Below are 114,540 nucleotides of genomic sequence, written 5' to 3'. Positions count from 1 at the left end.
GAAATACCCGACCTTATCCTGATGGACGTCGTCATGCCCAACCTCAATGGGTTTCAGGCCACGCGCACCATCAGCAAGGAAGAAACGACCAAACACATCCCGATCATCCTGGTGACCACCAAGGATCAGGACACCGACAAGGTGTGGGGCCTGCGCCAGGGCGCGCGTGCTTACGTCGTCAAGCCGATCAAGGAAGACGAGCTGGTCGCGGCTCTGAAAGAGCATCTGCCAGGCTGATCCAGCCTGACGGCTGTCGAGCGGGTCTGCTCGAGGAGGCTGGCTCCGTTGGGAGCCAACCCCGTTGGCGTAAAAGCAGCCCGCGAAGGTCTTACCCCTTCCGCGGATCGAACCCCGCGAACGCATCCTTGAACTCCGCGTAGGCCGCCTGCTCTTCATGAGTCTCAGGCACCGGCACGCGGATCTCCAGCACGACGATCTGGTCGCCCGGCTCCGAACCCGGCAAACCCCGACCCTTCAGCCGCAGCTTGCGGCCCGACTGCGAGCCCGAGGGAATACGCAGGTCCACGTGACCGCCCAGCGTCGGCACAGGCACCGTGGCACCCAGCGCGGCCTCCCAGGGCGTAATCGGCAGCGTATGCGTGACCGTCCGCCCGTCCAGCCGGAATCGCGCGTCGTCGCGGATGCCGATCTCCAGTAAGAGGTCGCCTGACGGGCCACCGCCCATACCCGGGTGACCCTGCCCGCCGAGCCGGATGGTCTGCCCCGGCGTGATACCCGCCGGAATCTTTACCTCGAGCACGCGCTCGCCGCCGTTGGAATCGTTGAGCACGACCCGGGTCTTGCCGCCGTTGAAGGCGGTCTGCAGATCGGTCTCGATCCGCGCCTGGATGTCACGCCCGCGACGGGCCTGACTCTGCTGCTGACCACGACCGCGACCCGCGCCGCCGAACAGGCTCTCGAAGAAGTCGCTGAAGTCGCCGTTGCCGCGGCCGCCCATGTCGCCGAAGTCGAACCCACCACCACCCTGACCAAAGCCCGGCGGCGGACGGAACTGCTCCCCCTGGCGATAGCCGCCGGCGCGGAACTGGTCGTACTGACGACGTTTCTCGGGATCCTTCAGGGCCTCATTGGCCTCGTTGATCGCCTTGAACTTCTCTTCGGCACCCGCCTCTTTGTTCTTGTCCGGGTGGTATTTGCGGGCAAGCTTGCGGTACGCCGCCTTGATCTCGGCGTCGGTCGCGTCGGGCTTGACCCCTAATGCTTCGTAGTAATCCTTGAACTCCACAGGCTCTCCCGGGCTTGTGTCGACACCATTAAAACGAAATGCCCGCGGCGGACAGCGTCCACCGCGGGCCTGACCTGCAAGCTTAGAGCGAATCAGCCCACGGCGTTAACTACAATACGCCGAGGAGCGCTTTCCGCCTTCTTCGGGATGGCGATTTCCAGCACACCGTTGCCTCCCGACGCGGTAATACCTTCGGCATCGGCGCTTTCCGGCAGGGTGAAGCTACGCTTGAACGCACCCACGGTCCGCTCGACCCGGCTGAACTTGCCCTCGGTCTCACTGGCGAATGCCTTGCGCTCGCCCTTGATGCTGAGCACGTTCTTTTCCATCTGGATGTCGATGGCGGCCAGATCCACACCCGGCACATCGGCAAGGATCAGGAAGCGACCGGCTTCCTCACGAATGTCGACACGCGGCGCCCACGGGCTCTCGGCCTGGCTGGCCGGCGCGGGAATCTCGTTGCCGAAGAGGTGATCGAAGACGTTGCGGACATCGCTGGCGAACACCGGCGCACGACGGAACGACACCTGACGAAGCTGGTTCATCTGTTTGACTCCCAAGAAGTTTTTCGGCCCGTGGCCGTCTGCGAAGAAAGATATGACCGACCCGGCGCGATTCAAGAGGGCGACGGTTGCGGTTGCCGTCGCTTCAGGGAAATGGCCTTCACGTACACTCGGGGCTTTCCTCCACGAAGGACCTTGCCATGACCATCGCAGTTGGCGACCGCATTCCCGAGGGCACCCTTACCGTCTTCAAGGAAGGTATCGAAACCGTCACCAGCACCGACGTGCTCGGCCAGGGCAAGGTCGTGCTGTTCGCCGTACCCGGCGCCTTCACCCCGACCTGCTCCAACAAGCACCTGCCCGGCTACATCCAGCACATGGAAGATTTCCGCGAGCGCGGGGTCAAGGTCGCCTGCCTGTCAGTCAACGACGCCTTCGTGATGCACGCCTGGGGCGAGTCGCAGGGCGTCCCCGAGGACCTGGTGATGCTGGGCGATGGCAATGCCACGTTTGCGCGAGCGCTGGGCCTGGAACTCGATGGCACGAAGAACGGCATGGGCATTCGCGCGAAACGATTCGCCATGTACATCGAAGACGGCGTGGTGAAGGTGCTGAATGTCGAGGCACCGGGCGAGTTTCGGGTGTCGACGGCTGAGACTGTCCTGGCTGCGATCGACGCCTGACCGTCGCGGCGTAAGCCGCGTCCTGCGCACGGGCTCGGCTTCGCCGTCGCGTGGGCTGTTCGCGCTGAGGGATGGGCGCCGTTGGGTGCCATTCTCGTCGCTAAGTCCTCCTTCGGCCTACGCCTACGTGCGGAAGCGCTCCGAGAACGACACCCAACGGCGCCCTCCAACCCATGAGGGTGCGGAAAGGAACGCGACAAGCAAAGCGCTGCGTGAAGTGTCGCCGCGCAGCTCCGCTCGCCTCCCAACCCGCCGCATCGTCGGAAGGGAGTCGTCGGCTGCCGTTTCGTGGAGCGATTCCGCACGTAGGCGAAGGCCGGAGGAGGACTTAGCGACAGGAAACGGCAGCCGACGACTCCCCCGCCTCGACGCGCGAAAAAAAACCCCGCGTCTCCGCGGGGTTCTTCTTTTAGCCTTCCGTCGGCTCAGTCGGCTCGTCCGGGTCGCCCTCACCCGTCGGCCCACTCTCCACCGGCGGCAGATCGGCCGCGACGTCACCGTCAACCGTCACGTCACCCTCGCCTTCGATCTCGAGCTCTTCCTCGGCCTCGAGACGGACGATACCGATCAGGGTCTCGTCCTTCGGCAGCTTGATCAGCGTGACGCCCTGCGTGTTACGGCTGAGCTGGGAGACTTCCGAGACGCGCGTACGCACCAGCGTGCCCTGGTCGGAGATCAGCATCAGCTGTTGGGCCTCGGTGACCTGCGTGGCGGCGACCAGCTTGCCGTTACGCTCGGAGCACTGGATGCCGATGACACCTTGCGTGCCGCGGCCCTTCTTCGGGAACTCCTCGAGCACGGTCCGCTTGCCATAGCCACGCGCCGTTGCCGTGAGGATATCGCCCTCGCCCTTCGCGACGATCAGCGAGACGACTTCGGTGTCTTCGGCCAGACGCATGCCGCGCACGCCGGTGGCCGTACGGCCCATCGAGCGCACGGTGCCTTCGTCGAAACGCACGACCTTGCCGTTGGACGCGAACAGCAGAACGTCGCTTTCGCCCGAGGTCATGGCCACGTCGACCAGTGCATCGCCCTCGTCGAGGTTGATCGCGGCCTTGCCCTTCTGCAGCTGGAACGCGAATTCCGTGAGTGGCGTCTTCTTGACCGTACCGTTGCGGGTGGCAAAGAACACGAAGCAGGTCGGGTCGTAATCGCGCACCGGCAAGACGGCCTGCACCTTCTCGCCCTCACCCAGCGGCAGCAGGTTGACGATGGGCTTGCCACGCGCGCCAGGACCGGCTTCCGGCATCTGGTAGACCTTGAGCCAATAGACGCGACCGGTGCTGGTAAAGGTCAGCAGCGTGTCGTGCGTGTTGACCACCCACAGCTGCTGCACCACGTCTTCGTCTTTCAGCGCTGAGGCCGAACGACCCTTGCCGCCACGCTTCTGCGCCCGGTACAGGCTGGCGGCCTGACGCTTGATGTAGCCGGTGTGCGACAGCGTGACCACGACGTCTTCCGGCGCGATCAGGTCGAGGACGTTCAGGTCCTCCTGCGAGTGCTGGATCTCGGTGCGACGGGCGTCGCCGTAATCCGTGCGGATCTGCTCGAGCTCGCCACGAATGACTTCGAGCAGCACCGCCGGGTTTTCGAGAATCTCGATGAGGCCACGGATGGCTTCGAGGATTTCCTTGTATTCGTCGGAGAGCTTTTCCTGCTCCAGACCCGTGAGGCGATGCAGACGCATCTGCAGGATCTCCGTCGCCTGGGCTTCGGACAACTGGTAGCCGTCGTCACGCAGTCCATCGCGCGGATCCATGTCTTCCGGACGCGACGATGCCGCACCGGCGGCATCGAGCAGCGCCTTGACCAGACCCGGCTCCCAGCGACGGGCGACCATACGCTCGCGTGCTTCGGTCGAGGAAGCCGACGTGCGGATCAGTTCGATCATCTCGTCGATGTTGGCGAGCGCGACCGTCAGGCCTTCAAGGATATGCGCGCGCTGACGCGCCTTGCGCAGATCGAAGATGGTGCGACGGGTGACGACTTCGCGGCGGTGACGGATGAACGCCTCGAGGATGTCCTTGAGGTTGAGCAGCTTCGGCTGGCCATCGAGCAGCGCGACCATGTTGATGCCGAACGTGACCTGCAGCTGCGTCTGCTGGAACAGATTGTTCAGCACGACGTCGGCCATCGCGTCACGGCGGATCTCGATGACCACGCGCATGCCGTCCTTGTCGGACTCGTCGCGCAGCTCGCTGATGCCTTCGAGCTTCTTTTCCTTGACCAGCTCGGCGATCTTCTCGATCAGACGCGCCTTGTTGACCTGGTACGGCAGCTCGTGGATCAGGATCGTCTCGCGGCCGTTGGCCTCGGTTTCGATCTCGGCGCGGGCGCGCACGAGGATGCGGCCACGGCCGGTACGGTAAGCCTCGACGATGCCCGACGAGCCGTTGATGATGCCGGCGGTCGGGAAATCCGGGCCCGGAACGAAGGTCATCAGCTCGTCCACACCGAGCGAGGGATCCTCGATCAGTGCGAGTACGGCGTTGATCACCTCGGTCATGTTGTGCGGCGGGATGTTCGTCGCCATGCCGACGGCGATACCGGCCGAACCGTTGACGAGCAGATTGGGCACGCGCGCGGGAAGGACCAGCGGCTCGCTTTCGCTTTCGTCGTAGTTAGGCCCGAAATCGACGGTCTCCTTGTCGATGTCGGCGAGCAACTCGTGCGTGAGGCGCGACATGCGCACCTCGGTGTATCGCATGGCTGCGGCGTTGTCGCCGTCGACCGAACCGAAGTTACCCTGGCCGTCGACCAGCATGTAACGCAGCGAGAACGGCTGAGCCATACGGACGATGGCGTCGTATACCGACGAATCGCCATGAGGATGGTATTTACCGATCACGTCACCGACGACGCGCGCCGATTTCTTGTAAGCACGGTTCCAACCGTTACCGAGTTCGTTCATGGCGAACAGAACGCGTCGATGCACCGGCTTCAGGCCGTCGCGGACATCGGGGAGTGCGCGGCCGACGATGACGCTCATGGCGTAATCGAGGTAGCTCTGACGCATCTCGTCTTCGATGTTGACGCGGATGATTTCTTTGGCGAGTTCTGCCATCAAACGGCTTCCTGGATGTCCATCAAAATGCCCCCGTCGCCCGCATGTGTCGCGGTATGGCGACGCGGTCGACCCAACCCATCGATGATATCACAACCGAAGCCGAAAAGACAGCGAAAAACGGCGTAAAAACAATGACTTACGTAAGTGTTTTCGGCGCACGGAAAACCAGGGTCCTGGCGAACAGATAATTCGCCGTCGCCCCTGCCGCGGAGCCGAACGCGACAGCCACCGCCGGCCACGGGCGAAGGCCCGGAAACGCCTGCAGCACCAGCAGATACACGCCGTTGTTGATCACCGCGCCGACGGCCATCAAAGCCATCCAGTGCAGCCATTCCGCGCGTGCCGTGCGACCGGAATCGCGATGCGCGAAGGTGTGCCGGCTGTTCCACCACCAGGTGAACGTCGCGGCGGACAGGAACGACACGATGCGTGCCGTGTAGACGTTCCAGCCGACGAAGCCGACCAGTGCCTGCGCCATGCCCGCATCGACGCAGAGACCGAGCACGCCGCCCGCCGCGAACAGAGCGACCTCGCGGCGGATGTGCTTCACGGAAACAGGATCCGCATCTGCTCTTCGTCGGGCCTCAGGATCACGCCGCGCTCGGTGACGATCGCGTCGATCAGCTCGGCGGGCGTCACGTCGAACACGGGGTTCCAGGCGTCCGCACCTTCAATGACGGTGCGCGTGCCGGACATCGACAGGAGCTCGGCCGCATCACGCAGTTCGATCTCGATATCGTCGCCGTTGGCCGTCGCCATGTCGACCGTCGTCGACGGTGCCACGACCATGAACTTGACACCATGATGCCGCGCCGCGATGGCCAGCTGGTAGGTACCGATCTTGTTGGCCGTGTCGCCGTTGGCCGCGATGCGGTCGGCACCGACGATCACCCACTTCACCTTGCCGTCCTTCATCAGGTGCGACGCGGCGGAGTCGGCGATCAGACGTGCGGGGATGCCGTCCCGAACGAGTTCCCACATGGTCAGACGGGCACCCTGCTGCCACGGCCGCGTTTCACCGGCGTAGACCTGCTCGATCTGGCCGGAAGCGACGCCGGCGCGAATGACGCCGAGCGCCGTGCCGTAGCCGGCCGTCGCGAGAGAACCCGTGTTGCAGTGCGTGAGTACATGCGACCCGGGCTCGATCAGCGCAGCGCCGAGTTCGCCCATGTGACGATTGGCGGCCAGATCCTCGTCCTGAATGGCTTGCGCCTCGCGTTCGAGTGCGTCCGTATCGGCCCCATCGAGGATGCACCGGTTCATGCGATCCAGCGCCCACATCAGGTTCACCGCCGTGGGCCGCGCGGCGCGCAGAGTCGCGAGGGCCGCGGGCAGGTCTTCGCCGGCCTTCGCCGCCAGTACCACGCCCCAGGCGGCCGCGATGCCGATGGCCGGCGCACCGCGCACGGCGAGGTCGCGAATGGCCGTGGTCACCTGATCGGACGTCGTGCTGTCGAACCAGATTTCCTCGGCGGGGAGGCGGCGCTGATCGAGCAGGCGCAGACGGTCGCCGTGCCACTGCACGGCGCGAATGGAGTCATGGGAGGCGGTCGTATTCATCGCAGCATTATCGCATTCCCACCGGCCGGACGGAGCCAGCGCGGGAAACCTGCGCAGTCGCCACCCGGGTCGTGCGCCGACCGGGAGGACTCAGCGATCCGCCAGCCACTCATGAATGGCCGGGGGCACCAGCTTCTGCGCGCGGCCCGACACGTAGATACCGATGTGACCGCCCTGGAAGGCCAGCGCCGTGTAATCGGTGCTTCCGATCGCGTCCCCGAGCGGTTTCGACGCGGCAGGCGGCACGAGGTGATCCTGCTCGGCGTAGATGTTCAGCACGGGCTGCGTGATGTTTTTCAGGTCGATGCGGTGGCGGCCGACCTTCGCCTCGCCCTTGATCAGAAGGTTCTTCTGGAAGAAGTCGCGCGCGAACTCGCGGAAGGCCTCGCCCGCCTGATCCGGCGAATCGAAGATCCACTTTTCCATGCGCAGAAAATTTTCGACTTCCCGGGGATTATCGAGGACGTCGACCAGGCCCACGTATTTCTGCTGATTGAGCCGCACGGGTTTCAGCGTCAGGTAGGCGAAGTTCATCAGGTCGGCGGGGATGTTGCCCATCGTGTCGACGAACAGGTCGATGTCGACGTTACGCGCCCAGTGCGACAGCATGTTGTCCGGCGTATGGAAGTCCACCGGCGTGACCATGGTGACGAGGTTGCGGACCTTTTCCGGATGCAGCGCGGCGTAGCAAAGAGAGAACACCCCGCCCTGGCAGATGCCGAGCAGGTTCAGCGATTCGTCGCCATGGCGGTCGCGAACCGCGTCCACGCAGCGATCGAGGTAGCCGTCGATATAGTCCTCGAGGGTGAGCCAGCGATCGGCGCCGTCGGGGTAACCCCAGTCGATGAGGTAGACGTCTTCTCCCTGATCGAGCAGGTTGCGCACCATCGAGCGGTCTTCCTGCAGGTCGACCATCCACGGCGTGTTGACCAGCGCATAGCAGATCAGCAGCGGCGTTTTCGCGGTGGGCTTCTTCTCACCCCTGAAGTGCCAGACGGTGAGCTTGTCTTCGGTATAGACGGCTTCGCGCGGCGTCGTACCCAGTTCGATGGGGCCGACATGTCTGAGCGTTTCCATGCCGGCTTCGAGCTTGCGGCGGAACGCATCGACCTCGGCCTGTGCGCGGGCGGGATCGAACGAGAACGGGTTATCGGTCATCGGCTGCCGCCCCGGGAGGTGGCTTTCCTGGCCGTGACTTTTTTAGCGGCGGCTTTTTTAGCTGCGACTTTCCGGGGTGCGGTCTTTGAGGGTGCGGTCTTTGAGGGTGCGCCCTTTGAGGGCGCCGTCTCCACGGGTGCGGATGTCCTGGGCTCGGCCTTCTTCGGCTCACCACCGCGCAGCGATGCAATCTCCGCCTTCAGCGCCTCGACTTCAGCCGCCACGCCCTGCAACTGACGCAGTTCACGACGCACCGCCTGCAGCCGCTCGCCGAGACGATCGACCTCGGTTCGCGTGGGCATGCCCGTCTGTACCGCAAAGCGCTCGACCTGCTTCTGTTGCAGCAGCCTGAGGCGCATCTGCGCGTTCACCAAGGACGCATAGACGTCCTTGAATTCTTCCGACAGCGCAGCCTCACCGTAACTTTCCTCGGCGAGGTTCACCCAGCGGTCGTATACCGAGCGCATGGAGTCTGCGTCCGTCGGCGGCGCCTGCTCGCGGAGCGCCGCGCCGGCGCGATCCTGCACACCCTGCAACAGCGTCTGGTAGCGCTGGTAATGTTCCGCGTAGTCGATCCAGGCGCGCAGCAAGGCCTGCTGTTCTTCCTGCTGTTCACGCGTCAGGCCGAAGGCGGGCATCGACAGCGTTTCACGCGCGACGCGCGCCCAGTCATCGAAGTTCTGCGTACCGGGCTGGGCGGAAGCGCCGGGAGGCGCGCCATAGCCGAACGGTCCCGTTCCGGCGGCGCCTGCGGCGAACGGTGGCATGCCCGGACCGCCTGCGCCGTAAGGCATGGGACCCGGTCCCGTGGCGCCGAAGGGCGGCATGCCGCCCATGGGAAACGGCGGCGCACCGGCGGGCTCGCCCGACGTGAACGAACGCATCCAGTCACCGTAGCCGCCCAGACCGCCAAACATGCGGCTCATGATGTCGGCAGGAGGCACTCCGGGAGCGGTATCGCCCTTGGGATCGAACTGACGGGACCACGCCTCCAGGCCGTCGCGCACGAGGGCCTGGTACTGGTCAATGAAATCGTGGGGTTTATCGGCCATGGGTCTATGTTACGGCACCCGTCGGGCCGCTGCGCCCCGGATCAGGGGGCGATCGTGAACACCGCCTCCTGTTCGGCCCGCGAGCTGCCACCGACCCATACCGTGTACCGGGTCGCCTCGACCACCTGCCTGCTTCTCGCATTCCAGAAGGACAGCTCCGGGAAGCCGAGCTGGAAGGACACCCGCTTCGACTCACCCGGCTGCAGGGGCACCCGTTGGAAGCCCTGCAGCCCGCGCACCGGCTGGGAAACACTGGCGCCGACGTTGCGCACGTAGAGCTGCGCCACCTCCGTCGCAGCACGACGACCCGTGTTCGTCACCGTGGCCGTCACGGTGACGAGGTTTCGCGCATCGGACCGATTCGCCTCCGCCAACGGCACGGACGCGCGCGAGACGCGGACGTCCGAATAACTGAACGTCGTGTACGACAGGCCGTGACCGAACGGATAGAGCGCATCGTTGGGTGCGTCGATATAACGCGATACGTAGGTCGTGTCGTGCGAGGGTGGCAGATGCGTATCGATATCGCCTGCGGGACGCCCGGTCGGCAGTGCGTTGTAATACAGCGGCTCCTGCCCTTCCGTGTACGGGAAACTCATGGTCAGCTTGCCGCTCGGTGCCACATCGCCGAACAGTACATTGGCCACCGCATTACCCGCCTCGGCACCCGGGAACCACACCGCCATGATTGCCGGTACATGCGCGTCCGCCCAGGCAAGTACGAGCGGGCGACCGGAGAACACCAGCAGCACGACGGGCTTGCCGGTGGCTACCACCTGCTCGAGCAACTTCTGCTGATTGCCGGGCAGCCCGAGGTGCGCGCGGGCGCCGGCTTCACCACTCATGTCGGCGGCTTCACCGAGTGCCATCACGACCACGTCCGCTTGCGCGGCGGCCTTGAGCGCCTCGGCAAAACCGGCGTCGGAATCGTCGTCGATCCCGGTGCCCTTCGCGTAGATCAGCTCGCCGCCCTGCGCTTTCATCCGGCCGGCGAGCCCCTTGCGTACCGTGGTGAAGTCATCGAACGTGCGCGCCCCACCCCACGGGCCCTGCATCTCGCTGACCGCGTCCGCCAACGGACCGATCAACGCGACCTTTCGCGCAGCGGGACCGAGCGGAAGCAAGGGCGCGGTACCCACGCGGTCGTTCTTCAGCAACACGAACGACTCCTCCGCCGCACGACGCGCCAATGCGTGGTTGGCCGCCACGGGCGCCTTCAGCTCAACGGTGCGTGCATAGGGATGCTCGAAAAGACCCAGCGCGAACTTCACCCGCAGGACGCGACGCACCGCCTCGTCGACCGTCGCCATCGAGAGCTTGCCCTGCTCCAGCAAGACCGGAATCTGGGTGTCGTAGTAATGGCTCATCATGTCCATCTCCACACCCGCCTCGAGCGCCTTGCGCGTCGCGGCAGCCGCATCGGACGCGATGCCGTGGTGAGTCAGTTCCATGATCGCCGTGTAGTCGCTGACGACGAAGCCGTTGAAGCCCCACTCCTTCCGCAGCACATCGGTCATGAGGTAGGGATCGGCGGTGGCCGGCACGCCGTTCAGCGCGTTGAACGCACTCATCATCGTCGCCGCACCCGCTTCGACCGCCGCGCGATACGGCGGCAGATATACCTGGCGCAGGCGTACGTCGGACATGTCCGTCGTGTTGTATTCCCGACCCGCTTCGGCGGCACCATACGCGGCAAAGTGCTTTACCGAGGCGGCCACGCTATCCGGGCTCGCCAGGTCATCACCCTGATACCCGAGGATGTACGCGCGCGCCATGGCGGAGCCCAGGTAGGCGTCCTCTCCCGCGCCTTCCGCCGAACGCCCCCAACGCGCATCGCGCGAGATATCGACCATGGGTGAGAACACCCACTTCACCCCGCCGCCGGTCGCTTCCAGCGCAGCCATCCGCGAGAGGTCCTGCACGAGCCGCGGATTCCATGTCGCCGACAGTGCGAGAGGGATGGGATAGATGGTGCGGTAGCCGTGGATGATGTCCGCGCCGAACAATAACGGGATGCCAAGACGGCTTTTCAGAGCGGCCTCCTGAAAAGGCCGCGTCTTTTCCGCGCCGACCAGATTGAGTACCGATCCCAGCTGGCCTCGGCGCGCCAATGCCATCGTGTCGACCTGCGTACGCGTTTCGGGATTGGGCGCGAAGGCGTCGTTATCGCCGCCGGCCGACGCGCCCTGGGCCGCGTACTGGACCAGCTGACCGATTTTCTCCTGCAACGTCATACGCGCGAGGAGTGCGTCGATCTTGTTCCCGATATCGGGCGAGGCGATCTGCGCATTGGACGGCCTTGCAGCCATGTCCGCAGGCAGCGCCGTGTCGGCCGCGACGGGTGCCGTGGCGGTACCGAGCAACGCGACGCAGAGAGTGAGGCGAACGGTGTAAGGCATGACGGCTCCGGAAACGATAACCGCCCGAGACTGCCAGCGAAACGTTTACATCGCCATCGGTGCGCGTCGCGGATAAGCGAATTCAGCGCGCCCCAAAACCCTCGAGAAACAGATCGACCCGATGTGCGGTCCGTGCCTTCACGGACGCATCCTGCTCAACGGCGAGCGAGATGGCCATGATCACGCAGACCAGATCGCCGATGGTCACGTCCGGGCGCATGACGCCCGTCTCCTTCGCCCAGAGGAGCAGCCGGCACCCTTCCGCCGTGCTCGCGTGGCATCCCGGCGTTTCGCTTCGCAGCACCGCGCCCAGCGTTGCCGCCAGTCCCCGGTAGTGCGTCGTATGAGCGACGAGTTCGGTGACAAACATCCGGATGGAGGCCATGGGGCCGAGCTCGTCACGCTGACGGCTGGCATCGGCGATCGCGAGAAGACGCTCGTCACTCATGGCCGCGAGAAGGTCTTCCCGGGTGGGGAATCGACGGTAGAGCGTACCGATGCCGACGTTGGCGCGCCTGGCGACCTCCTCCAGCGAAGCATCCGCACCGCGCTCCACGAAGACGGCTTCGGCGGCCTCGAGAATCCGCGCACGATTACGGGCCGCATCCGCGCGCAGCGGCGCCTCGTCACTGACCATCTTCTTGTTCATCGACGCCCTCGATTGCAAAGCGGATGATGCCTCCATATAGTAAGTGGAGCAATCCTCCACTTAGACAAGGATCAGATATGGCAACGCGGTTTGAAAACAAGGTCGTCGTCATCACGGGCGGCAGCGAGGGCATCGGTCTCGCCACGGCGCGGCAGTTCGCCGCCGAGGGCGCGAAGGTCTATATCACCGGACGCCGACAGGACCGTCTCGACGAGGCGGTGGCCAGGATCGGCCACGGGGCGGTCGGCGTCCAGGGCGACGCCTCGAACCTGGACGATCTCGACCGGCTATACGACCGGGTGAAGCGGGACCACGGCAAGCTGGACGTCGTTTTCGCGAACGCCGGCGTGGCGGAAGTCGAACCGCGACCCGTGGGATCGATCGACGAGGCGGGCTTCGATCACGTCTTCGGGCTCAACGTGCGCGGCCTGCTCTTCAGCGTGCAGAAGGCGCTTCCCCTGCTGCAGGACGGTGGCGCGATCGTCCTCAACGGCTCGGTTGCCGGCAGCAAGGGTTTCCCGGGCCAGTCGCTGTACAACGCGAGCAAGGCGGCGGTCCGGTCGTTTGCGCGCAGCTGGACGACAGACCTGAAGGACCGGGGCATCCGGGTGAATGTCGTGTCGCCGAGCGGCACCGAGACGACGCCGATGCGTCGCTATCTCGAGGCACGCCCCGGGGTAGAGGACATCATCAACCAGATGGTGCCGATGGGACGGCTGGGGCTGCCGGATGAGGTCGCACGGGCGGTGCTTTTCCTGGCGTCCGGCGAAAGCAGCTATATCGCCGGCACGGAGTTGTTTGTCGATGGGGGGTCGATGGCGGTGTGAGGCTCGGCGTCGCCGCTTTGTTGGCTTTTCGCGCGCGGGGCGCGCTCCTACCATGGCGCCATGCATGTGACAAAAAAAACGGCGCCTTTCGGCGCCGTTTTTTACACGCACGGGGCGATGAATCAGCCCGTGACGTTTTCATCTTCGGTGACGGCCTTCATCGACAGGCGGATACGGCCCTGCTTGTCGACTTCGAGGACCTTGACCTTGACGATGTCGCCTTCCTTGAGCTTGTCGGAAACCTTCTCGACGCGCTCGCTGGAGATCTGCGACACGTGCACCAGACCATCCTTGCCCGGCATGATCGTCACGAATGCACCGAAGTCCATCAGCTTGGCGACCTTGCCTTCGTAGATGCGGCCCGGCTCGACGTCGGAGACGATCTGCTCGATGCGCTTGCGGGCAGCTTCGGCTGCTTCGCGGTTCACCGAGGCGATCACGACGTTGCCGTCGTCCGTGATGTCGATCGTGGTACCGGTCTCTTCCGTGATCGAACGGATGGTCGCGCCACCCTTGCCGATCACTTCGCGGATCTTGTCCGGGTGGATCTTGATCGTGAGCAGGCGCGGTGCGAACTCGCTCATTTCCGAGCGGGCTTCGGTGATGCACTTGGCCATTTCGCCGAGGATGTGCAGACGACCGCGCTTGGCCTGGGCCAGCGCCGAACGCATGATCTCTTCGGTGATGCCGTCGACCTTGATGTCCATCTGCAGCGCGGAAACGCCATCGGCGGTACCGGCCACCTTGAAGTCCATGTCACCGAGGTGATCTTCGTCACCGAGGATGTCGGACAGCACGACGAAGTCGTTGCCTTCCTTCACCAGACCCATGGCGATACCGGCGACGGCCGACTTCAGCGGAACGCCCGCGTCCATCATGGCCAGCGACGAACCGCAGACCGATGCCATCGACGAGGAACCGTTCGACTCGGTGATTTCCGAGACGACGCGGATCACGTACGGGAACTCTTCGATCGTCGGCTTGACCGCCTGCACGCCGCGCTTCGCGAGACGGCCGTGGCCGATTTCGCGACGCTTCGGGCTGCCGACGCGACCGGTCTCGCCGACCGAGAACGGAGGGAAGTTGTAATGGAAGAGGAACGTGTCCTTCCACTCGCCTTCCGGCGCGTCGATAAGCTGCGAGTCACGCGTGGTGCCGAGCGTGGCAACGACCAGCGCCTGGGTTTCACCGCGGGTGAACAGCGCCGAACCGTGCGTGCGCGGCAGGACGCCGACGCGCACCGAGATCGGGCGGACGTCGTCGAGCTGGCGACCGTCGATACGGACCTTGGTGCTGAGCACGCCGTCGCGCAGGGTGCGGTACTCGACTTCGCCGAAGGCGTTGCCGATGTCGCCATCGGTCCAGCCATTGGCTTCGGCGTCGGCGGCGATGGAAGCCTTCACGTCGCTCTTGAGCGCGCTGATGACGTCACGACGCGCCAGCTTGTCGCGGATCTGGAAGGCTTCGGCGAAACGGTTGCCGACGGCGGCCTTGACCGCGTCGTACAGGGCCGTCTTGGCCGCCGGGGCTTCCCACTTGAACGTCTTGGCGCCGGCTTCGGCGACGAAGGCGTTGATCGTGTCGATCGCCGCCTGCATCTGCTGGTGGCCGAAGACCACCGAGCCGAGCATGACGTCTTCGCTGAGCAGCTTGGCTTCCGACTCGACCATCATCACGGCGCTGGACGTACCGGCCACGACGAGGTCGAGGTCCGAGGTCTTCAGCTGCGTGGCGGTCGGGTTGAGGATGTACTGGCCGTTGGCGTAGCCGACGCGCGCCGCACCGATCGGGCCCTTGAAGGGCACACCGGCGAGCGACATGGCCGCGGAGGCACCGAGCAGCGCCGGGATGTCACCGTCGACTTCCGGATTCAGCGAGACGACCTGGGCGATGACCTGGATCTCGTTGCGGAACTCTTCCGGGAACAGCGGACGAAGCGGACGATCGATGAGGCGCGAAGTCAGCGTCTCCTTCTCGGTCGGACGGCCTTCGCGCTTGAAGAAGCCACCCGGGATGCGACCCGCGGAGTAGAACTTCTCCATGTAGTCGACCGTGAGGGGGAAGAAGTCCTGGCCTTCGCGCGCCTTGGGCGCCGCGACGACCGTCACCAGGACGACGGTGCCGCCCATGCTGACCATGACCGCACCGGAGGCCTGCCGGGCGATTTCGCCCGTCTCCAGTGTGACTTCGTGAGAACCGTACTGGAATGACTTGGTTACTTTCGCCACTTCGATCTCTCCTCGTCCTGTTCCGGTGAATTAACGGCGCAGGCCGAGGCGTTCGATCAGGGTCTGGTAGCGAGCGAGGTCGTTCGTCTTGAGATAGGCAAGCAGCTTCTTGCGCTGATTGACCATCTTCAGCAGACCGCGACGCGAGTGGTGATCCTGCTTGTGCGCCTGGAAGTGATCCTGGAGCTGGAGGATGTTGGCGGACAGCAGGGCGACCTGGACTTCGGTCGAGCCGGTGTCGTTTTCCTTGCGGCCGTAATCCTTGATGATCTGACCAGTCTGTTCGGGAGTAAGCATGTGTATCGATTCCTTAAAAGCGGATACGAGACTTGCGCAACCTCAACGGATACCGATGAAGTTGCGCAAGCCTCGCTTTTGAATGAAAGCTGTTAAACGAGCACGTAATTGTAACGTCCTGCGCGTAGCGGCAACAAGCCCGGTCAGACGGGCGGCATGTTCAGGCCCCGCACGATCCTCAGGATGCCGTCTTCGCCGGCTTCCCCGAGCGCCATCAGGCGCCCGTCGGCACCCCAGACACCGCAGCGACCGGGTGAAACGCCCTGCCCCAGCGGCACCGGCTGGCCGAAACCGAGGACACGGGTCCGTTCCGGGTCGAGTTCCACCCGGGGAATATGACTGAGTCCGGCGTCGACCGGCAAAATACAGGCTTCGAGTGGATCCGGCCCGGTTTCGGCAGCGATGCGAAGTTCGTCCAGCGTCACCATCGCCGGCGCCATGAACGGCTCGACCCAGAGCCGGCGCAAGCCCGTGAGGTGGGCGCCGCAACCGAGGTTCGCACCGAGATCCACCGCAAGGCTGCGCACGTACGTCCCCGAGCCACACTCGACCATCAGGCGCACGGTGTCGCCCTCGCGACCGATCACCTCGAGACGGTACACGTCGACCTCGCGCGCCGGCACGTCGACGTCCTCACCGCGGCGGGCACGGACATACAGCGGCACGCCGCCCTGCTTGATCGCCGAATACGCGGGAGGGATCTGCACGATGTGCCCGCGCAGGGGCGCCAGCGCGGCTTCGATGACCGCATCGTCCAGCGCGGGCACCGGGCGTGTCTCCACCACCTCGCCCTCGAGATCGGCGGTGGTCGTGGTCACACCCAGGCGAACCTCAGCCTCGTAGGCCTTGCGCGAGCCGAGCAACCAGCCGGCGAGCTTCGTCGCCTCGCCGAAGCACAGTGGCAACAGGCCCGTGGCGAGCGGATCGAGGCTGCCGGTATGGCCACCCTTGGAGGCGCCCACGAGCCTACGCGCCGTCTGCAGCGCCTGGTTGGAACTCAGGCCGAGCGGCTTGTCGAGCAGAAGGATGCCGTGCAGGTCACGGAAGGTTCGGCGATTCATCACACACGCTTACCCGCGCGCCAGGCGCGCGGTCATCAGGTTTCGTCGGACGGATCGGCCGGCGGAACGGGGTTTTCGCGCAGCAGGCGCTCGATGCGCTCGCCGGTATCGACGGATTCGTCGTACTTGAAACGCAGCTGCGGCACGCGACGCAGGATCATCGACTTCGACAGCGAATGACGGAACTCGGGGGCGAGCTCCTTCAGCGCCTTGACCACCACCGCCGACTGGTCGGGCATCAGCGCCGTCACCCACACGGTGGCCCAGTCGAGGTCACGGGTTACTTCCACATCCGACACGCTGACCGAAGGCAGCGCGTGGTCGCGCACGGCGGCGTGGACCAGTTCACCGATTTCACGGCGAAGCTGGGCGGACACGCGGTCGGTACGCTTGAAATCACGGGACGGCATATCCGCCTCCAGCCTGAATAAGGTGCACTAACGAAAAAGCCTCCCCGGCGTATGCCGGGGAGGCGCATTGCATGCCGTTACAGCGTGCGCGGCACTTCGATACGCTCGAAGCACTCGATCTGGTCGCCGACCTTGACGTCGTTGTACTGCTTGACCGCGATACCGCATTCCATGCCGTTACGGACCTCGTCGACGAGTTCCTTGAAGCGGCGCAGCGACTCGAGTTCGCCCTGGAACACCACCACGTTGTCACGCAGCACGCGGATCGGCTTGGAGCGCTTCACCAGGCCCTCGACGATCATGCAGCCCGCGACCGCGCCGAACTTCGACGAACGGAACACGTCGCGGACCTGCGCGATACCGATGATCTCTTCGCGAATCTCGACACCGAGCAGACCCGACGCCGCCTGCTTCACCTGATCGATGACGTCGTAAATGATCGAGAAGTAGCGGACATCGAGACCGTTGGTATCGATCACCTTGCGTGCCGACGCATCCGCACGGACGTTGAAGCCGATGATCAGCGCCTTGGACGCCGCCGCCAGCGTGGCTTCCGACTCGGTGATGCCACCCACGCCGGACGAGATCACGTTCACCTTGACCAGCTCGTTGCCGATCTGGGTGAGCGAATCGCGCAGCGCCTCGACCGAACCCTGCACATCCGCCTTGACGAGGATGTTGAGGGTCTGCTGGCCCTGACCCTGACCCATCTGGGCCATGATGTCTTCCAGACGGTTGGATTTGCTGACCAGGCGGGTCTCGCGACGCTTGAGCAGACGCTCAGCCGCCACTTCGCGCGCCAGACGCTCGTCCTTCACGGCGACGAAATCGTCACCCGACTCGGGCACGCCCGACAGACCCAGGACCTGGACCGGAATCGACGGACCGGCTTCATTGACCTGCTTGCCGGTTTCGTCGACGAGCGCACGCATGCGGCCGTATTCGACACCGCAGACGACGAAGTCGCCCTTCTTCAGCGTGCCCTGCTGCACCAGCACCGTCGCCACCGGACCGCGACCGCGGTCGAGGCTGGATTCGATCACGACACCCGAAGCGCGGCCATCGGCCACTGCCTTGAGCTCCATGATTTCAGCCTGGATCGAGATGGCGTCGAGCAGCGCGTCCACGCCGTCGCCCGTCTTCGCCGAAAGCGGCACGAACGGAGTATCGCCACCCCACTCTTCAGGGATGACTTCGAGAAGGCCGAGGCCCTGCTTGACGTTGTCCGGGTTGGCGCCGGACTTGTCCATCTTGTTGACCGCGACGATCAGCGGCACCTTGGCGGCGCGCGCGTGCTTCACGGCTTCCTGCGTCTGCGGCATGACACCGTCGTCGGCGGCGACCACGAGCACCACGATATCCGTCGACTGCGCGCCGCGGGCACGCATGGACGTAAACGCCGCATGGCCCGGGGTGTCGAGGAAGGTGATGACGCCACGGCTGGTTTCGACGTGGTAAGCGCCGATGTGCTGCGTAATGCCACCCGCTTCGCCGGAGGCGACCTTGGTACGACGGATGTAGTCGAGCAGCGAGGTCTTGCCGTGGTCGACGTGACCCATGATCGTGACGACCGGCGGACGCGTGACCTTGTCGCCCTCGAGCTCCGCATTTTGCGTGTGCGTCGCGAGCGCGGCTTCGGCGTCGTTCTCGGTGGCGCGAACCGGGTTGTGACCCAGTTCTTCGACCACGAGCGCGGCGGTGTCATGGTCGATCGTCTGATTGATCGTGGCCATGACGCCCATCTTGAACAGCGCCTTCACCACCTCGGCGCCCTTGACGGCCATCTTCTGGGCCAGCTCGGTCACGAGGTTGTTGTCGCCGATCACGACGTCACGGACCACGGCGGCGGTCGGACGGGTGAAGCCGTGCGGACCGCCCGACGAGGCGGCGCCACGCGACGCCGTCATGCGGCCACGGTCCTTGCCACCGCCACGACGGTTGTTGCTGGACGAGCGGCGTGCGCGGTCGGCATCGGAAAGATGCATTTCGCCACCGGCGAAGCGCTTGCCACCGGCTTCACGATCGTTACGACCGCCACCGCCGGGAGCACCGCCACCACCACCGTGCTTCGGACGCGCGTTGCCGCGCGTATCGTTGGCGGCAGCCACGGCACCGGGTGCCGGACGCGGAGCGGCCGGACGTGCGGCGGCGGGAGCCGCCGCGACAGGTGCCGGAGCCGGAGCCGGCGCGGGCGCCGGCGGCGGGACAGGCTTGGACACCACGCGCTCGCGCTTGCGCGGCTCGTGAATGCGCGGAAGGATCATGCCGAGCGAACGCGTATCGAGCTTGGCGGTCTGGTGCGTCGGCAGGCCATCGTCGCCCAGCGGCGCGGTGGACACCGGGGCCTCAGGGGTCGCTTCCGGCGCGGCCGCAGGCGCGGCGGCCGGCGTCACGGCGGCTTCAGCGCTGGCGGCCGCGGCACGTGCCGCTTCGGCGCGTGCATGCTGCTCGGCAGCTTCTTCAGCCTGACGGCGTGCTTCGGCGGCGGCTTCTTCCTGACGGCGTGCTTCGGCCTCGGCTTCGCGACGGGCCGCTTCGGCCTGATCGCGACGCTCGGCTTCTTCACGGCGCTCCGATTCCTCGTGCTCGCGCTGAGCCTGCGATTCGGCCAGCTTGCGCACGGCGTCCTCGCGCTCCGGCTCGTGCGACGCATCCTCGGCGATGGCGCTGCGCTTGACGTACGTACGCTTGGCACGGACCTCGACGTTGACCGTCTTGGCCGGACCGGCACCACGACCGGAACCGGACGCCACCTTCAGCTCGCCGACCGTGCGGCGCTTCAGGGTGATCTGTCGCGGCGCGGAGGCGTCCCCTTCGGGAGCGGCCTCGTTCTTGCCGTGGGTGCGACGCAGGAAACCCAGCAGCTTCACCTTTTCGGTGCTGCTGATGACCTGCTCCGCATCGGAGAAATTCATGCCGGCTTCGCCAAGCTGCCCGAGCAGCTTGTCGACCGGTAGGCCCAGTTGATGGGCGAGTTGTTTGATAGTGACGTCCGACATGGTTCTTTATTCTCCGCCTTTCCCGCGCGTAACCTTACGTGCCGACGATGACCCGTACGGCTGCCTCCATCCCTGGCGGGAGACCTCATGGCCTCCCTCGAGGCGTCCGTCCAGGACGCTTCCGGTCTCGCGCTTAACCACCTTTCTCCAGGCGGGCGATCATCGGAGCGCGCGCAGCCATGATCAGCTGCGATGCGCGGTCCTCCGTCATGCCTTCGATATCGATGAGCTCGTCGACGGCGAGATCGCCGAGGTCGTCGAGCGTCTTGATGCCACGGTCCGCCAGCGCGATAGCGACCGTTTCGTCCATGCCGTCCAGGCCGAGCAGTTCTTCGTCGACCGCGACTTCCTCGACGCCTTCCTCGGCGGCGAGCGCCTCGGTCAGCAGGGCGTCACGGGCACGGGCACGGAGTTCCTCGACGATGTCTTCGTCGAAGCCTTCCACCGCCAGCAGCTCGGCACTCGGCACGTAAGCAATTTCTTCGATCGACGAGAAACCTTCCTGCACCAGGATGCTGGCGATTTCTTCGTCGACTTCGAGCTTGTCCTGGAACAGCGCCAGGGCGGCAGCCTGCTCGGCCTCGCTCTTGGCGGTGACCTGATCCTGTGTCATCACGTTGAGCTGCCAGCCGGTGAGCTTGCTCGCCAGGCGGACGTTCTGACCACCGCGACCGATCGCCTGGGACAGCTTGTCCTCGGCGACGGCGATATCCATGGAGTGCTTTTCCTCGTCCATGATGATCGACTGCACTTCGGCCGGCGCCATCGCATTGATGACGTACTGAGCCTGATTCTCGTGCCACAGGATGATGTCGACGCGCTCACCGTTGAGCTCGTTGGACACGGCCTGGACGCGCGAACCGCGCATGCCGATGCAGGCGCCGATCGGATCGGTGCGGCTGTCGTGGGCGACCACGGCGATCTTGGCGCGGTCGCCCGGATCGCGGGCGCAGCCCTTGATTTCGACGAGGCCCTGACCGACTTCCGGCACTTCGAGCTTGAACAGTTCGATCATGAACTCCGGCGCGCTGCGCGAGACGAACAGCTGCGGACCACGGATTTCCGACTTCACTTCGTACAGGTAACCGCGGACGCGGTCGCCGACGCGGGCCGACTCACGGGGAATCGTCTTGTCGCGCGGAATGAACGCCTCGGCGTTGCTGCCCAGGTCGAGGTAGACGTTGCCGCGCTCGACGCGCTTGACGATACCGGTGACCAGCTCGCCCACGCGATCGACGAAGGCGTCGACGACCTGCTGACGCTCGGCTTCGCGAACGCGCTGCACGATCACCTGCTTGGCGGCCTGCGCGGCGATGCGGCCGAATTCGGCGTTTTCGATCTGATGCTCGATCCAGCCACCGACTTCGGCGACTTCGCCTTCACCGGCTTCGTCTTCGGCGTCCATCAGGCGGATCTGGTAGGACGGATCCTCCATCTCGCCGTCGTTCTCGATGATCTCCCAGCGACGGAAGGTCTCGTAGTCGCCCGTATTGCGGTCGATTTCGACCCGGATGTCCGGATCTTCCTCGGGGTAGCGCTTTTTCGCGGCCGAAGCCAGCGCCGCTTCCATGGCGTCGAAAATCACTTCGCGCGGCACGCCTTTTTCATTGGCGACCGCGTCGACTACCAGCAAAAGTTCTTTGCTCATTGCCGCTACTCCCGTAAGGATGCCCCGCGGCACCCCATCAATCGTTATTTAGGTTTCTTACCGCCCGGCGTGGGCTTCGGCTGCGGCGCATAGCCGAGTGCCACCCAGTCGGGAACCACGCGGGCGCTTTCGACGTCCGCATGCTCGAATTCGAATCGGCCAGCCTCGCCCTCGACCACAATGTGCTCGCCGTTTACTTCAACGACGTTGCCCTTGAGGCGACGGCGACCGTCGACCGGGGCTTTGAGCAGCACCTTGATCTCCTGACCACTGACACGGGCGAACTGCTCCGCCGTGAAGAGGGGACGATCGATACCGGGAGAGGAGACTTCCAGTACATAGTTGCCGGGGATCGGATCTTCAACGTCCAGGTAAGCCGAGAACTCGCGGCTTGCCGCTTCGCAATCCTCGACGGCGACCTCGACGGGGAGCTCCGCGCCCTTGCGACGTTCGCGCTCGGCCTCGAGCACGTCCAGATAGACGCGCAGCGTCATCTGTCCGTCGGACGGACCGAACTCCATACCCAGCACTTCGAGGCCGAGCTCGGCCACGATCTCTGAAAAGCGTTGTGAAAGTGCGTTGGTATCCACGTTACCTGCGGTTTTTCCATTCGCCAGAAACAAAAAAAGGGCGCGAGCGGCCCATTCCATTACGTCGCCGATGTATCCGACACTTTCCTCCAGCGAACGCCGCGATGCCCTGACGGCGCTCACGAAAATGTCGCAGGACGCCTCCGTGCGCCCAACAAAAAAGCCTCACGAGGAGGCTTTCTTGTAAAAAGAAAGTTCCTGAAGCAGCCAGCGACGAAAGGCCGTAACCGATGTCAATGGCGCTTAAGATTCACTGAGTCTATCGTATTTTACCGCCGTCATGCAAGGTCGGGGACCTGAACCCGCGTCCGCCCGAGCCCGTCGGACCGCATTGCGGACGGAGCGTTGCCGGCGGGAACGTCACTTAGCGCTCCGCGCGTCCGTGCTCCGGATTCGTCCGTAAATTCATGCAGTTGCGTACGCCTGCCCGTTCCAGGCCTGCCACGCTGCCGGTTCCGTATCGCACGTGGCGAGACACCGACAGGCGATCCTTTCCCCATGCATGAAGAAACACCGTATCCCCGCTTCGCCTCACAAGGCCGCGCGTATGTCTACGTGCTGCCATGTCGTGACGAAGACCTGCTGAAGGTCGGCTTCTCGCGTGACCCGTTCACGCGCTTCAGCACCCTGCACCGTCGGTTCTTCGACTTTTTCGATCTGGATCGCGGGATGTTGCTCGACGCCGAACGGGTCATCCACGCACGACGTATCGAGCGACTGCTCATCGAGGCCTTCGCCGGGCAGCGCGCCAACGCCCCGCTGGTCGTACCGGTTTCCGCCGCCGGGCATACCGAATGGTATCGCGGCGTGCACGGGGAGGTCGGCACGCTGCTCGGGGAGATCGCCGCCGCGGAGAGTCTTTCGTTGGAGCGGAGTCTGAGCCCCTGGCTACGCGGCTACCTGGAGGCGCGGGCCGATCTTCTGCACGACTGGTCGCTGCGCGTCGTCGATACGCTCGACTGGGCAACGCACAACGCGCCCGGGGACCCGGGCGCGCCGAAACTGCGCCGCGCACTGCTGGATACGCTGGACATGTTCTCCGCCGCGGGACTGACGATCGACGCGCTCGTACCCGATCGCGTGCTGGAGTGGTACGCCAACGGCGAGCATCGCCGCCTGTTCGGTTAACGGCGCATCAAGAGGCCAGATCGCGCGACCGGCTCGGCGGCAACGCGTTCCACCGCCCCCACGCCCGACGCAGCTGCCTTGCCGACCCGAAACCCGAACGCTCGGCGACCGCCTCCATGTCCAGCTGCGAACCTGACAGCAATTCGCTGGCCAGAGCCACCCGCATGCGGTTTACGTAGTCGGTGACGCTCATCCCCGCATGCTCGTTGAACAACCGGGACAGGTGTCGCGGACTGATAGCCGCTTCGCGCGCCAGCGCCGTCACCGTCCACTCGCGGGCGGGATCGCCGGCCACGGCGTCCTGTGCGCGATGGATGGAGGGATGCATGTGGTTGCGACCCTCGAGCCACGGTGACAGTTGCGGATCGTCGCCTGCGCGCCGCAGATAAACGACGAGAAATCGCGCCACGGCGACCGCCACCGGCGCGCCGGCAAGACCGGCGACGATGTGCAGCATCAGGTCGATACCAGCGGTGATACCGGCACTGGTGAGGCGCTCGCCATCCACGACATAAAGGCGGTTTTCACGGACGTGAGCGGAAGGTGCCTCGCGCGCCAGTTGATCGGTGCAACCGTGGTGGGTCGTACATGCATGCCCGTCGAGCAAGCCGGCCCGTGCCGCGAGGATCGCACCGGAACAGATCGTCGCCACGCGGATGCCAGGACGCACCGAGCGGCGAAGCCAGTCGACGATGGCCTGCTCGTGCGCGGCATGCTGCGCGTCGCCGGTCACCGGCTCTCCAAGCGGCAGGTCCGCGTGGCCCGGCACCACGACCAGCGTATCGTCGGGCAGTCGCGCCGGCATGGGCCGGATGCCCGATATCGTCATACCCACCGAGCTCCCAAGCGTCCGTGCAGGCCCGATGTAGACCACATCGAAATGTACCGCTGCCTGCTCGAGGTTGGCCTTGCGCAACACCTCAATGGGCCCTGCCACGTCCAGCAGCAGCACCCGCGGCGGCACGACCACATAGACGGGGATCCGGCGAGGTGTCGTTTGCATCATGCGGCCCTGAGTGCCTGCGTTTCGAGCGCGGCATCCACCGTCACGATGCGGGCGAAGCGGTCCGCGAGAACCAGCTCCGTCCGCGCGCGGATCTCGGCCGCGCTCCACTCGCGACCCGTGACATCCACCATCGGGAACGTGAGCGTCGCCTCGCCGACGAAGTCGACGGCGTAGCCAAGGTCCGAAGCGTGGCGGGTCGTCGTCTCACAGCACTGTTCGGTGCGGATGCCCGAGACGATCAGACGACGGACAGCGTTCGTGGTCAGCCATACGTCGAGGCCGGACCCGACCAGCGCGCTGTGGCGCCGCTTACGAAAGACGGCATCGGCATCGATCCGCAACGGCTTCAACGGCGTAACCAGCCCGGATGCCTCGCTGAACGGACCGGTATCCTCGACATGGAACACCTGGACCACGCGGATGCCAGCACGCTTCGCGCCATCGATGAGAGCCTGCTGACGCTCGATATACCCGTCGACGTCGTCTGTCCGCCAGTAGGGGCGGGAACGGAACGACTCCTGGGCATCGATGACGATCAGCGCGGTTTCGGAAGCGGACATGGCGGAGCTCCTCTCGTGGGAATGAGGACAGTTTCCGCGCATGAACGCAAGCGCGCGAGTCACGACCCGGACCGCTAGCGGACAAATCACGCCACGAAGGCGGCATCCTGGTAATCGATCTCTACATGGCCGATCCACCGCGCGGCGCGCCGGGTCACCCGGTCGGCCTCCCCCTCACCGTCGAAGCTCACCGTCTCCGTGGTGAGTCGACTGCGCTCGAAGTCATCGAAGGTATTGACGTTCACTACGGCGTAGCGCGCGCCGTCGATATCGCTGGTGGCCACCGGCACGGCCCCGCATCGCGTACACACATGAAACGCCGCGGTCCCGGTTCCGAACGCATACGACGACGTCCTGTCCGCATCGGCGATCCTGATCCTGAGCCTTGCATCGGAATGCGCAGTCCATACACCACCGTGCTTCACGCAGAACGAGCAGGTGCAGGCACGCGCGGGCACGGAAGCGCCCTCGCCGGGCCAGTCCAGTTCAAATGCGATGTTTTCGCAGTGACAACTACCCTGAATGAGCATCGAGTCGATTCCTGATTACGTGCCGCCGCCGAGAGGCACCCGTGAGTGCATTTGCCAGCCCTCGTCGCTGCGCGTCATGACATGGACATCGGCGCAGTGACACACCACGCCATGCGCCGACCCAAGCCGGTCTTCGAGCGTCGCCACCACCGCATCACGATCGCCAAGGATGTTTCGCGCCACCGAAAGATGCGGCACGAAGCGCTCGAAGACGCGCCCTGCGGTCGGACGGTCGGGGAATGCGGATTCGAGCGCGGCGGCTAGCGAGACGATGGCCTCGGCAGATCGGGGGGCCAGCCAGACAGTAGAGGGAAACGTACCCACCTCGTCGAGCGCGAACGAAACGGGCGCATGCTGCCTCGCGACATTGCGCAACCGCTCCGCGACATCGTCGTCGATCGCCTCGCTATCGAGAAAGGGATAGACCAGCGTAATGTGCGCACCGAGCCCCAGCCGGGCGGCGGGGTCCAGTCGTGCACGAAGGTCACCGACCAGTGGCTCGGCATCGGGCACCAACAGGGCGAGCAGGGTACGACTCATGCCGGCTACGTTATCACCGCTCACCAGTCCCGCGACAGCGCTAGCGCGACGGCCAGTACCACGCCGGCTCATCGAGCACGCCCTGCCCCACGATGCGTGTCTCACTCAATGTTTTTTCCAGGCGCAACGAGTGGCAGTCCGGCGAGTCCTCAAGCGCCGCAATAAGCCGCGACGCATGCGAGACGACCCACACCTGACAGGTCGTCGATGCTTTCAGGATCAGTCGCCCCAGGGCGGGGAGAAGATCCGGATGGAGACTGGTCTCTGGCTCATTCAACACCATGAGCGGCGGCGGCCGCGGCGTGTGGAGCGCGGCGATCCATAGGAGGTAACGCAGGGTGCCGTCCGATAGCTCGGCGGAGGACAGGGGACGCAACAAGCCCGGCTGCTGGAAGGTAAGCAACAAGCGGTCGCCTTCTTGCCCTACCCTCACCACTGCGCCGGGAAACGCGTCATCGACGGATGCCTCCAGCGAGGCCACATCGCCGATCTCCCGAATCGTTTGCCAGGCGGCGGCAAGGTCGCGCCCATCGTGACTCAGCACGGGCGTGCGCGTTCCCAGCTGCGGCCATCGGGCGGGCGCGTCGGCGTCGGAACGGAAATGATCGTAGAAGCGCCAGCCGCGTATCGACTCACGCAAGACCATGACCTCGGGTGCACGTTCGGGGTCGGCCAGCTGGGTAAAGACGCTTTCGAACTGGCTGAGATGTTGAGCGGCGACGTGCCAATGACGACCGTCGCGAAGTTTGGCCATCGGACCGCGGCGATCCATCAACAAACTGGCGGCGCGCAGGAAGGGGCCGCTCCATATCACTTCGGATTTGATTTCGGGATCCCGGCCAAACATCGACAGGCTCGGTTCGGGCAGGCCGAGATCGATCGCATAACCGAACGATTCACCGGCAAAGCCGAGCTTGAGCGACACCGGTTCGGTGCGAGGCCCACCTTGCACGGGCAAATCACCGCTGAGCATGCCGCGCGAAAACTTCTCCGGACCCGCCCACAGCGTCGAAGACAGACCGCCCTCACGCGCAAGCGCGGGAACGACGCCGCCTTGCGCGGTCTCGGCCAGCAGGCGCAGCGCACGATAGAGGCTCGACTTGCCGCTGCCGTTGGCGCCGGTGACGAGGTTGATCCGGCCCATCGGCAGGACGAGAGATCGCAGGGAGCGGTAGTTCGCTACCGCCAGGGTCGCCAGCATGTCGTCTCGCCCTCAATGGCAGTGAGAGCAGACTGTGGCATGGATGTCTCATTTTGCGCGACTCCCGCCGGGGTGAGGGAGTCCTCACCCCGGATTGAACTCGAAAAAGATCAGTTAGTCCACGTAGCCTTCAGCGACACGCCCGAGAACGCGGCATAGCCATTGAGCAGCACGTAGTACGTCCCCGTCTGCGGCGAGGCAAACGAGCAGCTTTCGGTGTTACCAGTCACGTACGGACGGCAGTCGTAGCTCGACGTCGTCGGCGCCGAACCGAACTTCACGTAAAGATCCGCATCGCCGGTGCCACCCGAGATCGCGATCTTCAGGCTCTTGGCGCCCGCCGGGATCGCCACGGTGTACTTCAGCTGGCCGTTCTTCGCCGCCGACAATCCGGTCGCCGCGACGCCGTTCTGCAGCACGGTGCCACCACCGGTGCCGCCCGACGAGCTCACGGTCACCGACGAGGTCTTCGTGCTGGTGGCGCCCGCATTATCCGTCACGGTTTCAGCAACGCTGTACGTGCCTGCGGCGCTGTACGTGTGGCTCGGGCTGGTAGCCGTCGAGGTGCTGCCATCGCCGAAAGTCCAGGCATGCGACGCGATGCTGCCGTCGCTGTCGGTGGAACTGTCGGTAAAGGTGGCGACGAGCCCGTTGGTCGCGACACTGAAGTTCGCAACCGGCGGCGCGTTGGTGCTGCCACCGCCGCCTCCGGTCACCCAGTTGGCCTGCGCGTACGTGTTGAGCTTACCGATATCGAAGCTGCCGAAGCCGGTCGCTTCGTCGAAGCCGGTCGCCGCGGTGTAACCGTGGCTCTGGTAACCGTTGTTACCGGAGGTCACGTCATGCAGCAGCGAGGTCTGCGTCGGGAACGCCTGATAGAACTTCGACGCCGGGAAGCCGATCGCATTGTTCGCCGCGGATTCGATGCGCGCAAACGCACCGACGAACAGCGGCGAGGCAAGGCTGGTTCCGCCCACCTGTTCGGTCGATCCATTGACGACGATCAGCGCACCTGAGGACGAAGCCGCATCGAACGCCAGGTCCGGACCGACGCGCTTGGTCGAGCTGGATACCGACGACTGCCATGACGGTGCCGCCTCGTAGAGGCTGACGCCGCCACCCGTCGCCCACAGGCGCTGGTTGTTGTCGCCCTGGCTCGGCGCGATCGCCGAGAGGCCTTCGTTCCACACCGTTTCGCCCGACCACGTCGTGCCGCTGGTGGACAGCGTCGTACCACCGACCTGGATGACGTACGGCGAACTCGCCGGTTCACTCACCGAATAGTGGGTCAGGTCGATCTTCACCGTACCGGCGGAATTCGCCACGTAGCCGGGCGAGCCCGAGGTGGGATCGGTCGACCACTGGTAGACACCCGCGTCGCCGGAAGCGATCGAGAAGGTCTGACCCTGAGCGACGGCCTGCTGGAAAATCGCGTCGTCGGCCGCCTGGGTACCCGACTGCTGCGCGGCGGTTTCGTCTTCGCCGAGCGATACGTTGATGAGCTTGGCGATGTTGTCGGTGACGGCACGGTTATACGAGGCGGTGATACCCGCATCGGTGATGCCCGACGAACTGGAATTGCCGTTGGCCGAAGTATAGAAAATCAGTTGCTTCACGCCTCCGGCGATGCCGACGATGTCCTGGCTGTCCAGCGACCATTCGCCGTTGGAATCCGGATCGTTGGCGAACGTGCCGCTCCCCACCTTGGTGATCGTGGAGTTCACCGTAGCCAGACCTGCGCCCGAGGTGAAGCTGTTCAGATCGGTCACCGTCTGCGTGATCGATCCCCAGGTGATGATGCCCACCGCGGTATTCGTGGCGGCCGGCAGGCTGCTGCCACCGTAGATAGCGGCGAAATCCTGAGGATGATGCGCAGCGACGGCGGCGGCAGCCTGCGTGCCGACGTTCGGTCCGGGAACCGTGACGTCCTCGGGGTGATATACGTGGTGCAGCGTGTGCTTGACGGACACGTTCTGCAGACCGAGCACGGCGTTGACACTGTCACCAAGCGACGCCGGGACCAGTGCGGGTGCATCGTTGGCAAAGAACTCACGGCCATTGGCGCTGAAGCGCTTGATCGACGTGCGGAACCCGTTCGTCGCGGCACCCGCCGTACCATCGGCAGAGATCAGCAGACGGTTCGGTGCGACTTCGATGTTGGTGAAGCCGGCCTGCTGCAGGTGGGCTACGACGGCGTCGACCTGCGACTGCGTCGGCCCGAAGCGTTCGGTGAACTGCGACGGCGTAAGGAACTTGCCGAAGAGTGCGCTACCCGGCGTGGTCACGCCGGCAAGGAAGGTCTGCAACGCATCGGGATTGCGCAACTTCAGCGCGACCTCCACATGCAGCGGATGATCGGCTTCCAGTGCCGTGACCGCGGCGCCGTCGATCCGCGGTGAGCCCGTCATGTTCAACGTATAAGCATTGCCGGTCGTCGTCGCGCTGGTCGAACTCGCCGCCAGCACCTGGGTGCTGGCGGGCGGTGACATCGCCGCCTGTGTATGCGTCGAGACCCAGGCGTCTTCCGCATGCGCTGAAAGGGAGGACATCGCCAGGGCGATGGCAACCGTCAATGCGGTCTTCTCAATCTTCATGGATGGTCCTTCGTCTGCCCGTAAGTGGCCTGCCGTGAAGCGACAGGCCTGACACGTCCGGCTTTGCGGCGGCACCTCGGATTCCCTGCCCCGAATCGCGAATACGCAGGAAAATACGAATACCCCACCGCTCCACCGGGTCTTTCCCCTGTCCCTGAAGCCATGACGGGTTCAGGCTTTCGCGAAGCTTTCGTGCCGGGTGAAGTCAGAAACTCATGACGGCGTGACGTGACGGACCACGCAGAATAAGGCACGGCGGCGGGGCGCCACGCCTCTGAGCAGGCGTGCAGGACCGATGCGTTACGACCGACCCGTTCGCACGATCTTGCGTCTTTGCCGAAAACGGGACGACCGCATGCGCCCTCAGGTGGACCGACGCGCACGCACCTGATCGAGCAGCGCGGCAACGACAGCGCGCCCTTGCGCGAGATCCATGAACTGCAGGGGCGCACGATGTTCGAGTTCAGCGTGAGGGGTTCGCAGCCATCTTCCCAGCCAGGCCGCAGCGTCGAGGTTCACGTCGGGACCGCCTTCGACGGCCGCCCCGAGACCGAGCAGCGTTTCGCCCAGGAAGACCGCGAGTGCCATGACGCCTTCGGATTCGCGGGGCGACAGTCGATCTTCGTCCACCACCTTCTGGCGAACGCGTACACGATGCAGGCCCAGGTAAAGCATGAGGTTGTCTTCGGACAGGCGCAGATCATAGGCGAGGTCCATGACCAGCTCAGGCGGCAATCCGCGGCGGATCATCTCGACGCGCTCCAGCGGGGTCGCGCGTGCCATGTCGGCGTAGACCGGTGAAACGCCTTTGCGGCGCGGGGAAACTACCATGTCGTCACTCTCCGGATAACCAGTGGCCCGCTAACGTGCCACAGCGCATAGCGTCATGACTTGAGAATCGGGACCGGTTTCCGCTTGCAGTCGCGGAACGAGCCTGTGTACCGTCGGGCGATTCCACCCGCCGGAGTCACGCGTGAAGCCATTGTCCCTGCTGCTTTCGACCTGCCTCGCCGCCTCGGCCGCCCTGCCCCTCGCCGCCGTCGCGGCGCCCGCCCACTTCGCGATGGAGAACGGGCAGTTCCTGCTCGACGGCAAGCCCTACGTGATTCGCTCCGGCGAGATGCACTACCCGCGCATCCCCCATGCCGAGTGGCGTGACCGCCTGCGCAAGGCCCGGGCGATGGGTCTGAATACCATCACCACCTACGCTTTCTGGAATGTGAGCGAGCCGGAGCCCGGTAAGTTCGACTTCACCGGCGACAACGACATTGCGACCTTCGTGCGCACGGCGCAGGAAGAAGGCCTCAACGTGATTGTCCGGCCCGGTCCGTTCGTCTGCGCGGAGTGGGAATTCGGCGGCTTCCCGGCGTGGCTGCTGCGCACGCCGGGTCTCCGCGTGCGTTCGTACGACGCGCGTTTCCTCAGCGCCAGCGCCGCATGGTTCAAACGACTGGGACAGGAACTGGCTCCGCTGCAATCCACCCGTGGCGGTCCCATCCTGATGATGCAGGTGGAGAACGAATACGGTTACGTGGGTAACGATCGCGATTACATGGCTGCCATCCGCCAGCAGATGCTCGATGCCGGCTTCGATGTCCCCTTCTTCATGTCGAACGGACCGGGCCCCACCTGGATGAGTCGCGGCACACTGCCCGGCATGCTTTCGGTCATCAACTTCACCGGCGACGCCACGAAAACCGAGCGCGCCTTCAGGCGGTCGGCAGCACAGATGGAAGGTATGCCGAAGATGGCTGGCGAATACTGGAGTGGCTGGTACGACCGCTGGGGCGAGGAGCACAAAACGCGCTCGACCGAAGAAGTCGCCGGCTCGCTCGGCTGGATGCTCGACCACGACATCTCATTCAACCTGTACATGGTGGACGGCGGGACCAACTTCGGCTGGATGAACGGCGCCAACAACGACGATGCGCATTACCTGCCCGTCACCACGAGTTACGACTACGACTCGCCCATCGATGAAGCGGGCAGGCTCACGCCCAAATACGATGCGCTGCGCAAGGTGATCGCCGCGCATCTGCCCAAGGGTGAGCATCTGCCGAAGCCGCCGGCTTCGTCGCCCACGACCGCCACGGCGCGCGTCGAACTGCGTGAGTCGGTCGGCCTGCTCGATGCCCTGCCGACGCTTTCGGCTCAGCCCAGGACCTCAGTGACACCGCAGGGGATGGAAAGCTTCGGGCAGAACTACGGCCTGATCCTCTACCGCAAGAAGCTCGACAAAGACGCAAAGGGCAAGCTGGACGTGAACGATGTCCACGACTACGCCACCGTGCTGACGGACGGCCATGCGATCGGAACGCTGGACCGGCGCAAGGACGAACACAGCCTGCCCGTCGACCTGAAGAAAGGCAGCACACTCGACCTGATCGTCGAGAACATGGGCCGTATCAACATCGGCCCCGGCATGGAGGACGACTACAAGGGGATCACGTTCTCGATCCAGCTGGCTGGAGAGGATCTGACGCAGTGGACGGGCTATCCGCTGCCGCTGAACGATCTTTCCGGCCTGAAGTACGGCTCGGGTGCGGCTCCCGGTGGCCCGGCGTTCTGGCATGGCACGCTCGAGGTTCCCACCGTGGCCGGCACGTTCCTCGACATGCGCGGCTGGCATAAGGGCAACGTCTGGATCAACGGGCACCATCTGGGCCGCTTCTGGGAAATCGGGCCGCAGCAGTCCTTGTACGTCCCGGCATCATGGCTGCACAAGGGCAGGAACGACGTGGTCGTCCTCGAGATGCAGGGCGGCGGTTCGCACAGCATCGCAGGCATGGCGAACCCGGTTTTCTCTACCAAACCAGCACCGTGAGAAGGTTCTTTACCGAATATGTGTAGGCCAGCGCTGACAGACGGACGTCCGAATACCGCTTATTGTTCATCCGCGCACGGCCCTCCCGGAGCCGTGTGTCACGCAACACGTCACTGACCGCCCCCCACTTGGTCAGTGATTTTGAGCGGCGCTCGATGCGCCGCTTTTTTTATCTCCGGCTTCCGCCACCGTCTCGTTCCATGAAGCCTTCAGCGAAGCGTCGGCGAAGTTCTTCGTCGCCAGGATACGGGCGTAGTAAGGACCGGCGCGTGGTGCATCGAAGGTGCAGCGAGCGGCACCGTCGGTCAGCGCCGCATGGCAGTCATAGCTGCTATCGGTGGGTACCGATCCGAACTTCACGTAGAGCTCGGCCAACCCCGCCGGCCCCGTCAATTCGATGTCCAGGTGAGACGCGCCCAGCGGCGGACGAGCGAAGTAATGCAGCTCGTAGGTCGCGACGGCCGACAGACCCGGTCGCGCCGTTCCGTTGCGCAACTCCGGCGGGAAAGGCATGACGCGAACCGGTAACGTCCGGTCGAACGTCTTGCCCTCGCCATCCGCGATGGTCTCGCGCACCTCGTAGACGCCGACGCGCGAATACGCGTGGATGGGCGCGGCGGCCACGGACGTTGCGCCGTCGCCGAAGTCCCATGTCCGATTCAGGACCGTGCCCTCGGATTCATCGGTGAAGGAGGCCGTCAGCCCCTCCGCCACGACCGAGAAGGCCACGGGTCCGCCATAAGGCTTGGGCTGCGGCGCCACCTCGGCCGCCGGCATCGTCGTAATTCCCGTCACTTCCGGGGGCACAGAGGCCTCCTTTCCCACGTTTCCGCAGGCGGAAATCGCGACGAGTGCCCCCAGAACGAAGCCTGACCGGCCGCCCATCCGTGCGTTGCTGTCCATTCGCCCCTCCCCTCGGCCGTCTCCGGCCGGATCATCGGTATAACCCACTCGCGCCACCTCGGCCTGCCCGCTGCCGATTCGGCGTGACGCTAGCGCGGCAGACCGGAAGAAGGCGTCAACAGCGGTTTTTCCCTCGAAGATCCCCGGCGACGCCGACAGGCGTCGTCGCCACGAGTCGCCGCGCATGGAGGTCGCTCCTACGCATGTCGTGCTCGTTTATCACAAGGGCTCGGGGGGAACCGTCGAAGATAAACGCCGGCGGCGCAGCAGGAAGAGCACGGCGCCCAGTGGAAACGAGATTCCGATGACCCATGGGTCGTAGCCGTCTCTGAACGCGGAAGCGCTGAAGAACTGGAAAGACAACGGATAGAGACGGATGTCACCGGTGGCCCAGTTCATCCGGAGCGTCATCGCGCCAACCAGGGTAAAGACGGCCCAGGTCCGCTTCCAGCGAAATTTTGGCGTACGCACGCAGATGACGAAAACAACCAGGCAGAACAACGGAAGCACGATAGCCAGAAACAGCATCGCCAGTTGTGCCGGCCCTTTCCCCGTCAACGTGAACGCACCGGCTCGCTCCTGCTCAGCCGTGATCATCCACGCATGCAAGCCGACCACCGCGGTCTTGCCGTCACGGGTCATCAGAGTCGCCGTAGCGAGCATGCGCCGCTCGGCGAATCGATACTCGTAGGTGATGTCGTAGCGGGTCTGTCCATCCCGCGAGAAGAACTTCGACCCGACCAGCTTGCTCTCATCCGGCTCGCCTTTCGGCAGCTGATCCGTCATCCGGGTCAGCGCATTGTCGCTCGCCTGATCGCGGAAGGCCGGGTCCATCTCGGCACGCAATGCGTCATTGCGTCCCGCGTGCCAGTCGTCCAGCGCTTTCTTCGCCATTTCAGACTGCGGGTGGGGCGCGAACTTCGCGACCAACGCATCCTGATTGCATCCCACCATGCACAGCGCCAGCAGCGCGGCGCCCATCCAACGCATCATCCGAACCATGTCGTCCCCGTCCTGAGTCCCTGATGGCGGAGAGTATTCGCACGAAGGACGCCGGGCGCAAGCCGCCGGTTCAGCGGAAGCCGCGCATCCCGAGTACGGAAGCCTCCGCCTGCACACGCCTCGATGCATCGGCTACTTCAATACTGACCACTGTCTTACCGATGGGCGCGAGCGCGATGCCCGCGAGCTTCAGGTGCTGGATGGCAAACGGAATGCCGATGATCGTGACGAAGCAGGCAATCGCGGACATCACATGTCCGATGGCCAGCCAGACGCCGGCGAACAGAAACCAGATGATGTTGCCGATCGTGCCGAGGCCGCTGGTGCCGATGTCGCCGCGCCCAGTGAGGTCACGCCGGTTGACCGCCTCCTTGCCGAACGGGAAGAAGGCGAACGTTCCGATGACGAAACACGCACGCGCCCAGGGAATGCCGACGATGGTGATGAATGCGATCAGGCCGGCCAGCCACCAGCCCAGCCCCATGACGAAGCCGCCGAGGATGAACCAGAGAAAGTTGAAGATGGTGCGCATGTCGTCTTCCTTGTGAATGTACGGGAGTAACCTAGGACGTGGGCCGAGGGTGAGCAAGTGTCACTCGTCATAGCCCGCGTGCCTCGCGACGGTCAAAGCCACTCGCACGCCTCACCGGGCGCAACCCAGCCCGGCATCCGGAAGCCGGTGTCGGTCACTTCGCCGGGGACATGGCATCGATCCACGCAACGACCTGCACCCAATGTCGCCCGACAGCATATTTCCGAAACGAGGCGGGTCCACCGTTCATGGCCGAAAGGTCCGTACCTTTTTCAAGGAGGAGCATGGCGATATTTTCGCGGTCGACGCCACCAAGTGCGGGCAGCCCATAACGTCCCGGCGTCGATGGGGCGATGCCGACCGAGAGTGCATACCGCACCATGCCGATGCCCCCGGCACTCGCCGCGATGTGCAGCAGCGTATTGCCATCGGCTGCCGCGGCCCTGGGATCGCAACCGCGCTCGACGAGCCAGCGCGCAATCGCTTCACCCTGCCAGCGCCGCTTGTCGGTACTGAAGTGGTTGAGCAGCAATGTCACAGGCACTCGCCGTGCCTCCGCGTCGTGATCCGCGTCGTCACTGAAGGTCAGCGAGGGATGCGGCTCGGTCGCATGCTCTTCCCAGATGCGTTTGACGGACGCGAGGTCGCCACTGCGGATCGCGGCGCGAAACGCACTGTCGATCTTCGCCTGATCCCGTCGCCCTGCCGTGTCCAGAAGACCCCGGGCGATCAATGGATCCACCAGAGTGATTCGGCCGTAACGCAAGGCCTCCTCCAGCAAGGAACCCAGATACGGTCGAAAACCAAGCGTTTCGTCGGGAAGCGTATGCGTGACCGGCGCACCGAGTTCGATCATGCGACGCATGGCTGCGTCATCATGCGATCCCTCATTGGACACGGCTCGAAAAAGGATCTCTCCGGCCTCGGCTGAGTCGAAACGGAAGCCCTCCGCCGCCATCGTCGTGACCGCTTCCTGGGAGAGATGAATCCACCTGTCCGCCCTCCCGACCTCGTCGATGGCGCGCTCGAACTCGACCACTTCCGGCGGCATGCCCACGTAACTCCCCAGAAAGTCCTCGACCGTATGAACGTCGTGACCCACGGCGATCGTGACCTTATAGACCGGAAGGTCGGTCACCGGTGCATGATAGACCGGTCGTAACGACCACAGGTTCGTCGTTTCGATGCGGCGCACGAGCGCGGCCGCGGCGGCAGGTGACACGCGATACGCGTGGCGCCCAGAGACGTCGGCGTAATCGGCGCCTTCGTAGATGACGCTTCCATCACCCCGGACTTCGATCCGATAGGAAGGGCACGCGCCATAGCACTGCCCACGCGACAGCGACATTCGAATGTCCGCGAGTGGCGCTTTCGGAGCCGGAACGCGACGGGCAGGACGTTCCACCTCGGCCACCGTCTCCGAAACGATGGCGGTCACCGGTGCACCATCGACTTCGAAGGGCGCATACCGCCAGTGGGCCAGTCGCCCCAGGAGCGCGCGCCGGGAAACCGCCATCGGCGATTCGCCATCCAGATTCGCTCCCGTACTGAAGCAAGTTACGCGCCCTTCCGTGTCTATCCGGAGCAACAGATCAAATCCCCATCGCTCCGCTTTCGTGTCGAAGGGATAGTCGATCAGGGGCGCGGGAAACCTGCGATGGGATGCAGTGTCTGACTCATCGACTGGGTGGCCAAGCAGTTGCTCGGGCGAACACGGACCAGGCGCCGCGGCCCTGACCGTGGCCGACATGAAAAGGAAACTCAGAACCGCCGCGTACCGCATACGTCCGTGCATTCGTTGTTCTCCCGCGCCGCGCGTGGCGCACCTGCCGATCTTCGCACGATCCTGCGAGCATGCGCAGGCCACGCTTGCACGGTTTTACGGCCAGGTGCTAGCATTTTCCCCGCTACCCCGTCGGGCGTAGCCGTAAGCGTTTACGTCAACCAACGCGCATATCTGGACAGACCGGCTCCCCGTGAGCGGCTGTTCGCTGCGCGGAGTGTGTGACGTGAATATGTTTACCCAACGCTTCACCGGGAACCTCTCGTTCCTGTCTGTTGTAAAGCGGCCGGCATCGATCGCCCTGCTTCTTTTCCTTCTCGTTGGATTCGCCGATGGCGCCATGCTGCCGTTCTTCGCCTTATGGGCGCAGGGCGAAGCCAGTATTCCCGTGGCGTGGATCGGCGTGCTCTTCGGCTGCTACGCGGGCGGAGAGATTCTCGCGACACCTTTTATCGGCGGCATCGCCGACCGTATAGGGCGACGGCCTGTACTGCTTTGCTCGACACTGGGCGTCGGACTTGGATTTGCGATGCTTTATTTTTCGCATGGGGTTTTCCAGGCCGCGTGTGTCCTGCTCTTCATCGGCGTAAGCGAGAGCGTCCTGCATCCGACGATTGCCACCGTTATCGCGGACACCATTCCCGGCGAGAAAACACGTTCCTACTTCTCCCTGGCGCGCGTGATGTCGAACATCGGGCGCGCCGCCGGCCCGGCCATCGGGGCCGTTCTGGTCCTGCATTCCCTCGGAACCGTGTTTCTCGGATCCGCAGTTGCCCTGTTCGCGTGCGCCTGCCTTGTCGCCCTGGCGTTGCCGGAGACGCGCCGCGCCGGTTCGTTGGCGGACGATGACGATAACGATGAAGAGGGGCTCGCCTCGCTGCTTCCCGCTTTCCGCGATCGTCGCCTCGCCGGTCTGCTGGCCTGGGTCGTCCTGTTGGAGATGTCGAGCAGCTGGATCGAGGCCGTGCTTCCTCTCTATGCGCACGGCGCGCACACGCTGACGCCATCCGGTGTCGGCAGCCTGTTCACCTATGGCGCGCTGCTCGTAGTCGTCTTCCAGTTTCCGCTTACCCGCATGACGCGGAACGCGTCGGAATCGACACTGATCGTCGCCAGTGGCGTCGTGCTGACGATGGCGTTCGTGGCGCTCATGCTGTCGTCCGGTTTGACCACACTGATCGTCGCGATGACCGGCTTCGCTTTCGCCGACATGTTATTCGGGCCGCTCGTTCCCGCCGCGGTCAATGCCATGGCCCAGGACGGCAACCGTGCGACCTACATGGCCGCTGTGTCGGTTGCGAACGACATCAAGGACACCGTCGGGCCCGCGACCGGCACCGCGCTGTTTGCTGCCGGGGTGCATGTGCCCTGGGTGGGAGGGATGGTGATCGCGGCGCTGGCGGCGTGGGGACTTGCTTCATCGATGAGACGCTCCCGGGGTCAAGACCGTCGTATCCCATAGCGATCCCTCGCCCGCTCGAGCGCCCCGTCGATTCCCTCCCGACGCCATCGTGCACAGACCAGGGCATAGGTGTGGACGAGCAGACCGGTCAGCGCTCCCACGCACAGAGCGAGAAACGCGAGATCAATCCAGCGGTCCAGTTCGATCGCCCACTGCGGTGGGTGGGCGTGACGTGCGATTACGTGAAGGGTGCCGGGATGCACAGAAGAGACCTGCCCTGCTTCGCCACCCCGATAGTGGGCCGCGACGCCCGGCATGGTTACGCGAATCCGGCCACCCGCCCGTCCCTGCCACCCCGCGATTCGTCCCCGGACCGGCGATATTCATCCCAACAGGCGCGACAGCACGGGCCACGCGGCGCACGATCGACGGCAACCAAAGGAGACCGACCATGGACCGCCGCACCCTGCTGAAGACCGCTCTCATCCTGCCCCTGCTGCCCCTCGCGGCCAAGGTGGACGCCTTCGTCACCGGCGGCGGTCGCTGGCTGAAACCCGGAGCATCCGGCTGGCCGACCGATGCCGACTGGGACGCGCTGAACCGGCAGGTGGGTGGCCGTCTCTCGATTCCGAAGAACCCGTTGCTGGACCCTGCTACCCGTGAGGACGCACTCGCTCACATCGGCAACCAATTCTACGTCGGCGATCAGCCGGGCCTTACGCAGACCGGCGCCTATTACCGGGCATGGACGTCGACGCCCAGCGCCCGTGTGCTGGCAGCCGAGAGCGCCGAGGACATCGCCACGGCCATCGCCTGGGCACGTCGACGCCGGGTGCGCCTGGTCGTTCGTGGCGGCGGTCACAGCTACCTCGGCGCGTCCAACGCACCGGACTCCCTGCTCATCTGGACTCGCCGGATGAACACCGTCGAGATGGTCGACAGCTTCGTGCCCAAGGGGGCCGCTTCCGGATCTATCGGCGTACCCGCGGCCCACGTCGGTGCGGGCGCCATGTGGATCGACGCGTACCACGCGGTAACCACGGTAGGCGGTCGCTACATCCAGGGCGGCGGCTGCACGACCGTCGGGTGCGCCGGTTTCACCAACGGCGGCGGCTTTGGCAGTCTCTCGAAGGGCTTCGGCACCGGTGCGTCAAACCTGCTGGAGGCGGAGGTCGTCACGGCGGACGGAAAGATCCGCATCGTCAACGCTTTCCAGGATCCCGAGCTGTTCTGGGCATTGAAAGGCGGTGGCGGTGGCAGCTTCGGCGTCATCACCCGCCTCACCTTCCGCACGCACGATTTGCCCGAACAGATCGGCGGGGTCCACGGACGCATCGAGGCGGATAGCGATGCGAGCTTCGTCGCGCTCGTCGCGCAGGTACTTCGACACTTTCGCGAGAACCTCTGCAATCCCCACTGGGGTGAGCAGATCGAATTCCATGGCGACCGCCACATCGATCTCTCGATGTTGTTCCAGGGACTCAGCGAAGACGAGGCGAAGGCGGCGTGGCAACCGTTCCTGGAGTGGGTTGCGGGCCGACCGGCTTACACGTGGGTAAAGCCGTTCTGGCTGAAGGCGATGCCGGCGCGGCACTTCTGGGACCTCGCTTTCTACCAGAAGTACGGCCTGACCTTCGCTGTGCCGGACGACAGGCCGGGCGCGCCCGCTCATCACATGATGTGGGCGGGCGATAAGGAACAGGTGGGAACGTACATCCATGCGTATACGTCGGCATGGCTGCCTTCGCGTCTGCTTCAGGACAATCAGGTGGAGACACTGGCCACGGCGATCGTCGAGGCATCACGCGAGCTGGGCTTCTCGCTGCATTTCAACAAGGGGTTGTTCGGTGCTTCCGCGGAGACGCTGGCGCAGGCACGCGACACTGCGATGAATCCCGACGTGCTGGACGCCTTCGCCCTGGCCATCATTGCGAACGGTGGTCCGGCGGTCTTCGAGGGGCTGCCCGGCATGCATCGGGACGATGCGAAGGCGCAGCAAGGTGAAGACGCGACGCGGAAATCGTATGCGCGCCTGACGCGCGTCGCGCCGGGTGCGGGCGCGTATTTTTCCGAAAGTGATTTCTTCCAGAAGGACTATAAGAAAGCGTACTGGGGGACGAACGTACCTCGACTCGCGGCGGCCAAGCGGAAGTACGATCCCGAAGGGATATTCGCGGTGAGAAACGGGATCGGCTGAGGCAGGTGCTATCCCGCCGCGCGCGGATCAGTCGCCTCACGAGTTCCGCGCAATTCGCACGCGAGCTCATGCGTGTGCGCTTACCGCCATTCGAGCAAGGCGCTTAGGCGCCCATCAAAAATGGGTCGATTACCGGAGTACTGTCCTAGCTGACCTGAACCGATGGCGTCGAGAACCATCGGTCAAAATCGCCGTCTTTATAAAGCGATGCAGACTCAATCTCGGAGGCTGGGATCACCTTCAGCCATTCTGTAGCATCGAAGGATTGAAGTGCACCGTACCGAGCCAGATTTTCCACGAGATCGGTACGCTCCCGAATCAATTGGCGACCATAATTCTTCACCCCCGCGATAGTCGGCTCATCCGGGGATGCCTCCGACATCGACCTCACCGCCCTCAGCACGCGCACGAGTCTGGCTATGTCTCTGATCTCACTATCCAACGACGCTTTTCGATCAAACGCGCGCTTTAATGAGAATGCCCTGTATTCCGTTCGAGTCTCCGGCAAGAACTTCAGCGAATCTTTGTCTCGTGTTATGGAGAACGCCGGAATTAACTGGATGTGCACCATAGCGGATTCATGCACCCCACGAATTCCGGAGATCAGACCGCAGTAGACCTTCCTCGATTTGAGGCAAATCATGACGAGTGAGTCATCAGAGACAGCACGGCGAACCAGCTCATCGAGAGCGGTGACGTGCTCGGACATCTCGCGCCAGTAAGTCCACACGCTTACACGCCTGCTATCAGCTGGTGCCTTAAGGCGTTTCCGCCACCACAAGTACCCATTCGCCGCATGCCCAAAAAACGCTGCGAGCATGATCGCCCCGAGGAACGTCATGCTGTAGGGAACGGGAATTGCCTGGTGGAACCAGTCCATCAATTCGCGAAACGGGCCCTCTGAGGGAAGGTGTCGCCGTAGCGACGCGGCTATGGCAAACGCGATGCAGCCGATGCTGAAGCCTGCGATCACGCATGAGAAAAACAGCCGCTGTCCATCTGCGCGCGCCAGTCGAAAGCGCGTTCGATAGAAAATTGAGTTAAAAATGAAACCCGCCGCGAGCAGCGGCAAAATCCCTACTAGTGAAGCGCCACTAGATGTGCCCAAGTTCGCGCTTCCCTGTGAAAAACTTGCCGCCGATATAAATGCCTACTTTTTTCGGAGACGCTCTATCGATTGCATCGCCTTTTTGCCCTCAGCCTCTGAGGTGTACAGGCCAGCATTGCCACGCACGTACAGGGCATCGCCCGAGACACGCATGGCCCGATCGCGTGCGGTGGCGACCTCTTCTCGCGCGAAACTCTGAGCAAGTTTGACCAAGCTATCGACTCGCTGCTGGGTGCTCAACCCGAGACCAGCCTTCGACTGAGAGTCGAGTAACTTGAGTGTCGCTTTCTTAAACGTTTTGAACGTCGCCATCGATGCTCCTCCCAGCGACACTTTGCGCGCCGCCACTTGGTATTCAATAGGCTGGGGGCTCCACCGGCAGCAAGGATTCTCTGACAGTACCGTCGCCGCATAGAAAAAAGGCGCTGACCAGAGTCAGCGCCTTTTTAGAAAACTGGTAGCGGGGGTAGGATTCGAACCTACGACCTTCGGGTTATGAGCCCGACGAGCTGCCAGACTGCTCCACCCCGCATCAGAGTCAGCAAGTATACGGACATGGCCGGATTCTTGCAAGCGTTCTGCAACAAATAATCGGGAAAGTTCGCATCGACGTCCATTCAGGGCCGTCACCCCGCCCTGATTCGCCAGCCTCCCCGCCCGATACGCCACGATGGTCCCAGCCATGGGACCCGATCCTGTGGGAGAAAGACGCATAAAAAAGGCGCGGACCGAGGTCCGCGCCTTTTCCGTCATTCATCGGGCGACGTCAGCCTCAGCTGGCGAACGCCTTCTGGCACCAGGCCAGCAGCGGCGACCAGGTGAAGCCCAGCACGAGCAGCGCGAGCGCGTTGATCGAGAGTACCCAGCGCGACGGCGCGTCGGCGACGGCACGCACGTCGGTGCCTTCCACCGGTGCGTCGAAGTACATGATCTTCACCACGCGCAGGTAGTAGTACAGACCGATGATCGCGAACACGGCGCCGACCAGGGCCAGCCAGAGGAAGCCCGCGTCGACGGCAGCCTTCAGCACCAGCAGCTTGCCGAAGAAACCGAACAGCGGCGGCACGCCCGCCAGCGAGAACATCACCAGAAGCATGAGGAACGCATACCACGGCGAACGCTGATTGAGCCCCTTGAGGTCGTCGATCTCTTCGCACTCGAAGCCCGAACGCGACAGAACGATGATCATGCCGAAGGCCGCGGCGCTGGTGAGCGCATAGCTGACCGCATAGAACATCGAGGCCGAGTAGCCTTCCGGGCCGGCGTTGACCAGACCTAGCAGCAGGTAGCCCATGTGCGAGATGGTCGAATAGGCCAGCAGGCGCTTGAGGTTGGTCTGCACGATGGCGACGAGGTTACCGATCGCCAGCGAAAGCACCGCCAGCGTCGCCAGCATCATCTGCCACTGCGGCGCCAGGCCGGTCGCGCCACCGGCGATATCGCCCATGCCGGTGGACAGCAGACGATAGGCCATACCGAACGCCGCCAGCTTCTGCGCCGAACCGATGAAGATCGTCACGGCGGTCGGCGAACCCTGGTACACGTCCGGGATCCACATGTGGAACGGAGCCGCGCCCAGCTTGAAGCCGATGCCGACGATCATGAAGACCAGGCCGAACAGCAGCAGCGTCTTCCACTCGGTGTTGACGATGGCGGCGTGGATCGTATGCAGGTCGAGGCTGTGGGTCGCACCGTAGACCATCGACATGCCGTACAGCAGCATGCCCGAGGCCAGCGCACCCAGCACGAAGTACTTGATCGCCGCTTCCGACGACAGCTGCGAATCGCGGTTCAGCGCGACCAGCGCATACGACGAGAGCGTCAGCAGTTCGAGACCGAGGTACACCGTCACCAGGCTACCGGCGGACACCAGGAACATGATGCCCACCGTGGCGAAGATGGTCAGCGTGTAAAACTCGCCGAACGGAATCGCCCGTGCCTTAAGGTAAGGACGCGCATAGACGAAGATCACCGCGGTGATCAGCAGCGAAAACACCTTCAGCACTTCGGCCACGCCGTCGCGGATGAACATGCCGCTGAAGGCGGTGATGCTGGTGTCCGGCTGGCCGCTGACGACGAGGTACGCGCCGATCACCAGGACGAGGATGGAAAGCCAGTGGACTGCGCCCTTCTGTGCCGGCGAGAGCCACGCGTCCATGAGAAGCAGGACGCAGGCCGCCAGCACGAGGTAAACCTCGGGAAGCAGGATCAGGATGTCGTTGATACCAGGCATGGATAGTTCCCGCTCAGACTTTGGTGATGGCCAGCTGCTCGACGATCCGAGCAACCGAGGCATCCATCAGGTGGACCAGCGGCTCCGGCCAGATACCGAAGACCAGCACACCGGCGGCGAACGCGCTCAGCATGAAGATCTCGCGACCGTTGACGTCCGTCAGTTCCGCGACGTGCTTGTTCTTGACGTCGCCCCAGAGGACGCGCTTGACCATCCACAGCGTGTAGGCCGCTCCGATGATCAGCGTGAACGCGGCGAACAGCGCGATCCACGGGTTGGCACTGAACGAGGCCAGGATGACCATGAACTCGCCGACGAAACCGCTGGTGCCCGGCAGGCCGCTGTTGGCCATGGCGAACAGCACGTAGAACGGGGCGAAGATCGGCATCACGTTGATGACGCCGCCGTAGTCCTTGATCTGGCGGGTATGCATACGGTCGTACAGCACGCCGATGCAGCTGAACATCGCGCCGGAGATGAAGCCGTGCGAAATCATCTGGACCATGGCGCCCTGCATGCCCAGGCGCGCGGCCTCGACATTGTTCGACTCACGCACCAGCAGGAAGGCGATGAAGATACCAAGAGTGACGAAACCCATGTGGGCGATCGACGAGTACGCCACCAGCTTCTTCATGTCCTGCTGCACGAGCGCGATGTAGCCGATGTAGCAGACCGCGATCAGGCTGAGGACGATGACCAGCCAGGCGAAGTGATGCGACGCGTCCGGCACCATCGGCAGGCTGAAGCGGAGGAAGCCGTAGCCACCGATCTTCAGCATGACCGCCGCCAGCACCACCGAACCGCCGGTAGGTGCTTCGACGTGGGCATCGGGCAGCCAGGTGTGTACCGGCACCATCGGCACCTTGATGGCGAAGCCCAGCAGGAAGGCGAAGAACAGCCAGCTCTGCTCGGCCATCGTCAGGTGCACGTTGGCCATGTCGGCCATGGCGAAGCTGCCGCCGGTCTTGTGATACAGGTAGATCAGGCCGATCAGCATGAAGATCGAGCCGAAGAACGTGTAGATGAAGAACTTCAGCGTGGCATATACACGGCGCGGACCACCCCAGATACCGATGAGGATGAACATCGGGATCAGCATGGCTTCGAAGAACACGTAGAACAGCAACGCGTCCGTCGCGCAGAACACGCCGATCATCATGCCTTCGAGGATCAGCATGGCCGCCATGTACTGGTGCGGCTTGTTCTGGATGACTTCCCAGGCTCCCACGATCACGAGGATCTGGGTGAAGGTGGTCAGCACGATGAGCGCGACGGAAATACCGTCGACGGCCAGCGAGTAGTTGATGCCCAGTGACGGAATCCAGCTGAACGATTCGTTGAGCTGAAGCGTACCGGTGGAGGCATCGTAGGCAGGCAGGAGGGCAAGGCTGGCGGCGAAGGTGGCAACCGCGACCAGCAGCGAGATCCAGCGGGCGAGACCCGGACGACCGGCGCCGGCCAACAGCACCGGAATGGCGCCGACGACCGGGAGCCAGATCAGCAGGCTGAGCAAGTGATTCGACATATAGCTCGTTTCCCTTATTGCCCGATCAGCCAGTACCCGCCGAGGAGCAGGATAAGACCGAGGATCATGGCGAACGCGTAGTGGAAGAGGAATCCGGATTGCAGGCGACGGGTGCCGCTCGCGATGCGCTGTACGAGGCCGGCCGAGCCGTTGACGATGGCGCCGTCGATGATGGCGGTATCGCCCACCTTCGAAAGACCTTCGCCCAGCTTGACGCCGCCCTTCGCGAACACCGCGAAGTAGAGTTCATCGATCCAGTACTTGTGGTCGAGCAGGTTGAACACCGGCTTCAACGCGTTCTTCGCCTTGTCGGCGACGGACGGGTTGAACAGGTAGACGTAGGTGGCGACCACGAAGCCCGCGAACGCGATCCAGAACGGCGGCTGCAGGAACCCATGCAGGCCGGCCGCCAGCGCACCGTGGAACTCGTGACCGAGTTCGCCGAGCACGTTGTTGGCTTCGTTGACGTGGATCGCCTTGCCGAACCAGTCGCCGAACAGCATCGGACCGACCGTGAAAGCACCGATCAGGATGGACGGAATGGCCAGGAGCACCAGCGGTACGGTGACGACCCACGGCGACTCGTGCGGTGCATGCTCGAGAACGCCCGGCGTGTGATGGCCGTGATCGTCGTGCGCGTCGTCGTGGTGGTCGGCATGGGCGTCATGACCGTGGCCATGCGCCTTGTGCTCGACGGTGAAGCGCTCCTTGCCATGGAAGGTCATGTACAGCAGGCGGAAGCTGTACAGCGAGGTCACGAAGACGCCGCCCATCACGCAGAAGTAAGCGTACGTCGCGCCCCAGCGATGCGACTCGCCGACGGCCTCGATGATCGCGTCCTTCGAATAGAAGCCCGAGAAGAACGGCGTACCGGCCAGGGCCAGCGAGCCGATCCACATCGTGATCCACGTCACCGGCATGTACTTGCGCAGGCCGCCCATGTAGCGCATGTCCTGCTCATGGTGCATGCCCATGATCACCGAACCCGCGCCGAGGAACAGCAGCGCCTTGAAGAAGGCGTGGGTCATCAGGTGGAACACGGCGCCGCTATAGGCGGACACGCCGAGCGCGACGGTCATGTAGCCGAGCTGCGAGAGCGTCGAGTACGCGATAACGCGCTTGATGTCGTTCTGCACGATACCGATCAGGCCGGTGAAGAAGGCCGTGGTCGAACCGATCACCAGGATGAAGGAAAGCGCACCCTCGGTCAGTTCGAAGATCGGCGACATGCGCGCGACCATGAAGATACCGGCGGTCACCATCGTCGCCGCATGGATCAGCGCGGAGATGGGGGTCGGGCCTTCCATCGAGTCCGGCAGCCACACGTGCAGCGGCACCTGGGCCGACTTGCCCATGGCACCGATGAACAGCAGGATGCCGATCACGGTCGCGGCGTCCCATGCATGGTTCTGCGTGATCTGCAGCGTCTTGCCGACCAGCTCGGGAGCGTGGTCGAAGGCGGTCTGGTAGTCCAGCGTCCCCATGAAGTACAGGATGGCCGAGATACCGAGCAGGAAACCAAAGTCACCCACGCGGTTGACCAGGAATGCCTTGAGGTTCGCGAAGATCGCGGTCGGACGCTTGTACCAGAAGCCGATCAGCAGGTACGACACCAGGCCCACCGCTTCCCAGCCGAAGAACAGCTGCATGAAGTTGTTGCTCATGACGAGCATCAGCATCGAGAAGGTGAACAGGGAGATGTAGCTGAAGAAGCGCGTATAGCCCGGGTCTTCTTCCATGTAGCCGATGGTGTACAGATGCACCAGCAGCGACACGAAGGTCACCACCACCATCATCATGGCGGTGAGACGGTCGACCATGAAGCCGACCGACGCGTGGTACTTGCCGATCTCGAACCAGGTGTAGATGTCCTGGTTGAAGTTCTGCGCACCGGCGAAGACCAGCTGGTAAAGCACGTAGAACGAAAGGGCGCAGGAGATGCCGACACCGAGGATGGTCGCGGTGTGCGCCCCTGCCCGGCCGATCACCCGACCGAACAGGCCGGCCAGGATCGAGCCCACCAGCGGCGCCAGTGCGATCGTCAGCAGGATTGAAAGCGAGAGACTCATCGGATCAACCCTTCATGCTGTCGATTTCGGCGACATTGATCGTGCTGCGGTTACGGAACAGCAGGACCAGGATCGCCAGGCCGATGGCGGATTCCGCCGCGGCCACGGTGAGGATGAAGAACACGAAGACCTGGCCGCCGACATCGCCGAAAAAGCGCGAGAAGGCGACGAAGTTGGTGTTCACCGCCAGGAGCATGAGCTCGATCGCCATGAGCAGCACGATCACGTTCTTGCGGTTGATGAACAGTCCGGCGACCGCGATGCAGAAGAGGATCGCGCCGAGGACGATGTAATGGGAAAGCGTGATCACTTGGCGTTCTCCTGCGTCGGATCGACAACCGGGGCCGGAGCCGGGCTGACGGAAGCCATGGTTTCGCTGGCGACCTTGACCACGCGGACGCGGTCGGTGGCCTGGACCACCACCTGCTGCGAGGCGGTCTGATGCTTCACGCCCAGACGCTGGCGGAGGGTCAGGGCCACGGCGGCCACCACGCCCACGGTCAGGATCAGTGCGGCGATCTCGAACGGAAGCAGGAAGTCGGTGTACAGGGCCTTGCCCAGCCAGGCGACGTTGGACTCACCCGCCGGGTTGGGACCGAGCGTATGGGCGTGCATGGCCTTGACGCCGATCATCGCCAGCATTTCGACCAGCATGACCAGGGCGACGATGATGCCGACCGGCAGGTAGCGGATGAAGCCCTCGCGGACGACCTCCTGCTTGATGTCGAGCATCATGACGACGAAGAGGAACAGCACCATCACCGCGCCGACGTAGACGACGACGAGGGCGATGGCGAGGAACTCCGCTTCGGCCAGCAGCCAGACGCAGGCCATGCTGAAGAAGGTCAGCACCAGCGAGAGCACGGCATGGACCGAGTTCTTCACGGTAATGACCATCAGCGCGGCAATCACGGATATGCCGGCGAAGAGGTAGAAACAGATGAGTTGGAGCAGATCGGTATTCATCGCTTGTTCTCCGGGCGCCTCAGCGGTAAGCCGCGTCTTGCGCGCGGGCGGCAGCGATGTCCTGCTCGAAGCGGTCACCGATGGCCAGCAGCTGGCCCTTGGTCACCACGTTCTCGCCGCGATGTTCGAAGTGGTACTCGTGCACGTGCGTTTCGACGATGGAGTCGACCGGGCAGCTCTCTTCGCAGAAACCGCAGAAGATGCACTTGAACAGGTCGATGTCGTAACGCGTGGTTCGGCGCTGGCCGTCTTCCGGCCGCGGAGCCGAGTCGATCGTGATGGCCAGGGCCGGGCACACCGCCTCGCACAGCTTGCACGCGATGCAGCGCTCTTCACCGTTGGCGTAACGGCGCAGGGCGTGCAGGCCACGGAAGCGGTTCGACTTGGGGATGTGCTCGAACGGGTAGCGCATCGTGTACTTCGGGCTGAACATGTAGCGCATGGTCAGGCCCATGCCGGCGAACAGCTCGAGGAGCAGGAGGCTCTTCAGGTAATGGATAACGCGGGTCATGGCGATCAGGCTCCCGTGCCGAGGTGGACCCAGCCGAAATACTTCAAGCAGCCGGCGACGAGGACCCAGACGATGGTGATGGGGATGAAGACCTTCCAGCCGAGGCGCATGATCTGGTCATAGCGGTAGCGCGGGAAGCTCGCGCGGAACCACAGGAACAGGAAGGCGAAGATGAAGGCCTTGATGAACAGCCAGTGGAAACCGCCGTGGCCCAGGAGGCCCCACGATTCCGGGAACGGCGACAGCCAGCCACCCATGAAGAAGATAGAGGTCAGGAAGCTGACCAGGATCATGTTGGCGTATTCCGCGAGGAAGAACAGCGCGAACGGCGAGCCGGAGTATTCGACGTGGAAGCCCGCGACGATTTCCGATTCGCCTTCCGCCACGTCGAACGGTGCGCGGTTGGTTTCCGCCACGCCTGAGACGAAGTAGACGACGAACACCGGCAGCAGCGGCAGCCAGTACCAGGTGAAGAAGTTGCCCGCCTGCGCGTTGACGATAGCCGAGAGGTTCAGGCTACCGGTGAGCACCAGCACGCAGACGATCGACATGCCCATGGCCAGCTCGTACGAGATGACCTGAGCCGCCGCGCGCATGGCGCCGAGCATCGCGTAACGCGAGTTGGACGACCAGCCGGCGAGGATGATGCCGTACACGCCCATCGAGGTCATGGCCAGCAGGTAGAGCACGCCGGCGTTGACGTTGGCGAGCACGACTTCCGGACCGAACGGCACCACCGCCCACGCGGCGAGCGCCGGTACCAGCGCCAGCAGCGGCGCGAGGTAATAGAGCACACGGTTGGCGTTGGTCGGAAGGATGACTTCCTTCAGCAGCAGCTTGACGACGTCGGCGAAGGCCTGAAGCAGACCGGCGGGACCGACCTTGTTCGGCCCCATGCGGACGTGCATCCAGCCCAGCACCTTGCGCTCCCACCAGACGTACAGTGCGACGCCGATGACCAGCGGCAGCACGATCGCCAGGATGAAGAGGATCGGCAGCAACAGGTGGTCGAAGAGTTGATCGGCCATGGTTTACGCCTTGCTCACGGTAATGGCCGCGCCGTATGGGGGCAGCATGGCGGTTTCGGAATGCGCGGCTTCGATCCAGACGGCGCCGGCAGGCACCGCCGCGTCGAAAGCCACCGGCAGGACGACGTCGCCGATGCGCGCGTTGGCGCCATCGGAGAGACCGAGCTTGCCGGCCTCTTCCGCACCGATGCGGATGGCGGCGGGACGGTTCAGCGGATGCGCATTGAGCGCACCGGCACGGCGAAGCACGGCGTCGCCGCGATAGATCGGCGTGGTGGCCAGACGCGAGAGCGAGACGCCGTTGTTGCGCGAACCCAGCACCTGGCGGACTTCCGAAGCGCGTTCGGTGAACCCTTCACGCAGACCGGCGAGGTCGTCGAACTCGAAGCCCGCCACGTTGAGCATCCCGCCCAGCGCGCGCAGCACCTTCCAGCCCGGACGGGCGTCGCCCGGTGCCTTCGCACCGGCGACGACGGTCTGCGCCGTACCTTCGACGTTGACCAGGGTCGCGTCGATTTCCGGCGTCAGACCGATCGGCAGGATCACGTCCGCCGAGTCCTTCAGGGCGTTGCTGGCGTATGCCGCGAAGGCCACGACCGTCTGCGCCGAATGCATCGCTCGCTGCGCGAGTGCGCCATCGGCGAAATCGTGCGGCGGCTCGACGTTGTACAGGATGTAACCCTTACGGGCCTGGGCGAGCATGCCGCGCGCGTCCAGACCGCCAGCGGTCGGCAGGACGCCGACCGACGACAGGCCCAGCGCGTTGGCGCCGACCGGGATTTCGTTGAAGGCCGCACCGGCCGCCTGCGCGATGAAGCGAGCGATGGCACGCAGCCACGAGGCTTCCGGATGGGTGACCGCGGCGTGGCCGAAGATGACCACCGCGTTCTCGCCGAGCGCCTTGAAGGCGTCGCGGTGCGCGTCGGTCGTCTCCACGCCGTTCAGCGCGGACGCCAGCGACTCCGGCACCGAAGCGCCGTTCTCGCCGGCCGCCTTGGCCAGGATCAGCAGTTCGTTCACCAGCGCGTGCGGCGCGGCGACCGATTCACCGGCCAGCGGGTAGTTGAAGTTGAAGTGGGCCGGATTGACCGCGTACACCCTGGCGCCCTTCTTAACCGCCTGACGCAGGCGATGGTTGAGGAGCGGCACTTCGTGGCGCAGGTCCGAACCGACCAGCAGCGCGGCCTTGACCTTGTCGATCGAAGCGATCGGCGAGGCGAACGGCTTCGAGAACGCATTATCCGCGAAGTCGAGCTGACGCAGGCGGTGATCGACGTGGGCACTGCCCAGACCGCGTGCGAGACGGACGATCAGCTCGCCCTCCTCGTTCGACGTGGCGCCGTTGACCAGCACGCCGAGCTCGGCGCCGGAGATGCTCCTGAGCGCTTCGGCGGCGACAGCCAGCGCGTCGTCCCAGGTCGTCGCCGACCACTGGCCGTTGCGCTTGACCATCGGGGTCTTGACGCGGTCCGCCGCGTACAAGCCCTGATGGCTGTAACGGTCACGGTCCGAGAGCCAGCACTCGTTGATCGTCTCATTGTCGCGCGGCACGTTGCGCAGCACTTCGCCGCGGCGCGTATGCATCCACAGGTTGGAGCCGAGCGCATCGTGGTAGGCGATGGACGGACGCGCGATCAGCTCCCACGCGCGGGCCTGGAACTGGAACGGCTTGTTGGTAAGCGCGCCGACCGGGCAGACGTCGATGATGTTGCCCGACAGTTCGCTCTCGATGGTCTTACCGATGTAGGTGCCGATCTCGAGGTTTTCACCGCGGCTCATGCCACCCAGCTCGTACGTGCCGGCGATCTCGCTGGTGAAGCGGACGCAGCGCGTGCACTGGATGCAGCGGGTCATCTCGGTCGCGATCAGCGGGCCGATGTTTTCGTCGGCGACGGTGCGCTTGCGCTCGTTGTAACGCGACACCGAGCGGCCGTAACCCAGCGAGACGTCCTGCAGCTCGCACTCGCCGCCCTGATCGCAGATCGGGCAGTCGAGCGGATGGTTGATCAGCAGGAATTCCATCACGTTGCGCTGCGACTTCAGCGCCTTGTCCGAGCGCGTGAAGACCTTCATGCCCTCACCCACCGGCGTGGCGCAGGCAGGCGCGGGTTTCGGCATCTTCTCGATTTCCACCAGGCACATGCGGCAGTTGGCGGCGATCGGGAGCTTGCGGTGGTAGCAGAAGCGCGGGATGGCGATACCGACGGCGTCGGCCGCCTGGATGATCATCGACCCCTTGGCTACCTGCACCGGAACGCCGTCGATCTCGACGTTGACGAGGTCCGGCGCGGCATTGGCTACGGGCTGCGCACTCATGCAGCGACTCCAGTGGTGACCGTGTCAGCCGGACCGTCGACGATCGAACGGCCATGCTTCACGTAGTATTCGAATTCGTGCCAGAAGTGGAACAGGAAGCCCTGCACCGGCCACGCCGCGGCTTCGCCGAAGGCGCAGATGGTGTGACCTTCGATCTGACCGGCGATCGCCTTCAGGCGATGCAGGTCGTCTTCCGTGCCCTTGCCTTCGACGATGCGCGAGAGCACGCGGTGCATCCAGCCGGTGCCTTCGCGGCACGGGGTGCACTGACCGCACGACTCCGCCATGTAGAAACGCGAGATGCGGTGGCAGGCGCGGACCATGCAGGTGGTCTCGTCCATGACGATCACGGCACCGGAACCCAGACCCGAACCCGCCTTCTGCAGCGAGTCGTAGTCCATGGTGCATTCCATGATCTTCTCGGCCGGCAGCACCTTCATCGAGGAGCCGCCCGGGATCACCGCCTTGAGCTTGTTGCCGTTGCGCACACCACCGGCCAGCTGCAGCAGGTCGGCGAACGACGTGCCCAGCTTGATCTCGAAATTGCCCGGGTTGGCCACGTGGCCGGACACCGAGAAGATCTTCGGGCCGCCGTTGTTCGGCTTGCCGATGTTGAGGAACCACTCCGCGCCGTTGCGCAGGATGGCCGGCACCGAGGCGTAGGTCTCGGTGTTGTTGATCGTGGTCGGACGACCGTACAGGCCGAAGCCGGCCGGGAACGGCGGCTTGAAGCGCGGCTGCCCCTTCTTGCCTTCGAGCGATTCCATCAGCGCGGTTTCTTCGCCGCAGATGTATGCGCCGGCGCCGAGCGCGTTGAAGATGTCGACATCGATGCCGGAGCCGGCGATGTCCTTACCCAGCAGGCCAGCCGCGTAGGCTTCCTTCAGGGCTTCTTCGATGTGCTCGAACGGCTCGTGATGGAACTCACCGCGCAGGTAGTTGTAGGCGACGGTCGAGCCCGTGCAGTAGCAGGCGATGGCCAGGCCTTCGAGCACCGCATGCGGGTTGAAGCGCAGGATGTCGCGGTCCTTGCAGGTGCCCGGCTCCGACTCGTCCGAGTTGCACAGGATGTACTTCTGGCCGGGTGCCGTGCGCGGCATGAACGACCACTTCAGGCCGGTCGGGAAGCCCGCGCCACCGCGACCGCGCAGCGCGCTCTTCTTCAGTTCTTCGATCAGCGCGGCGGGATCCGGCTTCTCGGCCAGGATCTTGCGCCAGGCCTTCCAGCCATCCATCTTCTCGTAGCTTTCGAGCGCCCACGGCTTCTCGAAATGCAACGTCGTATAGACGACCTGGTGTTCCTGCGGTGCGGGTCCGACCGGACCAGTGGTGCTAGCCATTGCCCTTACCTCACTTCAGACCGTCGAGAATGGCGTCGACCGATTCGGCCGTCAGCTTCTCGTGGTAATGACCATTGACCACCATCATCGGCGCGCCGGCACACGCGGCCAGGCATTCCTCTTCCTGCTTGAGGTAGATGCGGCCGTCGGCGGTGCTCTCGCCCGTCTTGATGCCCAGCTTCTTCTCGCACTGACGCACGATGCCTTCGGCACCGTTCAACCAGCAGGAGATGTTGGTGCAGATGGCGACGTTGTTACGACCGACGGGCGTCGTCTCGAACATCGAGTAGAAGCTCGCGACTTCGTACGCCCAGATCGGCGGCAGGTCGAGGTACTTGGCGACGGCGGTGATCAGCTCGTCGGTGAGGTAACCGACGTTCTGCTCCTGCGCCGCCATCAGCGACTGGATCAGCGCGGAACGCTTGCGATCCGGCGGGAACTTGGACACCCAGTGATCGATGTGCTGACGGGTGTGATCGTTGAGCACGGCGAGGGGATCGACGTCCTTGACCTGCTCGAATTGACCGGTGGCTTTCATGATTCAGTTCACTCCGTCGACTTAGCGGTCGACTTCGCCGAAAACGAGATCGTAGGTGCCGATCATCGCGACGACGTCGGCGAGCATATGGCCCCTCACGATCGCGTCCATGGAGGACAGATGCGCAAAGCCGGGCGCGCGCAGATGCACGCGGAAGGGCTTGTTGGCACCGTCGGACACGAGGTAGCAGCCGAATTCGCCCTTCGGCGCTTCGACGGCGGCATAGGTTTCACCGGCCGGCACACCATAGCCCTCGGTGAAGAGCTTGAAGTGGTGAATCAGCGCTTCCATGTCGTTTTTCATCTCTTCACGACTGGGCGGAGCGACCTTGTAGTTCTGCACCATCACCGGGCCCGGGTTGGCCTTCAGCCACGCCACGCACTGCTTGATGATGGCGTTCGACTGGCGCATCTCCTCGACGCGGACCAGGTAGCGGTCGTAGCAGTCGCCGTTGACCCCGACGGGGATATCGAAGTCCATGTCCGCGTACGCGGCATACGGCTGCTTCTTGCGCAGATCCCAGGCGATGCCCGAACCGCGCAGCATGGCGCCGGTCATGCCCCAGGCCTGGGCCTTCTCGGGCGGAATCACACCGATGCCGACCGTACGCTGCTTCCAGATACGGTTGTTGGTCAGCAGCGACTCGTATTCGTCGACGCGCGCCGGGAAGTCGTTGGTGAACTCGGTGAGGTAGTCGAGCATCGAGCCTTCGCGCCAGGCATTGAGGCGCTTGAGGTCGCCGCCCTTGTGCCACGGCGACTCGCGATACTTCGACATCTGCTCCGGCAGGTCGCGATAGACGCCACCCGGACGGTAATACGTGGCGTGCATGCGCGCGCCCGACACCGCCTCGTAGACGTCCATCAGCTCTTCGCGCTCACGGAACGCGTAGAGGAAGACGGCCATGGCGCCGAGATCGAGTGCGTTCGAACCCACCCACATGAGGTGGTTGAGGATGCGGGTGATCTCGTCGAACATCGTGCGGATGTACTGCGCGCGAACCGGCGCCTCGATACCCAGCAGGTTCTCGATGGCGCGCACGTAGGCGTGCTCGTTGCACATCATCGACACGTAGTCGAGGCGGTCCATGTAACCGATGGACTGGTTGAACGGCTTGGACTCGGCGAGCTTCTCGGTGCCACGGTGCAGCAGGCCGATGTGCGGATCGGCGCGGACGATCGTCTCGCCGTCCATCTCCAGCACCAGGCGCAGCACGCCGTGCGCAGCGGGATGCTGCGGGCCGAAGTTCATCGTGTAATTGCGAATTTCTTCCACGGCTTAATTCTCCCGCCAGTGATCGGCGGATTCCGCCCTGGCCTGATCGAGATCGGCGTCATTACGGATCGTGCGCGGAACGAGCACGCGCGGTTCGATCGAGACCGGTTCGTAGACGACACGCTTCTGTTCGGGGTCGTAGCGAACCTCGACGTTGCCGATGAGCGGGAAGTCCTTGCGGAACGGATGGCCGACGAAGCCGTAATCGGTGAGGATGCGGCGCAGATCGGGGTGACCATCGAAGATGATGCCGAACAGATCGAACGTCTCACGCTCGAACCAGTCCGCGCCCGGGAAGATCGGCGTGATGGACGGAACGACCGGGAACGCGTCGTCTTCGCAGAACGCGCGCAGGCGAATGCGCTGGTTCAGCTCGATCGACAGCAGGTGGATGATCGCGGCGTAGCGGCGCGGCTGCTCGACGTTGCGCGGACGCTCCGCCCACGTGAAGCGGCCTGCGCCCTGCCCTTCGACGCCGCGCGAGAAGCTTTCGCCGTGCGCGGTGTCGGTGTCCCACTCGGTCTGGCCGTAGCTGAGGTAGTCGACACCGCACACGTCGATGACGATGGTGAAGCGGAAGCCGGCTTCGTCGCGCAGCGCGGTGGCGACGGCGGTCAGGTCGCGCGGAAACACCTCGGCGGTGACCTCGTTGCGCTCGACCTTCACCGTCAGCATGTCGCCGAAACGCGCGGCGAGCCGTTCGACCAGCGAGGTCTCGTTAGTAACGCTCATGTTCGAAGCCCTGTTCAGCGCGCGATCGTGTGGGTGCGACGGATCTTCTTCTGCAACTGCAGGATGCCGTGGATCAGCGCTTCGGCCGTCGGCGGGCAACCCGGCACGTAGATGTCGACCGGCACGATGCGATCGCAGCCACGAACGACCGAATACGAATAGTGGTAGTAGCCGCCGCCATTGGCGCAGGAGCCCATCGAGATGACCCACTTCGGCTCGGGCATCTGGTCGTAGACCTTGCGCAGCGCGGGGGCCATCTTGTTGACCAGCGTACCGGCGACGATCATCACGTCGGACTGGCGCGGGCTGGGACGGAAGACGACGCCGAAGCGATCGAGATCGAGGCGCGCGGCACCCGCGTGCATCATCTCGACGGCGCAGCAGGCCAGACCGAAGGTCATCGGCCACATGGAACCGGTGCGGGCCCAGTTCATCAGCGCATCGATGCTGGTCACGCCGAAACCGCGGTTGACGACCGGTGCGTCACCATTGGGGCGCAGGATGTCGTCGACGAGGTTGAGCGGCGCCGGGTTGTGCATCACCCGGTCGATGGTGGTCATCACTCCCATTCGAGTGCTCCCTTCTTCCAGACGTAAGCAAAGCCGACGACAAGCAGCGCGAGGAACAGCGCCATCTCGACCAGGGCGATCAGGCCGATCTTGTCGAACACCACCGCCCACGGGAACAGGAAGGCGATTTCGAGATCGAAAATGATGAAGAGGATGGCGATGAGGTAGTAGCGCACGTCGAACTTCATGCGCGCATCTTCAAAGGCCTCGAAGCCGCACTCGTAGGGCGAGAGCTTCTCCGCGTCGGGACGGCGGGGACCGGCAAGCATGCCGAGCGCCATCAGGACGATACCTAGGCCAACGGCCACGGCAATGAACAACAGGACGGGCCAATATTGGGCAAGCACGATGCTGCGTACCTCCGCGCCTCACTGGGCGCATCAGTGACCGTCGGCGGGGACGAGCGGTCCGGCTAGGGTCGCCGGAGTTTTTTTCGGATCGATCCAAATGGATCGATCCGAGCCGACGCGACGGGCGCGCCAACGACTCCGGATATCCACAATCTCACGTTGGGGAACCGAACTATTGTACCAGTGCGTGCAGGTATACCTACAAGCCTTAATGCGGGAAAAACATCACCGCGTGAGGCAAAAACCTCACCCCATGCATGCAATCGCAGCGTTTTGCGGCGGGAAGACCTCGGAAGGGCGCCGGATGCACCCTCCTCTCACATGGTCTGGGTCGGACGCTCGGAGGCGAGGCTACCGGCGAGAAGGGCCTCGATACGCTGACGGGCGGCTTCGCTCTCAGACGATTCGTTGAACTGGATGCCGACGCCGGCCGTACGATTGCCCTGCGCGCCGACGGGGGTGATCCAGACGACCTTGCCCGCGACCGAAAGGCGCTCGTTTTCGTCGATCAGGGTGACCAGCAGGGCCACTTCGTCGCCTAGGCTGTAGCGCTGCGCCGTGGGCGCGAACAGGCCGCCGGTCTTGAGGAACGGCATGTAAGCGACGTAGAGCGCGTTCACATCCTTGATCTTCAGCGAAAGGATGCCCTGACGCGGCGAGGAGACGTTGGCGTTCATGCAAGCGATTTCCCTGTGATAGCGGTCATCCTAGCTAGCCGATGGGCCGGGCCACAAGCCCGACCGGCTCCGGATCCTGGCATGCCCAGCCATAGTGGTCGTAGATCCAGGGCGTGGACAGGTCGGCGGTGAGCTTCACGAAGGCCGGACCCGGCGCATCGCGCAGCCGCAGCAGCCAGCCGTCACCCGAGGATTCCAGCGGCGCCTCGCGCCACGGCCACGCGACGACACCCTGCCCGTCCGCCAGCACGACGCGCAACCGGCGGCGCGCCAGCACGCCCGGCCGCCACGGCAGGAGCAGGGATCCGACACCGGGCGCCGCGGCGGGCCGGTCGAAGCGCTCGGGCCGCGACGCCACGCCGAGCATGCGTTCGCGACTGAGCGCCATCTGAGTGTGGTGTTCGAGCACGGCGGCCAGCTTGGTGGCCTGCCGCTCGGCATCGAGGTCGGGCACCCACAGGTCGTCGGGCGCACTGCGCTCAGTGCCGTGCACCATATAAGTGAGTACGTCCGCCATTGAACCGGCCGCCGACAGCGCCAGCCGGGCAAGAACGTGGGCGGAGCCGTGATCCGGGTGGGTATCGCCCAGATCGGGAATCACCACCAGGGTCGGCCGGACCCGCTCGATCACCCGCCGGACGGCGGTCACGGCGGCGGTATGCCGCCGCCTGAGCTCATCGGTCACCTGCATGTCATGCCAGCCCAGCGCATGCAACTGGTCGGGCGGTACACCCAGGCGCCCCAGGGCCCCGGCCACTTCGAGACGACGTCGCGCACCCCAGCGGGCACGCGCCGGTGCATCGATGATCACGCGCCGCTCGACCCAGCGCTGCGGCCAGGGGTTGTCGTCGCCATCGGTCAGCAGGAGCACGTCGGCCCGCCCGCCCATGGCCAGGGTGCGCTGGATCAGCATGCCCGCGGCGAGCGACTCATCGTCGGGGTGAGGCGCAACCACCAGAAGCCGGGTGGCGCCGTCGATGACGGGGTCACGATACAAAGGGTCTTTCCTCACACAAGTGACGGGCACGACCATTAGGACCGAATGGCCGGTAAGGCCGCGTCAACGCCAGGCGGCAAGCAGTTCGAGAAGAATGAGGTCGACGCGCAACGGACCGCGCAGGGCGTCGCGGGCCCGGTTGACCCGCCCGTACCAGTGGTCCAGCGCCTCGTCGTCGAGCTGACTCTCGAGCGGCGCGGGCTTTCCGGCCGTACGCGCACGCAGCTCGTCAGTCACCGCCTGCGCGGCGAACCAGAGGTAGCGCGCCGGCTGCGCGGCCTGCCAACGCTTGATGACCTCCATGGCGTCGCCTCGGCCCGCGGCAAGCGCCTTCAGATCGTTGCGTACCTCGGAGCGCTGTTTGAGCGCACCGTCGGCGGACCACTCGCGCGCCATGCCGGGGTTACCGCCGGCCGCCTCGAGCGCGGCCGGCGCGTCGGAGACGCCTTCGGCGCGTAGCCAGGCCAGCGACACCTCGCGCGAGGGAACCAGGAAATCGATGCGCTGGCAGCGGCTGCGGATCGTCGCCGGAAGCCGCGCGGGCTCGTCGGCCACCAGGATCAGCAGCGTTGCCGGCGTGGGTTCTTCCAGCGTCTTCAGCAGGGCGTTGGCGGCGGCGGCGTTCATCGCGTCGGCCGGATCGACCGTGGCGATCTGCCAGCCGCCGAACTGACTCGACATCGCCAGCCGGGCCGACAGGTCGCGAATCTGGTCGACCACGATCTCGCTTCGGGTGACGCCGTCCTTGCGCAGGCCGAACGTCAGCGTGACGACATCCGGATGGGTGCCGGCAGCCACCAGGTGGCAGCTGCGGCAGATACCGCAAGGTACGCCATCGACCGGTTGCTGACAGAGCAGGCCCTTGACGAATGCCGCCAGAAAATCGCGCTTGCCCAGCCCCGTGGGCCCGGCCAGCAGCAGCGCGTGCGGCAGCGCATCCCGCTCGCGGCGGGCCTGCAGGCGAGCCCAGGCGTCCTCGTGCCAGGGGCGCGACGTCACGCGGTCACCGCCGCGATGACGTTCATGGCCCGGATCCGGCTGCGCTGGAGTGTCGTCACTGGCATCGCTTCAACTGGTAGCAGGCCACAGCCCGGTTATGTTCTTCGAGGGACGACGAGAAGACGTGGCTGCCGTCGCCTTTAGCGACGAAATACAGCTCCTTGCCGTCCGCCGGATGCACCGCCGCCAGGATCGCCGCGCGGCCTGGCAGCGCGATCGGCGTCGGCGGCAGACCCGTCCGCGTGTACGTATTGTAGGGGGTGTCGGTCGTGAGGTCGCTCTTGTGGATGCTGCCGGCGTACGACGCGCCCATGCCATAGATCACCGTCGGATCCGTCTGCAGCAGCATCCGGCCTTCGAGACGACGCACGAAGACGCCTGCGATTCGCGGACGCTCATCCGCCCTGCCCGTTTCCTTCTCGACGATCGAGGCGAGGATCAGCGCCTCGTAGGCGCTGGCCAGCGGGAGATCTTTCGCGCGACCGGCCCAGGCGGCATCGAGCGTCTTGCCCATCGCCACATACGCTCGCTTGAGGATGCTCGACTCCTTGTCGCCTTTCACATAGGCATAGGTCTCGGGGAGGAAGCGCCCTTCCGGGTTGTCGCCCTCCGGGGCGCCGATCAGGCGCATGATCGCCGCATCGTCGAGGTCCGCGGTGTCGTGGGTCAGCGTCGGCACCGCCGCGAGCGTGCGACGCAGGTCGGCAAAGCTCCAGCCATCCACGATGGTCAGGTTGCGCTGCAGGACACGGCCATTGGCCATGTCGCCGATGAGATCGCGCGGCGTCATCCCGGGACGCAGGGCGAACTCGCCCGCGTGCAGGCGGCCCGAGGCGTGCATCTCCATGGAGACCACGCGCCAGTACAACGAGGGCGCCGCGGTCGCATGGCGGTCGCGCAGGTCACGCACGATGTCCCTGAATGACGCACCGCGTGCTACGTCGATGCTCTGCCCGGCGGCGGGAATCGCCAGCGGGGTACGGGCGAAACGCGCCCAGTCGAACCACAGCCAGGACCCGGCGGCGATCGCCGCGACCAGCACCACCAGCAAAATGACACGCCAGAGGGCGATGCCGCGCACTTTCATCGATCGGAATCCTCGAAGCCGACAGGCAACGGCAGGCCCAGACGTCCCCAGTGCGCCTGAAGCGCACGCGTGACGGGACCGGGCTGCCACGACCGGGTCGCGAAGACCCGAACGGGAAGCATGCCCCGAACGGCCGACGTGAGGAAGACCTCGTCGGCTTCGGCAAGTCGCAAGGGGCTGATCGGAGCTACTTCGACGTTGCGAATGGCGAGCACTTCGGCACGCGCCACACCGGCGACACCGCAGCGATCCACCGGTGGCGTCACCAGTCGCCCATCGAAGACGGCAAACACGTTGGCGGCGGTGGCGCAGATGACGTCGTCGCGATCGTCGAGCATCAGCCCTTCGGTCCAGGTCTCATCGGACCATTCGGCACGGGCCAGCACCTGCTCGAGACGATTGAGGTGCTTCATCCCGGCCAGCAGAGGCTGCGTGCCGAGGCGGGTGTCGCAAAGCCGGACGCGAACACCTTCCGCGTAAGCACCGGCATCCAGCGACAACGGAGCGACCTGCACGACCACGCGTGGCCGTTGCGGCTGTGGCGGCGCATACCCGCGCATGCCATCGCCACGGCTGAGCGTGACGCGGACCACCGCATCGCCAAGGCCCGTGGCAAGGCGCTCCACTTCAGCGAGGATCGCATCCTCGTCCGGCACGGGCATGCGCAGACGCGTGCAACCATCGCGCAGCCGGGCCACGTGCCGCGGCCACAGCGGGACGCGCCCGTCGACCATGCGTAATGTTTCAAAGACCCCGTCGCCGTAAGTGAAACCCCGGTCGGCCGCCGGGATACGGTCGCCATCGACGAAATCCACGGAAACGCGCGCGCTCATCCGGCGCCGAACACCCGCAGCAACCCGCGCGCCTTGGCCCGCGTCTCGTCGAGTTCCTTCTCCGGCACGGAGTCGGTCACGATGCCCGCGCCCGCGCGGAACGAGACCTCGGTCCCTTCGACGGTCAGGGTACGGATCAGGATGTTGAGATCCATGTTGCCCTGGTCATCCAGATAGCCCAGCGCGCCCGTGTACGCACCACGCGCCTCCTGCTCCAGTGCGCCGATGATCTCCATGCAGCGAACCTTCGGACAACCGGTGATCGTTCCGCCAGGGAACGTCGCCGCGATGATCTGTCCGGGCGTGATCCCCTCGCGTGCGCGACCCGACACGTTGCTGACGATGTGATGCACGTGAGCGTAGCTCTCCACCACCATCAGCTCGTCGACGCGGACGCTGCCCGGCACGCAGACACGCCCGAGATCGTTGCGCTCGAGGTCGATCAGCATGACGTGCTCGGCACGCTCCTTCGGATGCGAGGTGAGTTCGCGGATCTTCTCCACGTCGTCATCGCCGGCGACACGCGGTCGCGTACCGGCGATCGGCCGCGTCTGCAGCACGCCGCCGCGCGACTCGACCAGGCGCTCGGGTGACGAACTGACGATGGCCCAGCCGGGTTGCTGCAGCAGCCCGGCGAACGGCGCCGGATTGGCCTTGCGCAGCGCGAGCATCAGGCTGGCCGGTAACGGTGCCTGGGCGAAACGCGCACACCAGCGCCGTGAGAGATTCACCTGAAAAACGTCGCCCGCACGCAGGTGCTCGTGGATACGCGTGACGCCATCGAGGAAACGTCGTGGCTCGTCTTCGTCGACGGCGAGCGGCGTCGCCAGCGCCATCGACGGGGCGTCGAGCGCGAGATCGTTCTCGAGGCGATCGAGCCACTCCGGAGCACTTTCTTCCGCGACGAGAACGGTGCGCCGTTCGACGTGATCGACCACCGCGGCGGCTGGCGCACGCAAGGCGATGGCCACCGGTGCCGCACCGTTCGACGCCGGCAGATGCAGGCTCGGCTCGATCTGCCCCACCAGTTCGTATGCCAGATACACGACCCAGCCGCCATGAAACGGCAGCCCGTCATCGACACGCGGTCTGCGACGTCGCGACCACGCCGCATCGAGCGCGTCGAGGAAGGTTCCGTCGATGACATCGCCGCGTGCATCGCGAACGACACCGTCCGCGTACAGCGTGAGGGATTCGGTGCCCGCGGCAAACAGGATGTCGAAACGCGATTGCGGCGTTCCGGTGACGGCACTGGCCAGCAACGCCGGATAGCGCGCCGGATACGACGCGGCCGGCGCGAGGAGATCGCGCCGGCCGGCCAGGGTTCGCGTGACGAAAGCCAACGCGTCAGACGCGACGGAAGACGAGCGTACCGTTGGTTCCGCCGAAGCCGAACGAATTCGATACGACGACGTCGATGTCGGCCTTCTCCGCTTTGTTCGGCACCAGATCCATGCCGAGCGCTGCGACTTCCGGATCCACGTTCTCGAGGTTCATCGTGGGCGGCATGATGCCGTCGCGAATCGCCATGATCGAGAAGATGGCTTCGACACCACCCGCGGCACCCAGCAGATGACCGGTGACGGACTTGGTCGAGCTGACCGAGAACGCGCCCTGCTTCGTGGCGTGTTCGCCGAACACGTTGCGGATGGCCCTGGCTTCGCCCAGATCGCCCACCGGCGTGGAGGTACCGTGCGCGTTGACGTAGCGCACGTCTTCGGCGGTCAGGCCGGCGTCGTGCAGTGCGTTGCGCATGGCCAGTTCCGCACCGTCGCCGCTCGGCGCGGTGATGTGGTACGCGTCGCCGCTCATACCGAAGCCGACGAGCTCGGCCAGGATGGTGGCACCGCGCGCCCTGGCGTGCTCGTATTCCTCGAGCATCAGCATGCCGGCGCCATTGGACAGCAGGAAGCCGTCGCGACCGGTGTCCCAAGGACGGCTGGCGTGCGCCGGGTCGTCGTTGCGCGTGGACATGGCCTTGGCCGAGCAGAAGCCCGCCATCGCCGTCGGCGTCGTGGCGAATTCCGCACCGCCGGCGATCATCGCATCGGCATCGCCGTACTGGATCAGACGCATGGCCATGCCGATGTTGTGCGCGGCGGTGGTGCATGCCGACACGAGCGCGATGTTCGGGCCCTTCAGGCCGTGGTAGATCGACAGGTTGCCGGCCACCATGTTGATGATGGAGCTGGGCACGTAGAACGGCGACACCTTGCGGGGCCCCTTCTCGTGAAGCTCGAGCGCCGTGCCTTCGATCGTGTGCAGGCCACCGATACCGGCGCCTGCCGCGACACCGATGCGGCCCGCGTTTTCATCGGTCACCACGAGACCCGACTGACGGAACGCATGCGTGCCGGCGACGATGCCGTAGTGGATGAACGGATCCATCCGCTTGAAATCCTTGGCGACCGAACGACGCTCGTCGTCCGGCGTATCGGTACCGACGAAGAAGGCGTCGACAGGATCGAACCCCTTGACCTCGCCCGCGATACGGGTGCTATAGGCGCTGGCGTCGAATTCACTCACCGGACCGATGCCGGTATTGCCTTCGACCACATTCTTCCAGGCGGTGGCGACATCGTTGCCGACCGGCGAGATGATGCCCATACCGGTCACTACCACACGTCGTTTACTCATGCGTTCTCATCCTCAACTGTTCCCGCGCAAACCATACGCGGGCGCAGGTTGCGTTTGCCGCAAACGAAAACTGCGCCGTAAGGCGCAGCTTCCATGTCGCTCGGAGATCGACGGGAGGCGACGCCTCCGATCGACAACCAGCCGGTAGATGTGGATCAGGCCTTGACGTGGGCCTTGACGTAATCGACCGCCTGCTGAACCGTGGTGATCTTCTCAGCTTCTTCGTCCGGGATCTCGCACTCGAACTCTTCTTCGAGGGCCATCACGAGCTCAACGGTGTCGAGCGAATCGGCGCCGAGATCGTCCACGAACGAAGCGTTGGTGGTGACTTCGTCTTCCTTAACGCCCAGCTGTTCAACGACGATTTTCTTGACGCGCTCTTCGATGGTGCTCATGTTGCCTTTACCTCCCGAGGGAAAAATCCGGCGGCATTGTAGTGGCTAAGGACCAGGCCCGCCAACACACCGCCGCCACGTGAATAACGTCCGACTTTTCTGAGCCGGACGCGAAAAAGAGATTGTCTCTCAAAAACGGGCCGGTGGCGACTGCCGCCGGCCCTGCCCCATCAGGGCATGTACATGCCGCCGTTGACGTGGAGCGTCTCGCCGGTGATGTATTTCGCCGCGGGCGAGGCCAGGAAGGCCACGGCTTCGGCGATATCCTCCGATTCACCCAGGTGCCCCAGGGCGATGCCGGCCAGCAGCGCCGTGCGCTGCTCCTCCGGCAGGGCGCGGGTCATGTCGGTGTCGATGAAACCCGGCGCCACCACGTTGACCGTGATGCCACGTGAGCCGATCTCGCGGGCCAGCGACTTGGAGAACGCGATGATGCCCGCCTTGGCGGCCGCGTAATTGGCCTGACCGGGGTTGCCGGTGACGCCCACGACCGAGGCGATGCTGATGATGCGACCCTTGCGTGCCTTCATCATGCCGCGCATGACGGCCTTGGACGTACGGAACACCGAGGTCAGATTGGTCTCGATGATCGCGCTCCAGTCGTCTTCCTTCATGCGCATGAGCAGCTGGTCGCGCGTTATGCCGGCGTTATTCACCAGGATGGAAACAGCACCGGCCTCCCTGGCGATCGCGTCGATCAGCGCCTCGATCGCGGCAGGGTCCGTGACGTTGAGCACGCGGCCGTGGCCGCCGTGCGGCGCGAGGCGCTCGCCGATGGCCTGCGCACCGGCCTCGCTGGTGGCCGTACCGAAAACGGTCGCGCCGAGCGCGGCGAGCCGATCGGCGATCGCCGCGCCGATACCGCGACTGGCGCCGGTGACGAGGGCGATTTCACCCTTCAGGGACTGGGTCATGGAATGCGTGTCCTGTCGTACTTAAGAAAGAAGAAGGGCCGGATCAGGCCTGCACGGCCGCCAGGGCGGCATCGAGGTCGGCAGGCGCGCCGATGGGCTTCGCCTCCACCGACTTGTCGATACGCTTGATAAGACCCGCCAGAACCTTGCCCGGACCACACTCGAGCGCCTGAGTCACCCCGGCGGCGGTCAGCGCCTGGACACATTCGGTCCAGCGTACCGGCAGGTAGAGCTGGCGCATCAGCGCCCCACGAATGTCCTCGACCGAGGTGTGCGCCGCGGCGTCGGCGTTCTGAATCACCGGAATCGACGGCATCGACCACTCGATGGCGGCCATCTTTTCGCCGAGGCGATCGGCGGCATCGCGCATCAGCATGCAATGCGACGGCACGGAAACGGCCAGTTTCACCGCCTTCTTCACGCCGAGCTCGGCAAGACGCGCCAGAGCGCGGTCCACCGCCTCGGCGTGACCCGCGATCACCAGCTGGCCCGGCGAGTTGAAGTTGGCCGGAGCGACGACCTGCCCCTGGGCCACTTCTGCACAGACCTCGGCGATCTGGGCGTCGTCGCCACCGATGATCGCAGCCATGGCGCCCACGCCAGCCGGCACCGCGGCCTGCATCAGGCGGCCACGCTCGGCGACCAGCCCGGCGGCGTCCTTCAGGGACAAGGCGCCGGCGGCGACCAGCGCGCTGTACTCGCCGAGGCTATGGCCGGAGAGGAAGGCCGGCATGACACCGCCCTGCTTCACCCAGACACGCCAGACGGCAACGCTGGCGGCCAGGAGTGCCGGCTGCGTGTTCTCGGTGCTGTTGAGCTTTTCTTCCGGGCCGTTCTGGCTGATGTCCCACAGATCGACACCGGCGCCCGCGGAAGCTTCGTCAAAGGTGGCACGGACTTCAGGGTGCGCGGCGGCGAGGTCGGCAAGCATGCCGACGGACTGCGAACCCTGGCCAGGGAAAACGAAGGCGAGCGAGGCGCTGGATGAGGTCATTCGAGACGATTCCGGGACTTCAAACCGCGAATGGTGCAGCAACCCGGGGGCGATTGCACCATTCGCAGGCGTGTGGTGGCGTCGGAATCAGTCGTTACCGCGTCACCGCGCTGTTGGCTATTCGCGCGCGGGGCGCGCTCCTACAGCGCGGTTGTCGTAGGAGCGCGCCCCGCGCGCGATACGCCAACAAGGCGCGGATGCGACAACCCGGTCAATACCTCAGAAGCGCAGACGCCCAGGTAAACCCGCCGCCGAACGCCTCGAGCAGCAGATTCTGCCCGCGCTTCACCTTGCCCGACCGGACGGCGTAATCGAGCGCCAGCGGCACCGAACCCGACGAGGTGTTGGCGTGCTTGTCGACCGTGACGATCACGCGGTCCATCGACATGTTCAGCCGCTTGGCCGTTGCCTCGATGATCCGCAGGTTGGCCTGGTGAGGGATCAGCCAGTCGACCTGGTCCTCGGTCATGCCCGCGTCGGCGAGCGTCTCACCGACCAGCGCGTCGAGCGTCTTCACCGCGACCTTGAACACCTCGCGGCCAAGCATGGTGATCTTCACCCCATGGTTGGGCGCGTCGGTGAAGCCGACGGATACACCGACCGGGTTGAACAGCAGATGCTTGAATCCACCGTCGGCGCGCATGCGCGTCGTGTAGATGCCCGGTTCGTCGGACGCATCGAGAACGACCGCGCCGGCGCCGTCACCGAAGAGAACGCAACTCTCGCGCTCGGTCCAGTCGACCATGCGCGTCAGCGTCTCGGCACCGATCACCAGCGAACGTTTCGACTGTCCGCTGCGAATGAACGCATTGGCCACGCCCAGGGCGTAAACGAAGCCCGAGCAGGCCGCATTGACGTCGAACGCGGCACAGCCGTTGGCACCCAGCCGGTGCTGAACCAGACAGGCGGTGGACGGAAAGATGAGATCCGGCGTCGTCGTACCGACGACGATCAGGTCGATGTCACCGGCCTTGACGCCAGCCGCCTCGAGCGCACGCTGCGCGGCGAGGAAGGCGAGATCGCTGGTGGTTTCGCCGTCCGCGGCGATGTGGCGCTCGGTGATGCCCGTGCGCGTGCGAATCCATTCGTCGCTGGTGTCGACGATCTTTTCGAGGTCGGCATTGGTGACCACCCTGTCGGGAAGTGCGCTGCCGGTGCCTATGATGCGGGCGTATTTCAGAACCGTATCCCCATCGTGATGGTGTTTCGGAAACGCAAAACGGCGCGTTGCCGCGCCGCCTGCGTTCTGATCATCCCTGGCGGGACGGATCAGTCTTCGACTTCAACCGCGCCGCGGGTGTCGATGACCTTCTTACCACGGTAGAAGCCGTCCTTGGTCACGTGGTGACGCAGGTGGACTTCGCCGCTCGTCGGGTCGGTCGACAGCTGAACGGTGGTCAGCGCATCGTGCGAACGACGCATGCCGCGGGTGGACGGGGTCTTGCGGCTCTTGGCAACGGCCATGGCGAATCTCCAGCGAAATTACTTAATGAGTCCGCGGAGTGCCGCGAACGGGTTTTCGGTCTTTTCCGGTAAGGGTTCTTCTTCCTCACCGGCTCCAAGCATGTCGTCGGGCAACTCATAGTCCGGATTGACCGGGACCAGGGGCAGCACCAACAGCAGTTCATCTTCGATCGTCGCGATGGGATTGAGCTTGCCGTCGTCTTCGACCAGCAAAGCCTCGTAACCCGGCGGAAGCCCGGCTTCCTCACTCTCACGCACGATCAGTCCGAGACGCGTATCGACTTCGACCGGCAGCACGAACGGCTCGAGCGACCGCTGACAGATGAGTGTCAAGGGTGCTGTCGCACGGACGGCTACGTACTTCGTGCCGAAGTCGTCGGTGCCGAAGTCCAGCTCGTAGGTCACGTCACCTTCGGTGGACGCGATGACTTCTCCGAGACGGGTGAACACCGACACGGGAAGCTGACCCTGGAACGAACGCCGCGCACGAACTTCGCGCCAAGCGTCCACGGACGATGGCAAAGTCACGGACATAATCGGGAAATGGTAGGCATCAACACCCTTGAAGTCAACCGGTTAGGCGGTCGAATGTGGGACACAGGGCGGTTTTGCGCAGTCGCGGGGCTTTCGTGCAGACTGCCATGCCTGGTTCCCGATTGCCGCCACCAGCCCCCAGGAAGGAAGAGGTCGCGTGTTTTCCGTTGCATATTATGCACTTGCCATCGTCTTTGCGCTAGCGGTCGGGCTCTCCGTATGGGTGCTCCGCCATCAGCGGACCCGTCGACGCCACGGCGCCCTGCAGAGCCTGATGGACAACGCCGACCGGCTGGAGGCGGATCTGAAGGATTGCCGGGATCGCCTTCAGCGTGCCCATGCGGTGATGTCGGTCAGCCCCGATCAGCCCGCGGCAGGCGAGGTCGAGGCTCAGCAGGCCGTGGACTCCGGACTGCGCGCCCTGCTCCAGCAGCGGCTGTGGATCCGCGACCGCGGGCCTGACGCCAGCCAGCGCGAGCTCGATGAGGCGGTGGATGCCCTGGTCCGCGCCCGCCAGCAGCTGGAGCCTCGCCTGCGTGCCCTCGATGACGCCCAGACCGCACTCGACACGGCCGTGCGCGAACACATTCACAAGGAATTCTGACGTGCCCTCCCCGATGGTCGTCCTCGCATCGACCTCCCACTACCGTGCCGGCCTGCTGCGGCGCCTGCTCGATGACTTCGGGCAAGTTTCGCCCGGTACGGACGAAGCAGCCCTTCCCGGCGAAGCCCCCGCCTCCCGCGCAGCCCGCCTGGCGGAGGCGAAAGCGCGCGCGGTCGCCGCCCTCCGCCCCGGCAGCGTCGTGATCGGTTCCGATCAGGTCGCCGATCTCGACGGCACCGTGCTGGACAAGCCCGGCACCGTCCATCAGGCCCACCGGCAGCTCGCCGCGAGCTCGGGCCATGACGTGGTCTTTCACACGGCCGTCTGCGTCATCGATGCGCAAGGCGACGCACTGACCCACGTCGACGAAACCCGGGTGACGTTCCGAACCCTCACCCAGGCGGACATCGAACGCTACGTGGAACGCGAGCGGCCACTCGACTGCGCGGGGAGCTTCAAGTGTGAAGGACTGGGTATCGCCCTGTTCGAGCGCATCGTCAACGAAGACCCTACGGCGCTGGTCGGTCTGCCGCTGATCGCGACGTCACGCCTGCTGCGCGCCGCGGGCGTCGAACTCCCCTGAGCCCTCAGCCGCCGGCGCGCGCGGCAGCGGTCCAAACCCGGCAGGCGTCGGGGTCCGCGACACCCGGCTCCGACGTCGGCGGCGCCGGCCCGGCACGATACAAGGCAAAACGACGCCGCTTATCGAACAGGTCAAGACGAGTCACCGACTCACCCAGCGCCACACGCGAACACACCGATCCCAGCCAGTCGCGCCGCTCACGCTCACGCAGCGCGGTTTCGTCGACCACGAGCAGCAACCGCGCGCCCTCATGCAGGGACAGTCCTCTTTCATCCAGACCCCAGTCGGCGAGCTGTCTTGCGCGACCATGCTTCGTGTTCAGCGGACTGTCGAGCGCATAGATCTCGCGCCCGCCGCCGAGTGCGAAACGCAGTTCCGCCGCCAGCATGAAGTTGTCGGCCACCACGACCAGGGATGGGTCCGCGCGCAATACCCTCGCGACCGCGGCCGAGGACTCCCGCCAGCCCGTGAAGTTCGCCGGAAACGCCTTGGCTCCCGAAAGCATGCGGGCGCCCGACGGCGACGCGGCAAGACCGAGATAGGCCAGCCCGATGACCAGCCCCAGCGCCGCGAGCGCAAATCCACCGCGCGCCGCCCTGCGCCATCCGCGCGCGGCATCCTCGAGCAGTAACGGTAGTGCGGCGCACAGCAACGTGTAAGCGGGCAGCGGCCAGTGCGCACGAAAGCGCACGTCGTCCGCGAACAGGCCAAGCACGAAGTAAGCAAGGACGAACGTGCCCGCGATAGCCGCAACGATGTCGAAGGGCGCCTCCGCGCGACGGCGCCAGCTTCGCCACAGCGCCCAGAGCATCACCACCCATGCGACGGGTGTGCAGGCCACGGCCTGCTCCAGCGGCTGCACCAGCGCATCCGCATGAAACTGCCAGGGATTCCGGTCGACCAGCTGAAACGCCACACCGGCGCCGCGCGACGCCATGTTGTAGAGCACGATGGGCACGAGACCGATCGACGCCAGAGCCAGCGCGAGCCAGATGCCGGGACGCCGCCACTGCGCTCTGCCGCGCGCGGTGGCGACCAAAAACACGAGGCCGCCGAGCATCGGCATGGCGGCGCGATAGTGAGTCATCCAGGCGATCGCCAGCGCCACGCCGAGCAGCGTCCAGTCGCGATACAGATTTTTCTCAAGCGCGGCGATCAAACCCTGCGAGGCAAGCACGATGGCGAAGGTCAGCGGTACATCGGGCAACGCCAGCACACCCAGCGATCCGACCAGCGGAAGGCTCAGGGCGAAGGTCGCCGCCTGCCAGCGCGCGATCTCACCACCGTAGCGTCCTGCGATCGCGCCTACCTGCCACGGGATACAGGCGCCGACCAGCAGAAATGGCAGGCGCATCGACAGAAGGCCGTGACCGAAGCACGCCTCCGATACCGCGATCAGCCACGCCGTGAGGGGCGGAAGGTCGCTGTAGCCCCATGCGGGCGCGAGGCTCTCCTGCCAGTAGAACGCTTCGTCACCGAAGGGCGACAAGGTGCATGCGATGAAAAGCTTGCCCAGCAGCGTCAGCGCAAACAGGACGAGAAACGTGCCTCGCCAGGATCGCGCGCGCGCCGCTACACTCGAACGATCTCGCATCGACATGGCCAGGACGGGGAGCTCACGCATCGATCATGTCCGCAACGAATCCACTCAACGATGAAATGCTGCGCCATCGACTCGATGGCGCCCTCGCACAGGTCAACGGCGTACTTCTGGGCAAGCCACGACAGGTCAAGCTGGCGTTTGCCTGCCTGATCGCCGGAGGACACCTGCTACTCGAAGACGTGCCGGGTGTCGGCAAGACCACGCTCGCTCATGCGCTGGCAGCCACCTTCGACCTCGAGTTCCAGCGCATCCAGTTCACCAGTGACCTGCTGCCTTCGGACATTATCGGGGTCAGCGTGTACGAGCGCGAGACCGGCGAGTTCCGTTTCCATCCCGGCCCGATCTTCACCAGCCTCCTGCTGGCGGACGAGATCAACCGCGCCACGCCGAAATCGCAGAGCGCCCTGCTCGAGGCCATGGCCGAGGGACAGGTCACCGTGGACGGTGTGACGCACGAACTGCCTCGCCCCTTCTTCGTCGTCGCGACGCAGAATCCGCTGGATCTCGCCGGCACGTTCCCTCTGCCTGATTCGCAGCTCGATCGCTTCATGCTGCGCCTGAGCCTCGACTACCCCGACCCCGCCGCCGAACGCGCACTGCTGATCGGCGAGGACCGCCGCGACATGATGGCCTCGCTCAGTCCGCGCCTCGACATCGCGGCGATCGACCAGTTGCATACGGCATCCCAGGCGGTGAAGGTCACCGGCACCCTGCTCGACTATCTGCAGGCCCTGCTCACGGCCAGCCGTAAACACAACGAGGTGCGGGTCGGCCTGTCGCCCCGCGCCGGACTCGCCCTGCTTGCGGCATCGCGCGCGTGGGCGTTGCTGAGCGGACGTGACTACGTCATTCCCGAGGACGTCCAGACCGTGTTCGTCCCCACCGCCGCGCACCGACTGGTGCCCGGACGGGGAAGCCAGCGCGAGGTCATTGCCCGGGCGATTCTCGCCGAGACCGCGGTGCCCTGATGCCCGACGCGGTGCAGCGACTCACCGCCTGGGCGGAGCGACGACTGCCGTCACTCACCCGCATGCGCCAGCGCGAGCCGATGCCCATCGTGCTGCACCGGCGGCGCATCTATATCGTGCCGACGGGTTTCGGCCTGGGGTTTACCGTGCTGCTGGCCGTCATGCTGATCGGCGCGCTGAACTACGCCAATAACGCCGCCCTGCTCCTCACCTGTCTGGTCGGCTCGGTGAGTGCCGGCAGCATGCTGGTGGCGTTTCGCGTGCTCAACGGCATCACCGTGGGCGGTCTGCGAATGGGCACGGCGCGCGCCGGCGAGAACGTTCGTGTCTTCCTCGATATCGGGGCATCGCAGCGCGAGCGCATGGCTGTGCGCCTCGATGTCGAAGGCAGGGAACACGTGGTGGTCGTACCGGCAGGCGGAGCGGCGACGGTGGAGTTCGACCTGCCCACCGAGTTCCGCGGCTGGTTGCCGCTGCCGCGCATGCGACTGCACAGCCGCTGGCCTCTGGGCATGTTCCGTGTCTGGAGCTGGCTCAATCCCGATCGGGCCGTGCTCGTGTATCCGCGCCCCGAAGGCATGGGTCCGACACCTTTCGAACCGCAGGGCGATGCGGACCGCGGTCGCCCCCGCCCCGGCGACGAACTCGCTTCGCTGCGCGAATATCGTGCCGGCGATCCGCGCCGGCTGATCGCCTGGAAACTGAGTGCCCGGCACCACTCCCTGCTGGTCAAGGATCTGGAACAGCCCGCGCCACAGGAAGACTGGCGACTGGACTGGGACAGCATGCACGGACTCGACGACGAGTCGCGGATCTCCCGACTGGCCCGCTGGGTGGACGAGGCTCGCGAATCCGGCCGTCGCTGGAGCCTTCGCCTGCCGGACGGATATTTCGACGTGGCACAGGGTGACGAGCATTACCACCGCTGCATGACCGCCCTGGCGCTGCGCCCATGACCGGCTTCCGCCCTTCGCTGCGTGCACGCCCGTCGGACGAGCCCCGCCTCGCGCCCCGATCGTTCGACCTGCTCTGCCTCACCATGGCGTTCGTCGTCGGCGTCCACGCGCCGCACCTGCCCTGGTGGCTGACGGCTGGCCTCGCTGTGGTTTTGGTGGCCCGCTGGCAGCAACGTCGCCGAGGCGGTCGTCATCCACCGGTCTGGATCAAGGTCCCGCTGATCGGACTGCTGCTCGCGCTCATCGTTTCCACCTACGGCACCTTATTCGGACGCGAGCCCGGCAGCGCGTTCGCGGTGGGCCTGCTGGTGCTCAAACTGATGGAGAGCGAGCGATTGCGCGACGCGCGCGTCGGCGTGGCTTTCGCCGCGTTCGCACTGATGAGCGCATTGCTGTTCGACCAGAGCATCGTCGCGACGCTGATCGTCGCCCTGGGCATCGTGCCCGCCGTGATGACCCTGCGCTCGGTGGAGGAAGTGGAGCCCGCACGCATGCGCCTGCGCGTCGAGGTCATGCCGGTGCTTCTGGCTCTGGTCGTGTCGATCCCCCTCGCCCTGTTCGCCTTCCTGTTCATTCCCCGGCTGAGTTCACCCCTCTGGGGAGCGCCGACGATGGACCGCGCCACGACCGGACTGTCGGACCGCATGGCACCCGGCGACATGGCCGAGGTGCTTACCGACGACACACCCGCGATGCGCGTCAGCTTCGATGGGCCCGTCCCGATTGCCAGCTCGCGTTACTTCCGCGCCTTCACGATGACGCGCTTCGACGGTCAGGCATGGAGTCCGGGGTTCCTCCGCCGCGATGACAGCGTTCTCGAGGGATCGGCGCGGTTCCACTATCGGGTCACGCTGGAGCCGACGCGCGAGCGGGTGCTGCCCATGCTCGACATGCCCGTGACCGCGCCCACCGATGCGAGCATGCGTAGCGATCGGACCGCGCTCGCGAATCAGCGACTCGACAAGACCTATACGTACGACGCGACGGCGACCGGCGAATACCGTCTCGATGCGACGCTGGACCCGCAGACCCGTCGCGCCAACCTGCAGCTTCCGGCGAACGTCGGGCCACGTGCGCGGGCGCAGGCGGCCGCGTGGGTCGCGCAATTCGGCGGCAACCCCACCGCGATCGCCCAGGCCGCCCTGGCGATGTTTCACGACGGCGGCTTCCGCTACACGCTGGCCGCGGCGCCACTGGGACGCGACCGCATCGACGACTTCCTGTTCGGCACCCGCGAGGGTTACTGCGAGCACTATTCGTCGACCTTCACCTTTCTGATGCGCGCCGCGGGCATCCCCGCGCGCGTGGTCACCGGCTATCAGGGCGGCTACTGGAATGCGCTCGGACACTACCTCCTGATTCGTCGGGCCGACGCACACGCGTGGACGGAACTCTGGCTCGAAGGACGCGGCTGGGTTCGTTTCGATCCGACCGGCGCCGTACGCCCCGAACGCGTCACGCTGGGTGCCGCGGCCGCCGCGGCGGTAGGTGACGGCGGCGACAGTTTCTTCAATGCGGCGTGGTGGCGAAGCGCGCGAGATCGCTGGGATGTGGTCAACCAATGGTGGAACCAGGCCGTTAACGGATTCGACTCGCTCCGTCAGCAGGGCCTGCTGCAGCCGTTCGGCATCCGCCGGGCGGAAGTCGGCGACCTGGCGATCGTCCTCGCCATCGGTTGCTCCCTGCTGGTCGTGGTCGCCCTGGGATGGGCACTTTTTCAGCGACGTGAAGGCGATGAGTTGGATGTGTGGATGCGCCGGCTACAGCGGAAACTCGAAAAGGCCGGCGTGACACGACGGGCAGGCGAAGGACCGAAGCATTTCATGGCTCGCGCCGCCCGCGCGCTGCCCGACCATCGAAATGCATTGGAAAGGTTGAGCGAGGTCTACTTGCGGTCGCGTTATGCCAATGACGAACCGCCGCCTGAATCAGTAAGTGAATTCAGTCGTGCGGTGAAGGAATTAAGGCCGCGCCGCGTGGTCAAATAGGTCATGGCGCCGACTGTGTCCGGCGCTTCCAGGAGATGTGTCATGTCCATGTACAAACCGCTGGCCATCGCGGCCGCGACTCTGGCTCTCGGCGCTTGCGCCACGGTGCCGCAGCCGCTGCAGGGTCAGTTCAACGACGTATCCACTTCGGGCGCCCAGCAGGGGGGCGCACCTGGCGCGAAAGTGCGCTGGGGCGGCGAAATCATCAAGACGGAGCCGGGTCCGCAGCAGACGTGTTTCTTCGTGCTTTCCGAGCCGCTCGACAGCGAAGCCCGGCCGACGGCCAGCAAGTCCGATAGCCAGGGCCGCTTCGTCGCCTGCCGCGACGGCTTCTACGACCCCGAGGTGTTCACCCGCGGTCGCGAAATCACCGTCACCGGCACGCTGCATGGCGCCGTCTCGCAGAAGGTGGGCGACTTCGATTACGCCTATCCACGCGTCGAGGCAGACGTCGTCTACCTCTGGCCGAAGCGCGTGCCGATCAACCGTGGCTACGGTCCGGGGTTCTACGACCCGTTCTGGGGTCCGGGCTGGGGCCCGGGTTTTGGCCCGTACGGCTACGGTCCGTGGGGCGATCCGTTCTATTACCGCCCGCGCACGATCATCGTGCGGCCCCCGCCGCCGCCGCGCGCTCGCTGAGTATCGCGACCCACAAAAAAGCCGGCCATGTGCCGGCTTTTTTGTGCCTGCCGTTCTGCTTAGCCCGGCGGCCAGTGCATCTGGCGGCCGGCGAGCAGGTGGACGTGGATGTGGAAGACCGTCTGGCCGCCGTGCGTGTTGGTGTTGATGACGGTGCGATAGCCGTCCTTTGACAGGCCCTGGTCGCGGGCGTAGGACGCCGCGGCGAGCAGCAGTTTTCCAAGCAACTCGGCGTCGCCCGCGGTCGCATCGTCCAGCGTGGCGATGGCGCGCTTCGGGATGAAGAGCACGTGCACCGGCGCCTGCGGGTTGAGGTCACGGAAGGCCAGCACGTCATCGTCTTCGAAGACGATATCGGCGGGGATTTCGCGGCGGACGATCTTGGCGAAAATGGTGTCGGTCATCGGGTTTCCCTGGATATCAGCCGAGCGACTGCCGGCTGCCGAATGCGTGAGCGAGCGTGCCACGGTCGACGAACTCCAGTTCACCACCCAGCGGCACGCCATGAGCCAGGCGCGTGGCACGAATACCCGCGGCCTTCGCCAGCTGCCCGATGTAGTGGGCGGTCGCTTCGCCTTCCACGGTCGGGTTGGTCGCGATGATCATTTCTTCGATCTCGCCCTCCCCCAGCCGCTCGGCGAGCAACGGCAACCCGAGCTCATCGGGACCCAGCCCGTCGAGGGGTGACAGCCGTCCCAGCAATACGAAGTAGTGACCGCGAAAGCCGGTGGCCTGTTCGATGGCCGCGAGATCGGACGGCGACTCGACAATGCACAGCACCTGCTTGTCGCGCGTGGCGCTGGCGCACAGCGAGCAGACCGGCGTCTCGCTGAAATTGCGGCAGCGCGTGCAGTTGCCCACATCGCGCATCGCCGACTCCAGCGCGGAAGAAAGGCGCAGGCCACCCTGCCGCTCGCGTTCGAGCAGGTGGAAGGCCATGCGCTGGGCGCTCTTCGCACCGACGCCCGGCAGGCAGCGCAGGGCGTCGATCAGTTCACCGAGAAGGCGGGAGCCGTTACTCATCGTGTCGTCGGACGATCCGTCAGAACGGGAGCTTCATGCCCGGAGGCAGGTTCAGGCCGGCGGTGACGCCACCCAGACGCGTGCGGCTCATCTCGGCGATCTTGTTGACCGCGTCGTTGACGGCGGCGGCGACCAGATCCTCAGCCATCTCCGGATCGTCAGCGAACGTCTGGCGATCGATATGGACGGCGCGCACTTCGTGACCACCGGTCATCGTGACGGTGACGAGGCCGCCACCCGCGGAGCCGGTGACTTCCGTCTTGGCGAGTTCGTCCTGTGCACGCTTCATTTCGTCCTGCATGCGCTGCGCTTGCTGCATCAGCTGACCAATTTGACCTTTCACGTTCCTGGCTCCACGGGTTTGATCGATTGCGGAATGACGCGCGCGTCGAAGTCGCGCTTGAGCGCCTGTACAAGGGGGTCGGCATCCATCGAGGCTTCCGCCCTGGCCTGCGCGTCGCTGGCCGCCTGCGCCCTGCGCTCCGCCGGCGTGCCCAGGTTGCCCCGGTCGGCGACGAAGCGGAAGCGCACGCGGCGATCGAGAGCGCGCGAGACCTTTTCTTCCATCTGGCTGGTCAGTGGCTCGACCGCCAGATGCATGTGCTGGGGCTGCAGCGCGAGCACCATGCTCTCGCCGTCCACCTCACGCAGTGAGCAGTTTTGCGCCAGCTGGCCGATCGGACCACGCAGGTTCGCCCGCTCGACGATGTCGTGCCAGTCCGGCAGACCATCGGCGCCGATGCTGATCGGCCGGGGGGGCGCGGCGGGTTCCGGCGCCGGAGGCGCTGGCGCTGCGGCCGGACGCGACGGAGCCCGCGCGGTGGCCGGAGCGGCAGCCGGAGGCACCGGAGCCGCAGGGCGTGCCGCTCCCGCTGCCGCCGCTGGTGCGGACGGGCGCTCCGCGGGCGCGGAAACGGGTGCACGTGCCACGGCGACCGCCGCCACGGTTCCACCGCCGTCGGTCGGACGGAAGGCGAACATGCGCAGCAAGGCCATCTCGAAACCGATGCGCGCGTCGGGCGCCATCGGCAACTCGCGGCGACTGGTGGTGGCGATCTGGTAATACAGCTGGACGTCTTCAGGCGCGATGCGCGAGGCGATATCGGCGAGGCCGGCATCGCTCTCTTCTTCGCGATAACCAGGCACCAGCTGGATCAGCTGAATGCGATGAAGCACCGTCGCCAGATCGTCGAGCACGCCGGCGAAATCCGGAGAGAACGACGCGATGCGCTCGGCTTCGCCCATCAACGCGGCGCCGTCGCCGGCCGCCAGCGCTTCGAGGACACCCAGCACCTGGCCGCGCTCGACGCTGCCGAGCATGGCGCGCACATCGTCCGCACGCACCGCGCCGCCGCCGTAGGCGATCGCCTGGTCGAGCAGCGACAGACCGTCGCGCAGCGAGCCGTCCGCGCCGTGCGCGAGTTCGCCGATGGCTTCGTCGTCGTACTCGATACCTTCGGCACCGAGGATGTGGCGCATCTGGCCCGTGATCTGATCCGGCAGCAGCCGCTTCAGGTTGAACTTGAGGCAGCGGGACAGCACGGTCACCGGCAGCTTCTGCGGATCCGTGGTCGCAAGCAGGAATTTGACGTGCGGGGGCGGTTCTTCCAGCGTTTTCAGCAGCGCATTGAACGCCGGCTTCGAGAGCATGTGCACCTCGTCCACCAGGTACACCTTGAAGCGCCCCCGGGACGGTGCGTACTGCGCGTTCTCGATCACCTCGCGGACATCGTCCACGCCGGTGTTGCTGGCCGCGTCGATCTCGAGCAGGTCGACGAAGCGACCCGCATCCACCGCCGTGCAGACCGCGCATTCGCCGCACGGGTCTGCCGACTCGCCGCGCTCGCAGTTGAGCGACTTGGCGAAGATGCGGGCGATCGTGGTCTTGCCGACACCACGGGTGCCGGTGAACAGATAGGCGTGATGCATGCGACCGGAGTCGAGCGCGTTGGTAAGCGCGCGGACCACGTGCTCCTGTCCCACGAGTTCAGCGAACTTGCGTGGGCGCCACTTGCGTGCGAGGACCTGATAGGACATGCGTATTACCTTGGGGCGACAGTGGATTGTGCCAAGGACACGCGTCGGGCGCACCCCAGCCCCGAAAAGGCGATGACCCTGCCAGCCACACCCCGGCACCCGAGTCGTCCGCTACCGTTGCTTCCTTCCGGACCTGGCGGAGTTTACGGACTATCGTCGCGGGGGGACCGACAGGGTCACCATAAAGACGGTAAATCAATTTAAAAGCAGGGTGTTGCAACCGTGCGAGCGGGATTGTTCGGGCTCCTGCCCTCACCCCTCCGCTTCGCTACGGGGCCGACGCTACGCGTCGTCCAAATTTGTTCCAGACAAATTTGTCGAACCCGCGCGGGTTCAAATCCCGCTCCCACGGTCTCGCTTCGTTTGTCTCTGCGCCACCTTTAACGGTGTCGCATTTTAGATTTGGCGGAGAGAGCGGGATTCGAACCCGCGATACCTTATTAGGGTATACACACTTTCCAGGCGTGCTCCTTCAACCACTCGGACACCTCTCCGCACTTGCACATCCTCTTCCCCGGCGTCCTGTCCGGCAAAGAAGCGGAAGGATAACGTTCCCGCCGCGGCGGGGCAAGCCTCAGCCGGCACCGGGACGCGGCGGCTGCGGTTCGGGCAGAGCCAGGCGTTCCCCCGGATGAGCGATCCGGTAGCCGCGTGAGACCAGCGTTTCACCGTCTTCGGCGCTGCCGTAGTGATACAGGGCCATGCGCGCGGTGACCTCGGGCGCGTACTCGCGCTCCAGATCGTCCACGCCGGTATGCGACGGATTGCCGATGACGCCGCAGTCGTGGGCGATCAGTTCGCCAGCCGCGCCGTGCAGCGCCAGGGCCTCCGGCACCGGCCGCGTATCGCCCGTGTAGACGAAGCTGCCACGCAGCGCCAGGCCGTACGAGGTGCCCTGCACGTGATGCCGGGTGGGGAAGACGTCGAACCAATGGCCTTCGTGCCAGAACCCGCGGGTGCAGGGCAGCAGATGGAAGGCCTCCCAGTAATTCACGCCGCCCTCGGCCAGTGCGCCCGGGTAGTCGGCCACCCTTCCCTGCAACCACGGCAGGAGTGCGGCGTGCAGGTAAACCCGGGTGCGGCCGCGCAGGGCTTCGTCGAACCACAGGCGGAAGAACAACCTTTCCATGCCCGCGACATGGTCCATGTGCACATGCGTGACGTAGAGCGCCGGTGGCGGCGTGCCGTAGGCGGCGACGTAGCGATCGAGGGTATCGGGGCCGCAGTCGACCAGCAGCAGCGGTTTGCCGTCCCGCTCGACGACCACGGCCGACGAACCGAGCTCGACCGCGTGTGCCGCGCCGGTTCCGAGGAAATGCAGGTCCCAGGTCATGCGCGCAGGCTCCGTTCGTAGTGTTCGATCAGGGCCGGCCATAGCTCGGCGTCGAAGGTGTCCCCGGCCGCGTCGCGCGCGCCGAGCTTCACCAGCGAGCGCTTCAGGCGGGACAGATTGGCATGGCGCCAGCCGCGCGACGGACGGCGCAGACGCCCCCGGTCGAAATCGATCAGGTAGAGACCGTCGGCATTGACCAGAATGTTGTGCGCGTTGAGGTCGGCATGCCAGGCGCCCTCCCGGTGGAACCGGGCGATCAGCTCGCCGACCCGTCCCGCCAGCGCCGCATTGAAGGCGCCATCCTGAAGGCGCTCGGCCAGCGTGGCGGCGGCAGGAATGCGCAAGGTGATCAGGTCGGCCGAGTAACGGAAGCCCTGACGAACGAAGCGTGAGGCCACCGGCGGCGACACGGGCAGGCCCCGGCGCTCCAGTTCGGCCAGCAGACGGAACTCGCGGTCACTGCGTGTGCGGCGGCGGCCGGTAAAGAGGTAGCGATCGCCGAGCAGACGGGCGACCATACCACCGCGGCGATAATGCCGAAGCACGGCTTCGCCGGCCGGGGTATCGATTACCGCGACACCGCCCCGCCCACCCGATTGCGTACGCAGCGCACCCCGCTCGCGCCAGTAGTCGGACGAGAACCAGGGTGCGTCGACTTGAGATACACGGGTGGCGTCGAACAGAATCGTCCCGCCCGCGCTCTCCTTGACTCGTTGCTCTGTCATTCGTCGGCCGCCCTTACGCAGCCACTCATCCGGTACTCCGATCGTGTCCAGTCTACCAAGCCGTCCACTCCCGTCGGGAGATTCCAGCCTCTGCATCCTGCGTACCTCCGCCATCGGCGACGTGACGCACGTGATTCCGCTGGTCCGCACCCTTCAGGAAAAGTCGCCCGGCACGCGCCTGACGTGGCTCGTCGGCAAGCTCGAGCGCAAGCTCGTGGGCGATTTTCCGGGCGTCGAGTTCATTACCTTCGATAAGGGCAAGGGCCGGGAAGGCATGCGCGAGGTACGCCAGGCGCTGGCCGGACGCCGGTTCGACGCCCTGCTGCACATGCAGGTGGCATTGCGCTCGAATCTGCTGAGCCTGGCCGTAAAAGCCGATCGCCGCATCGGCTACGACCACGCCCGCTCCAAGGACCTGCACGGGCTCTTCGTCAACGAACGCATCGAAGCCCGCACGGGCGAGCACGTGCTGGACGCCATGGCCAGCTTCATCGAGCCGCTGGGCCTGAAGCAGACGGAGGTGCGCTGGGACATTCCCGTGCCCGCCGACGCCCACGAGTGGGCCGCCGAACAGCTGCCCGGCGACGCGCCGACCCTGCTGGTCAGTCCGATGTCGAGCCACACGGTGCGTAACTGGCGGGTCGACCGCTACGCGGCCCTGATCGACCACGCGATGGCGCGCGGCATGCGTGTCGCGCTGGTCGGCGGTCCGTCGGACCCCGAGCGCGCGCTGGCGGACAGCATCCTGGCGGCGACCGAGGCGGCCCCGCTGGACCTGACCGGCAAGGACACGCTGAAGCGTTTCATGGCCCTGCTGGCACGCAGCGCCATGATCCTCACGCCGGATTCGGGCCCGATGCACATGGCCAACGCGGTGGGCACGAAGGTCCTGGGGCTGCACGCCGCCAGCAACCCGCACCGCTCCGGCCCCTACTCGGACCGTCGCTGGTGCGTGGACAGATACGACGCGGCGTCGCGCAAGTTCCTCGGCAAGCCGGCGTCCGAAATACCCTGGGGCACCAAGATCGAGAAAGCCGGCGTCATGGACCTGGTCGAGGTCGCCGACATGAAAGACCGCTTCGAGGCCTGCGCGGCCTTCCTGAAACTGCCGCTCGCCTGATCAGGCCTGCGGCGCGCGGTAGTCCTGATACGACTTCTCTTCGACCAGCGTCGAGCCCAGCTTCGTGTTGATCTCGCGCTTGATCGCCGCGCGCTCGTCGTTTTCGATGTACACCGAACGGGCGAGCTGGATGAATTCGTCGTCGAACGCCTGAGCACGCTCCTTCATGCGGATGTCGTCTTCGATCTTCCACAGGCGCTGGTTGACGGCCAGCAGGCGCGACGTCTCGTCGGCGATGTCGGTCCCGGAGGCCCTGTCGTTCTTCCACGTGGCCTCGAGCAGTTCGAGCTCGTTGCGCACATTGGCCAGCTTGGCCGCGTCCTTGATCTGCTGCAGTTTGATCTGGAGGATCGTGATCTTGTCGATCAGCTCACCGTAAGAAACGGGGGTCTGGATAAGGCTCATGGCAAATCTCCGGTCGGTCAGGCGCCGGAGGTTAGCAGTTTTGCACCCGCAGGGCCGCCCCCGAAGGCGGCGAGGCTGGCGGCGAGACGATCGAATACGGCCCGGACACGACGGCTCTTGCGCTGGTCCTCGTGCATGACGACCCAGATCGGGAGGCACACCTCGAGCTCGTCGGGCAGTAGGCGTACCAGGCCCATGCGGTGCGCCAACGGCACCTGACAGAAGCCGATGCCGAAGCCGGCGCGGATCGCCGCCATCGCGGCCAGATCGTTATCCGTGCGCAGCGCGAAATGCTCGCGCGAATACGGGACACCGGCCGGCCGCAATGCGCGGATGTACGGTTTTTCCTCGTCGTAACCGATCAGCGCGTGCGTGACGATATCGGCGACGCGTTCGGGCGCGCCAGCCACAGCGAGGTAGTCAGGGTGACCGTATAAGCCCAGCGGTATGTCGCAGACATGCCTGGCGACCATCGCGTCCTGCTCGGGCATCGCGCTGCGAACGGCGATATCGGCGTCCCGACGCAGCAGATTTTCGGTGCGATTGGTGGTCGACAGCTCGATGACGATGCCGGGATGCGCGCGCCGGAACGTTGCAAGCATCGGCGGCAGGATCTCGACGCCCACCACCTCACTGGCCGTGATGCGCACCACGCCGTGCAATGCCTCACGCGTGCCCGAGGCGACCCGGAGCACGGAGGCGGCCGCGGAAGCCATGGCCTCCGCATGAGGCTGCAACTCCAGCGCCGCGTCGGTCGGAATGAGTCCGTGGGATGCGCGGGAGAACAGCGGAACGCCAAGCGACGCCTCCAGCTCCCGCACATGCCGGCCGAGGCTCGGCTGGGTCATGTCCAGCGACCGCGCGGCGCCGGACAGGCTGCCTTCGCGCAATACGGCGAGAAAGGAGCGGAAAAGATCCCAGGCGGGCTCGGTGTTGGCCATACATAAACGTATAGCAGATGTTTACTGATGCGCAATTCCCGAACAGGGGCACACCCATCAGACTTTGCCCATCCCAACGGAGCACCGCCATGACCCAGCACCCGCGCACTGCCCTCGTCCTCGGCGCGACCGGCGGGGTCGGCGGCGAAACGGCCCGCGCCCTGATCGCCGCGGGCTGGAACGTCGACGCCCTGACCCGCCACACGGGAAAGACCGGAGATGGCATCCGGTGGATCGAAGGCGACGCCATGGTCGCCGCCGACGTGCTTCGCGCGGCCGACGGAGCGCAAGTCATCGTCCATGCCGTGAACCCGCCTGGCTACAAGGACTGGGAGCGCGTCGTTCTGCCGATGATCGACAACACCATCGCGGCGGCGCATGCCGTCGGAGCGCGCATCGTGCTGCCCGGCTCGGTCTACAACTACGGGCCCGACGTGTATCCCATGATCGCCGAAGACGCCGCGCAGCATCCGCCGTCACGCAAAGGAGAGATCCGCGTCGACGTCGAACGACACCTGCAACGCGCGGCCCGCGACGGCGTACGTAGCCTCGTGCTTCGTTGCGGTGACTTCTATGGGCCGGGTGGCGGCAACAACTGGCTGGCTCAGGGCATCGTGACGCCCGGCAAACCGCTGCGCGCGATCCGCTATCCCGGTCCGCCGGCGCTGCGGCATGCGTGGGCCTATCTGCCCGACGTCGCATCGACCCTGGTGGCGTTGCTGGATCGCGAGGACGAACTCGAGACCTTTGCACGCTTCCACTTCGGGGGACACACCCTCACCGGTGACGAGCTGCACGCCACTATCCGTCGTGCGTCAGGTAAGCCGTCGCTGCGGATGCGTCCGTTTGCCTGGTGGATGGTGAACCTCATCGCACCGTTTCACGAGACGATGCGCGAGGTGCGCAAGATGCGCTACCTGTGGAATGAGGAAGTGCTGATGGACGGTAAGCGCCTGCGCGCCTTCCTGCCGGGACACCGTGACACGCCGCCCGATGTGGCGATGAAGGTCACGCTCGACGCGCTCGGTGTTCTGACGCGCTGATTCGGACCGCCGATTCAGAGCGAGACGGCGCCGAACGCGTCCATGAGCAGCAGTACGTTGAGCCCGAGCACCACCAGTGCGGCGAGCGCGGCGAGACCCACCACGAGCATCCCGTTGCGGAAGGCACCCATGACGTCGCGCCGACTGGTGAACCACACCAGTGCGATCATCGGGAACGGCAGCGCGATGCTCAGCGCGACCTGGCTGAGCACGAGCGCGCGCGTCGCATCGACGCCGGCCAGCACCACCGCGAAGCTGGGCAACATCGTGATCGCCCGTCGCAGCCAGATCGGGATGCGAAAATCGACGAAGCCCTGCATGATCATCTGCCCCGCCATGGTGCCGACGACGGAGCTGGAGAATCCGGAGGCGACCAGCGAGACCAGGAAGATCGTCGCGGCAGCGCCGCCAAGCAGCGGTACCAGTGTCTGATAAGCGGTTTCGATCTTCGCCACATCCGGGTGGCTGCCGTGGAACGCGCCGGCCGCCATCACCACCATGGCGAGGTTGATCAGGCCCGCGACGGCCAGCGCCAGGATCACCTCGAGGTTGGACAGGCGGATGATCCGCCGGCGCTCGCTGTCGTTCTTCGGCTGCGCCCGACGCTCGGTCAGCCCCGAGTGGAGAAACAGCGCATGCGGCATCACCGTGGCGCCGATGATGCCCACGGCGATGGCGATGGCGGCGCTGTCCGGAATGTTCGGCACGAAAATCTGCTGGCCCAGCGACTTCCAGCCCACCGGCGCGATGAACAGCTCCACGAGATACGACAGTCCGACCACGCCGACCAGCGCACCGATGGTCAGTTCGAGCCGTCGGTAGCCTTTGCCTTCCAGCATCAGCAGCGCGTACGTGACGATGCCGGTGATTCCCATGCCCACCAGCAGCGGCATGTGGAACAACAGGCTCAGGCCGATCGCCCCGCCGAGGAATTCGGCGAGATCGGTAGCCATCGCCGCCAGTTCGCTCACCACCCACATCAGATAGACCAGCGGTCTCGGCAGGCGATCCCGACAGAGCTCCGCGAGATTGCGGCCCGTGACGATTCCCAGCCGGGCGGAGAGGCTCTGGAACAACATCGCGACCAGATTGGCCAGGAGCACCACCCAGAGCAACGCATAGCCGTAGCGAGCGCCCGCCTGGATATTCGTGGCGAAGTTGCCCGGATCGATATACGCGACCGAGACCACCATCGCCGGCCCCGCGAACGGCAGCAGCGCGGACAGGCCACGGCGGCGTCCGGAAAGGACGTCGACCATCGCCGGGTCGGGATTCTGCTGTCTTACCTGATCAAGCATGCGATGAATCCGCGGGACTTACGACAAAAAGAGAGCGCCGCGCGGTGAACGCGCGGCGAAGCTGCGTGGGATGCATGCCCCCGTTATACGCCGCGGCCGCGCGCCTTGCGACGCGAGCCCGGTGCGAAGACGAGTCCGGCGATCACACCGGCCGCGATGAGCGAGCCCGCGACGGCGGGCGACGAGACCTTCAGCGTCCGGACCTGGCGCACCGGCCGCTTCGGCCCGTGCTGCACCTCGGCCGGCGCCGCCTCGATCTCGACCGCGTGCGTGCTGGGCCGGATCGGCTTGCCGCGGGCATCGGCAACGCCACGGGTCAGCTCCGCGCCGAGCAGGACGATGATCGATGAGTAATAGGTCCACGTGAGCAACACCACGAAGGCACCGGCCGGTCCGTACGCGCCGCCGACATCCGAATACTGGATATAGAGGCCGATAGCGTACTTGCCAACCATGAACAGCACCGTGGTGAGCACCGCGCCGATCAGCGCCTCGCTCCAGTCGATCACCGCGTCGGGGAGCACCTTGTACATGGCGCCGAAGGCCACCACGAAAACCACCACGGAGATACCGAATTCCACCGCCTTCCAGGCGGTGGAGTCACCGCGGATCATGGTCTGGATGATCGCGCTGACGATAAACGAGACGATCATCATGAAGGCCATGCCGCCGAGCAGCGCGAAGGCGCGGCCGCGCGCGCGCAGCCAGGCGCCCACGGCCTCGCCCGGCCGGGCCTTCACCCGCCACACCCGATCGAGGGTGCCCTGCAACTGGGCGAACACCGCCGAGGCGGCGAACAGTGTCACGCCGATGCCGATAACGCCCGCGATGTCGCCGATCCGCGGATGCGCCCTGGCGCTGTTGATCACCGAATCGATCGCGCCAGCCGCGCGGCTGCCGACGACCGCCGACAGGGCCTCGGTCAGCTGGTCACGCCATTCGGGGTGAAGCAGCGAAATGACCCAGACCAGCAGGAGCAGGAGCGGCGCGAACGACAGCGCCGCGTAGAACGCCAGCGCCGCGGCGCGCGTCATCAGCTCATCGTCGCTGAAACCGTCCACCGCCGAGACGATGGTTCGTTTGAGAGCGCCGCCGGTCATGCCCTTCTCCTGATCGTTCTACGCGTTTCCACCAGAGGCATACCTTCAGGGAGGGCGAGCGCACGTGATGTGAACGTGGAAGCAAGGCCCTAGAATCGGCGTATGCCTCTGACCCTGCTGATCGCCGACGACCACCCGATGTTCCGCGGCGCCCTGCTGCACGCGCTGGCCGAACCCCTCCGCGGCGGCCGTGCGCTGGAAGCCGCCAGCCACAGCGCCATGGAGACCGTGCTCGCCTCCGGGGAATCCGTCGACCTGGTCCTGCTCGACCTGACCATGCCGGGCGCCATGGGGTTCTCCTCCCTGCTCTGGTTGCGCGGCGAGCACCCCGACGTGCCCGTGCTGGTGGTTTCCTCGAACGACCACCCGCGCAACGTGCGCCGGGCCCAGCAGTTCGGCGCGGCGGGATTCGTCTCCAAGTCCGCACCCGCCGAGGTATTGCGCGAGGCGGTGGCCGAGGTCATGCAGGGCGGCACGGCTTTCGTGGGTGCGCGCGCCGAGCGCAGCGACGACGACGCGCAACTGGCCGCGCGGCTGGCGCGGCTCACGCCCGCGCAGTTCCGCGTGCTCATGCTGATGGCCGAAGGTCTGCTCAACAAGCAGATCGCCGCAGAGCTCGGCCTCGCCGAGAACACCGTGAAGATTCACGTCACGGCCGTGCTGTCCAAGCTCGAATGCCGCTCGCGCACGCAGGCCGCTGTGCTGGTGAAGTCGCTCGACATCGACGAGGGTGTCGATGGCTCGCATCCCGGCTGACGCGACCCGCTAGCCGGCGAGCATCAGCAGCCGGCTCATCACCGCACGCAGACGTGCGGGCGCCAGCGGCTTGGTCAGGTAGCGCAGCCCGGCCGCCGCGGCGCGCTCGACATCCGATGCCGAGGGCGCCTCCGCGATGAGCACGACCGGCGGCAGGCTGCCCCATCGCGAACCGAGCGCTACGCGAAGCTCTTCGGTAGCCATGCCATCGATCGGATCCTCGAGCAACACGATCGACGGTGCCTCGTCGGTCTCGGCATGACGCATGGCTGCGCTGGCCCCGGGGACGGCCACGACATCGCAGCCCCACGAAGACAACAGCCGGGCCGTCGCCTGTCGCGTGACGGCGTCGGCATCGACGAGCATCACACGCGCCCCCGTAAAGGGCGACTCGTCTTCGGCACTCGCACCCGGCGCGACCGCATCGGCATCGCCGCGATACACCGGAACGGCGATGGAGAACACGCTGCCGCGCCCCGGTAGGGAGCGCACGCCGACACGCGCTCCGAGCAGCCGACCGATGCGATCGACGATGGAGAGACCGAGCCCCGAACTGCGGCGGTCGCGATCCACCCCGTTATCGAGACGAAGAAACTCGTCGAAGATCGCGCGCGTTTTCGCCTCGGGAATACCGAGCCCCGTATCCCAGACCTCGATGCGCACCGCATCGCCCTGCCGCCGCGCACCGATCAGCACGCCACCGCGCGGTGTGTAGTGGATCGCGTTGGAGAGGAAGTTCTGCAGCACGCGGCGAAGCAGCAAGGCATCGGCACGCACGACGAAAACACTGTCGACCCAACGCAGGCGCAGGCCGCGCGAATCGGCCAGCACGGCGAACTGACGGGCCAGGTCGGCAAGCATCGGGCCCAGTGCCACCGCCGTGAAACGGGGCTCGACCGCACCGCCCTCCAGACGGGACACGTCCAGCAAGCTGGCAAGCAGTTCGTCCTGCGTGTCGAGGGCGCTGCGCACACGCTCTGCCAGTTCGCGCTCGTTCGCGTCGAGCCGGCCCTCCGCCAGCGTACCGATGAAAAGACGCGCGGCATTCAACGGCTGGAGAAGGTCATGCACGGCGGCGGCGATGAAACGCGTCTTGGATCGGTTGGCGCGCTCGGCCTCCGCCTTGGCCTCGTGGAGATCGCGCGTGCGCTCGTCGACGCGTTGCTCGAGGCTCGTCGCCAGCGAGCGCAACTCGCGCGCCGCCGCCTTGTATGCGGTGATGTCGGCATAACTGGTAACGAAGCCACCATCCGGCAGCGGGTTGCCACGAATCTCGAACGTCGTGCCGTCCGGACGCTCGCGCTCATACATGTGCGGGCTACCCGCACGCAGGTAGGCGAGACGACGCTGAATCGCTTCCTCGGGATCGCCCGGGCCCAGAAGGCCTCGACGTGCGTTGAAGCGGAACATGTCCTCGATGGGCCGCCCCACCCGCATGTAGTCGTCGGGAAAACCGAAAATCTGCTGGTAACGCGAATTCCACGCTACCAGACGCAGCGAGGCATCGACGACGCTCACGCCTTGCGGCAGGTGCTCCAGGTTGCCGTGCACCCCCTGGGTCGCCTCATGCGCGGCGGCTACGATGCTGTCCTGCGCCGACCGCAGCGCGGCGGCATGATGCGCCACCATGCGCTCCAGTTCCTCGCGGCTGCGCAGACGCAGACGTGCGAGGCGGATCCGCTGTTGCAGGAACAGACCGAAGAGGATCACAGGCAGCCAGCCTGCCAGTACGATCAGCGCCGCGTTACGTGCCGCCACGGTCGCCGGGCGCGCATCGGCCAGCAGGTGCAGTGTCCAGGCCTGCTGCGGTAATGGCAGGCTGCGCCAGATGACCTCATGAGGCAGCTCGGGCGACGACACCCTCACCTGATCCGCACCGTCCCCGGCGGTTCCCACCCGGGTGCGTACGATCAGGGGAAGCGTGCGACCGCCGTACTGGCGCGTGCGATCGATGGACAAGGCGTCGCGTGGATCGAGCGCATGCAAGGCGCGGTACATCCATTCGGGGCCACGGTTGGCCAGGAAGACCACGCCGTGCCGGTCGGCCAGCAACACGATGTCCTCTTCGCGCGCCCAGTCGTGGCGCACATCGTCCAGCGTGATCTTGACCACGACCACACCGATATGACGGCCCGTATCATCGTCGACGGTGCGGGTGATGAAGTAGCCCGGCACGTTGGTGGATACGCCCAGCGCGTAGAACGTGGAGTGGCCGTCACGCATCGCGTCCTGAAAGTACGGCCGGAAACGGTAATCCAGACCGACGTTACTTTCCGGCGTGTTCCAGTTGTTGGCGGCCACGGCGTGGCCGTCACGGTCCAGCAGAGTCAGCGTCGAGGCATGCACCGCGCCGTTGGCCTGTTCCAGTTTGCGGTTGAGCGCCGGCGTATCGATGGATGCGGTCGGACCGGACAACGCGGCCCTGAGCTCGGGATCCAGCGCCAGCACGTCAGGCAGCACGGTAAAGCGATCGATCAGGCGCTGCACCGCCAGCGCATGCAGATTGAGCCGGTCCGCCGACTGCGCGGCGATGCCGCCGAGCGCCCGCCGCCAGGCCCACCAGCCGCCCAGCGCCACGCTCCCGGCCATGGCCAGCAACAGGATCAGCAGGGTAACGAGGCGGGCAAGACGCGATCGGGGCATGCGACATGCTCGCACAGGCGCGGGACCTCTAGCCGGAATGTGCTATGGGTCGTTCCGGCCGCAGGGAGTACAAAACGGCACCCGCCCTCAAAAGGGCAGCTGCCGTTGTCGTGCCATGTCCCTGCGCTCCGCCTCGCCCCTCGTACCTGTCCCCTTCTATCGCCAGACCTACGTCCAGGTGCTGCTGGCCATCGCACTCGGCGCCCTGCTCGGCCACTTCTGGCCGACGTTCGGCCAGTCGCTGAAGCCTCTGGGCGATGCCTTCATCAAGCTGGTGAAGATGATCATCGCGCCGGTGATCTTCCTCACCGTGGTCACCGGCATCGCCGGCATGCCGCACCTCAACGCCGTCGGTCGCGTCGTGCTGAAGGCGATGATCTACTTTCTGGTCTTCTCGACCCTCGCGCTGATCGTCGGCCTGATCGTGGCCAACGTGGTGCAGCCGGGTGCGGGTCTGAACATCGATCCCGCGACCCTGTCGACGAAGGAAATCGCGACCTATGCGTCCAAGGCGCACGATATCTCGTTGACCGGCTTCCTGCTCGACATCATTCCGGACACGGTGGTCGGCGCGTTCACCTCGGGCAATATCCTGCAGGTGCTGCTGTTCGCGGTGCTGTTCGGCATCTCGCTGACGATGGCCGGCGAGCGCGCGAAGCCGGTCGTCTCCTTCTTCGAGTCGCTGACCGCGCCGGTGTTCACGCTGGTGCATCTGCTGATGAAGGCCGCACCCATCGGTGCCTTCGGTGCCATCGCGTTCACCATCGGGCGCTATGGCATCGAGTCGCTGTCGAACCTGTTGTTTCTGGTCGCCACGTTCTACGGCACGGCGATCCTGTTCATCGTGGTGGTGCTGGGCACGGTCGCCAGACTGGCGGGTTTCTCGATTTTCCGGCTGCTGCGCTATCTCAAGGCGGAACTGCTGCTGGTACTCGGCACCTCGTCGTCGGAGGCCGCGCTTCCCTCGCTGATGGAGAAGATGGAACGTGCCGGTTGCGACAAGTCCGTCGTCGGTCTGGTCGTGCCCACCGGTTACTCGTTCAATCTGGATGGCACCAACATCTACATGACCCTGGCCGCGTTGTTCATCGCGCAGGCGACCAACACACCGCTGACGCTCGGTGAACAGGTCGCCCTGCTGCTGGTGGCGATGGTCAGCTCGAAGGGCGCGGCGGGCGTCACCGGTGCGGGATTCGTCACGCTCGCGGCGACCCTGTCCGTGGTGCCTTCGCTGCCGGTTGCCGGCATGGCGCTGATCCTCGGCGTCGATCGGTTCATGAGCGAGTGCCGCTCGCTCACCAATTTCATCGGCAACGCCGTGGCTACCGTGGTCGTCGCACGCTGGGAAGGCGCGCTGGATCGCAAGGCTATGGACGCTGCCCTGTCGTCTCGCGCGGAGAACCGCGCGCCCACGCTCGTCGCTTCACAGGGGAAACAGTCATGAGCTTGCTTCGCGTCGCGCTACTCGCCGCGGCCGTCGGTCTCGCGTGCACCGGCCAGGTGGCAGCGCAGGCCGCGCCGGATGCCGGTAAACCCACCTCCATCGATCTGTGGCCCGGCAGTCCGCCGGGCGGCGGCAGCGGTCCGAAGGGGCCGGAGCGTATCGGCCAGAGCGGTACCGGTGTCGGCGCGGTCTCCAACGTCAGCCGCCCGCGTATCGAGGTATATCGCCCCGCCCGCCCGAATGGCGCGGCGGTGATCCTCATCGGCGGCGGTGGCTATTTCCGTATCGGGATCGGGCATGAAGTGATCCCGACGGCGAAATGGCTGGCGGCGCTGGGCGTCACGCCGGTGGTGCTTTATTACCGCCTGCCCGCCGATCACTGGCCGGCCGTCGCGCCATTCCAGGATGCTCAGCGCGCGATCCGCGTTTTACGTGCGCATGCCAGCGAGCTCGGCATCGATCCGAAGCGCGTGGGTGTGGTCGGGTTCTCGGCGGGTGGCAATCTTGCCGGTATCGCCGAGACGCGCTTTGCCGATGCGTTCTATCCCGCCGTCGACGCGGCGGACCAACAGTCGGCACGACCGGATTTCGCCGGGCTGATCTACCCGGTGATCTCGTTGCAGAAGCCCTTCGATACCACACGGTCCAGCCGCGAACTGTCCACGCAGTCCGATGCGGTGCAGGCCTATTCGGTCGAGCTCCACGTGACGCACGACACGCCGCCGACCTTTCTCGCGCAGGCAGCCGACGACCCGATCGCCAACATCGGTAACAGCCTGGTGATGTTCGACGCCCTGCACAAGAACGATGTCGACACCGAAATGCATGTGTTCGACAAGGGTGGTCATGGGTGGGGTCTCGGCGATCCCGGCTCGGCGCCGGCGCAATGGCCTCGCTTGTTCGCCGCCTGGGCACGTCGCGCAGGCTTCTTCAACGCCGTCGACACCGGCCCGTTCGCCGTGCCCGCCACATCGCCGTCGAATGCCGCGCCCGCGGCCAGCGATGCGATTCCGGACGACAACTGATCGCCACCGACGACGAGACGCATGCCATGAAGACAAGCCAGTCCCGCCTCTATCCGGCGATCGCCGCCGTACTCTTTGCCAGCGGCATGCCCGCGCCGTCGATGGCCGCCGACAAGGTGACCAACGCCGAATTGTTGAAACTGATCAGGCAGCAGGCCGCGCAGATCGATGCGTTGAAGCAGCGCCTTGCCGTGGTGGAAGGCCAGACGCATGCTCCCGCCGTGGCCTCCGCCGGTGTCGGTACTCCCGTCACGCCCACCAACACACAGCCACCTGCCAGCGAGAACGACCGCCGTCAGGCGCAGGTCGACGCGGCCATCGCCGATACGCGCGAGAGCGAGATCGCCGTCGCCATGGCGCGCGGTGGCGCAACGAAATCCTCCGGTGGCAGCACGCGCTGGGGCCTCGGCGGCGAAGCCGGCCCGCTGTTCCGCAGCGACGATGGCTTCTTCACCTTCAAGCCCGACGGTCGCCTCCTGATCGACTTCACCCGTACCAGCGGATCGAATTACGACACACGCAACATCAACGGGGCGCAGATCACCAGCGCGCGCCTCGGCGGCGAAGGCACCGTCGGCGCACTCGGTTACCACGTCGAAGCGGACTTCGCCGATAACGTCGTCGCCCTGCGCCAGACCTACCTCACGTACACCGCGAAGCTGTTCGGCAACACGACGAAGTTCTATCTCGGCAACTTCCTCAAGGATCTCGGCACCGAAGGCTCGTCCGAATCGGCGCGCGTGCCCTTCATGCTGCGCAACGCCGCGACCGCGGTGGGCCAGCCCGTCGTCAGCTACTTCGGCATGGGCGCACAGATGCGGATGTACGGCAACAACTGGCATTACAGCCTGTCGATCAACGGCAACGCCCCGAACAGTTCCACGTCGGGCACGCGCACCGACTCGACCACGTACCTCACCCGCGCGCACTGGAATCCGTGGAAGACCGAAAACGGCTTCCTGCATGTGGGTGGCTGGTACTACTACGAGAAGATCAGCGACGGCGTCACCAGCATCAACAACACGCCGGCCATCGCGCTCGACTACAATGACAACCTCGCGGTATCGGCCAGCTCCATCGCCAATCCCACGCAGGATCGTGGCAAGGGCTATGAACTGGGCGGGGTACTGCGCAACTTCTGGCTGATGACCGAGTACGGCAAGCGAACCATCGATTCGAGCACCGCCGACTCGGTCACGCGGCACGGGTCCAGTTTCGCCGCCGGCTGGATGATTACCGGCGAAGCGCCAGGGTTCTCCAGCCGTTCGGGCAGCTGGAAAGCGGTGAAGGTGAACAACCCGGTGACGTCGGGCGGCTGGGGTGCCTTCGAGCTCGCCGGGCGTGTCGACCATTACGACTACGCGGACGCACCGCGCGGCGGTATCGGCAAGAGCTATACGCTCGGCGTGAACTGGTACCTCAACGACTGGTCGCGGCTGATGCTCAACTATGTCCACTGGAATACGGATAACCAGGTGGGCAGTTTTACCGGGCCTGACGCCGGTAATTCGGTGGCGGTGCGGGCTCAGGTCGTCTTCTGAGCCGGCACCTGTTGCAGGACGGGCCGGAAAGATCGCGGCGCCGAGGCTACGAACAGCGCCACGCAGCCGACGACGGTGATGTCGACCTTGTCGAAACGCTCCGTGAGTTCGGCCCGCAGATCATCCAGGCTGTCCGTCGCGTTACCGAAGATACCCTTGCGGTTATAGAACGCCATCAGCCGCACGGCCGCACCGCTACGCACCACACCTTCCGCCAGGATGGTCGCACCGAAGATCACGCCACCCGGAGCGAGCAACGGCAGCATGTGGTCGAAAACACGGGCCTTCCCGGGCATGTTGCCCGGCAGGCAGTGCAGCAGATAGGTCAGGCCGATGGACGCGAACGGCTCGCCTACCGGTCGCACCGGCTGCAACACGTCGGCCACGTGGCTCTCGGGCGCGTAGCGCTCCACCCGCTTCGCCGCCGAGCGCAGGGCATTGCGGTTGAGGTCCATCAGCGCCAGCCGCGGCGCGGCCGGGAAGCGGCAATGATCCAGGTACCACCCCGTGCCGACACCTACATCCAGATGGTTAGAACTTACGTAACTGTCGTAGATCCCGAGGATCCGTGAGGTCGGACAGCGCCACACGGCGGGGTTGGAGATACGCAGGACGAGCGTGTCGTAAATGGCCAGGGTCAACGGGGAATAGACGGACTGGCTGTCGTAATCCTTGTCTTCTTGCAATGTCATGGGCGGGTTCCGGGCGCGGATGGGTGCGATGTGAGGGGATCGATACCGCAATCCGTGCGCAGGGTAGCGGAACGTCGGCGCCACCTCTTTCACAATTGCACCCTAAAGCCTGGCCGACCCACGCCGATCCACTAACAAACACGCTGAGCCGACCAACCATGCCCGTCCAGCACGCCCGCCACACCAATCTGACTGCCGTCCTCGCCCAGCTCGAACGCGAGGGTATCGTTGGCTATGCCGAACAGGCCGAGCACCTCGGCAACGTCACCGAGCACCGTCTCGCCTCGATGCACCAGGGCGGCACCATCGATGTGCTGTTCTCCCAGCATGTCGAGTGGGTGCTGCACCGACGAAAAGGCTGGATGGACGAACTGCATGAGGACGATCCGCTAGAGGCGTGAGCGGAATCCGTCTCGTCGATCTAGTGCCGCTGACTGAGCCACCTCGCCTGATCGACCGTATCGACGACCTCGCGAAATCCTGCGACGTTTGTTAGCCTCGCCGGCCCATCGAAAGATCGTCCCCATAGTGAACTCCGTGAAAAAAAGACTTATCCCGTTGCTCCTCGTTGCCCTTCTCGCCGGTTGCGGCGACCGCAGCGCCAGCTACTCCATCGACAACCCGACGGATAAGCCGCTATCGCTGACCATCGACGGTAAGGCATACGAGGTCCCCGCGAATGACGCCGAGAGCGTGTCGCTCAGCGCGGGAGAACACACCATGAAAGGGGACGTCGTCGGCGACATCCGGTTCATCTCGTACTATCGCGGTCGGGGCGGCATCATCAACCCGACGCTGAGTGACTATGTGATTTATCGCCAGAGCTTCGAGAAGGTGAATACCAAGTCGCCTGGCTACCAGGGCAAGCTCGACACCATCGTACTCGACGGCGTGACGTTCGAAGGCACCATGAAGCAGTCGAACGCTCTTTTCATCGACAAGGACTGGACGTATGGCGTGGACGAAGAGCTTCCCGACAGTGTGACCGAGCACGACAACGGTCTGAATAACACGGTGCATAACAAGGTCTTTCGTGCGAAGGACTTCATCGCATTCTTCGAAAAGAATGCGGACGCGAAAGGCTACTTCGAAGCGAATCGTCCGAAGAACCCGTCGCCTGTCGTTCACAAGCTGACCGTCCTCTCCCCGACTCTGCCGCCGATCGACGATCCGGCTCTGGAGAAGCTGGCGGAACCGCTGCGCGAAAACTACGCGAAGTATCTGAAGGCCAAAGATGCGTCAGACCAGGAAGCCCTGCAGAAAGAAAATTTCACGCTGAGCATGGCGTTCTCCAGAGGCGCGATGGCGATCAACGACAAGACGCGCCTCTCGCCGGAGTCGTCCAGTCAGATCGATGCGTTTCAGCGTGCTATCGGCGAGGCATATGGGTCGACGGCGCTGGTCGAGCCGTAAGCGCCATCACAGCAAACGTGCCGGACACAGGAGAGTGTCCGGCCTTTGCGCTGATCGCTTCCAGTGCGAGTGCAACGCGCTGGCAAACCGGGTAAACGCTAAAAAACAACTTGCGGTTGGCTGTAGGGCTAGGCCTTGTACGTTTCCCAGCAGCCATCCTGGCGCTCGACCTTGACCACTACCGTGCCACCGGCGCGCTCGACCATCCGCGCGTAAGTGCCGGCAAGCTCGATCGCTTCACGTTCGGAGCGGACCTCGTCGACCGGACGATGATCCGAGCGGACACGCCATGGGCCTCGCGCCGTCGACGGCGGCGAGATGTAGATCAGCACTTCTTCCGTCATGCCTTGCCCAATGCCTTCCGGACATCGTCCGTCATGATGCCGACGCGCTTCACTGTCTCCCGAAGCTTGTCTTCCGACACGCCGAGAATCCGGGTCCAGTATTCGACCTCGTAATCCTCATGGACATTAATGCGCTGCGCATCGCCGGGGCCGCGCTTGCTGGTGTCGTCGCTCATAGCCTGCGCCTCGTTGAAGGTGGCCAAACGTGGCAGACGAAACGTCGAGCGTTTGTGGATCTGGCGCGAAAGTTCAGCGGATGAAGGCAAGGAGATCGGTCGCTTCCTCTTCCGTCAGCGCTTCGGCCTCGACGTCGAAAAGCAGGGATTTTCCGGTTGTTTCGTTGTTGAGACGGCTGCAGCCAAACGTGCGCAGGTCGCCTGACAGGACGTCGCCCGGCGAAATAAGGCCTTCTTCCAGCGTACCTACGGTAAACCCCGCGATTCGCTCGATGAGTGCGACACGAAGCTCGTGGTGGTACCAGGCAACCATACCTCGCATGTGCGACCCTCCCTTCAGACGTGATACTGCTCTGTTGGGACGGCGATTGTGTGAAGGGGCGTGGTGCCACCCACGACTCTCGGTAGGTTTCCACCCCTTTCGCTTCGTCCAGGACGGTACCGGCGCCCTCGCCAGCGGATGCGGAGATACAATCCCCCGGCATTTCAGATGGTGGAATACACGGAGGTACGATGAGCGACACGACCGAGTTTCGCGTTACTTACGATGGCCCGGCTCTCGAAAACCATGAGATGGATCCGCGCGAACTCGCGCCGGCACTTCTTGCCATGGCGGACCTGCTGGATGCCTCGGCCAAGGTTCTCTATGGCGACAAGGCCAAGGTGACCGTCAACGTCAAAGGTTCGTTCAAGACGGGCAGCTTCAACGTCGACTTCGTAACAGGCGTCAAGTGGCTGCAGTCGGTTCGCGACATCTTCGCGGGCTCCGAGGCAACCGCCATCGCGAATGCTTCGGCGATTCTTGGCGCACTGGGCGTGCTCGGAAAGACGGGGCTCATTCCATTGCTGAAATGGCTGCGAGCCAGGCCAATCACTCGAGTTGAACTGACCGATCCTGCGGGCCGGGAGCGCCCGCGGGCTCGCATCTATGTCGGGAACGATTTCTACGACACCGAGGGCGCGACCGTGGATCTGTTGAGAGATGTCGGCGTGCGAAAAGCCATGGAGCGGGTACTCGCCCCGCTCGAAACATCGGGCATCGACGTTGTCGCGCTCGGCCAGGGATCGTCGGTAAATATCACCGTGGACGCGGGTGACCTCCTATCCTTCGTTTCGCCTGTCGCTGAGAATCTTCGCCACCCGCCCGGCAGCGAAGCTCGGCGGTCTGCCCGGCTCTGGGCTTGACGCCACCTCCATTCCTGCCAAAATGACCTGAAAGTCATTAACTCGGTCGAGGTGTGCCATGTCGGACGTTCTTATCGTTGGTGCAGGCCCCACTGGCCTGGCGCATGCACTCTGGCTGACGGCCCAGGGTGTGAAGGTCCGAATTATCGACCGAACAAGCGGGCCAGGGACCACGTCCCGGGCCATGGCCGTGCAGGCCCGGACACTGGAGCTCTACCGGCAGCTGGATCTCAGCGACGAAGTGGTTGCCGCGGGTTTCCAGAACCGGGCCATGAATATCTGGGCGCGCGGAAAGCGTCGCGCCCGGGTTGCATTGCAAGACATCGACAGCGGTCTGTCCCCCTACCCCTACATCCTCGTCTATCCCCAGGACCTCCACGAAAAGACGCTGGTGGCCAAGCTCGCCTCCCTCGGCGTGAACGTCGAACGGGAGACTGAGCTGGTCGACTTTCAGGACAAGGGAGACCACGTCGAAGCGCGTCTTCGTAGCGCAGACGGTACGGAGAAAACGGCATCGGCCATGTATCTGTCAGCCTGCGACGGGGCAAGCTCCACCGTCCGCAAACAGCTCGGCATAGGTTTCGAGGGGGGCACGTACCGGCAGGTCTTTTATGTTGCCGACGTCGAGCTGTCAGGCCTCGAACACATGGGCGAGGCGCATATCGCGCTCAACGGATCGGACTTCGTTGCGGTGCTCTCCTACAGCGATGACGGGAAGGCGCGGCTCATTGGAACCGTTCAGGACGAGCGCGCACGGCACCCGGAAAGCCTGACCTTCGAAGATGTCGGGCAAGAGGCCATCGCGAGCGTCGGTATCAAGGTCGAGAAGGTCAACTGGTTTTCTCATTACCGCGTACATCACCGTGTTGCCGACCGTTTCCGCGAAGGCCGCGTGTTTCTGATGGGCGACGCGGGTCACGTCCATAGCCCGGCGGGTGGACAGGGCATGAATACCGGAATTCTCGATGCCATCAACCTCGCCTGGAAACTCGCCGAGGTCATCCACGGCCGGGCGCCGGACGCGCTGCTCGACACGTATGCCGACGAGCGGCAGGCCTTTGCACGCGAGCTGGTCAAGACCACCGACCGAGTCTTCAGCCTGATCACGGCGGATGGTGGGCTTGCCGACATCATGCGCAGCTACGGCGTGCCGTTAATTGCCAGTGCTGTGTACAAGGTCGGCCCTGCACGCGAACTCCTGTTCAAGATGGTGTCGCAGACGGCCCTGACCTACAAAGACAGCACACTAAGCGAGGGGACGGCAGGAGACGTCGACGCCGGCGAGCGCCTCCCCTGGGTCAGCATCGATGGACGCGATAATTTCGAATCCTTGGCCAGGATTGGATGGCAGGTGCACGTGTACGGCACCGCGAAGGAAGACCTCAAAGCATGGTGTGGCGAGCGCGGGGTCGTGCTACGGGAATTCACCTGGACATCCGCGTATGAAAAAGCGGGTCTCCGGCAGGACGCGCTCTATCTGCTCCGTCCCGACACCTGGGTCGCCTTCGCCGACCCCACAGGCTCGGTCGAAACGCTGGACTCCTACTTCGCTTCGCGTTCTTATCGTCCAGGAGTAACCGACAGGCAGGATTTGTGACAGAACAGGAACCTAAATGGAGCCGGCGCAAAGACGCCCGCCCACAGGAAATCATCGAAGCCGCTATTGATGAGTTCGTGGCCAAGGGTTACGCCAATGCAAAGCTGGCCGACATAGCCAGACGAGCCGGTGTGGTGAAAGGGACGATTTACCGATATTTCGAAACGAAAGCGGATGTCTTCCGGGCGGTCGCCCGGCATCTCGTGACGGAGCACCTCAGCACCATCGAAAACGCGTCAAGTAGCGCGGACAACGACGTCACCACCGTCCTGCCAATGATCCTCTCGCAGGTCGCCGACAGGATGAGCGATCCGCGCGTTCCCGGTATCGTGCGCATGGTTCTGGTCGAGGGCCGGACGTTTCCCGACCTTGCGGCGGTTTGGCATGACGAGGTCATTGGCAAGGTCGCAGCGTTTTTGACGGCAAACATCCAGCGGGGCCAGTCGACCGGAAGCATCCGGGAAGGAGATCCTGCGCTGATGCTCTTTTCCATCATGGGCCCGATGCTGCTCGGCGTCCTGTTCAGGGATACGTTTCCGGACAGTCCCTTAGCCCCCGATCTCAACGCGCTGGCCGCTCAGCACGCTGACTTGCTGAGGCACGGTATGGGTCAAGGGCGGACGTGAACGAAAAACGCCCAGTGATCTTTCGGATCACTGGGCGCTAACGGTTTTACTGTGCTTGGCGGAGAGGGAGGGATTCGAACCCTCGGTACGCTTACACGTACGCCTGATTTCGAGTCAGGTACATTCGACCACTCTGCCACCTCTCCGTGAACGGTCGACGGCAGGGCTTTCGCTCTGCCGGGCCCGCAATGATAGTGGCTCTTCCCCGCCGTGACAACAGCCTTTTCATGCGGCATCCTGCCTGAGAAACCCGGGCCCCCAAGGCCCCCTCCTCCGCTTTCCCAAGGCCCACATGATCGAGTTTGGACACGGCACCCATACGGGACTGCGCCGCACGCGCAACGAGGACACCTATTACGCCGATGCCGGCCTGGGGTTGTTCCTGGTCGTGGATGGCATGGGCGGTCATCAGCATGGCGAGGTGGCGTCGGCCACGGCGCGTGATGGCGTGGTCGCTCAGGTGACGGCCGGTCAGTCGCTGGTCGACGCGATCCAGCGGGTGAATGAGGCGCTGATCGCTCGCTCCAGCGGGCTGTCGGAGTCGCGGCCGATGGGGACGACCATCGCCGCGATCAGGATCGTCGGGCGGTCCTATGAGGCCGCCTGGGTCGGCGACAGCCGGATCTATCGCTGGCAGCACGGCTCGCTGGAGCGCCTCTCGCATGACCATTCCATCGTCGAAGCGCTGGTCGAGGCGGGCGAGCTGACCGAGGCGCAGGCGCGGACACATCCGCAGCGCAGCGTGCTGACGCAGGCGCTGGGAATTACGGCGCCGGAGCAGTTGCATATCGGACTGGCTCGCGGCGAGCTTTCGTCGGGGGCGCGGTTGCTGCTGTGTACCGACGGCCTGACTGACGAAGTCGTCGACGCGCGGATCGGAGAGATCGTCGGGCGGACGGATATCGCGGCTCAGGAGGCTGTGGATCACCTGATTCTCGAGGCGCTGGGTGGGACGGGGCGGGACAATGTGACGGCTATTTTGTTGCGGGCTGCTGGGTAGAGCTCGCACCTTGGGCGCTGAGGGGGCGGGCTTGTCGCGCGCGGGGCGCGCTCCTACCCAGCGCGCCTGACGTGGCTTGACTGGTTTAGTGGATCGTTTCGGACTCGAGTTTGCGCCAGACGCTTTGGCCGCCGGCGGCTTTGTCGAGCGCGTCGAGGCGGCTGGTGTGCAGCTCGAGTTCTTCGGCGGTGGCGCGGCGGACGACCGGGCGGCGGGTGATCACGATGTCGCCGAGGACGTTGGTGCGGCCGTGATCGGCGGAGGCATCGAAGGCGAGATCGAGCACGACCTGGCCGGAGGTCATCGCGACGTAGACGTCGGCGAGCAGCTGGGCATCGAGCAGGCCGCCGTGGACATCGCGCCGCGAATTGTCGACGCCGAGGCGCTTACACAGCGCATCGAGGCTGTTGCGCTGCCCCGGATACATGGTGCGTGCCATGGTCAGCGTATCGAGCACGCTGGCGTAGTCAGTGGTGCTGCCGTAATTCGGCCCGAGGCGCTTCAGCTCCGCGTCGATGAATCCGACGTCGAACACCGCGTTGTGGATGATCAGTTCCGCGCCGCGGATGAATTCCAGAAACTCATCCACCTTGTCGCGGAAGAGCGGCTGGTCGACGAGGTCTTCGTCCTTGATGCCCGTGACCTTGCTCGCCTCTTCGTCGATCTTCCGCTCAGGGTTGAGATACGTATGGAAGTTGCGACCGGTCGGGCGGCGGCCGATCATCTCGACCGCACCGATTTCCACCAGGCGGTGACCGAGGTGGGCTTCGAGGCCGGTGGTTTCCGTATCGAGAACGACCTGCCTCATGCGACCTTCCCTTCCTTGTAGAGAATGGCCTGATCGCGGGCGGCGACGTCGACGCGCTCGTTTTCCACATGGCCGTTATGCCCCTTCACCCATTCCCAGGTGACGTTGTGCGCGGCGGCGGCGGCGTCCAGACGAATCCAGAGATCCTGGTTTTTCACCGGCTTCTTGTCGGCGGTTTTCCAGCCGTTGCGGCGCCACTTCGGCACCCACTCCTGTACGCCCTGCATGACGTACTTGGAGTCCGTCATCAGGTGCACGTTGCAGCGACGGGTCAGCGCTTCGAAAGCGGCGATCGCGCCCATCATTTCCATGCGGTTGTTGGTGGTGTCGCGCTCGCCGCCGGAAAGCATCTTCTCGATGCCCTTGGCGCGCAGCAGCGCGGCCCAGCCACCCGGGCCGGGATTACCCAGGCAGGCGCCATCGGTGAAGGCTTCAACTCTGTCGATGTCGGTCACGGTATCGGTCATGGAACTCAGCTTATGGATTCACGGGCGTTGCGACGCGCGCCGGAGGCGAGCGTGCCAGGCATCGGTGCGGGCACCGCCGCCATGCGGGGGCGCAAGGGTACAGCCGACGGCCGCTTTTTGCGCGCCACCAGAAAATATCCGCCACCGACGAACGAGCCGTGCGCGGGGGCGCCGCCAGCACGCGGCCAGGCGCTGCCGAGGCGGCGTGGCATCGACAGCTCGAACTCGTCGCGTACCAGACGCTGGCTCCACCACCACGGCCAGGTGAGGCGCGGCCTCGGGCCGCGGCTCTGCCGGGCCACCCATGGCGACCACAGTCCCAGCGGATGGATGCCGGTGATCGCCAGCATGCCGCCCGGGGCGAGGACGCGGATCGCTTCGTCGAGCAGGTTGTCCTGCCGGGCGGTGGTCTCGAGGGCATGGCGCAGCAGCACCACCCCGAATGCCTCGTCGGCGAACGGGAGGGCCTCCAGGCCGCTCGCGCGGATGTCCCCACCCAGTTCCGCCCCGGCGACCCGCACGGTCGCCCAGTGGCCCAGCAGGGGGATCGCGGGCGGCTCGGCCTTCGCCGAGGTCGTCAGGTGCAGCCCGTGGTCGCCCGTGCAGCGCGCCAGCAGGGGCGCCAGCACGCGCGCTTCGTCGGCCAGCAGCTTGCGGACCTGCGGCGTCGCGTAGATGTCGGGGGCGAATGGAGCCATGGGTATCGAGTGTAGTGGGGTTGTTCGAGGCTCGCACCGGTTAACAAATGGCTAACGAGCGGGATATACCCGGCTGATATATTCCGGCCTCCCCGCCCGACAGTCCATCGCCCGGGCGGCCATTTTCTGGGAGTTCGCCCGATGCATTGGGTTCCCGTCGCGGCTCTGAGCGACAACTACATCTGGCTGGTCGCCGATGACGAGGGCAACGCCTTCGTCGTGGATCCCGGTGAAGCCGCCCCCGTCGAAGCCGCGCTGAAAGAGCGAGGCTGGACGCTGACGGCCATCCTGCTGACCCACCACCATAACGATCACATCGGCGGCGTATCGGACCTCGTGCGCAATCACGACGTGGACGTGTACGCCACGGCGGATCCTCGCATCCAGCCGAAGAACCACTTCGTGGAAGACGGCGACACCATCACTCTGGATGCGCCGAAGGCGACCTTCAAGGTCATCGCCGTGCCGGGACACACCAGCTCGCACGTGGCGTATTTCGGTGAGGGCTTTCTGTTCTGTGGCGACACCCTCTTCAGCGTCGGCTGCGGCCGACTGTTCGAAGGCACGCCGGAACAGATGCTCGCGTCGCTGGACAAGTTCGCCGATCTGCCGCCGGAGACCCTGGTCTGCTGCGCGCATGAGTACACCGCGTCCAATATTCGTTTCGCCCTCACGGTGGAACCGGACAACACACCCTTGCGCCTCCGTCGTGACGAGGTAGCGCGCCTGCGCGAGGAGGGCCGGCCAAGTGTGCCGAGCCGCCTCGCCGACGAGTACGCCACCAATCCCTTCCTGCGCGTGGACAGCGAGGCCGTCGCCCGCTGGTCCGAAGCGCAAGGTGGGGCCCACGCCACACGGATAGAGCGGTTCGCCGCTCTGAGACGTGCCAAGGACAGCTTCTGAGCATGAATTCCCTACGCCGGCGCCTGCTACCTTCGCTCATGCCCTTGTTCCTCACGGCATGCGCATCGACCATGACGCCGCGTGTGCCGACCACGCCACTGGCGGCGGCACCGCAGACGGCGCCGGTGAACGACGTGACGATGTCGCCGAAGCTGATGCGCCCCGCCCCGCCCGCCGACTTCTGGGGCAGCATGCGCGACAGCTTCGCCATGCCCGGCTGTGAAGCGGATCCGCAGGTGATGGCCTGGGCTCGCACGTATACGAAAATGCCCAACCGCTTCGAGCAGCAGGTCAACGAAGTGCTGCCGCTGATCGTATACGCGCACAAGTCGGCGATGCAGCACAGCGTGGCCGGCGAGTTCGCGCTGCTGCCCTGGGTCGAGAGCCAGTATCGCCACGTGCCCGGCGCGAAGAACCGCCCGGCTGGCATGTGGCAGATCATGCCGCAGACGGCGCATACGCTGGGCCTGCGCGTGGACAAGAATTACGACGAGCGACTGGACATCACCAAGTCCACCGAGTCGGTGATGTCGATGATGCGCCGCTACTACGACGACCTGGGCGACTGGCGTCTCGTGGATGTCGCTTACAACGCCGGCGAGTTCGGTCTGAAGAGGACCATCGACAAGCACGGCGGCCCGAGCGATGACGACGGTATCCCCGACGTCCCGATGAAGGCGAACACGCGCGAGCATCTGGTCAAGCTGATGGCGATCGCGTGCATCGTGCGTGACCCGGCGCGCTTCAACGTGCAGTTGCCCAGGCAGGACAACCAGGACAGCTTGCAGGTCGTCCATGTATCGAACCCGCAATCCCTCGCGCAGGCGGCGAAGCAGTCGGGTCTGTCGATGGGCGATCTGCGCGACTTCAATCCGGCGTTCCGCACGACGAAGGCTACGGTGTCGTCGTCGCTGCTGCTGCCGAAATCGGCGGCGGATCAGTACAAGCTAGGCCCGGTGGATCCGGTGGCCGATGTGCCGGACCCGACAGCGGATGACGCGGACGTGGCTGCGGCGGATGCGCCGGCGAAAAGCTCACGCAAGGGCAAGGCGGCGAAGGTGTCGAAAGCGGCTACGGCGAAGGCTTCGAAGAACACGAAGACGAAGGCTACGTCCGATGCGCCCGTAAAGAACGATGTCGTGATCCACAAGGTGGATAACGGGGAGTCGCTCTGGACGATCGCACGCCGTCATCAGGTCAGCGTCGACCAGCTGATGAAGTGGAACGGGCTGCAGACGCAGGCCGTGAAGCCGGGCCAGGTGTTGCGGCTTACGGCTTCCAAATAAACCGGACGGAGAGCGGACCTCGGACAAGCCCGAGGTCCCGGCCAGACCTCAAAGCTGCACGACATCCCACTGCACGTCCGGATGGGTCTCGGCGTCGTAATCGACACCCTTCACCTCGAAGCCGAACAGCTTGATGAAGTCGTGCTTGTAACCGGCATAGTCGGTCACCTCACGCAGATTCTCGGTCGTGACGTTCGGCCAGAGCGCCTTGCACTCGGTCTGCACGTCATCGCGCAGTTCCCAGTCGTCCAGACGCAGACGACCCTCGGCATCCGTCTCCGCCGCCTGGCCATCCGCGCGATACAGACGGTCGTGGAACAGCCGGTTGATCTGTTCGATCGTGCCCTCGTGAATGCCCTTCGCCTTCATGATCTTGAAGACCATCGACACGTAGAGCGGAATCACCGGAATCGCCGAGCTCGCCTGCGTCACCACCGACTTCATCACACCGACGTACGAACGCAGCCCCTTCGACGCATAGCGCGTACCGAGTTCCTTCGCCGTGCGATCGAGATGCTGCTTGGCCTGACCCAGCGTGCCGTGCCAGTAGATCGGCCAGGTGATCTCGGTGCCCACATAGCTGTATGCCACCGTGGTGGCGTTGTCCGCGAGAACGCCGGCTTCGCTCAGTGCATCGATCCAGAGCGCCCAGTCCTCGCCACCCATGACGGTGACCGTGTCCTTGATCTCCTGCTCGGTGGCGGGCTCGACGGATGCCTGGATCACGGCGTCCTTATTGGTATCCACGGACGAGGCGGTGAACGTCTCGCCGATGGTCTTCAACGCGGAGCGCACCACTTCACCGGTCTTCGGCAGCTTGCGCACGGGCGACGCGAGCGAATAGACGACGAGGTCGACGGTGCCGCCCATCTCGGCCCGGATCAGCTCGATGACCTTCGCGCGGGTTTCGTCAGCGAAGGCGTCACCGTTGACCGAGCGGCTGTAAAGGCCTGCATCGGCGGCGAGCTTGTCGAACGCGGCCGAGTTGTACCAGCCGGCGGTGCCGGTCTTGGTGTCACTCGACGGCTTCTCGAAAAACACACCCAGCGTGGCGGCGCCATGACCAAAGGCCGCGGTGATCCGCGAGGCCAGGCCATAACCGGTGGAAGCACCGATGACCAGCACGCGCTTCGGGCCGTCGGCGAACGCGCCGCTGGCCCTGGTGATGGCGATTTGCTCTTCCACATTCTTCGCACAGCCGACCGGGTGGGCGGTAGTGCAGATGAAGCCACGAACCTTGGGTTGAATGATCACGGGTTGTCCCTTTGACGCGATAAGGCGCCCATTGTAAATCGGGCGGCCCACCATGCGCTTCCGCATGGATGGCAGCCAGCCCGGTCGGCGAGAAACAAAAAAAAGGCCTCTCCGGAGAGAGGCCTTCCTTGGGATAGCCGTAAGCGTTACATCCGGTCGGTGGCGACCTTGATCTCGCCCTTCGCCTTCAGGGCGTCGATGTATTCGATCGTGGCGGCCTGAGCCATCGCGTCCATCATCTGACCGCGCAGCGCGACGCGCTGTGCCTTCTCGACCTTGGACGGATCGCCATCGGTGACCTTGTCGACCGCCACGAGCGCGTAGGTGCCGTTACCGGTCGCCACGCTGCTCCAGGCGCTCTTGCCATCGACCGGATGCGGCAGCGAGAACGCCTGCTGCAGGACGGCCGGCGGCGCGTCCTTGATCGTCGCGAGCTTGCTGCGCTCCAGCCCGGTCAGGGTCTGCACCGGTGCCTTCACGAGGCTGGCGACATCGCCACCCTTGCTCAGCTGCGCGGCGAGGTCATCGGCCTGCTTCTTCGCGGCGGCATCGACGCGCTCGTCGAGGATGCGCTGACGCACCGCATCGGTCACGTCGGCCAGCGCCCTGGGCGCCGCTGCCGCATGCTTGTCCAGATGCATGACGACCGCATCGCCCTGCTGCACCTGTACCAGCGAGGAGTTGTTGCCCTGGTTCACCACGTCGTCGCCGAAGGCGGCCGTGACGAACTTCGGGTCCGCGGCGACGCCTTCACCACCCTGGCGACCGAACATCGGGGTCGTCTTGATCTCGACGCCGAGTTCCTTCGCGGCAGGCTCGAGCGAACCCGGGTTGCGCTCAGCCAGATCGGCCAGCTTACCGGCGCGCTCGTTGTAGAGGCGCTCGCCTTCGCTCTTGGCCCAGTCGCCGGCCAGCTGCCCGCGAACCTCGGCGAACGGCTTGGCATCACCCTCGCGCGCATCGCGCACCCAGATGATGTGATAGCCCTCTTCCGGCGAGAGAATCGGCTCTTTGGTGATCTCGCCCTTCTTCAGGCCGAACAGGGCGGTATCGAACGCCGCGTTGGCGACGCCCTTTTCCAGCCAGCCCAGATCGCCGCCGGTGCGCTTCGAACCCAGATCGTCCGAGTTCTCGGCGGCAAGCCTGGCGAAGTTTTCCGGGGTGGCTTCGGCGGCGATCTTCTTCGCTTTCTCGAGCGCGGCCTTCTGCTGCTCGGGCGTGGCGTTCTTCGGAACGTCGATGAGAATGTGCGACGCTTCTCGCTGCTCCGGCTGCGCGTAACGCTGCTTGTTCTTGTCGTACTGCTCGTGAAGCTGCTCGTCGGTCGGCTCGCCGATCTTGAGGTCGGCCTGCTTCACTTCGATGTACTGCACCGAGACCTGCTCGGGCGTGGTGTAGTCGGCGATGTGCGACTTGTAGAACGCGTCGATGTCCGCATCCGCGACGGTGGCGTCGGTCAGGGACGGACGCGGCAGCACGGCGTAGCGCAGATCGCGCTGCTGGCCGTGCAGACGGAAGAAGTTGTCGACGTCGGCTTCGCTGACGATCGTGGTTGCCGAAATCGCTTCCGGGATCATCTGCGTGGCGAGCGACGTACGGACCTTGGTCTCGTACATGGCGGGGCTCATGCCCTGCATGGAGAGGATCGCGCGATAGGCTTCGGGACTGAACTGCCCGTTGACCTGAAAGCCGGGATCGGTGGCGATGGTGGTGCGCACGGCGGCGTCGGAGACCGTCAGACCGAGATCGGTGTTGGCCTGCTGCAGCAGCGCCTGACTGATCATGCCGTCGAGCACCTTCTGCTTGAGCTCGGGCTTCTCGAGATCCGCTGCGGTGAACGGCGAGTTCGGATCCTGTGCGGCCTGCTGGCGAAGACCATTGAGGCGGTCCTGCCACTCCTGCTGCGAGATCTCGTGGTCACCGACCTTCGCGACGTACGTATCGACGCGCGAGACGAAGTACGACTCGATACCGAAGAACGCGACGGCGAAGACGCAGACACCGAGGACGATGGCGGCGGGCCAGCCATGGATCTTGTTACGGAGGGCTTGCAGCATGATGCGACTCGCAAGGTTTACGCCGGAAAAGTCCTCACCGGCGGATAGATAAAGCAAAGGCGCCACGCGGGCGCCTTTGCGGACAATGGCGGAGTGGACGGGACTCGAACCCGCGACCTCCGGCGTGACAGGCCAGCATTCTAACCGACTGAACTACCACTCCACTTCCCGTTGGTGGGTGCTGAGGGGATCGAACCCCCGACCAGCGCCGTGTAAAGGCGACGCTCTACCGCTGAGCTAAGCACCCCCTTACGGGGAAGACTGCTTAGTTTACGTGATCCTTGAGCGCCTTGCCAGCGGTGAAGGCCGGGACCTTCGACGCCGGGATCTTGATCTCTTCGTTCGTGCGCGGGTTGCGGCCCGTGCGGGCGGCGCGGCTGCGCAGCTTGAAGGTGCCGAAGCCGACGAGGGCAACGTCTTCACCCTTCTTGAGGGTGTCCTTTACCGCTTCGATCAGGCCTTCGAGCGCCTTGCCGGCGTCGGCCTTCGACAGTTCAGCCTTTTCAGCAATGGCGGCGATCAGGTCGGTTTTATTCATTACGTAACTCCCTTCAAAGGTAATTCGAATCGCCGGACGGCGATCCTTGGCGAGAAGACGTCAGGTTACGAATCTCACCATGTGGCATGACTCAGCAACCCCGCGATCCAGGGCGCCCTTGCGGCGCGGGCGATGGCGGAGCGGACTTTATACCAGTGCCCTACCCCTACCGCAATACGAGCAATACCAACGCTTTCAGCGGGTATGCATAAAAAAGATTATCGCGAAGCGATCGTGACAGGACGACGAAAAAGAAAAGGGAGCACGGTGACCCGCGCCCCCTTTTCGTATGCGATGAAACACTCAGGCGATCAGTGAGTAAGCGACGGCGAACCCTTGCCCTTACCCTTGCGACCCGGCGCGGGCGCCACGTCGACACCGGCCTCGCCCGCGCCCTTCTTGCTGGGCCCGATCGGACGCTCGAGTGCGAGATCGAGCACTTCGTCGATCCACTTGACGGCGTGGATGTCCAGCGAGCTCGTGATGTTTTCCGGCAGGTCGACAAGATCTTTCTTGTTCTCGTCCGGAATGATCACCGTGGTGATACCGCCGCGATGCGCCGCAAGCAGCTTCTCCTTGAGTCCACCGATGGGCAGCACGCGACCGCGCAGCGTGATCTCACCGGTCATCGCCACTTCCGAGCGCACCGGCACCTTGGTCAGCGCCGATACGAGCGACGTGGCCATGGCGATACCCGCACTCGGACCGTCCTTGGGCGTCGCGCCTTCGGGAACGTGGATGTGGATATCGAGCTTCTCGTGGAAGTCGGGTTCGATGCCGAGACCCGCGACGCGTGCGCGCACGACGCTGAGCGCGGCCTGGATCGATTCCTTCATCACGTCACCGAGCTGACCGGTATGGACCAGACGGCCCTTGCCCGGCACGACGGATGCTTCGATGCTGAGCAGGTCGCCGCCGACCTGGGTCCAGGCCAGACCCGTGACCAGGCCGACTTCGTTCTGCTGTTCGGCGCGACCGAAGTCGAAGCGACGCACACCGAGGTAATGGTCGAGGTTTTCGGCATCGACGCGGACCAGATCCGGCGCGAGCGCCTTACCCTTCGCCGCCTTGCTGGCCGCCTTCTGCACCTTGGCCTTCGCCTTGGCCGGGACCGTACCCAGCGCGATTTCCTTCACCACCTTGCGGCAGATCTTGGAGATCTCTCGCTCGAGATTACGCACGCCCGACTCGCGCGTGTAGTAACGCACGATGCCGCGCAATGCGCTTTCATCGATACCCAGCTCCTCGGACTTCAGGCCGTTCGCCTTCAGCTGCTTCGGCAGCAGGTACTTCTGCGCGATGTTGAGCTTCTCGTCTTCGGTGTAACCGGGAATACGGATCACCTCCATACGATCGAGCAGCGGACCCGGAATATTCAGCGAGTTCGCGGTCGCGATCCACATGACTTCCGAAAGGTCGAGATCGACTTCGAGGTAGTGATCGTTGAACGCGCTGTTCTGCTCGGGATCGAGCACTTCGAGCAACGCCGACGACGGATCGCCACGGAAGTCCATCGACATCTTGTCGATTTCGTCGAGGACGAACAGCGGATTCTTCGTGCCGACCTTGTTGAGGTTCTGCACGATGCGCCCCGGCATCGAACCAATGTACGTACGACGATGGCCGCGAATCTCGGCTTCATCACGAACGCCACCCAAGCTCATGCGCACGAACTTGCGGTTCGTGGCCTTGGCGATGGACTGGCCGAGCGAGGTCTTGCCGACGCCGGGCGGACCGACGAGACAGAGAATCGGGCCCTTCATCGTGTTCACGCGCTGCTGCACCGCGAGATACTCGAGGATGCGGTCCTTGACCTTCTCCAGACCGAAGTGATCGGCGTCGAGCGTTTCCTGCGCGAGCGCCAGATCCTTGAGCACCTTGCTGCGCTTCTTCCACGGCACGCCCACCACCCAGTCGAGGTAGTTGCGCACCACGGTGGCCTCGGCCGACATCGGCGACATTTGTTTGAGCTTGTTGAATTCCTGGCGCGCTTTCGCGAGCACGGCCTTGGGCATGCCCGCCGCGTCGATCTTCTTCTGCAGCTCTTCGATTTCGTTGACGCCCTCGTCGCCTTCACCCAGTTCCTTCTGGATGGCCTTCATCTGTTCGTTGAGGTAGTACTCGCGCTGGCTCTTTTCCATCTGCGACTTGACGCGGCCGCGGATGCGTTTTTCGACCTGCTGCAAGTCCATCTCGCCATCGACGAGGCCGATGAGCAACTCGAGACGCTCACCGACATCGGAGGTTTCGAGCACACGCTGCTTGTCGGCCATACGCACGGAAAGATGCGCGGCGATGGAGTCGGCCAGACGCGACGGATCGTCGATGCCCGAGAGCGTCGCCAGAATCTCCGGCGGCAGCTTGCGGCTCTGTTTGACCAGCTGTTCGAACAGCGAGACCAGCGAGCGCGACACGACGTCGAGCTCGCGCTCGTTCTTGCTGTAGATCGGCTCGATGACGCGGGCGCGGCCGCTCATCATCCCGGCCTCGTCCTCGAAGGCGTCGATCTGCACGCGCGACTGCCCTTCGACCAGCACCTTCACGGTGCCGTCGGGGAGCTTCAGCAGCTGCAGGACGCCCGCGAGCGTACCGACCTGATGCAGGTCGCCGATCGAGGGATCGTCGATGTCGGGGCTCTTCTGGGCGACGAGCAGGATCTGCCGCTCGCCTTCCATTGCCCGCTCGAGCGCACGCATCGATTTGTCGCGTCCCACGAAGAGCGGGATGACCATGTGCGGGTAGACGACAACGTCACGCAATGGCAGGACCGGCAATAGGTCCAGCTCGGATCCGCTCGTGGTCTGGTTGCGATTCTTCGCCATGTGCTTAGGGTTTCCCTCAGAGTTTTTTGGGCTCGCCCCGACACTGCGCCGGAGCCGCCATACACGTCAAGTGGTGGTTCGCGAAGGACCGATCAAGAGCGGCACGCCGAAAGAAAAACGGCCCCGGCGTCAGTGACGCCGGGGCCGTCGGTGTACGTAACGCCCGTTACGTCAGGCGGCGTCGCCACCCTCGCCCGCGATCCTCTGCTGCTGCAGGTTCCCGCGGTAGATAAGGTACGGCTCGGCCTGGCCATCGATCACGGCGTCGTCGACCACCACCTTGCTGACGTGCTCCAGCGACGGCAGTTCGAACATCGTGTCGAGCAGCACCTGTTCGAGAATGGTTCGCAGTCCACGTGCGCCGGTCTTGCGCTTGAGCGCGCGACGAGCAATGGCGGACAAGGCTTCCGGGCGGAACTCGAGCTCGGCGCCTTCCATATCGAACAGCTTGCGGAACTGCTTGGTGACCGCGTTCTTCGGCTCGGTGAGAATCTGCACCAGGGCAGCCTCATCGAGTTCGTCGAGCGTTGCCACGACCGGGAGGCGACCGACGAATTCGGGAATCAGACCGAAACGGACCAGATCCGCCGGCTCGACTTCCGACAGCGTCTTGCCGACGTTCTCGGTGCGTTCCTTGGAGCGGACTTCGGCCTTGAAGCCGATACCCGTGGTCTCCGAACGCTGCTGAATCACCTTGTCCAGCCCGGCGAAGGCGCCGCCGCAGATGAACAGGATATTGCGCGTGTCGACCTGCAGGAATTCCTGCTGCGGATGCTTGCGACCACCCTGCGGCGGCACCGAGGCGAGCGTGCCCTCGATGAGCTTGAGCAGAGCCTGCTGAACGCCTTCGCCGGACACGTCGCGGGTGATCGACGGGTTCTCGCTCTTACGCGAGATCTTGTCGATTTCGTCGATGTAGACGATGCCGCTCTGCGCCTTTTCGACGTCGTAATCGCACTTCTGCAGGAGCTTCTGGATGATGTTTTCGACATCTTCACCGACATAGCCGGCTTCGGTCAGCGTCGTGGCATCCGCGATGGTGAACGGCACGTTGAGCAGGCGAGCCAGCGTTTCCGCCAGCAGCGTCTTGCCCGAACCGGTCGGACCGATCAGGAGGATGTTGGACTTGCCCAGCTCGACATCGTCGTTCTTCTGGCGCGATTCCATGCGCTTGTAGTGGTTGTAGACCGCGACGGAGAGCGCTTTCTTGGCGCGCGTCTGGCCGACCACGTACTGGTCGAGGGCTTCCATGATTTCGCGGGGCTTGGGAAGCTGGGTCCGGCCGGAGGCCGCCTTTTCTTCCAGTTCCTCGCGAATGATGTCGTTGCACAGCTCAACGCATTCGTCGCAGATGAACACGCTGGGGCCGGCGATCAACTTGCGCACTTCATGCTGGCTCTTGCCGCAGAAGGAGCAATAAAGAATCTTTCCGCCGTCGTTGGAACGGCTCTGCCGCTCGTCGCTCATGCTTTGGGCCCTACTGAGAATCCAGGTGCGCTTTGAGAATAGCACAGCACTCCGCCCCTGGAATCAGGGGCGAAGTGCCGGTTTTCACAAGCGTAAACGTTCAAATCAAGCCGAACGGACGGTGTCGACGGTACGCTTATCGGGCACCGAGTCGATCAGGCCATAGGCCTGGGCTTCGGCGCCGCTCATGAAGCGGTCGCGCTCGGTGTCACGCGCGATCTCTTCGACCGTCTTGCCACTGTGGTGGGCAAGGATGGCGTTGAGACGCTCGCGCATGGTCAGGATTTCACGGGCGTGAATCTCGATGTCCGTGGCCTGCCCCGAGATGCCGCCAGCCCAGGGCTGGTGGATCATGATGCGCGAATGCGGCAGCGAGTAACGCTTGCCCGCCGCGCCCGCCGCCAGCAACAGGGCGCCCATGGAGGCGGCCTGGCCGATGCACATGGTGCTGACGTCCGGCTTCACGAACTGCATCGTGTCGTAGATCGCCATACCCGCGGTAACGGAACCACCGGGGCTGTTGATGTACAGGTTGATGTCCTTGTCCGGGTTTTCGGACTCCAGGAACAGCAACTGGGCGACGATGACATTGGCCATGTAGTCGTCGACCGGGCCGACCGCGAAGATGATGCGCTCCTTGAGGAGACGCGAATAGATGTCGTACGAACGCTCGCCACGCGAGGTCTGCTCGACAACGATGGGCACCAGGTTGAGATTCTGGATCGGAGCCATGGACATGTGGTCTCTCCTAACGTGTGGGGC

108 protein-coding genes, 5 tRNA genes and 1 other RNA gene (1 of these 114 only partly in view) are annotated in these 114,540 nt (G+C 64.8%); 27 read left to right on the top strand and 87 right to left on the bottom strand.

Features of this window, described 5'->3' with window-relative positions; all coding sequences use genetic code 11:
- Positions 1–237: the 3' portion of a twitching motility response regulator PilH gene (gene pilH / locus J2X57_RS13425; RefSeq protein ID WP_036112304.1), read on the top strand. It extends 129 nt beyond the left edge of the window; only the last 237 of its 366 coding nucleotides appear in the window; its start codon lies off the left edge, out of view; the stop codon is at positions 235–237.
- Between the two features lie 91 nt (positions 238–328).
- Here pilH and J2X57_RS13420 read toward each other — a convergent pair whose 3' ends face one another.
- Entirely contained in the window at positions 329–1,246 is a 918-nt protein-coding gene (locus J2X57_RS13420) for a DnaJ C-terminal domain-containing protein (RefSeq protein WP_036112301.1), read from the bottom strand.
- A gap of 92 nt (positions 1,247–1,338) precedes the next feature.
- Positions 1,339–1,791 (bottom strand): Hsp20/alpha crystallin family protein, encoded by a 453-nt coding sequence (locus J2X57_RS13415; RefSeq protein WP_309867840.1) that lies wholly within the window; start codon positions 1,789–1,791, stop codon positions 1,339–1,341.
- A 158-nt stretch (positions 1,792–1,949) separates the two neighbouring features.
- Here J2X57_RS13415 and J2X57_RS13410 point away from each other — a divergent pair, with 158 nt between their 5' ends.
- Positions 1,950–2,432, top strand: a complete 483-nt coding sequence (locus J2X57_RS13410; protein WP_309867838.1) for a peroxiredoxin — start codon at positions 1,950–1,952, stop codon at positions 2,430–2,432.
- 409 nt (positions 2,433–2,841) lie between these two features.
- Here J2X57_RS13410 and gyrA read toward each other — a convergent pair whose 3' ends face one another.
- From gyrA to J2X57_RS13375, 7 genes are all read right to left on the bottom strand, one after another.
- Positions 2,842–5,496, bottom strand: a complete 2,655-nt coding sequence (gene gyrA / locus J2X57_RS13405) for a DNA gyrase subunit A (RefSeq protein WP_036112292.1) — start codon at positions 5,494–5,496, stop codon at positions 2,842–2,844.
- A 139-nt stretch (positions 5,497–5,635) separates the two neighbouring features.
- Positions 5,636–6,049 carry a GtrA family protein gene (locus J2X57_RS13400; RefSeq protein WP_239739775.1) on the bottom strand — a complete coding sequence of 138 codons (414 nt, stop codon included), beginning with the start codon at positions 6,047–6,049 and terminating at the stop codon, positions 5,636–5,638.
- Positions 6,046–7,059, bottom strand: coding sequence for an S-methyl-5-thioribose-1-phosphate isomerase (gene mtnA, locus J2X57_RS13395; RefSeq protein WP_036112290.1), 1,014 nt, complete (start codon positions 7,057–7,059; stop codon positions 6,046–6,048). The genes J2X57_RS13400 and mtnA overlap by 4 nt, the downstream gene beginning before the upstream one ends.
- Before the next feature lie 90 nt (positions 7,060–7,149).
- Positions 7,150–8,217, bottom strand: a complete 1,068-nt coding sequence (locus J2X57_RS13390) for a class III poly(R)-hydroxyalkanoic acid synthase subunit PhaC (RefSeq protein ID WP_036112288.1) — start codon at positions 8,215–8,217, stop codon at positions 7,150–7,152.
- Positions 8,214–9,269: a poly(R)-hydroxyalkanoic acid synthase subunit PhaE gene (locus tag J2X57_RS13385; protein WP_309867827.1), complete on the bottom strand. Its 1,056-nt coding sequence runs from the start codon at positions 9,267–9,269 to the stop codon at positions 8,214–8,216. Before J2X57_RS13385 ends, J2X57_RS13390 begins: the two co-directional genes overlap by 4 nt.
- A 41-nt stretch (positions 9,270–9,310) precedes the next feature.
- On the bottom strand, positions 9,311–11,668 hold the full coding sequence (locus J2X57_RS13380; RefSeq protein ID WP_309867823.1) for a glycoside hydrolase family 3 N-terminal domain-containing protein: 2,358 nt from the start codon (positions 11,666–11,668) through the stop codon (positions 9,311–9,313).
- An 82-nt stretch (positions 11,669–11,750) separates the two neighbouring features.
- Positions 11,751–12,317: a TetR/AcrR family transcriptional regulator gene (locus J2X57_RS13375; protein WP_079520971.1), complete on the bottom strand. Its 567-nt coding sequence runs from the start codon at positions 12,315–12,317 to the stop codon at positions 11,751–11,753.
- A 77-nt stretch (positions 12,318–12,394) separates the two neighbouring features.
- On the opposite strand from J2X57_RS13375, the gene J2X57_RS13370 reads away from it, so the two are divergent.
- Entirely contained in the window at positions 12,395–13,144 is a 750-nt protein-coding gene (locus J2X57_RS13370; RefSeq protein WP_309867820.1) for a glucose 1-dehydrogenase, read from the top strand.
- Between the two features lie 122 nt (positions 13,145–13,266).
- Here J2X57_RS13370 and pnp read toward each other — a convergent pair whose 3' ends face one another.
- From pnp to rimP, 7 genes are all read right to left on the bottom strand, one after another.
- Positions 13,267–15,372 (bottom strand): polyribonucleotide nucleotidyltransferase, encoded by a 2,106-nt coding sequence (gene pnp / locus J2X57_RS13365; protein WP_036112279.1) that lies wholly within the window; start codon positions 15,370–15,372, stop codon positions 13,267–13,269.
- A gap of 30 nt (positions 15,373–15,402) precedes the next feature.
- A complete protein-coding gene (gene rpsO / locus J2X57_RS13360) occupies positions 15,403–15,669 on the bottom strand; it encodes a 30S ribosomal protein S15 (RefSeq protein WP_036112276.1) in 267 nt (88 codons plus the stop codon).
- Between the two features lie 143 nt (positions 15,670–15,812).
- Positions 15,813–16,730 carry a tRNA pseudouridine(55) synthase TruB gene (gene truB, locus J2X57_RS13355; RefSeq protein WP_309867817.1) on the bottom strand — a complete coding sequence of 306 codons (918 nt, stop codon included), beginning with the start codon at positions 16,728–16,730 and terminating at the stop codon, positions 15,813–15,815.
- A gap of 35 nt (positions 16,731–16,765) precedes the next feature.
- Positions 16,766–17,140, bottom strand: a complete 375-nt coding sequence (gene rbfA / locus J2X57_RS13350; protein ID WP_036112272.1) for a 30S ribosome-binding factor RbfA — start codon at positions 17,138–17,140, stop codon at positions 16,766–16,768.
- Between the two features lie 77 nt (positions 17,141–17,217).
- On the bottom strand, positions 17,218–20,139 hold the full coding sequence (gene infB / locus J2X57_RS13345) for a translation initiation factor IF-2 (RefSeq protein WP_079520974.1): 2,922 nt from the start codon (positions 20,137–20,139) through the stop codon (positions 17,218–17,220).
- A 133-nt stretch (positions 20,140–20,272) separates the two neighbouring features.
- Positions 20,273–21,787 (bottom strand): transcription termination factor NusA, encoded by a 1,515-nt coding sequence (gene nusA / locus J2X57_RS13340; RefSeq protein WP_036112267.1) that lies wholly within the window; start codon positions 21,785–21,787, stop codon positions 20,273–20,275.
- A 44-nt stretch (positions 21,788–21,831) separates the two neighbouring features.
- A complete protein-coding gene (gene rimP / locus J2X57_RS13335) occupies positions 21,832–22,377 on the bottom strand; it encodes a ribosome maturation factor RimP (protein WP_309867811.1) in 546 nt (181 codons plus the stop codon).
- Between the two features lie 498 nt (positions 22,378–22,875).
- Between rimP and J2X57_RS13330 the strand changes: the two genes are divergently transcribed.
- Entirely contained in the window at positions 22,876–23,505 is a 630-nt protein-coding gene (locus J2X57_RS13330) for a GIY-YIG nuclease family protein (protein ID WP_309867808.1), read from the top strand.
- A 7-nt stretch (positions 23,506–23,512) separates the two neighbouring features.
- Here the strand turns inward: J2X57_RS13330 and J2X57_RS13325 are convergent, their stop codons facing one another.
- From J2X57_RS13325 to J2X57_RS13295, 7 genes are all read right to left on the bottom strand, one after another.
- Positions 23,513–24,508 (bottom strand): helix-turn-helix domain-containing protein, encoded by a 996-nt coding sequence (locus J2X57_RS13325; protein WP_309867805.1) that lies wholly within the window; start codon positions 24,506–24,508, stop codon positions 23,513–23,515.
- Entirely contained in the window at positions 24,508–25,071 is a 564-nt protein-coding gene (locus J2X57_RS13320; RefSeq protein WP_036112262.1) for an isochorismatase family protein, read from the bottom strand. Before J2X57_RS13320 ends, J2X57_RS13325 begins: the two co-directional genes overlap by 1 nt.
- Positions 25,072–25,157: 86 nt before the next feature.
- On the bottom strand, positions 25,158–25,601 hold the full coding sequence (locus tag J2X57_RS13315; RefSeq protein WP_309867800.1) for a hypothetical protein: 444 nt from the start codon (positions 25,599–25,601) through the stop codon (positions 25,158–25,160).
- Positions 25,602–25,616: 15 nt separating this feature from the next.
- Positions 25,617–26,141 carry a 2'-5' RNA ligase family protein gene (locus tag J2X57_RS13310; RefSeq protein WP_051943476.1) on the bottom strand — a complete coding sequence of 175 codons (525 nt, stop codon included), beginning with the start codon at positions 26,139–26,141 and terminating at the stop codon, positions 25,617–25,619.
- A 40-nt stretch (positions 26,142–26,181) separates the two neighbouring features.
- On the bottom strand, positions 26,182–27,342 hold the full coding sequence (locus tag J2X57_RS13305; RefSeq protein ID WP_309867797.1) for an AAA family ATPase: 1,161 nt from the start codon (positions 27,340–27,342) through the stop codon (positions 26,182–26,184).
- Positions 27,343–27,452: 110 nt separating this feature from the next.
- Complete coding sequence (locus J2X57_RS13300; RefSeq protein WP_309867795.1) at positions 27,453–29,936, bottom strand: protease pro-enzyme activation domain-containing protein; 2,484 nt, start codon at positions 29,934–29,936, stop codon at positions 27,453–27,455.
- Between the two features lie 363 nt (positions 29,937–30,299).
- On the bottom strand, positions 30,300–30,767 hold the full coding sequence (locus J2X57_RS13295) for an antitoxin Xre/MbcA/ParS toxin-binding domain-containing protein (protein ID WP_036112250.1): 468 nt from the start codon (positions 30,765–30,767) through the stop codon (positions 30,300–30,302).
- 142 nt (positions 30,768–30,909) lie between these two features.
- Here J2X57_RS13295 and J2X57_RS13290 point away from each other — a divergent pair, with 142 nt between their 5' ends.
- Positions 30,910–32,760, top strand: a complete 1,851-nt coding sequence (locus J2X57_RS13290) for a beta-galactosidase (protein WP_309867789.1) — start codon at positions 30,910–30,912, stop codon at positions 32,758–32,760.
- A gap of 132 nt (positions 32,761–32,892) precedes the next feature.
- On the opposite strand, the gene J2X57_RS13285 is transcribed toward J2X57_RS13290, so the two are convergent.
- The 4 genes from J2X57_RS13285 to J2X57_RS13270 form a co-directional block, all read right to left on the bottom strand.
- Entirely contained in the window at positions 32,893–33,849 is a 957-nt protein-coding gene (locus tag J2X57_RS13285) for a PKD domain-containing protein (protein ID WP_309867787.1), read from the bottom strand.
- 33 nt (positions 33,850–33,882) lie between these two features.
- On the bottom strand, positions 33,883–34,644 hold the full coding sequence (locus J2X57_RS13280) for a hypothetical protein (RefSeq protein ID WP_156128544.1): 762 nt from the start codon (positions 34,642–34,644) through the stop codon (positions 33,883–33,885).
- Between the two features lie 91 nt (positions 34,645–34,735).
- Entirely contained in the window at positions 34,736–35,197 is a 462-nt protein-coding gene (locus J2X57_RS13275; protein ID WP_036112241.1) for a YccF domain-containing protein, read from the bottom strand.
- A gap of 154 nt (positions 35,198–35,351) precedes the next feature.
- Entirely contained in the window at positions 35,352–36,713 is a 1,362-nt protein-coding gene (locus tag J2X57_RS13270) for an ankyrin repeat domain-containing protein (RefSeq protein WP_309867782.1), read from the bottom strand.
- A gap of 499 nt (positions 36,714–37,212) precedes the next feature.
- Between J2X57_RS13270 and J2X57_RS13265 the strand changes: the two genes are divergently transcribed.
- Together J2X57_RS13265 and J2X57_RS13260 are read left to right on the top strand one after the other, a co-directional pair.
- Positions 37,213–38,442 (top strand): MFS transporter, encoded by a 1,230-nt coding sequence (locus J2X57_RS13265; protein ID WP_309868080.1) that lies wholly within the window; start codon positions 37,213–37,215, stop codon positions 38,440–38,442.
- Between the two features lie 391 nt (positions 38,443–38,833).
- Positions 38,834–40,579 (top strand): FAD-binding protein, encoded by a 1,746-nt coding sequence (locus J2X57_RS13260; protein ID WP_309867779.1) that lies wholly within the window; start codon positions 38,834–38,836, stop codon positions 40,577–40,579.
- Positions 40,580–40,724: 145 nt separating this feature from the next.
- Here J2X57_RS13260 and J2X57_RS13255 read toward each other — a convergent pair whose 3' ends face one another.
- The 30 genes from J2X57_RS13255 to J2X57_RS13110 form a co-directional block, all read right to left on the bottom strand.
- Positions 40,725–41,687: a DUF6338 family protein gene (locus tag J2X57_RS13255; protein WP_309867777.1), complete on the bottom strand. Its 963-nt coding sequence runs from the start codon at positions 41,685–41,687 to the stop codon at positions 40,725–40,727.
- A 42-nt stretch (positions 41,688–41,729) separates the two neighbouring features.
- Entirely contained in the window at positions 41,730–41,999 is a 270-nt protein-coding gene (locus J2X57_RS13250) for a hypothetical protein (protein ID WP_036112231.1), read from the bottom strand.
- A 143-nt stretch (positions 42,000–42,142) separates the two neighbouring features.
- Positions 42,143–42,219 (bottom strand) — tRNA-Met (locus J2X57_RS13245).
- A 240-nt stretch (positions 42,220–42,459) separates the two neighbouring features.
- On the bottom strand, positions 42,460–43,920 hold the full coding sequence (nuoN, locus tag J2X57_RS13240) for an NADH-quinone oxidoreductase subunit NuoN (RefSeq protein WP_036112228.1): 1,461 nt from the start codon (positions 43,918–43,920) through the stop codon (positions 42,460–42,462).
- A 13-nt stretch (positions 43,921–43,933) separates the two neighbouring features.
- Positions 43,934–45,445: an NADH-quinone oxidoreductase subunit M gene (locus tag J2X57_RS13235; RefSeq protein ID WP_309867773.1), complete on the bottom strand. Its 1,512-nt coding sequence runs from the start codon at positions 45,443–45,445 to the stop codon at positions 43,934–43,936.
- A gap of 14 nt (positions 45,446–45,459) precedes the next feature.
- Positions 45,460–47,514: an NADH-quinone oxidoreductase subunit L gene (gene nuoL, locus J2X57_RS13230; protein ID WP_036112222.1), complete on the bottom strand. Its 2,055-nt coding sequence runs from the start codon at positions 47,512–47,514 to the stop codon at positions 45,460–45,462.
- A gap of 4 nt (positions 47,515–47,518) precedes the next feature.
- Positions 47,519–47,824: an NADH-quinone oxidoreductase subunit NuoK gene (nuoK, locus tag J2X57_RS13225; protein ID WP_036112219.1), complete on the bottom strand. Its 306-nt coding sequence runs from the start codon at positions 47,822–47,824 to the stop codon at positions 47,519–47,521.
- On the bottom strand, positions 47,821–48,480 hold the full coding sequence (locus tag J2X57_RS13220; protein WP_036112216.1) for an NADH-quinone oxidoreductase subunit J: 660 nt from the start codon (positions 48,478–48,480) through the stop codon (positions 47,821–47,823). The genes nuoK and J2X57_RS13220 overlap by 4 nt, the downstream gene beginning before the upstream one ends.
- Before the next feature lie 19 nt (positions 48,481–48,499).
- Complete coding sequence (nuoI, locus tag J2X57_RS13215; protein WP_036112213.1) at positions 48,500–48,991, bottom strand: NADH-quinone oxidoreductase subunit NuoI; 492 nt, start codon at positions 48,989–48,991, stop codon at positions 48,500–48,502.
- Between the two features lie 5 nt (positions 48,992–48,996).
- Positions 48,997–50,019, bottom strand: coding sequence for an NADH-quinone oxidoreductase subunit NuoH (gene nuoH / locus J2X57_RS13210; protein WP_036112211.1), 1,023 nt, complete (start codon positions 50,017–50,019; stop codon positions 48,997–48,999).
- A gap of 3 nt (positions 50,020–50,022) precedes the next feature.
- Positions 50,023–52,335 carry an NADH-quinone oxidoreductase subunit NuoG gene (gene nuoG / locus J2X57_RS13205; RefSeq protein ID WP_309867761.1) on the bottom strand — a complete coding sequence of 771 codons (2,313 nt, stop codon included), beginning with the start codon at positions 52,333–52,335 and terminating at the stop codon, positions 50,023–50,025.
- The gene (gene nuoF / locus J2X57_RS13200; RefSeq protein WP_036112206.1) at positions 52,332–53,675 is read right to left on the bottom strand and encodes an NADH-quinone oxidoreductase subunit NuoF; all 1,344 of its coding nucleotides are present in this window, start codon (positions 53,673–53,675) and stop codon (positions 52,332–52,334) included. Before nuoF ends, nuoG begins: the two co-directional genes overlap by 4 nt.
- A gap of 10 nt (positions 53,676–53,685) precedes the next feature.
- Positions 53,686–54,213, bottom strand: coding sequence for an NADH-quinone oxidoreductase subunit NuoE (gene nuoE, locus J2X57_RS13195; RefSeq protein WP_036112204.1), 528 nt, complete (start codon positions 54,211–54,213; stop codon positions 53,686–53,688).
- 21 nt (positions 54,214–54,234) lie between these two features.
- Complete coding sequence (locus J2X57_RS13190; protein ID WP_239709167.1) at positions 54,235–55,464, bottom strand: NADH-quinone oxidoreductase subunit D; 1,230 nt, start codon at positions 55,462–55,464, stop codon at positions 54,235–54,237.
- A 27-nt stretch (positions 55,465–55,491) separates the two neighbouring features.
- Positions 55,492–56,220, bottom strand: coding sequence for an NADH-quinone oxidoreductase subunit C (locus J2X57_RS13185; RefSeq protein ID WP_309867755.1), 729 nt, complete (start codon positions 56,218–56,220; stop codon positions 55,492–55,494).
- 14 nt (positions 56,221–56,234) lie between these two features.
- The gene (locus J2X57_RS13180) at positions 56,235–56,789 is read right to left on the bottom strand and encodes an NADH-quinone oxidoreductase subunit B (protein ID WP_036112197.1); all 555 of its coding nucleotides are present in this window, start codon (positions 56,787–56,789) and stop codon (positions 56,235–56,237) included.
- Positions 56,780–57,136, bottom strand: coding sequence for an NADH-quinone oxidoreductase subunit A (locus J2X57_RS13175; protein WP_036112196.1), 357 nt, complete (start codon positions 57,134–57,136; stop codon positions 56,780–56,782). Before J2X57_RS13175 ends, J2X57_RS13180 begins: the two co-directional genes overlap by 10 nt.
- 320 nt (positions 57,137–57,456) lie before the next feature.
- Positions 57,457–57,816, bottom strand: coding sequence for a PilZ domain-containing protein (locus J2X57_RS13170; protein ID WP_036112194.1), 360 nt, complete (start codon positions 57,814–57,816; stop codon positions 57,457–57,459).
- 34 nt (positions 57,817–57,850) lie between these two features.
- On the bottom strand, positions 57,851–58,813 hold the full coding sequence (locus tag J2X57_RS13165; protein WP_051943472.1) for a PIG-L family deacetylase: 963 nt from the start codon (positions 58,811–58,813) through the stop codon (positions 57,851–57,853).
- A gap of 63 nt (positions 58,814–58,876) precedes the next feature.
- Positions 58,877–59,812 (bottom strand): DNA polymerase III subunit delta', encoded by a 936-nt coding sequence (holB, locus tag J2X57_RS13160; RefSeq protein WP_309867747.1) that lies wholly within the window; start codon positions 59,810–59,812, stop codon positions 58,877–58,879.
- Positions 59,813–59,867: 55 nt separating this feature from the next.
- Complete coding sequence (gene mltG / locus J2X57_RS13155) at positions 59,868–60,899, bottom strand: endolytic transglycosylase MltG (protein WP_309867744.1); 1,032 nt, start codon at positions 60,897–60,899, stop codon at positions 59,868–59,870.
- Positions 60,896–61,732, bottom strand: coding sequence for an aminodeoxychorismate lyase (gene pabC / locus J2X57_RS13150; protein ID WP_309867741.1), 837 nt, complete (start codon positions 61,730–61,732; stop codon positions 60,896–60,898). The genes mltG and pabC overlap by 4 nt, the downstream gene beginning before the upstream one ends.
- Entirely contained in the window at positions 61,729–63,054 is a 1,326-nt protein-coding gene (locus tag J2X57_RS13145) for an aminodeoxychorismate synthase component I (protein WP_309868077.1), read from the bottom strand. The genes pabC and J2X57_RS13145 overlap by 4 nt, the downstream gene beginning before the upstream one ends.
- 25 nt (positions 63,055–63,079) lie before the next feature.
- Entirely contained in the window at positions 63,080–64,369 is a 1,290-nt protein-coding gene (gene fabF, locus J2X57_RS13140) for a beta-ketoacyl-ACP synthase II (protein ID WP_090351200.1), read from the bottom strand.
- A gap of 155 nt (positions 64,370–64,524) precedes the next feature.
- Positions 64,525–64,764: an acyl carrier protein gene (acpP, locus tag J2X57_RS13135; protein WP_029213434.1), complete on the bottom strand. Its 240-nt coding sequence runs from the start codon at positions 64,762–64,764 to the stop codon at positions 64,525–64,527.
- A 170-nt stretch (positions 64,765–64,934) separates the two neighbouring features.
- Positions 64,935–65,678 (bottom strand): 3-oxoacyl-ACP reductase FabG, encoded by a 744-nt coding sequence (fabG, locus tag J2X57_RS13130; RefSeq protein ID WP_309867732.1) that lies wholly within the window; start codon positions 65,676–65,678, stop codon positions 64,935–64,937.
- A gap of 43 nt (positions 65,679–65,721) precedes the next feature.
- Positions 65,722–66,672, bottom strand: a complete 951-nt coding sequence (gene fabD, locus J2X57_RS13125) for an ACP S-malonyltransferase (protein ID WP_309867730.1) — start codon at positions 66,670–66,672, stop codon at positions 65,722–65,724.
- 211 nt (positions 66,673–66,883) lie between these two features.
- Positions 66,884–67,852, bottom strand: a complete 969-nt coding sequence (locus tag J2X57_RS13120; RefSeq protein ID WP_309868074.1) for a beta-ketoacyl-ACP synthase III — start codon at positions 67,850–67,852, stop codon at positions 66,884–66,886.
- An 89-nt stretch (positions 67,853–67,941) separates the two neighbouring features.
- Complete coding sequence (gene rpmF, locus J2X57_RS13115) at positions 67,942–68,136, bottom strand: 50S ribosomal protein L32 (protein WP_036112167.1); 195 nt, start codon at positions 68,134–68,136, stop codon at positions 67,942–67,944.
- 18 nt (positions 68,137–68,154) lie between these two features.
- Positions 68,155–68,592 (bottom strand): YceD family protein, encoded by a 438-nt coding sequence (locus J2X57_RS13110; RefSeq protein ID WP_308847004.1) that lies wholly within the window; start codon positions 68,590–68,592, stop codon positions 68,155–68,157.
- Between the two features lie 235 nt (positions 68,593–68,827).
- Between J2X57_RS13110 and J2X57_RS13105 the strand changes: the two genes are divergently transcribed.
- Both J2X57_RS13105 and J2X57_RS13100 read left to right on the top strand, forming a co-directional pair.
- On the top strand, positions 68,828–69,274 hold the full coding sequence (locus tag J2X57_RS13105; RefSeq protein ID WP_309867725.1) for a hypothetical protein: 447 nt from the start codon (positions 68,828–68,830) through the stop codon (positions 69,272–69,274).
- A 13-nt stretch (positions 69,275–69,287) separates the two neighbouring features.
- A complete protein-coding gene (locus tag J2X57_RS13100) occupies positions 69,288–69,857 on the top strand; it encodes a Maf family protein (RefSeq protein ID WP_036112157.1) in 570 nt (189 codons plus the stop codon).
- Between the two features lie 4 nt (positions 69,858–69,861).
- Here the strand turns inward: J2X57_RS13100 and J2X57_RS13095 are convergent, their stop codons facing one another.
- On the bottom strand, positions 69,862–71,481 hold the full coding sequence (locus J2X57_RS13095; RefSeq protein WP_309867723.1) for a glycosyltransferase family 39 protein: 1,620 nt from the start codon (positions 71,479–71,481) through the stop codon (positions 69,862–69,864).
- A gap of 5 nt (positions 71,482–71,486) precedes the next feature.
- Between J2X57_RS13095 and J2X57_RS13090 the strand changes: the two genes are divergently transcribed.
- The 4 genes from J2X57_RS13090 to J2X57_RS13075 are packed head-to-tail and all read left to right on the top strand — an operon-like array spanning position 71,487 to position 76,011.
- Positions 71,487–72,428 (top strand): MoxR family ATPase, encoded by a 942-nt coding sequence (locus J2X57_RS13090; protein ID WP_043694710.1) that lies wholly within the window; start codon positions 71,487–71,489, stop codon positions 72,426–72,428.
- Positions 72,428–73,384 carry a DUF58 domain-containing protein gene (locus J2X57_RS13085; RefSeq protein WP_043694713.1) on the top strand — a complete coding sequence of 319 codons (957 nt, stop codon included), beginning with the start codon at positions 72,428–72,430 and terminating at the stop codon, positions 73,382–73,384. The genes J2X57_RS13090 and J2X57_RS13085 overlap by 1 nt, the downstream gene beginning before the upstream one ends.
- The gene (locus J2X57_RS13080) at positions 73,381–75,372 is read left to right on the top strand and encodes a DUF3488 and transglutaminase-like domain-containing protein (RefSeq protein ID WP_309867720.1); all 1,992 of its coding nucleotides are present in this window, start codon (positions 73,381–73,383) and stop codon (positions 75,370–75,372) included. The genes J2X57_RS13085 and J2X57_RS13080 overlap by 4 nt, the downstream gene beginning before the upstream one ends.
- A 42-nt stretch (positions 75,373–75,414) precedes the next feature.
- The gene (locus J2X57_RS13075; RefSeq protein WP_043694719.1) at positions 75,415–76,011 is read left to right on the top strand and encodes a Slp/YeaY family lipoprotein; all 597 of its coding nucleotides are present in this window, start codon (positions 75,415–75,417) and stop codon (positions 76,009–76,011) included.
- Positions 76,012–76,070: 59 nt separating this feature from the next.
- On the opposite strand, the gene J2X57_RS13070 is transcribed toward J2X57_RS13075, so the two are convergent.
- The 8 genes from J2X57_RS13070 to J2X57_RS13035 form a co-directional block, all read right to left on the bottom strand.
- Positions 76,071–76,415, bottom strand: a complete 345-nt coding sequence (locus J2X57_RS13070) for a histidine triad nucleotide-binding protein (protein ID WP_036112147.1) — start codon at positions 76,413–76,415, stop codon at positions 76,071–76,073.
- 16 nt (positions 76,416–76,431) lie between these two features.
- Positions 76,432–77,034, bottom strand: a complete 603-nt coding sequence (recR, locus tag J2X57_RS13065; RefSeq protein WP_036112145.1) for a recombination mediator RecR — start codon at positions 77,032–77,034, stop codon at positions 76,432–76,434.
- A 19-nt stretch (positions 77,035–77,053) separates the two neighbouring features.
- Complete coding sequence (locus J2X57_RS13060; RefSeq protein WP_036112141.1) at positions 77,054–77,377, bottom strand: YbaB/EbfC family nucleoid-associated protein; 324 nt, start codon at positions 77,375–77,377, stop codon at positions 77,054–77,056.
- Positions 77,374–79,071: a DNA polymerase III subunit gamma/tau gene (dnaX, locus tag J2X57_RS13055; protein WP_036129106.1), complete on the bottom strand. Its 1,698-nt coding sequence runs from the start codon at positions 79,069–79,071 to the stop codon at positions 77,374–77,376. The genes J2X57_RS13060 and dnaX overlap by 4 nt, the downstream gene beginning before the upstream one ends.
- 76 nt (positions 79,072–79,147) lie before the next feature.
- Positions 79,148–79,244, bottom strand: an RNA gene (gene ffs / locus J2X57_RS13050) — signal recognition particle sRNA small type.
- Between the two features lie 230 nt (positions 79,245–79,474).
- Positions 79,475–79,565: transfer RNA gene (locus J2X57_RS13045), tRNA-Ser, on the bottom strand.
- A gap of 80 nt (positions 79,566–79,645) precedes the next feature.
- The gene (locus J2X57_RS13040) at positions 79,646–80,404 is read right to left on the bottom strand and encodes an MBL fold metallo-hydrolase (RefSeq protein WP_036112136.1); all 759 of its coding nucleotides are present in this window, start codon (positions 80,402–80,404) and stop codon (positions 79,646–79,648) included.
- Entirely contained in the window at positions 80,401–81,129 is a 729-nt protein-coding gene (locus J2X57_RS13035) for a 3-deoxy-D-manno-octulosonic acid kinase (RefSeq protein WP_309867708.1), read from the bottom strand. Before J2X57_RS13035 ends, J2X57_RS13040 begins: the two co-directional genes overlap by 4 nt.
- Positions 81,130–81,172: 43 nt before the next feature.
- Here J2X57_RS13035 and J2X57_RS13030 point away from each other — a divergent pair, with 43 nt between their 5' ends.
- Positions 81,173–82,249, top strand: coding sequence for a glycosyltransferase family 9 protein (locus tag J2X57_RS13030; RefSeq protein ID WP_239709079.1), 1,077 nt, complete (start codon positions 81,173–81,175; stop codon positions 82,247–82,249).
- Here the strand turns inward: J2X57_RS13030 and J2X57_RS13025 are convergent, their stop codons facing one another.
- Together J2X57_RS13025 and J2X57_RS13020 are read right to left on the bottom strand one after the other, a co-directional pair.
- On the bottom strand, positions 82,250–82,654 hold the full coding sequence (locus J2X57_RS13025) for a DUF6165 family protein (RefSeq protein WP_036112131.1): 405 nt from the start codon (positions 82,652–82,654) through the stop codon (positions 82,250–82,252).
- 17 nt (positions 82,655–82,671) lie between these two features.
- On the bottom strand, positions 82,672–83,595 hold the full coding sequence (locus J2X57_RS13020) for a LysR family transcriptional regulator (protein WP_309867703.1): 924 nt from the start codon (positions 83,593–83,595) through the stop codon (positions 82,672–82,674).
- A gap of 89 nt (positions 83,596–83,684) precedes the next feature.
- Here J2X57_RS13020 and J2X57_RS13015 point away from each other — a divergent pair, with 89 nt between their 5' ends.
- A complete protein-coding gene (locus J2X57_RS13015) occupies positions 83,685–84,638 on the top strand; it encodes an NAD-dependent epimerase/dehydratase family protein (RefSeq protein ID WP_309867700.1) in 954 nt (317 codons plus the stop codon).
- 14 nt (positions 84,639–84,652) lie between these two features.
- On the opposite strand, the gene J2X57_RS13010 is transcribed toward J2X57_RS13015, so the two are convergent.
- Complete coding sequence (locus tag J2X57_RS13010; RefSeq protein WP_043694737.1) at positions 84,653–85,936, bottom strand: Nramp family divalent metal transporter; 1,284 nt, start codon at positions 85,934–85,936, stop codon at positions 84,653–84,655.
- Between the two features lie 83 nt (positions 85,937–86,019).
- Positions 86,020–87,036: a YihY/virulence factor BrkB family protein gene (locus tag J2X57_RS13005; protein WP_079521009.1), complete on the bottom strand. Its 1,017-nt coding sequence runs from the start codon at positions 87,034–87,036 to the stop codon at positions 86,020–86,022.
- Between the two features lie 102 nt (positions 87,037–87,138).
- Between J2X57_RS13005 and J2X57_RS13000 the strand changes: the two genes are divergently transcribed.
- Positions 87,139–87,792, top strand: coding sequence for a response regulator transcription factor (locus tag J2X57_RS13000; RefSeq protein ID WP_043694740.1), 654 nt, complete (start codon positions 87,139–87,141; stop codon positions 87,790–87,792).
- A gap of 9 nt (positions 87,793–87,801) precedes the next feature.
- Here the strand turns inward: J2X57_RS13000 and J2X57_RS12995 are convergent, their stop codons facing one another.
- Entirely contained in the window at positions 87,802–90,435 is a 2,634-nt protein-coding gene (locus tag J2X57_RS12995) for a PAS-domain containing protein (protein WP_309867693.1), read from the bottom strand.
- 115 nt (positions 90,436–90,550) lie between these two features.
- On the opposite strand from J2X57_RS12995, the gene J2X57_RS12990 reads away from it, so the two are divergent.
- The 3 genes from J2X57_RS12990 to J2X57_RS12980 are packed head-to-tail and all read left to right on the top strand — an operon-like array spanning position 90,551 to position 94,445.
- Positions 90,551–91,879 (top strand): dicarboxylate/amino acid:cation symporter, encoded by a 1,329-nt coding sequence (locus J2X57_RS12990; RefSeq protein ID WP_309867691.1) that lies wholly within the window; start codon positions 90,551–90,553, stop codon positions 91,877–91,879.
- Positions 91,876–92,904 (top strand): alpha/beta hydrolase, encoded by a 1,029-nt coding sequence (locus J2X57_RS12985; protein WP_309867688.1) that lies wholly within the window; start codon positions 91,876–91,878, stop codon positions 92,902–92,904. Before J2X57_RS12990 ends, J2X57_RS12985 begins: the two co-directional genes overlap by 4 nt.
- Positions 92,905–92,930: 26 nt before the next feature.
- Positions 92,931–94,445 (top strand): porin, encoded by a 1,515-nt coding sequence (locus J2X57_RS12980; RefSeq protein WP_309867685.1) that lies wholly within the window; start codon positions 92,931–92,933, stop codon positions 94,443–94,445.
- Here J2X57_RS12980 and J2X57_RS12975 read toward each other — a convergent pair.
- Positions 94,430–95,137 carry a class I SAM-dependent methyltransferase gene (locus tag J2X57_RS12975; protein WP_309867682.1) on the bottom strand — a complete coding sequence of 236 codons (708 nt, stop codon included), beginning with the start codon at positions 95,135–95,137 and terminating at the stop codon, positions 94,430–94,432. The two genes, J2X57_RS12980 and J2X57_RS12975, sit on opposite strands and share 16 nt — an antisense overlap.
- 158 nt (positions 95,138–95,295) lie before the next feature.
- Here J2X57_RS12975 and J2X57_RS12970 point away from each other — a divergent pair, with 158 nt between their 5' ends.
- Positions 95,296–95,538: a hypothetical protein gene (locus J2X57_RS12970; RefSeq protein ID WP_036112106.1), complete on the top strand. Its 243-nt coding sequence runs from the start codon at positions 95,296–95,298 to the stop codon at positions 95,536–95,538.
- A gap of 136 nt (positions 95,539–95,674) precedes the next feature.
- On the top strand, positions 95,675–96,550 hold the full coding sequence (locus J2X57_RS12965; protein ID WP_156108702.1) for a hypothetical protein: 876 nt from the start codon (positions 95,675–95,677) through the stop codon (positions 96,548–96,550).
- A gap of 128 nt (positions 96,551–96,678) precedes the next feature.
- Here the strand turns inward: J2X57_RS12965 and J2X57_RS12960 are convergent, their stop codons facing one another.
- From J2X57_RS12960 to J2X57_RS12950, 3 genes are all read right to left on the bottom strand, one after another.
- Entirely contained in the window at positions 96,679–96,894 is a 216-nt protein-coding gene (locus J2X57_RS12960) for a hypothetical protein (RefSeq protein ID WP_309867675.1), read from the bottom strand.
- Positions 96,891–97,070 (bottom strand): DUF3606 domain-containing protein, encoded by a 180-nt coding sequence (locus J2X57_RS12955; RefSeq protein ID WP_036112099.1) that lies wholly within the window; start codon positions 97,068–97,070, stop codon positions 96,891–96,893. The genes J2X57_RS12960 and J2X57_RS12955 overlap by 4 nt, the downstream gene beginning before the upstream one ends.
- A gap of 73 nt (positions 97,071–97,143) precedes the next feature.
- The gene (locus J2X57_RS12950; protein WP_139382678.1) at positions 97,144–97,392 is read right to left on the bottom strand and encodes a hypothetical protein; all 249 of its coding nucleotides are present in this window, start codon (positions 97,390–97,392) and stop codon (positions 97,144–97,146) included.
- A 191-nt stretch (positions 97,393–97,583) separates the two neighbouring features.
- Between J2X57_RS12950 and J2X57_RS12945 the strand changes: the two genes are divergently transcribed.
- The 3 genes from J2X57_RS12945 to J2X57_RS12935 are packed head-to-tail and all read left to right on the top strand — an operon-like array spanning position 97,584 to position 100,478.
- Positions 97,584–98,255 carry a hypothetical protein gene (locus J2X57_RS12945; protein WP_309867667.1) on the top strand — a complete coding sequence of 224 codons (672 nt, stop codon included), beginning with the start codon at positions 97,584–97,586 and terminating at the stop codon, positions 98,253–98,255.
- Between the two features lie 58 nt (positions 98,256–98,313).
- Entirely contained in the window at positions 98,314–99,852 is a 1,539-nt protein-coding gene (locus J2X57_RS12940) for an FAD-dependent oxidoreductase (RefSeq protein WP_309867664.1), read from the top strand.
- The gene (locus tag J2X57_RS12935) at positions 99,849–100,478 is read left to right on the top strand and encodes a TetR/AcrR family transcriptional regulator (protein WP_309867661.1); all 630 of its coding nucleotides are present in this window, start codon (positions 99,849–99,851) and stop codon (positions 100,476–100,478) included. The genes J2X57_RS12940 and J2X57_RS12935 overlap by 4 nt, the downstream gene beginning before the upstream one ends.
- Positions 100,479–100,534: 56 nt before the next feature.
- Here J2X57_RS12935 and J2X57_RS12930 read toward each other — a convergent pair.
- Positions 100,535–100,624: transfer RNA gene (locus J2X57_RS12930), tRNA-Ser, on the bottom strand.
- Between the two features lie 146 nt (positions 100,625–100,770).
- Between J2X57_RS12930 and J2X57_RS12925 the strand changes: the two genes are divergently transcribed.
- On the top strand, positions 100,771–101,478 hold the full coding sequence (locus J2X57_RS12925) for a protein phosphatase 2C domain-containing protein (protein WP_079521024.1): 708 nt from the start codon (positions 100,771–100,773) through the stop codon (positions 101,476–101,478).
- Positions 101,479–101,563: 85 nt separating this feature from the next.
- Here the strand turns inward: J2X57_RS12925 and dnaQ are convergent, their stop codons facing one another.
- From dnaQ to J2X57_RS12910, 3 genes are read right to left on the bottom strand one after another with little or no spacing between them, the layout of a single operon-like run.
- The gene (gene dnaQ / locus J2X57_RS12920) at positions 101,564–102,286 is read right to left on the bottom strand and encodes a DNA polymerase III subunit epsilon (protein WP_036112072.1); all 723 of its coding nucleotides are present in this window, start codon (positions 102,284–102,286) and stop codon (positions 101,564–101,566) included.
- A complete protein-coding gene (gene rnhA / locus J2X57_RS12915; protein WP_090352504.1) occupies positions 102,283–102,732 on the bottom strand; it encodes a ribonuclease HI in 450 nt (149 codons plus the stop codon). The genes dnaQ and rnhA overlap by 4 nt, the downstream gene beginning before the upstream one ends.
- Before the next feature lie 26 nt (positions 102,733–102,758).
- Positions 102,759–103,451, bottom strand: coding sequence for a methyltransferase domain-containing protein (locus J2X57_RS12910; RefSeq protein WP_036112069.1), 693 nt, complete (start codon positions 103,449–103,451; stop codon positions 102,759–102,761).
- A gap of 141 nt (positions 103,452–103,592) precedes the next feature.
- Between J2X57_RS12910 and gloB the strand changes: the two genes are divergently transcribed.
- Positions 103,593–104,354 carry a hydroxyacylglutathione hydrolase gene (gloB, locus tag J2X57_RS12905; protein ID WP_036112065.1) on the top strand — a complete coding sequence of 254 codons (762 nt, stop codon included), beginning with the start codon at positions 103,593–103,595 and terminating at the stop codon, positions 104,352–104,354.
- A gap of 2 nt (positions 104,355–104,356) precedes the next feature.
- A complete protein-coding gene (locus tag J2X57_RS12900) occupies positions 104,357–105,640 on the top strand; it encodes a transglycosylase SLT domain-containing protein (RefSeq protein WP_309867655.1) in 1,284 nt (427 codons plus the stop codon).
- 48 nt (positions 105,641–105,688) lie between these two features.
- Here the strand turns inward: J2X57_RS12900 and fabV are convergent, their stop codons facing one another.
- The 8 genes from fabV to clpP form a co-directional block, all read right to left on the bottom strand.
- A complete protein-coding gene (gene fabV, locus J2X57_RS12895; RefSeq protein ID WP_036112063.1) occupies positions 105,689–106,894 on the bottom strand; it encodes an enoyl-ACP reductase FabV in 1,206 nt (401 codons plus the stop codon).
- A gap of 146 nt (positions 106,895–107,040) precedes the next feature.
- Positions 107,041–108,951 (bottom strand): SurA N-terminal domain-containing protein, encoded by a 1,911-nt coding sequence (locus J2X57_RS12890; RefSeq protein ID WP_036117333.1) that lies wholly within the window; start codon positions 108,949–108,951, stop codon positions 107,041–107,043.
- Between the two features lie 86 nt (positions 108,952–109,037).
- Positions 109,038–109,114 (bottom strand) — tRNA-Asp (locus J2X57_RS12885).
- Between the two features lie 9 nt (positions 109,115–109,123).
- Positions 109,124–109,198: transfer RNA gene (locus tag J2X57_RS12880), tRNA-Val, on the bottom strand.
- An 18-nt stretch (positions 109,199–109,216) separates the two neighbouring features.
- Complete coding sequence (locus J2X57_RS12875; protein ID WP_036112061.1) at positions 109,217–109,489, bottom strand: HU family DNA-binding protein; 273 nt, start codon at positions 109,487–109,489, stop codon at positions 109,217–109,219.
- A 311-nt stretch (positions 109,490–109,800) separates the two neighbouring features.
- Positions 109,801–112,311, bottom strand: a complete 2,511-nt coding sequence (gene lon, locus J2X57_RS12870; protein WP_309867644.1) for an endopeptidase La — start codon at positions 112,309–112,311, stop codon at positions 109,801–109,803.
- 171 nt (positions 112,312–112,482) lie between these two features.
- Complete coding sequence (clpX, locus tag J2X57_RS12865; RefSeq protein ID WP_036112057.1) at positions 112,483–113,778, bottom strand: ATP-dependent Clp protease ATP-binding subunit ClpX; 1,296 nt, start codon at positions 113,776–113,778, stop codon at positions 112,483–112,485.
- Between the two features lie 105 nt (positions 113,779–113,883).
- Complete coding sequence (gene clpP, locus J2X57_RS12860) at positions 113,884–114,516, bottom strand: ATP-dependent Clp endopeptidase proteolytic subunit ClpP (RefSeq protein ID WP_036112054.1); 633 nt, start codon at positions 114,514–114,516, stop codon at positions 113,884–113,886.
- Positions 114,517–114,540: the final 24 nt, after the last annotated feature.

This window comes from Luteibacter sp. 1214, assembly GCF_031455395.1.
Lineage (GTDB): Bacteria > Pseudomonadota > Gammaproteobacteria > Xanthomonadales > Rhodanobacteraceae > Luteibacter > Luteibacter mycovicinus.
Note: the sequence above shows the minus strand (reverse complement) of the source record. Positions and strands in the feature narration are given on the sequence as shown.

Coding starts and splice junctions, on each gene's coding strand:
- J2X57_RS13275 (WP_036112241.1), bottom strand. CDS start 35,197: ATGCGCACCATCTTCAACTTTCTCTGGTTCATCCTCGGCGGCTTCGTC.
- J2X57_RS13385 (WP_309867827.1), bottom strand. CDS start 9,269: ATGGCCGATAAACCCCACGATTTCATTGACCAGTACCAGGCCCTCGTG.
- mtnA (WP_036112290.1), bottom strand. CDS start 7,059: ATGAATACGACCGCCTCCCATGACTCCATTCGCGCCGTGCAGTGGCAC.
- nuoF (WP_036112206.1), bottom strand. CDS start 53,675: ATGGCTAGCACCACTGGTCCGGTCGGACCCGCACCGCAGGAACACCAG.
- J2X57_RS13250 (WP_036112231.1), bottom strand. CDS start 41,999: ATGGCGACGTTCAAAACGTTTAAGAAAGCGACACTCAAGTTACTCGAC.
- J2X57_RS13310 (WP_051943476.1), bottom strand. CDS start 26,141: ATGAGTCGTACCCTGCTCGCCCTGTTGGTGCCCGATGCCGAGCCACTG.
- nuoN (WP_036112228.1), bottom strand. CDS start 43,920: ATGCCTGGTATCAACGACATCCTGATCCTGCTTCCCGAGGTTTACCTC.
- J2X57_RS13085 (WP_043694713.1), top strand. CDS start 72,428: ATGCCCGACGCGGTGCAGCGACTCACCGCCTGGGCGGAGCGACGACTG.
- acpP (WP_029213434.1), bottom strand. CDS start 64,764: ATGAGCACCATCGAAGAGCGCGTCAAGAAAATCGTCGTTGAACAGCTG.
- nuoL (WP_036112222.1), bottom strand. CDS start 47,514: ATGAGTCTCTCGCTTTCAATCCTGCTGACGATCGCACTGGCGCCGCTG.
- J2X57_RS13180 (WP_036112197.1), bottom strand. CDS start 56,789: ATGGGAGTGATGACCACCATCGACCGGGTGATGCACAACCCGGCGCCG.
- J2X57_RS13375 (WP_079520971.1), bottom strand. CDS start 12,317: ATGAACAAGAAGATGGTCAGTGACGAGGCGCCGCTGCGCGCGGATGCG.
- J2X57_RS13170 (WP_036112194.1), bottom strand. CDS start 57,816: ATGAACGCCAACGTCTCCTCGCCGCGTCAGGGCATCCTTTCGCTGAAG.
- J2X57_RS12940 (WP_309867664.1), top strand. CDS start 98,314: ATGTCGGACGTTCTTATCGTTGGTGCAGGCCCCACTGGCCTGGCGCAT.
- J2X57_RS13000 (WP_043694740.1), top strand. CDS start 87,139: ATGCCTCTGACCCTGCTGATCGCCGACGACCACCCGATGTTCCGCGGC.
- J2X57_RS13220 (WP_036112216.1), bottom strand. CDS start 48,480: ATGAATACCGATCTGCTCCAACTCATCTGTTTCTACCTCTTCGCCGGC.
- gloB (WP_036112065.1), top strand. CDS start 103,593: ATGCATTGGGTTCCCGTCGCGGCTCTGAGCGACAACTACATCTGGCTG.
- fabF (WP_090351200.1), bottom strand. CDS start 64,369: ATGAGTAAACGACGTGTGGTAGTGACCGGTATGGGCATCATCTCGCCG.
- J2X57_RS13260 (WP_309867779.1), top strand. CDS start 38,834: ATGGACCGCCGCACCCTGCTGAAGACCGCTCTCATCCTGCCCCTGCTG.
- J2X57_RS13315 (WP_309867800.1), bottom strand. CDS start 25,601: ATGCTCATTCAGGGTAGTTGTCACTGCGAAAACATCGCATTTGAACTG.
- J2X57_RS12890 (WP_036117333.1), bottom strand. CDS start 108,951: ATGCTGCAAGCCCTCCGTAACAAGATCCATGGCTGGCCCGCCGCCATC.
- J2X57_RS13415 (WP_309867840.1), bottom strand. CDS start 1,791: ATGAACCAGCTTCGTCAGGTGTCGTTCCGTCGTGCGCCGGTGTTCGCC.
- J2X57_RS12925 (WP_079521024.1), top strand. CDS start 100,771: ATGATCGAGTTTGGACACGGCACCCATACGGGACTGCGCCGCACGCGC.
- J2X57_RS12910 (WP_036112069.1), bottom strand. CDS start 103,451: ATGGCTCCATTCGCCCCCGACATCTACGCGACGCCGCAGGTCCGCAAG.
- J2X57_RS13075 (WP_043694719.1), top strand. CDS start 75,415: ATGTCCATGTACAAACCGCTGGCCATCGCGGCCGCGACTCTGGCTCTC.
- dnaQ (WP_036112072.1), bottom strand. CDS start 102,286: ATGAGGCAGGTCGTTCTCGATACGGAAACCACCGGCCTCGAAGCCCAC.
- nuoG (WP_309867761.1), bottom strand. CDS start 52,335: ATGAGTGCGCAGCCCGTAGCCAATGCCGCGCCGGACCTCGTCAACGTC.
- J2X57_RS13380 (WP_309867823.1), bottom strand. CDS start 11,668: ATGCCTTACACCGTTCGCCTCACTCTCTGCGTCGCGTTGCTCGGTACC.
- J2X57_RS13270 (WP_309867782.1), bottom strand. CDS start 36,713: ATGGCGGTTTCCCGGCGCGCGCTCCTGGGGCGACTGGCCCACTGGCGG.
- rbfA (WP_036112272.1), bottom strand. CDS start 17,140: ATGCCGTCCCGTGATTTCAAGCGTACCGACCGCGTGTCCGCCCAGCTT.
- mltG (WP_309867744.1), bottom strand. CDS start 60,899: ATGAAAGTGCGCGGCATCGCCCTCTGGCGTGTCATTTTGCTGGTGGTG.
- rpmF (WP_036112167.1), bottom strand. CDS start 68,136: ATGGCCGTTGCCAAGAGCCGCAAGACCCCGTCCACCCGCGGCATGCGT.
- J2X57_RS12975 (WP_309867682.1), bottom strand. CDS start 95,137: ATGACATTGCAAGAAGACAAGGATTACGACAGCCAGTCCGTCTATTCC.
- rpsO (WP_036112276.1), bottom strand. CDS start 15,669: ATGCTTACTCCCGAACAGACTGGTCAGATCATCAAGGATTACGGCCGC.
- J2X57_RS12985 (WP_309867688.1), top strand. CDS start 91,876: ATGAGCTTGCTTCGCGTCGCGCTACTCGCCGCGGCCGTCGGTCTCGCG.
- J2X57_RS13390 (WP_036112288.1), bottom strand. CDS start 8,217: ATGACCGATAACCCGTTCTCGTTCGATCCCGCCCGCGCACAGGCCGAG.
- J2X57_RS12900 (WP_309867655.1), top strand. CDS start 104,357: ATGAATTCCCTACGCCGGCGCCTGCTACCTTCGCTCATGCCCTTGTTC.
- J2X57_RS13090 (WP_043694710.1), top strand. CDS start 71,487: ATGTCCGCAACGAATCCACTCAACGATGAAATGCTGCGCCATCGACTC.
- fabD (WP_309867730.1), bottom strand. CDS start 66,672: ATGACCTCATCCAGCGCCTCGCTCGCCTTCGTTTTCCCTGGCCAGGGT.
- J2X57_RS13295 (WP_036112250.1), bottom strand. CDS start 30,767: ATGGTAGTTTCCCCGCGCCGCAAAGGCGTTTCACCGGTCTACGCCGAC.
- J2X57_RS13370 (WP_309867820.1), top strand. CDS start 12,395: ATGGCAACGCGGTTTGAAAACAAGGTCGTCGTCATCACGGGCGGCAGC.
- infB (WP_079520974.1), bottom strand. CDS start 20,139: ATGTCGGACGTCACTATCAAACAACTCGCCCATCAACTGGGCCTACCG.
- clpP (WP_036112054.1), bottom strand. CDS start 114,516: ATGTCCATGGCTCCGATCCAGAATCTCAACCTGGTGCCCATCGTTGTC.
- J2X57_RS12955 (WP_036112099.1), bottom strand. CDS start 97,070: ATGAGCGACGACACCAGCAAGCGCGGCCCCGGCGATGCGCAGCGCATT.
- J2X57_RS12945 (WP_309867667.1), top strand. CDS start 97,584: ATGAGCGACACGACCGAGTTTCGCGTTACTTACGATGGCCCGGCTCTC.
- J2X57_RS12970 (WP_036112106.1), top strand. CDS start 95,296: ATGCCCGTCCAGCACGCCCGCCACACCAATCTGACTGCCGTCCTCGCC.
- J2X57_RS13320 (WP_036112262.1), bottom strand. CDS start 25,071: ATGTCCGCTTCCGAAACCGCGCTGATCGTCATCGATGCCCAGGAGTCG.
- J2X57_RS13285 (WP_309867787.1), bottom strand. CDS start 33,849: ATGCGCGGCGACTCGTGGCGACGACGCCTGTCGGCGTCGCCGGGGATC.
- J2X57_RS13040 (WP_036112136.1), bottom strand. CDS start 80,404: ATGACCTGGGACCTGCATTTCCTCGGAACCGGCGCGGCACACGCGGTC.
- J2X57_RS12980 (WP_309867685.1), top strand. CDS start 92,931: ATGAAGACAAGCCAGTCCCGCCTCTATCCGGCGATCGCCGCCGTACTC.
- J2X57_RS13235 (WP_309867773.1), bottom strand. CDS start 45,445: ATGTCGAATCACTTGCTCAGCCTGCTGATCTGGCTCCCGGTCGTCGGC.
- J2X57_RS13010 (WP_043694737.1), bottom strand. CDS start 85,936: ATGCTTGATCAGGTAAGACAGCAGAATCCCGACCCGGCGATGGTCGAC.
- J2X57_RS13325 (WP_309867805.1), bottom strand. CDS start 24,508: ATGCAAACGACACCTCGCCGGATCCCCGTCTATGTGGTCGTGCCGCCG.
- J2X57_RS13330 (WP_309867808.1), top strand. CDS start 22,876: ATGCATGAAGAAACACCGTATCCCCGCTTCGCCTCACAAGGCCGCGCG.
- dnaX (WP_036129106.1), bottom strand. CDS start 79,071: ATGTCCTATCAGGTCCTCGCACGCAAGTGGCGCCCACGCAAGTTCGCT.
- J2X57_RS13035 (WP_309867708.1), bottom strand. CDS start 81,129: ATGACAGAGCAACGAGTCAAGGAGAGCGCGGGCGGGACGATTCTGTTC.
- nuoE (WP_036112204.1), bottom strand. CDS start 54,213: ATGAAAGCCACCGGTCAATTCGAGCAGGTCAAGGACGTCGATCCCCTC.
- nusA (WP_036112267.1), bottom strand. CDS start 21,787: ATGAGCAAAGAACTTTTGCTGGTAGTCGACGCGGTCGCCAATGAAAAA.
- J2X57_RS13080 (WP_309867720.1), top strand. CDS start 73,381: ATGACCGGCTTCCGCCCTTCGCTGCGTGCACGCCCGTCGGACGAGCCC.
- lon (WP_309867644.1), bottom strand. CDS start 112,311: ATGGCGAAGAATCGCAACCAGACCACGAGCGGATCCGAGCTGGACCTA.
- J2X57_RS12995 (WP_309867693.1), bottom strand. CDS start 90,435: ATGCCCCGATCGCGTCTTGCCCGCCTCGTTACCCTGCTGATCCTGTTG.
- nuoI (WP_036112213.1), bottom strand. CDS start 48,991: ATGACCCGCGTTATCCATTACCTGAAGAGCCTCCTGCTCCTCGAGCTG.
- J2X57_RS13190 (WP_239709167.1), bottom strand. CDS start 55,464: ATGAACTTCGGCCCGCAGCATCCCGCTGCGCACGGCGTGCTGCGCCTG.
- gyrA (WP_036112292.1), bottom strand. CDS start 5,496: ATGGCAGAACTCGCCAAAGAAATCATCCGCGTCAACATCGAAGACGAG.
- J2X57_RS13095 (WP_309867723.1), bottom strand. CDS start 71,481: ATGCGTGAGCTCCCCGTCCTGGCCATGTCGATGCGAGATCGTTCGAGT.
- J2X57_RS12960 (WP_309867675.1), bottom strand. CDS start 96,894: ATGACGGAAGAAGTGCTGATCTACATCTCGCCGCCGTCGACGGCGCGA.
- J2X57_RS13410 (WP_309867838.1), top strand. CDS start 1,950: ATGACCATCGCAGTTGGCGACCGCATTCCCGAGGGCACCCTTACCGTC.
- recR (WP_036112145.1), bottom strand. CDS start 77,034: ATGAGTAACGGCTCCCGCCTTCTCGGTGAACTGATCGACGCCCTGCGC.
- J2X57_RS13070 (WP_036112147.1), bottom strand. CDS start 76,415: ATGACCGACACCATTTTCGCCAAGATCGTCCGCCGCGAAATCCCCGCC.
- truB (WP_309867817.1), bottom strand. CDS start 16,730: ATGAATCGCCGAACCTTCCGTGACCTGCACGGCATCCTTCTGCTCGAC.
- J2X57_RS13300 (WP_309867795.1), bottom strand. CDS start 29,936: ATGAAGATTGAGAAGACCGCATTGACGGTTGCCATCGCCCTGGCGATG.
- J2X57_RS13015 (WP_309867700.1), top strand. CDS start 83,685: ATGACCCAGCACCCGCGCACTGCCCTCGTCCTCGGCGCGACCGGCGGG.
- J2X57_RS13020 (WP_309867703.1), bottom strand. CDS start 83,595: ATGGCCAACACCGAGCCCGCCTGGGATCTTTTCCGCTCCTTTCTCGCC.
- J2X57_RS13025 (WP_036112131.1), bottom strand. CDS start 82,654: ATGAGCCTTATCCAGACCCCCGTTTCTTACGGTGAGCTGATCGACAAG.
- J2X57_RS13005 (WP_079521009.1), bottom strand. CDS start 87,036: ATGACCGGCGGCGCTCTCAAACGAACCATCGTCTCGGCGGTGGACGGT.
- J2X57_RS13305 (WP_309867797.1), bottom strand. CDS start 27,342: ATGCTGGCGACCCTGGCGGTAGCGAACTACCGCTCCCTGCGATCTCTC.
- J2X57_RS13185 (WP_309867755.1), bottom strand. CDS start 56,220: ATGAGCGTTACTAACGAGACCTCGCTGGTCGAACGGCTCGCCGCGCGT.
- fabG (WP_309867732.1), bottom strand. CDS start 65,678: ATGACCCAGTCCCTGAAGGGTGAAATCGCCCTCGTCACCGGCGCCAGT.
- J2X57_RS13100 (WP_036112157.1), top strand. CDS start 69,288: ATGGTCGTCCTCGCATCGACCTCCCACTACCGTGCCGGCCTGCTGCGG.
- J2X57_RS13280 (WP_156128544.1), bottom strand. CDS start 34,644: ATGGGCGCCGCGCTGCTGGCGCTGTGCATGGTGGGATGCAATCAGGAT.
- pabC (WP_309867741.1), bottom strand. CDS start 61,732: ATGAGCGCGCGCGTTTCCGTGGATTTCGTCGATGGCGACCGTATCCCG.
- J2X57_RS13265 (WP_309868080.1), top strand. CDS start 37,213: ATGTTTACCCAACGCTTCACCGGGAACCTCTCGTTCCTGTCTGTTGTA.
- J2X57_RS12990 (WP_309867691.1), top strand. CDS start 90,551: ATGTCCCTGCGCTCCGCCTCGCCCCTCGTACCTGTCCCCTTCTATCGC.
- nuoH (WP_036112211.1), bottom strand. CDS start 50,019: ATGGCCGATCAACTCTTCGACCACCTGTTGCTGCCGATCCTCTTCATC.
- J2X57_RS12875 (WP_036112061.1), bottom strand. CDS start 109,489: ATGAATAAAACCGACCTGATCGCCGCCATTGCTGAAAAGGCTGAACTG.
- J2X57_RS12950 (WP_139382678.1), bottom strand. CDS start 97,392: ATGCGAGGTATGGTTGCCTGGTACCACCACGAGCTTCGTGTCGCACTC.
- clpX (WP_036112057.1), bottom strand. CDS start 113,778: ATGAGCGACGAGCGGCAGAGCCGTTCCAACGACGGCGGAAAGATTCTT.